This window comes from Streptomyces sp. NPDC003011, assembly GCF_053591515.1.
Window position 1 is genome coordinate 1 of the sequence record NZ_JBSFTY010000028.1, and the last position, 94,213, is coordinate 94,213.

A 94,213-nucleotide genomic window follows, 5' to 3' on the forward strand; every position below is an offset into this window, starting at 1 on the left:
GGCTACGGCGGCATCTTCCAGCGCAACACCAAGGCGTCCGGGGTGATCCCGCAGATCTCGGTGATGCTCGGCCCGTGCGCGGGCGGCGCGGCCTACAGCCCCGCCCTGACCGACTTCGTCTTCATGGTCCGCGAGACCTCGCAGATGTTCATCACCGGCCCGGACGTCGTCAAGGCCGTCACCGGCGAGGAGATCACCCAGAACGGCCTCGGCGGCGCGGACGTGCACGCCGAGACCTCCGGCGTCTGCCACTTCGCCTACGACGACGAGGAGACGTGCCTCGCCGAGGTGCGCTACCTGCTGTCGATGCTCCCGCAGAACAACCGCGAGAACCCGCCCCGGGTCGAGTCCACGGACCCCGTGGACCGCCGCAGTACGGTGCTGCTGGAGCTGGTGCCCGTGGAGGGCAACCGTCCGTACGACATGACCAAGGTCATCGAGGAGATCGTCGACGACGGCGACCACATCGAGGTCCACGAGCGCTGGGCCCGCAACATCATCTGCGCGCTGGCCCGCCTGGACGGCCAGGTCGTCGGCATCGTCGCCAACCAGCCGCAGGTCCTCGCCGGGGTCCTGGACATCGAGGCGTCGGAGAAGGCCGCGCGCTTCGTGCAGATGTGTGACGCGTTCAGCATTCCGATCGTCACGTTGCTGGACGTCCCCGGGTTCCTCCCGGGTGTCGACCAGGAGCACGGCGGAATCATCCGCCACGGCGCCAAGCTGCTGTACGCCTACTGCAACGCGACCGTCCCGCGGATCTCCCTGATCCTGCGCAAGGCCTACGGAGGCGCGTACATCGTCATGGACAGCCAGTCCATCGGCGCCGACCTCACCTACGCCTGGCCGACGAACGAGATCGCCGTGATGGGCGCGGAGGGTGCCGCCAACGTCATCTTCCGCCGCCAGATCGCCGAGGCGGAAGACCCCGGCGCCATGCGGGCCCGCATGGTCAAGGAGTACAAGTCCGAGCTGATGCACCCCTACTACGCGGCCGAACGCGGTCTGGTGGACGACGTCATCGACCCCGCGGAGACCCGCGGGATCCTGATCCAGTCCCTGGCGATGCTGCACACCAAGCACGCCGACCTGCCGTCCCGCAAGCACGGCAACCCGCCCCAGTGACACGGCGAACCCGTGCGCGGTCCCGCCGCGATCGCAGTCACACAGACCCGTACCTCCGGGCCATCAGGCCCGGCATTCCTACGGCAGTCGCCAGTCCACCGGCTGCGCACCCTGCCGCAGCAGCAAGTCGTTGGCCCGGCTGAACGGACGCGAGCCGAAGAATCCACGGTCCGCCGACATCGGCGAGGGATGCGCCGACTCGATGGCCGGGAGATCTCCGAGCAACGGCCGCAGGTTACGCGCGTCGCGGCCCCACAGGATCGACACGAGCGGCTTGCCACGCGCGGCCAGCGCCCGGATGGCCTGCTCCGTGACCTCCTCCCACCCCTTGCCCCGGTGGGCCGCGGGACTGCGCGGGGCCGTCGTCAACGCCCTGTTCAGCAACAGCACCCCCTGCTCCGTCCACGGCGTCAGATCGCCGTTGGACGGCCTGGGCAGCCCCAGGTCGGAGTGCATCTCCCGGAAGATGTTCTCCAGGCTGCCCGGCAGCGAACGCACCTCGGGCGCCACCGCGAAACTGAGCCCGATGGCCATCCCCGGTGTGGGGTAGGGGTCCTGACCGACGATCAGGACGCGCACGTCATCGAAGGGCTGCTGGAAGGCGCGCAGGACATTCGCCCCGGACGGGAGATAGGTCCGGCCGGCCGCTATCTCGGCCCGGAGGAAGTCCCCCATCGCGGCGATACGTTCGGCCGCGGGTTCCAGGGCCTTCGCCCAGCCTGCTTCAACGAGTTCATGCAAGGGTCGTGGTGCCACAGCACGTCACCCTACTGGCACACACCGGGGTCCCGCACGGACAGGGAAGCCCTCGCACACCGGCGCCGCCCTCGGCGCTACTCTTCCTCCTCATCGAGCGTCATCGAACGTCATCGAGCCGGCCGAGCAGAGCACGCGGCCGGTCACCAAGAAGGAGGGGAGCCCGTTGCGTCCGGCGATCAGGCCCTCGGCGGCCCCCTCGCAGCCCTTCCCCCGGTGCGCCCCCGGACCGCCGTCGGCGGGCGGACGGCCGGCGGGCCGGCGCCTGCCGTGACCGGCGCGGGGGACGGCTTCCTCGCCGTCGACTCCGGCGGTTCCGGCCTGCGCGTCGTCGTCGGTGCCGTCCGGGGCACCGCGCGGGCCGGCCGGGAGTCCCGGGAACCGGTGCGCACGGGGGCCCGCGGCATCGACCCGGTGCACTTCATGGAGCAACTGGTGCCCCTGGTCCGCGCGGTGATCCCCGAGTCGGGGGTCGACGGGCTGGGCACGGCGGTGGTCGGCGCCGCCGGCCTCGCCACACTGGGCGAGGCGCTGCGGGCCGAGCTCCCGGGCGCCCTGGCGCGGGAGTTCGGTGTCCGTACGGTCGCACTCGCCGCCGACGCGGTCACCGCCTACGTCGGAGCCCTGGGCGCACGGCCCGGGGCGGTCGTCGCCGCCGGTACCGGCCTGATCGCGGTCGGCACGGACCTGACGCGCTGGCACCGGGCGGACGGCTGGGGCCACCTCCTCGGCGACTGCGGGGGCGGCGCCTGGATCGGGCGGGTCGGACTGGAGGCGGCGCTGCGTGCCTACGATGGGCGGGAGGGCGGCTCCGCACGGCTGCTGGCCCGCGCCGAGGAGGTGTTCGGCCCCGCGCGCGAGCTCCCCGGCACGCTGTATCCGCGTGCGGACCGCGCCGCAGTCCTCGCGTCCTTCGCGCCCCAGGTGGCCGGCTGCGCCGCCGACGATCCCGTGGCCGCGGGGATCCTGCGCTCCGCGGCCCGGCACATGGCCGACTCCGCGGCCGCCGTCTGCCCGCCCGGCGGCGAGCCCCGGGTCGCCCTCACCGGGGGCCTGTTCAAGCTGGGCGATCCTCTCGTCGTACCGCTGGAGCAGGAGGTGGCGCGGCGGCTGCCGCACGCGCGGCGGGTGGCGGCCGAGGGAGATCCGTTGCGGGGCTCGGTCCGTATCGCGACGGATCTGGCCGCCGGTTCGCTCACCCTGCCGGGTGACGAGGCGATGCTGTCCGTGGTGAGCACGCCGGGTGACGGGGCAGCACGGAAGAACCGCTGATCAGTTCTGATCCGTACGTAACTCATCAGACAAAACCGGACGGATACCGCTCACCTGCACCCTCCCCGAACAGGGGAGCCCAGGAAGCCAGTAACATGCGACGCCATGAGCTCCCCCACTGGGCCCGCGTCCGGCCTGCCCGTACGAATGCCGCGACCTCGCCAGCCCGGGCGGCACCGCCGACCCGAGCCGCTGGCGGCTCCCGAGGGCGCGCCCGCGCTCGTCCTCGCGGTTCCGGGCACGCCGGGCGCCGCCACGCGCGGTCTCGCCGACGAGGTCGTGAGCATCGCGCGCTCCGAGCTGCCCGGCCTCGACGCCCGGATCGGGTACCTGGACGGGGACGACGCGGAGTTCCCCACCCTGCAGGCCGTGCTGGCGCACGCCGCGGAGGAGCGCACCGCGCGGTACGAGCAGGCCAAGGCCGCCGGTCTGGACGTCAAGGAGCCGGACGGCCCGGTGGCGGTCGTCGTGCCGCTGCTGGCCGGCCCGGACAACGCGCTGCTGCGCCGGGTCCGCCAGGCCGTGATGGAGAGCCGGGTCGCGGCCGACCTGACCGATGTGCTGGGCCCGCACCCGCTGCTCGCCGAGGCGCTGCACGTGCGGCTGTCGGAGGCGGGTCTGGCCCGCGCCGACCGCGCCCGCCTGTTCACCGTGGCGACCGCCGCGGACGGCATCATCCTGGCCTCCGTGGGCGGTGAGGAGGCCGTGCAGGCGGCCGGGATCACCGGCATGCTGCTCGCCGCGCGCCTCGCCGTCCCGGTGATGGCGGCGGCGCTCGACCAGGACGGTTCGATCGCGTCCGTGGCCGAGCAGCTCCGCTCCTCCGGCTCGCAGCAGCTGGCGCTCGCGCCGTACCTGATAGGGCCGGAGATCGACTCCGGTCTGATCGAGGAGGCGGCCAGGGAGGCGGGCTGCTCCGCCGCCGAGTCGCTCGGCCCGTACCCGGCGATCGGCAAGCTCGCCCTGGCCAAGTACACGACCGCGCTGGGCATCGCCCCGCAGCAGCCGCAGGGCGCGCCGGTCCGCTGACGCGCACCGCACGTCCGCACGGCGAAAGGGCCCTCTCCGCACCGGAGCGGGCCCTTCGCCATGCGGGCCGGGGCCGGGATCAGCCGATGACCACGCAGGAGGCCGCGGTCACTTCCAGCGAGCCCCCGAACCGCGGCAGGCCGGTCGCCGGGTCGACGGTGAACCAGGTGACGTCGCCGGAGCGCTCGTTGGCGACGTAGAGGACCCCGGCCGCCTCGGTGAGCGCCCGTGGCCAGTGGCCGCCGCAGGGCACCGTGCCGAGCAGCCGCAGGCCCTCCCCCTCCACGGCGAACGCGGACAGGACGTCCTCGCCCCGGGTGGCGGTCCACACGAAGCGCCCGTCCGGCGAGGCGACGATGCCCGAGGGGTAGGCGTCACCCGCCGGGGCGCCGGTCAGAACCGGTGTCTCGGCCAGCGGCGTCAGCGTGGCGTCCGCGGCGCCCCAGCGGCAGACGGTCACCGTCGGGGCGAGTTCGTTGACGACGTAGGCGTACGAGCCGTCCGGGTGGAAGGCCAGGTGGCGTGGGCCGGAGCCGGGGCGCAGCGCGGTCTCCCGGTGGAGCGTGAGGCCGCCGCCGGTGAGCGCGCACACCCGCACCGAGTCCGTGCCCAGGTCGACGCTGACGGCCCAGCGGCCGCTCGGGTCGGGCTGCACCTGGTGGGCGTGCGGGCCTTGCTGGCGCGGCGTGTGCGGGCCCGAGCCGGTGTGCCGGAACACGGCGGACGGGGCGTCGGCGAGGGAGCCGTCCGGGCGCAGCGGCACGGCCGTGACGCTGCCGGAGCCGTAGTTGGCGGTCAGGACGTGGCCCGCGTGGACGGCGAGGTGGGTGGGACCGCTCGCGTCGACGGACACCGGCGGGCCGGCCGGTTCGGGGGTGCCGCCGGTCACCCGGTACGCGGCCACCGCGCCCTCGGCCGTCTCGCTGACCGCGTAGAGCGTGCCGCCGTCGGGGGCGAGGGCCAGGCAGGACGGGTCGGACAGGCCGTCCAGGCTGTTCAGGAGCGTCAGTGCGCCGCTGTCCTCGGCCACGGCCGCCGTCACGATGCCGGGGCCTCCGGCCGCCGTGAAGGACCCGATGAAGGCCCGCCGTCCTCGCCTGCCGCCGTGTGCCACCGCAGTCCCCTCTCGGTTCCCGGTCCTGTGCCGTGGGGTGACGGTAGCAGTCGGCCAGGCGAGGTCTAGACCAGAGCGCGAAGGTTCGTCGGTGGCCTTCGGGGAGATGGGGCGCGGCCTCCGGCCGGTGCGGTGCCCCAGTGGCGGGCGTGCCCGGTCATACGCGGCCCGTTTCCCGTCAGGCCGTCGCGCGTACGGGTCTTCGTGCGCGGGTCTTCGTGCCTGGTCTTCGTGCGCGGGCGTGGGCCGAACCTCCCTGTCGGCCGGCCGGGTTGCGCGGCGCGGGTTCCGTCGGATCTTCGGAATGCGGACCCGGGCCGATTTTTTCCGGGCGACCTGCCGGCCTGCCAGGACTGCGGACGCCCTGCCGGCCTCCCGGCCGGCCAGGACTGCCGGTCTGCCGGCGCTCCTCGGCGCCGGAGGTGTGCCGCCGTCCCGGCCCGGCAGAGGCTCACGCGCCGACGAGCGGCGAGCCCGAGGACGCCCGCAAAGGCGTGGCCAGCTCCGCGAGGGCACGCTCCAGGCCGTGCAGGTGCGCCAGCGCGGGTGCCTCGGCGGAACCCCGCGGCAGGACGGGCGAGAGGCTCTCCCGCACGCCGTTCACCGGACCGTCGCCCCGGCCGGTGAGCGGGCCGGCGCCGACGCCGCGAGCCGCGAGCGCGCCGCCGCCCCTCAGCTCCCCGCCCGCGAGGCGGTCCACCGCGCCACCCGCAGGACCACCCGCCGTCAGCGCGCCATCCGCAGGGCCGCCGCCGTCCCTGCCCACGGCGCCCGGGAGACCACGCCGCCCCTCACCACCCACCAGGCCACCCTCCGCCCCCACGCCACCCGCGAGGACGGCATCCGTGCCCGTACTCGCACGTCCGGTGAGACGGCCGTCCGCGCTCCTCTCACCCGCGCGGCCACCGCTCGTCGCCGCACCACCCGTCAGCGCCTCCACCGTCGCCTCCACGCGGCGGCACGCGGCGGTCAGGCGGGTGTCGTGCGAGGCCTCCGGGTCGGCGGCGACGGCGACCAGGCCGCGGATCTCGCGGGCGCAGTCGTCGAGCAGGGCCAGCACCCGGCGGGCGCGGCGCTTGCGGACCAGCATCGGGTTCAGCGGGTGCACCAGTGGGGCGACGGACAGCCGTACCCGGCCGAGGAGCAGCTCCAGTTCGGACACGCGGGACGCCGGGTCGGCGTGCGCGGAGCCGGCCAGTCGGGCCGCGGCCTCGGCGGTGGAGGCGCGGACGCAGTGCAGCGCTCGCTGGATCCAGGCGTCGGTGACGGCGTGCGTGGTGACGGGCAGGACGAACAGCACCGCGAGCACGGCCCCGAGCGCCCCGACGCCGGTCTCCGCGAACCGCAGGACCAGCAGGCCGGGCTCCAGGACGCCGAGCAGGCCGTAGAGCAGCTCGGCGAGCAGGGTCACGCAGAGCATCATCCAGGTGTAGGACACGGCGGCCGTGTAGAAGATGCCGAAGACGCAGGCGGCGAGGAGGAGGGCCGTCGGCACCGGGGCGCCGTCGAGCGGGACGGCGACGAGGAGGCCGAGGCCGATGCCGATGACCGTGCCGAGGACCCGGCGGAAGCCGCGGACCAGGGTCTCGCCGCGCGAGGTGGTGTTGACGAAGATCCACCAGGTGGCGCCGACGGCCCAGTACCAGCGCTGTCCGGACACCAGCTGGCCCACGACCAGGGCGAAGCCGGCGCCGGCGGTCGCCTGGACCGCCTGGCGGGTGGTGACGCGGGCGAGGCCGGTGCCGCCCGGCGGTGCGGGCACGGGGGCCGGGGGCAGACCGCGCTCGTAGCACCACAGGCCGAAGCGCACGGCCGCCGCGACAAGGACCGACAGCAGGACGGCGGCGTACAGCTCGGGCAGCTGATCCGTGGTGGCGTGCAGGAACTGCGCCACGAAGAAGGTCATGAAGGCGAACACGCCGAGGCTGTGCCCGCGCGGTCCCCAGCGCCGCGCGTACACGCCCGCGCCGACGACGGCGAGGAAGGTGAGGTCGCGCGCGACGGGGTGGTCGTGCAGCTCGGCCGCGGCGGCGAGCACGGGCAGGCCCACGGCGGGCAGCAGCGCGGTGGTGACGGCCTGGCCGCGGACGGTGGCGTCCGTGACGGTGAACAGGGCGAGCAGCGCGGCGAGCCCGCCGGTGACGGCGGCGGCGAGCGAGTGCCCGGCGACCCCGCACAGGACGACCGCCGACGCGACGGCGAGCACCGCCCGCACGGCGGACCGCAGCCGTACCCGTCCCGGGTCCGGCGCCACGAACACCCTCTTCAGCACTGCTTCGCCCCCTTGGACCTCGGCATGAGAAAGGCGCCGCGGGGTCCGCAGCGCCATCGACGTGCCCATCACAGCATCCACGTACCATCTGGCTCAAGCCGTGCCTGAAATGGTGGACCATTGGTACAGCTACAGCCGTTCCGGCCCGTCCAGTGGCGAGCCAACGGACCATCGACGAGGAGGAGGCCGGGACACCATGGCCGTGGACGAGCTCGACACCCGCATCCTGCGGCTTCTGCTGGAACAGCCCCGCACGAGCGTGCGCGAGTACGCCCGCCTCCTCGGCGTCGCCCGCGGCACGCTGCAGGCCCGCCTGGACCGTATGGAGCGGGACGGGGTGATCACCGGTACGGGTCCGTCCCTCTCCCCCGCCGCCCTGGGCCACCCGGTGCTGGCGTTCGTGCACATCGAGGTCACCCAGGGGCATCTGGACGACGTGGGCGACGCGCTGGCCGCCGTACCGGAGATCGTCGAGACGTTCTCGATCACGGGCGGCGGCGATCTGCTGACGCGGGTCGTGGCGCGTGACAACGCACACCTGGAGGACGTCATCCAGAAGCTGATCAGCCTTCCGGGAGTCGTCCGCACCCGGACGGAGGTGGCGCTGCGCGAGCGCGTCCCGTACCGGCTGCTGCCGCTGGTGGAGTCGATCGGGCGGGCGGCACGGACCTGACCTTTGACATCCTGGGGTCATGAGCAGCCTCGGTGACACCACGGTCCTCTTCGATCTGGACGGCACGCTCGTGGACAGCGAGCCGAACTACTACGAAGCGGGCCGGCGGGTCCTCGCCGCCCACGGCGTCGCGGACTACACGTGGCCCGATCACGAGCGGTTCGTCGGCATCAGCACGCTGGAGACGGTCGCCGTCTGGAAGGACCAGTACGGTCTGCGGGCCTCCGTCGACGAGCTCTTCGCCGAGAAGAACCGGCTCTACCTGGAGCTGGCCCGCGCCTCCACACCCGCCTACCCCGAGATGCGCAAGTTCGTGGAGCTGCTGGCGACGGAGTCGGTCCCGATGGCCGTGGCCTCGGGTTCGTCGCCCGAGGCCATCGAGGCGGTGCTGGCCGGCACGGGCCTGGACGCGTATCTGCGCACCGCCGTGTCCGCCGACGAGGTCGCCCGGGGCAAGCCCGCCCCCGACGTGTTCCTGGAGGCCGCCCGCCGGCTCGGGGCCGCGCCGGCCGACTGCGTGGTCCTGGAGGACGCCGCCCCGGGCGCCGCCGCCGCGCACGCGGCCGGGATGCGCTGCGTCGCGATTCCCTACGTCGCCGCGCAGGCCGGCGCCCCGGAGTTCGCCACCGCGGACCTGCTCCTGCCCGGCGGACAGGCCGACTTCACGGCACGGTCCGCGTACGACTGGCTGCTGCGCACCTCGCGGTGATCGGCCGACGGGTCCGGGGCGAGCCTCGCGGGAGGACATCGGCGCCGGCTGGACGGTCCGGCTGAGCGCGTCGCCCTGTCACGGTCCGCCGTGCTGCGGGCCCGGCGGTCGTGGCCGCCGCAGGGTGTCCGGTCTTCGCCCTCCGGTGTCCGGACCAGCGGCGATGCCGCCTTGGGGACCCCTCACGGGGCGCCGCCGGAGCCGGCCTGCGCGCAGGCGACCGGGGTGCGGCCGGAATTGGCCGCTCCCACCCCGTTGACGCTCACCCGTCCCCTCCCTATCGTCTGGTCGATTGTCCGCACGCTGATCGACATATCGAACGGCATGTCGAGCACCCGTGACCCGTGGATCCGTGGAGGCGTACACATGGCACCGCCCCTCTCCAGACGGCACCTTTTCCAGGCCGCGGCGCTCGCCGCGGTGACGCCGGCGATCTCGTACGCGGCGAGCGGCCGGGCCGTCGCCGAGGCTTCCAAGGCACCGTCGGTGTGGCGGGTGCAGCCGTTCGATCTCGACCAGGTGACGCTCGGCCAGGGGCTGTTCGCCGACAAGCGGCAGCTGATGCTCGACCACGCGCGCGGCTACGACGTGAACCGGCTGCTCCAGGTCTTCCGGGCCAACGCCGGCCTCTCCACGGGCGGAGCGGTCGCGCCCGGCGGCTGGGAGGGGCTGGACGGGGAGGCCAACGGCAACCTCCGGGGGCACTACACCGGCCACTTCCTCACCATGCTGGCGCAGGCGTACGCCGGCACCGGCGAGCAGGTGTTCGTCGACAAGACCCGCACCATGATCGAGGCGCTGACCGAGGTGCGCGAGGCGCTCCGGCACGAACCGCAGATCCTCGCCGTCCCCGGGAGGTTCGGGACCGCGGCGGAGAACGTCCGCGGCTCCTACCAGTACGTCGATCTCCCCGCCGGTGTTCTCGGCGGTGCCGCGTCCATCACCCTGTCCGCCTGGGTGAAGCCCACGCACGACGCCGGCTGGACGCGGATCCTCGACTTCGGCAACGACACCACGCGCTATCTGTACCTGGCCGCGCGCAACGCGAACGGCGTACCCCGCTTCGCCATCACGACCGGCGGTGCCGGCGGCGAGCAGAGCCTCGACGGCACCGCCGCGCTGCCGCTGAACGAGTGGAGCCACCTCGCGGTGACGCTCGCCGAGGGCACCGGGACCCTGTACGTCAACGGCACCGCCGTCGCCCGGAACACCTCCATGTCCCTCACCCCGGCGGTCCTCGGCGCCCTCACCGACCACTGGCTGGGCCGCTCCCACTACTCCGGCGACCCCGTCTTCGCGGGCGCCTTCGACGAGTTCAACGTCTGGTCGCGCGCCCTGACCGCCGCGGAGATCGGCGGCCTTCAGGGCGCCCGGGCCGCCGACGCCGCCGCCGGCCGGGGCGACCTCGCGTCGTACGCCTTCGACGAGACCACCGGAGCGGCCTTCGCGGACGCCTCCGGCCGGGACCTGACCGCCACCCTGCGCCGCACCTGGGGAGCGCCCAGCCACCCCGGGTTCCTGGCGGCGTACCCGGAGACGCAGTTCATCGAGCTGGAGTCGCGGACCAGCCCCGACTACACCAAGGTGTGGGCCCCCTACTACACCGCGCACAAGATCCTCAGGGGTCTGCTGGACGCGTACAGCGCCACCGACGACGCGCGGGCGCTCGACCTCGCGTCCGGCATGTGCGACTGGATGTACGCCCGGCTGTCCAGACTGCCGGACGCCACCCTCCAGCGGATGTGGGGCATCTTCTCCAGCGGTGAGTTCGGCGGCATCGTCGAGGCGATCGTCGACCTGCACACGCTCACCGGCAAGGCCGAGCACCTCGCCCTGGCCACACTGTTCGACCTGGACAAGCTCATCGACGCCTGCGCCGCGAACACCGACCTCCTCGACGGTCTGCACGCCAACCAGCACATCCCGATCTTCACCGGGCTGGTGCGGCTGTACGACGCGACGGGCGAGGAGCGCTACCTCACCGCCGCGCGCAACTTCTGGGACATGGTCGTACCGGGACGCATGTACGGCATCGGCGGCACCAGCACCGCGGAGTTCTGGAAGGCGTCCGGGGTGATCGCGGGCACGTTCAGCGCGACGACCGCCGAGACCTGCTGCGCGTACAACATGCTCAAGCTCAGCCGGATGCTGTTCTTCCACGAGCAGTCGCCGAAGTACATGGACTACTACGAGCGGGCGCTGTACAACCAGGTGCTCGGGTCCAAGCAGGACAAGCCGGACGCGGAGAAGCCGCTCGTCACGTACTTCATCGGGCTGACACCCGGCCATGTCCGGGACTACACACCCAAGCAGGGCACCACCTGCTGCGAGGGCACCGGCATGGAGAGCGCCACCAAGTACCAGGACTCGGTGTACTTCAAGAAGGCCGACGGCAGCGCCCTGTACGTCAACCTCTACAGCCCCTCGAAGCTGACCTGGGCGGAGAAGGGCGTCACCGTCACCCAGAGCACCGACTACCCGAGGGAGCAGGGCAGCAGGCTCACCTTCGGGGGCCGCAGCGCCGCGTTCGCGCTGCGGCTGCGGGTGCCGTCCTGGGCCACCGCCGGTTTCCGGGTGACGGTCAACGGGCGTGCGGTGTCCGGCACTCCGCAGCCCGGGAGCTACTTCACCGTCTCCCGCAGATGGCGCGCCGGCGACACCGTACGCCTCTCCATGCCCTTCCGCCTGCGGGTGGAGAAGGCCCTCGACGACCCGTCGCTGCAGACCCTCTTCTACGGCCCGGTCAACCTCGTGGCCCGCGACCCGGCCACCGACTACCTGACGTTCGGCCTGTACCGCAACGCCGGCCTCTCCGGTGACCTGCTGCCCTCACTCACCCCGGTGACCGGCAAGCCGCTCCATTACACCCTCGACGGCACGGAGTTCGCCCCGTTCTTCGAGGGGACCGAGGACCCGACGCACGCCTACGTCCGGCGGTCCGAGCCGCGGGTGGTCTTCGGGACGACCGACTCCGGCGTGGCCAACCCCGCGAAGGCCGACGGGACGACCCTGCTGGACGAGATCTGGGCCGGAGCCCCGTTCAGCGGCAAGGACGCGCTGGTCACGCGGGTGCGGGCCACGGTGGACGCGTGGGTGTCCGCCGGGCTGCTCACCCGGGCGGACGGCGACACGGTGGTGCGTACGGCACGGAAGGCGACCTTCGCGCCCTGATCCGCCGTGTCGGTGTGCGGCGATCCGGTCGCACGGTCCCGTGCACCGGTCGCACGGTCCCGTGCACCGGTCGTACGGTCCCGTGCCCCGTGTCCGGTGCCCCGGTCCGGGCGGGCCGGGCACCGCGCCGGAGGGCCGCCGTCCGGGCCTGCGGCTACTGACCGCGGCGGGGCTTGCCGCGGCGGGTGCCCTTCGTGCCGCCCGTGCCCCCGGAGCGTTTGCCGCCGGCCCGTCCGGTACCACCCCTGCTGCCGCCGGAGGCTCCCGTGCCGCCTCGGGAGGTCGCGTGGGGCTTACGGGGGGCGCTCCTCTCCGGGCGCTTGCCGCCGGTCTCGGCCGGGGGCTTGGCGCGGCCCCGGGTGCTGTTCGGGGTGCGGCCCCGGACGATGCCGATGAAGTCCTCGACCTGGTCGGTGGTCGCGTCCTCGGGCCAGGACAGGGCGACCTCGGACGCGGGGGCGTCGACGACCGGACGGTAGGTGAGGTCACGGCGGTGGTGCAGGCGGGCCAGGGACTGCGGGACGACGAGGACGCCGATGCCCGCGGCCACCAGCTCGACGGCGTCGGCCGTGGTGGCCGGCCGTTCGAAGGCGGGCTCCCCCGGCGGCCGCTCCCAGTCGAGGACGTCGTCCAGGGGGTGCAGCACCGTCTCGTCGGCGAGATCCGCGCACGACACCTCGTCCGCCGCCGTCACCACGTGGTCCTTCGGGACCACGACGACCGTCGTCTCGGTGTAGAGGGGGATCGCGCTGAGGACCGTACGGTCGACGGGGAGCCGTACGAGTGCCGCGTCCGCCCGCCCGTCGCGCAAGGCCTCCGGTGCCTCGGCGGCGGACACGGCGACGAGTTCCAGGGGCGCGTCGGGCAGGCGCTCGTTCCACGTCCGCACCCACTTGCCGGGGGTCACCCCGGGGACGTACGCGAGCCGGAAGGAAGGGGAAGCCGCAGAGCCTGTCACCTCGCCAGGCTACCCGTGGTGGTCGGAGGGCTCGTGCGCGGTCGATAGTCTGGACACCATGAAGTCGCACCAGAGCACCCAGACGATGAAGCCCGCGACCGCGGCGAAGAAGCTGGGTGTGTACCTCCCGGCCACCCCAGCGGAGTTCCAGGACGGCGTCGTCACCCGCGCCGAGCTGGACGAGCTGCAGGCGAACCCGCCCGAGTGGCTGCGGGAGCTGCGACGCACCGGCCCGCACCCGCGCCCGGTGGTCGCGGCGAAGCTCGGTGTCTCCATCGCCGGCCTGGCCCGCGGCGGGGTCACCGAGGCCCTCACCACCGAGCAGATCGAGGCGCTCAAGGAGGAGCGGCCGGAGTGGCTGGAGAAGGAGCGCGCCACGCAGGCCGAGGTCCGCAAGGAAGCCGCGCGTCTCAAGCAGAAGAACGCCGAAGCCGCCGAGACCTCCTGACCCCTGCCGGACGCCTCCCGTGCTGACGGGAGGCCCTTGCCCGCGCGAAAACCCCTGTGCGCCGGCCCGTGCCGCCCTGCGATCATGCCGGGATGGTCCACCCTCTGGAACCGCTGGTCGTCCGGCACACGCACCGTCTCCCCTCCCCCACGGGACCCGCCGGGGAGGGCTCCGTCGCGGCCCGGCAGTTCGACGCCGCGCTGATCACCGTGGGGTTCAAGCTCTCGGCCGGGCTGCTGGAGCACCTGTCGGGGCTGTCTGAGGGCACGGTCGTCGACACCGCCGTACGGACGCTGCGCACCGTCCGTGAGATGGCCGGCGACCACGTCGCGCACAACGTCTACTTCGTCGACTTCCCGGCCAACGTGCCGGACACGTCCGGCTTCTGGATGCGCTGCGTCCGCGAGGCGCTCGACGACCGGCCCACCCGCGCCGGCACGCTCCGGCAGCTGCGCAGGGGCGTGCTGGACCTGCTCACGCTGCCCTCCTACGGCCGCTACCGGCACACGTACGCCGAGATGCTCGCCGCCCACGACGAGCTGATCGCCACCGCGGGCGACCGGCTGACGGTCCTGCACCTGGGCGGTACGGCGGACGACGAGGTGACCGCCCTGTACCTGGCCCTGGCCGGCAGCGCGACCCCGCTGGGCGAGCAGGACCTCGCCGACCTGAAGGCGCTCGCGGCGCACTGCGCGGACGGGCCGCAGCCGGAGGCGGTCCCGGTCCGGGAGAACCGCGCGGTCGTCAATCAGGCCCGTCTGCGGGTGGGTGCGGATCTGCTGCTCGACACCGTCACCGATGTGCTGCGGCTGGCGTGCGCGCTGTCCGGCGGTGACGTGACGCTTCAGGAGCCGACGCGGTTCCGGGCGCTGTCCCGCCCGGTGCGGCGCGCCCTGATGGCGGCCCTGGACGGGGTGGTCGCCGCGGCGCCCGCCAAGCTCGCCGACGTGTCCGCGCACCGCGAGGCGTTCAAGCGGCTCGGTGAGCGGCTGCACCCGCACGAGTACCCGGACCGGCCGCACGCGGCCGAGGTGTTCGCCGTCGCGCGCGGCGAGAAGAAGGCCCCTTCGTTCGACAGCCGGGTGGAGGAGCTCCTCGGCCGGGACGACGTCACCGCGGCGGCCGAACTGCTGACGGCCGCGCCGGGCAGGCTGTTCCGCGCGCTGGACCGGCTGCTGCGCACGGCCGCCACAGAGGGGGAGCGCGACGCCGTCGTGGCCGCCGCCGAGCGGGTCGCGCCGTCGGTCTCCGGCCGGGTCGTGCTGTCGGTGCGTGAGCACCTGCACAACCGGGAGCGGGAGAGCGGCGAACGACGCGTGTTCGTCAACCGCCTGGGCCGGGCGTGGGTCGCCGCCGACCGTCGTCCGCCCGTGCCGTCGGCCGTCCGCGGGCGCCTGATCGCCGCGCTCGACGCGGAGATACGCCGCCGACTCCCCTGCCCCGGCCGCCTGTTGGTCGACCCGGACATCCTGGACGTGGCGCTGCCGCTGAGCGGGCGGGCCACGGCGGCCGGCCTCGGTGTGCTGCCGCGCGGGTCGGTCTCCCCCGTCGACGGTGAGCTGCTGCGCTTCTTCGTGTACTGGAAGGAGACCGGGCGGACCACCGACTACGACCTGTCGGCGCTGATGCTGGACGCCGGCTACGAGACCGTCTCCTGGCTGTCGTACACCAGCCTCTCCGAGGTCGACGGCGAACACTCCGGTGACCTCGTCGAAGCACCCGACGGGGCCTCGGAGTTCATCAACCTGCGCCTCGGCGCCGTGCGCGGCACGTTCGTCGTCCCGCAGGTCAACATCTACTCCGGCGAGGGCTTCGAGGAGGTGGAGGAGTCGTTCTTCGGGTTCATGCTGCGCGAGGCCGAGCAGGCGGGCCGCCCGTTCGAGCCGCGCACGGTGCGCATGAAGTCGGAGCTGCGCGGTCCCGGCCGGGTGGCGCTGCCGCTGGTGTTCCGGCGCGGCGAGGACGGCCGGTGGCATGCCAAGTGGCTGCACCTGTACCTGAAGGGCACGCCGACGTCCAACAGGGTCGAGGACAACCAGGTGTCGGTCGCGACGCTGGTGCGCGGCATCGTCGAGCGCGAGCAGCTGACGGTGCGCTACCTGACCGGGCTGATGGCCGACGGCGGCACGGCGGGGGTGACGCTGTGGGACGGCACGTCGGTCCCGGACGGGCCGGTCACCTACGTCGGTCTGGAGCGCCCGGAGGGGCTGCACCCGGATTCCCGGATCATCACCCTCGAAAATCTGCGCGACCTGATCCCGGACTGACTGCTACCGTCGATCACGGCGAGGCCATGAAGGGGCTTCCTTCTCATCTCAACTCAATGAAAACAGTCCCTTCGCTTTCCTCGCCTTCCACGTCACGCCGCACGGTGTTCCGTACGGCGTGTTTCTAACGGCGGCCCGGGCGCGGCAGGTCAGCGCGCCAGGGCCGCTCGTGCTTGTCCGGGGGCCTGCGCGGCGCAGCCGCGCGCGGCCGAAGGGCACGGTGTGCACCGGGAGCGGGAGAGCTGGTGCAGGCCGACGCGGTCCGGCCAGCCGTCGGCGAGCGGCGCCGCCTCCTGGCAGCCTTCCTGGATCCGGTCGAGGCGGGACAGCCGAACAGCGCCTCGACGGTGCGGCTGCCGGGCCCGGCGTTCGGGCTGGCCCAGGACTGCACCGCAGGCACCTCGGCATCCGCCTTCGCGTGGCGGAGAGACACGAGATGACGCATCCATGCCTCCTTGCGTGACGAAGGGACGAAGGTCACAGATACGTATCGGACATTTAACACGTCAATCTTCACGGCAGGCACACAAGTTGGCTAAGTTGAGCCGCGGGTCACGCGACTCCCTCCGGCGAACCCGCCGCGGAGCGCGGCCCCGGTACGGAAGGAGTACGGCTCCCATGGCGCCGGAACGAACCTCGCGCCCCGGAGGCAGCGGCCTCCCGGGCATGCGCAACTCCGCGCTTGCGACGGCGGCTCTCACCTCTGTGGCCCTGCTCTCGCAGACCGCGGGCGCCGCGCCGGCGGCGGGGGACGACGGGCCGAGCCGCGACGAGGTCCGGCAGCGGGTCGACAACCTCTACAACCGGGCCGAGACCGACACGGGAACCTACAACGCGACCCGCGCGGCGGCGATCCCCCGCCAGCGTTCCGCCGCGTCGGCCGACGCGGAGCGCCGAGGAGCCGGTTCGGTCTCCGGCGACACCCGTGAGGCGGCCGCACCCGCGCTCACCGACGTGGCCCGGCAGTGGTTCGACGTGGCCCGCGCCAAGCTGGGCCCGACCGTCCCGGCGGCCCGGATGCCGGTCCGGCCGACCCGTCCGCCCCGCCCGGCGGAGCGGCCGACGAACGCCCTCGCCCTGGAAGGGCCGAAGGCGGCCGTCCGGGCCGCCCCCGAGCCGACCGTCAGATCCGCCCTGAATTCGACCGCCCGATCGGCCCCGGCCCTGCCGGGCGCGCCGGAGCCCTCGCGGGACACCTCCACGTCACTGCCCGCGGCGTCCACCGCCTCCGCCGCCGGCTCGGGGCCGTCGTCGTTGCGCGCCACGAAGCTGCGCAACCAGCGCAAGCTCGCCCAGGCCCGCGAGATGCTGGCGGCTCCCACGGCACCGCTCAGCACGCCGCCCGCGGCGATCGAGCCCCGGCCGGCCGAGGACGTCTGGCGCACCCCGGCGGAACCGGCACACACCGCCACCGGCGCGTGGGACACCGCGGCATGGGACACCGCGACGTGGGACACCGGAGCGTGGGAGCCGCTGCCGCAGACCGGCCTCGCCCCCGATCTGCCGGTCACCCCGAGCCCCCTGCCCAGCCCGGCTCCGCCCGCCGACCCGGCGCCCGCCTTCGCCTCGGGCCTGCCCGTCGACCCGGCACTCGCGCCCGTCCCCGGTCCGCCGGTCGAGCCGGCCCCCGCGTTCACCCCCGGGCCGCCCGTCGCCCCGGCCTCCGCCGCCCCCGCCACGCACCTGCCCGCCGCCCCGGTCACCGCGCCCGTCGTGGCCGGCCATGCCGTGGACGCCGGATACGACTTGAAGGCCGCCAAGGTGCTCGCCTTCGCCCGTGCCCAGATCGGCCGCCCGTGCGTCTGGGGCGCTGCCGGGCCGGGATCGTACGACCCCTCCGGTCTGACCCAGGCCGCCTGGAAGACCGCCGGCGTCGAACTCCCGCGCTCCGCCCAGGCCCAGGCAGGCGCCGGCACGGCCGTCTCCCTCGCCGAGGTCCGGGTCGGGGACCTGGTCCTCTTCTACGACGACCTCAGTCACGTGGGCCTCTACATCGGCAACGGCATGATGATCCACGCGCCGGGCCCGGGAACGTACATCCGCGAGGAGTCGGTCTACTACGCCGGCGAGTCGACGATCCGCGGCGCGGTGCGACCGGCCTGAGCCGGTGTAGGGCCGCTTCTGGTCTGCCGGCCCCTGCTGTCACGTTGCTCGGAGTGCTCAGTCTCTCCTCCCCGTGACTGCCCTCTCCCCCCACCGGCCCCACGCTTCGGCCGCGCCCTCCCCCTCCCACCACTCCCGCAAGCCTCTGGACGCCCCCTGCGCCCCTGACCTAGGGTGCACAGCAAGCGCTTTCTAGCCTGCCCGTGCCCACAGCACACGTGCCCACAGCACACGTGCCCTCAGCACCACGTACCCGCAGCACCACGTGCCCTCTTCGCAGCTCTCCGGCCCTCTCGACCGTCCATGCGCTCGGTTCCGCCGCCGGCCCGCACCCTCAGCCGTCGCGGGCCGGCGCGGAAAGGCAGCGTCTCGTGCCGCACCACGAACCGCACGTCCCCGCGCAGTCGACCATCCCGTCGACCGTCCCGTCGCCGATGCCGTCGTCCGTCCCGTCGCCCACCCGCAAGGCGTTCCTGCGGGGCATGGCCGCCGCAGGCATCGCACCGCTGCTGCCGGCGGTCCTGCCCGCCTCCGCCGAGGCCGCGCCGTCGGGCCGCCCGGCGTTCCCGCTGGTCCGGGACGGCGCCGCCGTCGACGTGTTCGTGGACGCGGCGGACGACCCCGCCGTGATCCGCGCCGCCGGGGACCTCCAGGCGGACGTGGAACGGGTCACCGGCGTACGCCCCGCGCTGCGGCACGCCCTGCCCGGACGGGCGGCGCTGCTGGTCGTGGTGGGCACCCTCGGCGCGAGCCCGGTCGTCGACCGGCTGGTCGCGGACCGGCGCCTGGACGTCTCCGGGGTGCGGGGGCGCTGGGAGGCCTCGGTGACCCAGGTGGTGGACCGCCCGCTGCCGGGCGTGGACCGCGCCCTGGTGATCGCCGGAAGTGACCGGCGCGGCACGGTCTACGGCGTCTACGACACCTCGGAACGCATCGGGGTCTCGCCCTGGTACTGGTGGGCCGACGTGCCCGTCGAACACCGCGACACCGTGACCGTGCCGGCGGGTCCCCTCAAGCGGTACGAGCCGTCCGTGCGTTACCGCGGCGTCTTCATCAACGACGAGCAGAACCTGACCACATGGTCGCGCCGCACCCAGGAGCCCGACAAGAACATCGGACCCGAGACGTACCAGCGGGTCTTCGAGCTGCTGCTCCGCCTGAAGGCCAACTACCTGTGGCCCGCCATGCACCCGTACTCCGACTTCTTCAACAAGCACCGCGAGAACCCTGAACTGGCCGACCGCTACGGCATCGTCGTCGGCTCCAGCCACCCGGAGGCCCTGCTGCGCAACGGTGTCCACGAGTGGGAACCGTGGGCGACGGAGCATCCCGGCGCGGACGGCAGCCCGCCGGTGTACGACTACACCGTGAACCCCGGTGTCATCTCCGACTACTGGAGAGCCCGGGCGCGACAGAACGCGGCGTACGAGAGCAGCTGGACGCTCGGCATGCGCGGGCTGCACGACAGCGCGCTGGAGACGAGGTACGCGACGACCGTCCCGGAGAAGGTCGTGGTGATGAACGACATCATCGCCGACCAGCGCCGGATCCTCGCGGAGGAGGTCGGTGCGGCGGCCGGGCCGCAGATCTTCATCCCGTACAAGGAAGTGCTGGACCTGTACAACGCGGGCGTCCGGGTTCCCGAGGACGTCACGCTGATCTGGCCGGACGACAACCACGGCAACATGCGTCAGCTGCCGGACGACGCGGAGCGCGCCCGCCCGGGCGGCAACGGCATCTACTACCACCTCTCCTACTGGGGCCGCCCGCGCAGCTACCTGTGGCTGGACACCACGCAACTGGCCAAGGTGTGGCAGGAGTTGCGCCGGGTGTACGAGCACGGCGTGGACCGGATGTGGATCTTCAACGTGGGGGACGTCAAGTCGATCGAGACCGGGCTGTCCTTCGCGATGGACATGGCCTGGGACGTGGACCGGTGGGGCGCCGACGACGTCGAGGACTTCCTCGCCGAGTGGTACGGGCGGCAGTTCGGGCACCGCCACGGGCGGGAGATCGCCGCGATCCGCACCGAGTACTACCGCCTCGCGGCCGAGCGGCGGCCGGAGTTCATCGACCGGCAGATGTTCTCCGTGGTCCACCACGGCGACGAGGCCGGGCGCCGGCTGGCCGCCTACGACCGGCTGCTGGAGCGGGTCCGGGCCCTGGGCGCCCAGCTGCCCGCGGCCTGTCGGGACGCGTACTACGAACTCGTCGAATACCCGGTGCACGGGGCCTGCTTGATGAACCTGAAGTACTACTGGGCGGACCGCAACGCCCTCGCCGTCCGGCAGGGACGCGGGGCCGGGACGAACCGGTTCGCGGACCTGGCCGAGGCCGCGCACGCCGAGGAGGCGGCGATCACCAGGCGGTACAACGCCGAGGTGGCGGGCGGGAAGTGGGACGGGATCGTCAACCCGTACCCCTCGCAGATCCCGAAGGCGCCGGGCCGGCCGGCGGTCACCCGGATCACCCGGCAGGAGACCTCCGGGCTGGGCGTGGCCGCCGAGGGCAACGAGACCGGGACGGACCGGCCGCTGTCCTTCTCCTCCTTCACCCGGGACCGGCGTTTCGTGGACGTCTTCAGCACCGGTTTCCTGCCGGTGGACTGGACGGCCGAGGTCAGTCACCCGTGGGTGCGGCTGAGCGCGGCGGGCGGCTCGGTCACCGAGCAGGTCCGGGTGTGGGTGGAGGTCGACTGGGCGCGGGTGCCCGAGGGCACGCACGAGGCCGCGGTCACCGTCGGCGGCGCCGGGCGGCGGGTCGAGGTGCCGCTGCGGGTCGTCAACGGCGGAGAGCGGGAGCGCGCCCGGGCACGGGGGTTCGTCGAGGCCCACGGGTACGTGTCGATCGACGCCGTGCACACCGAGCGGCGGGTGGCGCGCGGCGGGGCCCGCTGGCGGACCGTGCGCGGGCTGGGCCGCCGTACGGGGGCCGTGGAGGCGGTGCCGTCGACGGCGGCGCCGGTCACCGGGGACTTCGCGAGCCGGGCGCCGGAGCTGCGGTACCGGGTGCGGTTCGTGAGCGCCGGGAGCTTCCCCGTGACCGTCTTCCGGCTGCCCTCGCTGGACGAGCGGGGGCTGCGCCGGGTGGCGGTCGCCGTCGACGACCAGCCGGCCACCGTGTTGTCCGGTCAGGCGATCGCCACCGGCAACCGGGGGGACGCCTGGGCCCGCAACGTGGAGGAGGGCGTCGAGAAGCTGACCGCCACCGTGACCGTCGCCGAGCCCGGCGAGCACGTGCTGCGGCTGTTCATGGTCGACGCCGCCATCGCCGTGGACCAGATCGTCGTCGACACCGGCGGTCTGCCCGCCACGTACCTCGCACCGCCGGAGAGCTACCACCCGGTGTACAACCCGGACCCCGCTCCCGCGCCGGGCCTGGACGCGCCCGCCCGGTAGGACACCGGGTGGGCCGCCGGTCCCCCGCGCCGGCGGCCCACCCGGATTCTCAGGGGCCGCGCCGGGTGACGGCCGCGGCCTGTTGCCCCCGCTTCGTGCGCCGGAGCGCCCGTGTGCTGGAGTACATCCGAGAACGTCGTTGTCGCTCGACTGGATTGTGGGCCGACGAGAGACTGCGCCGGTATGGGTACAAGTACGTACGCGGACGGGCCGGACACACGGAGAGGGACATGGCACAGGGGCTGGGCGGGGCCTATGAGCGCATGACGTCGGTGGCGGTGGCGGCGCTGCACGAGCGTGAACCCCAGCGGCTGTGGCCCCTGCTCGCGACCGCTCTGCCGGATTTGCTGGGCGCCGAGGCGGTGATCTACAAGCTGGACGACTGGAACGAGAGCGCGGGCACGGTCGGCGTGTCGCCCGGCGCCGCCGAGGAGTTCGGCCGGCTCGGCGAGGAGGCCATGGGGCTGCTGCGCGCCGGATACCCGTTCGCGCGGCACTACGCGGCGGGGCCGGACAGGACGCCCGTCACCGCGCGTCAGGCGGCCGGACCGTCGTGGCCCGGCAGTGCGACCGCGCGGATGATCGGCGACCTCCTGGACGCGGATCACGTCCTGGGGATCCCGCTGCCGCGGTCGGCCGCGCCGATCACGGGATGCCTCGTCTACCGCTCCGGCCGGGACTTCACCGACGACCACGTCCGGATCGCCGAGCGGGTGCAGCCGCTGCTGGCCGCCGTCGAGCAGCAGCGGCGGCTCCTGGAACAGTGGCAGCGCCTGACCACCGGGCCGGACACACCGGCTGCCGCCGGCGCACCGGACGCGGCCCACGGTCTGACGCCCCGGGAGACGACCGTGCTGTTCCTGCTGGCCGAGGCCCTGACGGCGACGGCCATGGGCCGTCGCCTGGGCATCTCGGAGCGTACGGTGCACAAGCACGTCGCCAGCATCTACCGCAAGCTCGGGACGCACGACCGCGTCAGCACGGTGCTGCGTGCCCAGCGGCTCGGGCTGGTCCCCGCACCGTCCGGGTCCGCCTCGTCGGTATGAGCGGGGATCGCCGAGCCGGCCGGCCCGTCCGCGGGGGACGGTGTCCGGGCCGCGGCCGGACCGTCGCGGTGGATCGGCGTCCCCGAACCGGTCAGCGGCGCGCCCGTTCCGCCGCGCCGGAGCGCGACGATCTCCGCCGCGATGGACACAGCGGTCTCCTCGGGCGTACGGGCACCCAGGTCGAGTCCGATCGGCGACCGCAGCCGGGCCAGTTCCCGGTCGGTCAGCCCGACCTCGCGCAGCCGGCGCTCGCGGTCGGCGTGCGTCCGGCGTGAGCCCATCGCGCCGACGAACGCGACCGGCCTGCGCAGCGCCTCCGCCAGCAGGGGCACGTCGAACTTGGCGTCGTGGGTGAGCACGCACAGGACGGTGCGCCCGTCGGTCGCGGTGCCGCGCAGATAGCGGTGCGGCCAGTCGACCACGAGGTCGTCGGCCTCGGGGAAACGGGCCCGGGTGGCGAAGACGGGGCGGGCGTCGCACACGGTGACGTGGTAGCCGAGGAACGTGCCGGCCCGCACGAGCGCCGCGGCGAAGTCGATCGCACCGAAGACGATCATGCGGGGCGGCGGCACGCTCGTCTCGACGAGCAGGGTCAGTCCGCCGGGACAGTGGGAGCCGTCCGCCGGCAGCTCGGCCGTTCCGGTCCGGCCGGCGTCCAGCAGGGCCCGGGTCTCGGCCGCCGCCGCACGGTCCAGCTCCGCCGTACCGCCGAGCCCGCCTTCGTACGACCCGTCGGGCCGCACGACCAGGGCCATGCCGAGGAGTTCGGCGGGGCCGCGCACCACGCGGGCGACGGCCCTCGCCTCGCCCCGGGCGGCGGCCGACAGCGCCGCGCGGAACACCGGCCTGGCGGGGGCCTGCGCGCCGACCGGTGTGACCATGATGTCGATGATCCCGCCGCAGGTCAGGCCCACCGCGAACGCGTCCTCGTCGCTGTAGCCGAACCGTTCGACGACCGTCCGGCCGTCCTTTAGCGCCCGGGTGCACAGCTCGTACACCGCCCCCTCCACACAGCCGCCGGACACCGAGCCGATCACCGTGCCCGCGCTGTCGACCGCGAGGGCGGCGCCGACTCCGCGCGGAGCGCTGCCGCCGACGGCCACCACGGTGGCGACGGCGAACTCGCGTCCCTGCTCGGCCCACCCGGTCAGCTCCGCGGCGATGTCAAGCATGTCCGCCCGCCCGCAGGACGCGGTCGGGCCGGATCGGCAGATCGCGGTGGCGTACGCCGGTCGCGTGCCACACCGCGTTGGCGATCGCCGCGGCCGCGCCCACGATGCCGATCTCGCCGATGCCCTTGATGCCGACCGGGTCGTCCGGGTCCGGGTCGTCGATCCAGTCGGCCTCCAGGGACGGGACGTCGGCGTGGGAGGCGACGTGATAGCCCGCGAGGTCGGCGCCGTAGTGGCCGCCGAAGGCGTGGTCCCGGACCGCCTCCTCGTGCAGGGCCATGGAGATGCCCCAGGTCATGCCGCCGACGAACTGGCCCCGGGCGGTGAGCGGGTTGACGATCCGGCCGGCCGCGAAGATGCCGAGCATGCGGCGCACCCGCACCTCGCCGGTCGCCGGGTCCACGGCGACCTCGGCGAACTGGGCGCCGTAGGAGTGGCGTTCCGTCTGGGCGAGGGCGCCGACGGCCTCGGTGGTGTCGGACCGTACGGTGATCCCCTCCGGCGGGATGCCGGTGCCGGGGGCGAGCCGTTCCCGCAGTTCGGCGGCGGCGGCCGTGACCGCCCACGCCCAGGAGCGGGTGCCCATCGAGCCGCCGGCGATGAACGCGGGCCCGAGGTCGCTGTCCCCGATGCGCACCCGGACGTGTTCCGGCGCCGTCTCCAGCGCGTCGGCGGCGACCAGGGTGAGCGCGGTCCGTGCCCCGGTGCCGATGTCCGCGGCGTTGATCCGCACGGTGAAGGTACCGTCCGCCTGAGCCGTCACAGCCGCCGTGGACGGTGCGGCGCCCGCGGGGAAGGAGGCCGCGGCGGTGCCGGTGCCGAGCAGCAGGCGTCCGTCACGGCGCAGCCCGGGGCGCGGGTCCCGGTCGGCCCAGCCGAACCTGCGGGCGCCCTCGCGGAAGCAGGCGAGCAGGTTGCGTCCGCTGAACGGCAGCCCGGACACCGGGCCCCGCTCGGGCTCGTTGCGGGCGCGCAGGTCGATCGGGTCGATGCCGCACCGCTCGGCGAGTTCGTCGAGCGCCGACTCCAGCGCGAACGACCCCGGTGCCTCGCCCGGCGCGCGCATCCAGGTCGGGGTCGGCACATCGAGCCGTACCACCCGGTTCACGGTGTGGTGGGCGTCGGCGTCGTACATCGTGCGGGCCACCGCGGCGGCCGGCTCGATGAACTCGTGGACGGTGGAGGTGACGCTCAGGGAGCGGTGTTCCAGGGCGCGCAGCCGCCCGTCGGCGTCGGCGCCGAGCCTGAGCCGCTGCCGGGTGGGGCTGCGGTAGCCGGCCAGCGAGAACATCTGCCGGCGGGTCATCACCACCCGCACCGGGCGCCGCAGCACGGTCGCGGCCATCACGGCGGCCACCTGGTGGGCGCGCAGGCCCTTGCTGCCGAAGCCGCCGCCGACGTGCTCGGACCGCACCCGGACCGCGGCCGGGTCGAGCGAGAACATCTGGGCGAGTTCGCCCGCGACCCAGGTGGTGCCCTGGTTGGAGTCGACGACCTCCAGTCGGCCGCCGTCCCAGCGGGCCGTCGCCGCGTGCGGTTCCATGGGGTTGTGGTGCTCTTCGGGGGTGGTGTACTCGGCGTCCACCACGACGGCGGACGCGGCGAGCCCGGCCTCCAGATCGCCCTTCTCCGCCACCGCCGGCATGTGGGCGTCGAGCGGGTACGCGTCGGGATGCTCGCCGGAGAAGTCGACGTCGTGCGGCTCCGTCTCGTAGTGCACGACGAGCGCTTCGGCGGCCTCCCTGGCCTGTTCGGAGGTGTCGGCGACGACCAGGGCCACCGGCCAGCCCACGTGCGGCACCCGGTCCTGCTGGAAGACGGCCGCGGTGCGGTCCGGGAGGCCGAGCAGACCGACGTAGTCGCTGTGGACGCGCGGGGCGTTCCCGTGGTGCAGGACGGCGACCACGCCCGGCATGGCGAGGACGGGAGCGTCCTCCAGCGCGCGGACGCGGCCCCGGGCGACGGTGGACAGCACCAGCCAGCCGTGGGCGAGTGAGGCGAACGGGATCTCGCCCGCGTAGCGAGCGGCTCCGGTGACCTTGTCCCGGCCCTCCACGCGGGTGTGCGCGGTGCCGACGGAGTTCCTGCGGGCCGTGGGAGCCGTGGTCATCGGGCGGCCTCCTCGGTGAGTTCGGTCAGCACGGCCACCACGAGGTTGCGCATGAGGGTCACCTTGTATCCGTTGTGGGGCAGCGGCTCGGCGGCGGCCAGTTCGGCGTCCGCCGCGGCGGCGAAGGTCTCGGCGTCGGCCGGCGCGCCGGACAGGACGCGTTCGGCGGTCCGCGCCCGCCACGGCCGGGACGCGACCGCGCCGAACGCCAGGCGCACCTCGCGTACGACGCCGTCCTGGACGTCGAGCGCGGCGGCGACCGAGCCGATCGCGAAGGCGTACGAGGCCCGTTCGCGTACCTTCCGGTAGCGGGAGCGGGCGGCGACCGGGGCGGGGGGCAGGGTGACGCCGGTGATCAGTGCCCCGGGCGGCAGGGCGGTCTCCTTGTGCGGGGTGTCACCCACCGGCAGATAGAAGTCGCTCAGCGGCACCCCGCCCGGCCCGTCGGCCGTTTCGTACGTGACGACCGCGTCGAAGGCGGCCAGCGCGACGCCCATGTCCGAGGGGTGCGTGGCCACGCAGTGCTGGGAGGCGCCCAGCACGGCGTGGTTGTGGTGCTCGCCCTGGACGGCGGGGCAGCCGCTGCCGGGGACGCGCTTGTTGCAGGGCTTGGTCACGTCGCTGAAGTAGCCGCAGCGGGTGCGCTGGAGCAGGTTCCCGCCGACCGTGGCCATGTTGCGCAGCTGCCCGGAGGCCCCGGCCAGCACGGCCTGCGCCAGCGCCGGGTAGCGGCGGCGGACCAGGGGGTGGGCGGCGAGGTCGCTGTTGGTGACGGTCGCGCCGATGCGCAGCCCGCCGCCGTCCGTGGACTCGACACCGTCCAGTGGGAGTTCGCGGACGTCGACCAGCCGGGCGGGACGCTCGACGCCGGTCTTCATCAGGTCGACGAGGTTGGTGCCGCCGCCGAGGAAGCGGGCGTCGGGGTCGGCGTCGAGCAGCGCGAGGGCGCCGGGGACGTCGAGGGCGCGCCGGTAGTCGAACTCCCTCATGCCACCGCCTCCGTCCGGTCCGCGGCGGCGCGGGCGACCGCCTCGACGATCGAGACGTACGCGCCGCAGCGGCACAGGTTGCCGCTCATCCGCTCCCGGATCTCGTCGGCGGTCAGGGGCGGCGGTCCGGCCTCGGGCCGGACGTCGTCGGTGACGGCGCTCGGCCAGCCCGCCGCGTGCTCCTCGATCACCGCGACGGCCGAACAGATCTGGCCGGGCGTGCAGTAGCCGCACTGGTAGCCGTCCAGGTCGAGGAACGCCTGCTGCACCGGGTGCAGTCGCCCGCCCTCGGCCATGCCCTCGATGGTGGTGATCTCCCGTCCTTCGGCGGCCACGGCGAGTTGCAGGCAGGACACCGCCCGGCGGCCGTCGAGCAGTACCGTGCAGGCACCGCACTGGCCTTGGTCACAGCCCTTCTTGGTGCCGGTCAGATCGAGGCGCTCGCGCAGGGCGTCGAGCAGGGTGGTGCGGTGGTCGACGGACAGCGTGTGCTTCTCGCCGTTGATGCGCAGGGTGACGGAGCTGTCCGTCGTTGAAGGGGCTGGGCCCATGATCGGTCTTCTTTCGCATATCCGGAGTACGCCGGCGGAACGAACCGGCAGTCAGACGTACGCGGGAGGCGTATCGGTGGGTGCGGGGGTGAACGTCAGCCGCGCCGACGCTAGAGTGGACTCAAGCGGACAGCTGTCCGCTACAGCACGACCGTAGTGGACAGTTGTCCGGTCAGCAAGGGGCGGGTTTCGGACACGGGCCCGCGAGGAGGACGAGTGCGGCAGCAGAAGAAGGACGCGCCCCTGCGCTCGGACGCGCAGCGCAACCGCGAGCGCATCCTGGAGGTCGCGCTGGCCGAGCTCACCAGCTGCGCCGACGCCCCGCTGAGCGCGATCGCCAAGAAGGCGGGCGTCGGACAGGGCACGTTCTACCGCAACTTCCCCAACCGCGAGGCACTGGTCCTGGAGATCTACCGCCACGAGATGCAGCAGGTCGCCGACAGCGCGGCGGTCCTGCTCGACACGAGGGAGCCCGGCCGGGCCCTGCGCGAGTGGATGGACCGCCTCGCCCAGTTCGCGATGGCCAAGGCCGGCCTGGCGGACGCGATCCGCCAGGTCATGAGCGCTTCGGGGCAGGCGGCGAAACCGGGGCACGCACCGGTGACGGACGCGGCCGAACTGCTGCTCCGCGCCAACGAGGAAGCCGGCACGATCCGTCCGGGAGTCACCGCGGACGACTTCCTTCTCGCCATCGCCGGTCTGTGGCAGATCGACCCGCGAGGTGACTGGCAACCGCGCGCGACCCGCCTGCTGGACCTCGTGATGGACGGCCTGCGCGCGGGAGCCCCCGGGCGATAGGGCCGGCCCGCCGCGGGCGCCGCGGATCCGGTCGCGGTGAGCGCCTCGGGCGCCGCGGATCCGGTCGCGGCGACGGGGAGCCGGCCGCCTTCGCCCGTGCGTGCGGGCGCGCCCGGCCCGCCGGAGCGGGGCTCGCGTCCGACGCGGGTCCGGGGCGGCGGTGCGCCGGCCGGCGGGGCGTGCGGTCCCCCGCCGGCCGGTGACGTACCGTCAGGAAACGGTGCAGGCAGTGCCGTTGAGGGTGAACGCGGTCGGGGCCGGGTTTCCGGCGCCCTTGGTGCCGATGAAGCCGAGGGTGACCGAGCCGCTCGCGGCGATGGTGGAGGTGTAGGAGGCGGGGGTGACGCTGACCGAGCCGCCGCTCTGGGCGGCGGTTCCGCCCCACATGTTGGTGACGGTCTGGCCGCCCGCGAAGGTGAACGCCAGTGTCCAGCCGCTGACGGCGGTGGTGCCGGTGTTGCGGATGACGATCTCGCCCTGGAAGCCGCCGGACCACTCGTTGGTGGCGCGGTAGCCGACGGAGCAGGTGCCTCCGGGGGCGCTCGCGGTGGTGACGTTCACGGTCGCCGAGCGGGCCGAGCGGTTCCCGGCCGCGTCCCGTGCGTAGACGGCGAAGCTGTACGCCGTGGCGGCGGTGAGGCCGGTCACCGTGACCGAGGTGCCGGTGGCGGCGGCGGCCTTGGTCTCCGCGCTGCCGCTGACGCGGACGACGTCGTAGCCGGCGACGCCGACGTTGTCGGTGGCGGCGGTCCAGGTCAGGGTGGCGGACGTGGCCGTCACCGCGGAGGCGGCCGGGGTACCGGGGGTCGTCGGGGCCTGGGTGTCCCCCGGGTTGCCGCCGCCGAAGACCGTCGCTTCCCGGGAGGTCTGGGCGATGCCGTTCGCCCCGTGGAAGATGCGCTCGCCCCAGGAGCTCAGCTGGTTCGGGTCGAAGCCGATCGCCAGGTCCAGGATCGGGTCGGTGTTGCCGCTCCAGGACCAGGCGAGGTAGCCGAGGTCGAGCTGCTCGGCGGCGGCCATCATGGTGTTCTCGTCGGGGTCGCCCCACTGGTCGGCGGGCCCGCCGAACTCACCGATGACCAGGGGCAGTCCGGCGTTGACGAAGGCGTTCAGGTAGTCGGTGATCTCCTGGGCGGTGTCGTAGACGCTGTACATGTGGATCGAGAAGATGAGGTTGCCGGTGGGGTCGGCGTCGTACACGGCCTGGGCGTTGGCCCGCATGACGCCCTGCCAGTCCTGGCCCCAGTTGGGCGCGTCCACCATGATCGTGTGCTCGAATCCGGCGCCGCGCAGTTTCTTGACGGCGGCGATGGTGGGGTCGGTCCAGCCGGCCGGGTTGGTGTTGCCCCACGGCTCGTTGCCGATGTTGATGATGACGTAGTTCTCTTCGCCGGCCAGCACGCTCTTCAGGCCGATCCAGTAGTCGGCCGCGTGGTCGAGGGTCCCGGCCGCGGCCTCCTCGCCGTAGCCGGTGGTGTCGTGCACCTCCAGGACGCAGATCAGCCGGTTGGCCTTGCACTGGGCGACGACGTTCGCCACGTCGGCCGCGCTGTTCGCGGTCCAGCGGTGGCCGTCGGCGAGGACGACGCGGACGGTGTTGGCGCCCAGCGCCTTGATGTCGGCCAGCGACTGCGTCTCGTTCGGGTACCAGGTGTGGGCGTGGTTGACGCCCCGCATGACGAAGTCGTTGCCGTTGCCTTCCAGCAGCCTGCCGTCGCTGATGTGCAGGCCGGTGGCCTTGGCTCCGGTCGACTGGGCGTGGGCGACGGCCGGGCACAGCACGCCGAGGACGGCGAGTCCGACGAGGGTCGCGAGCCCGGCCAGCAGCCTGGTCAGGGGGTTGGTGCGCATCGTGCTTCTTGTTGATCTCACTGCGGCTCCAGAGGGGAGTGAGCGCCAAGAGACTCAGGCATCGATAGAGGTGTGGGAACATGATGGGAGCGCTCCCATGAAGCCATTGGGTCGGGTACACGTCAAGACTTCGCGCAGCCGAAGCCGCCCGCCGTTACACGGCTGGCCGGTCGGCGGCCGGGACGGACAGGACGTGGCACCGCCAGGCGTCCAGGGCCACGGACAGCCCCTGGCCGGCCGGTTCGCCGCCCTCGCGGTCGTACGTCCGCCCCGTGAGCAGGCCGGTCAGGCGGTGCCGTCGGCCTCGGAAGCCGTCCCAGCCGAGGGAGACACGCGTCCAGGCTGGGACGACTCGGGCGGGGCCGCAACGGCAGGGGACCCGCGGAAGCGGGCGCCGGTGTTCCGCTGGTGCGCCGCGGTACGGGTCAGGCGGCTCCGGCCCGGCTCACGCGATCTCGACGAGCAGGTCGCCGCCCTCCACCTGCTGGATCTTGTTGATGGCCAGCCGGGAGACCCGTCCGGCCCGGGGCGCGGTGATCGCCGCCTCCATCTTCATCGCCTCGATGGTGGCGACCGTGGCACCGGCGTCCACCTCGTCGCCCTCGGCGACGGTGAGCGTGACGACTCCGGCGAAGGGCGCGGCGACATGGCCGGGGTTGGTCCGGTCGGCCTTCTCGGTGGCGGGGATGTCGGAGGAGACCGCCCTGTCCCGGACCTGGATGGGCCGCAGCTGGCCGTTCAGCGAGGACATCACGGTGCGCATGCCCCGCTCGTCGGCCTCGCCGACGGCTTCCAGCGCGATCAGCAGCCGCACACCGGGATCGAGGTCGACGGCGTACTCCTTGCCGGGCCTGAGGCCGTAGAAGAAGTCCTTGCTGTCCAGCAGACTGGTGTCGCCGTAGGTGTCCCGGTGGGTCTCGAACTCGCGTGTCGGGCCGGGGAACAGCAGCCGGTTGAGGGTCGCGCGGCGGTCCTTCTCCAGTCCCGTACGGTCCTCGGCGGTCAGCTCCTGCACGGGCTTGGCCTCGGCGCGGCCCTGGAGCGCCTTGCTGCGGAACGGCTCCGGCCAGCCGCCGGGCGGGGTGCCCAGTTCACCGCGCAGGAAGCCGATGACGGAGTCGGGGATGTCGAACTTCTCGGGCGTCGCCTCGAACTCCTCGGGCGCCACCCCCGCGCCGACGAGGTGCAGGGCCAGGTCGCCGACGACCTTGGACGACGGGGTGACCTTCACCAGGTGGCCGAGGATGCGGTCGGCGGCGGCGTACATCGCCTCGATGTCCTCGAAGCGGTCGCCGAGGCCGAGCGCCACCGCCTGGGTGCGCAGGTTGGAGAGCTGGCCGCCGGGGATCTCGTGGTCGTAGACGCGTCCGGTCGGGGAGGCGAGGCCCGCCTCGAACGGGGCGTAGATCCGGCGGACGCTCTCCCAGTACGGCTCCAGGTCGCCGACGGCCTTCAGGTCCAGGCCGGTGGGCCGCTCGGAGTGGTCGGTCGCGGCCACGATCGCCGACAGCGACGGCTGCGAGGTGGTGCCCGCCATGGACGCCACCGCCCCGTCCACGGCGTCCGCGCCGGCCTGGACCGCCGCCAGGTAGGTGGCGAGCTGGCCCCCCGCGGTGTCGTGGGTGTGCAGGTGCACCGGCAGGTCGAACTCGCGGCGCAGCGCGGAGACCAGCTTCGCGGCGGCCGGGGCACGGAGCAGGCCCGCCATGTCCTTGACGGCCAGCACGTGGGCGCCCGCGTCCACGATCTGCTCGGCCAGTCGGAGGTAGTAGTCGAGCGTGTACAGGCGCTCGTTCGGGTCGGACAGGTCGGAGGTGTAGCACAGGGCCACCTCGGCGACGGCCGTCCCGGTGGCGCGTACGGCGTCGATGGCGGGCCGCATCTGGCCCACGTCGTTCAGCGCGTCGAAGATCCGGAAGATGTCGACGCCGGTGCGCGCGGCCTCCTGCACGAAGGCGTCGGTCACCTCGGTCGGGTACGGCGTGTAGCCCACGGTGTTGCGGCCGCGCAGCAGCATCTGCAGGCACAGGTTCGGCACCGCCTCGCGCAGGGCGGCCAGGCGCTCCCAGGGGTCCTCGGCGAGGAAGCGCAGGGCGACGTCGTAGGTGGCGCCGCCCCAGCACTCCAGGGACAGCAGCTGCGGCAGGGTCCGGGCGACCACCGGGGCGACGGCGAGCATGTCCTTGGTGCGCACCCGGGTGGCGAGCAGTGACTGGTGGGCGTCGCGGAAGGTGGTGTCGGTGACGCCGATGGTCGGCGACTCGCGCAGCCACCGGGCGAAGCCCTCCGGGCCGAGTTCGGTGAGCGTCTGCTTCGATCCGGCGGCGGGCACGGTGTCCGCGACGCGCGGGAGTTTGCTGACGGGGTCGATCAGGTCGGGCCGCTCGCCGTGCGGCTTGTTCACCGTCACGTCGGCCAGATAGGTGAGCAGCTTGGTGCCGCGGTCGGCGGAGTGGCGGGAGGTCAGCAGGTGCGGGCGCTGCTCGATGAACGACGTGGTGACGCGGCCCGCCTGGAAGTCCGGGTCGTCGAGGACGGCCTGGAGGAACGGGATGTTGGTGGACACACCCCGGATGCGGAACTCGGCCAGGGCACGCCGGGCGCGGTTGACCGCGGTGGTGAAGTCCCGTCCCCGGCAGGTGAGTTTGACCAGCATCGAGTCGAAGTGCGCGCTGATCTCCGTACCGGCGTGGGTGGTGCCGCCGTCGAGACGGATGCCCGAGCCGCCGGGTGAGCGGTAGGCGCTGATCCGGCCGGTGTCCGGGCGGAAGCCGTTGGCGGGGTCCTCGGTGGTGATCCGGCACTGGAGGGCGGCGCCGCGCAGGGTGACGGTCTCCTGGGACAGGCCGAGGTCGGCCAGCGACTCGCCGGCGGCGATCCGCAGCTGCGCCTGCACGAGGTCGACGTCGGTGACCTCCTCGGTGACCGTGTGCTCGACCTGGATGCGGGGGTTCATCTCGATGAAGACGTGGTTGCCGTCGCGGTCGAGCAGGAACTCCACGGTGCCCGCGTTGCGGTAGCCGATCTCCCGGGCGAACCGGACGGCGTCGGCGCACATCCGCTCGCGCAGGGCCGGGTCGAGGTTCGGCGCGGGCGCCAGCTCGATCACCTTCTGGTGGCGGCGCTGCACCGAGCAGTCGCGCTCGAACAGGTGGATGACGTCGCCGTGGCCGTCGGCGAGGATCTGCACCTCGATGTGGCGGGGTTCGACGACGGCCTTCTCCAGGAAGACGGTGGCGTCGCCGAACGCGGACGCCGCCTCACGGGCCGCCGCCTCGATGGACTCCCGCAGCTGCGCGGGTTCCTCGACCCGGCGCATGCCGCGCCCGCCGCCGCCGGCGACCGCCTTGACGAACACCGGGAAGCCGACGTCCTCGGCGGCGCGGACCAGTTCGTCCACGTCGGTGGAGGGCGCCGACGAGCCCAGGACCGGTACGCCGGCCGCGCGGGCGGCGGCCACCGCGCTCGCCTTGTTGCCCGTCAGCTCCAGGATCTGCGCGCTCGGCCCGACGAAGGTGATGCCCGCCTCCTCGCAGGCGCGCGCGAGGTCGGGGTTCTCGGACAGGAACCCGTAGCCCGGGTAGACGGCGTCGGCGCCGGCCAGCCGGGCCGCGCGGATGATCTCCTCGACGGACAGGTAGGCCCGCACCGGGTGCCCCGGTTCACCGATCTCGTAGGCCTCGTCGGCCTTGAGCCGGTGCAGCGAGTTGCGGTCCTCGTGCGGGAAGACGGCGACGGTCCGCGCGCCCACCTCGTAGCCGGCGCGGAACGCGCGAATCGCGATCTCACCACGGTTGGCGACCAGTACCTTGCGGAGCATTCCCGATCCCTTCGGCCTGCCGGTGAAGAACACCATGGTCCCGGCTATACCCCGGCGGTGCCATGAGACCCGGGTCACGTGCCCGGCGTGTCGCAGAACTCAGAGGGGCCCGGGCCCCGGCCCGCCCTTGAGACGCTCCAGATCGGCGGGGCGGACCTGGATGACCAGGACCGCGAGGAGCGCGGCCACCGCCGTGAAGACCGCGGCCACCACGAAGGAGGCCGAGATCCCCGCGGTGAGGACCTCGTCGGCCCAGGGCCGCGGCAGCTGCCCGGTGCGTTCGAAGCGCAGCCGCTCGGCCGGGGTCGCCTGGGCCAGGAAGCGCGGTATCTGCTTCTCCGCCTCGTTGGTGTTGGCCGTGCCGAACATCGTGACCAGGATCGACAGGCCGAGCGAGCCGCCGACCTGCTGGGTGGCGTTGAGGAGCCCGGAGGCCGCGCCGGTCTCCCGGACGGAGACGTTGGAGAGCGCCATCAGGGTGAGCGAGACGAACTCCATGCCCATGCCCAGGCTGAACACCAGGATCGGGCCGAGGACGCTGCCCGCGTAGGTGGAGTGGACGTCGGTCAGGGTCAGCCAGGCCAGGCCGACGGCGGCGAGGATCGCGCCCACCACCATGAAGGGCTTGGGCCCGTAGGCGGGCAGGAAGCGTGAGGCCAGGCCGGCGCCGACCGCGATGACCGCGCTGACCGGCAGGAAGGCGATCCCGGTGGCCAGCGGGCTGAAGTCCAGCACGTTCTGCACGAAGAGCGTGAGGAAGAAGAACATGCCGAAGATCGCGGCGGCCAGGCACAGCATGATCCCGTACGTGCCCGCCCGGTTGCGGTCGGCGAACATGTGCAGCGGCGTGATCGGCTGGGGGGAACGCCGCTCGATCAGGACGAACCCCACCAGGATGACGACGGCCGCGGCGAACGAGGCCAGCGTGAGCGCGTCCCGCCAGCCTTCCTGCGCGGCCCTGATGAACCCGTACACCAGCAGGACCATGCCCACGGTGGAGGTGAGCGCGCCGGTGATGTCGAAGTGGCCCGGGTGGCGTTCGGACTCCCTGATCCAGCGGGGCGTGGCGAGCGCGATCAGCAGCCCGATGGGGACGTTGACGAACAGCACCCACCGCCAGTTGAGCCACTCCACGAGCATCCCGCCCGCGAGCAGCCCGATCGCTCCGCCGCCCGCCGAGACCGCCGCGAAGACGCCGAACGCCCGGTTGCGCTCGGGGCCTTCGCGGAAGGTCGTACTGACCAGGGACAGCGCGGTCGGGGACGCGATGGCGCCGCCGACGCCCTGGAGGGCGCGGGCGGCGAGGAGTTGGGGCTCGTTCTGCGCGAACCCGCCGAGCAGGGAGGCGAGGACGAACAGCAGCACGCCGAAGACGAACACGCGCCGCCTGCCGAGGATGTCGCCGGTCCGGCCGCCGAGCAGCAGCAGACCGCCGAAGGTGAGGGTGTACGCGTTGACCACCCAGGCCAGGCTGGTGGTGGAGAAGCCCAGGGAGCGCTGGATGTCCGGCAGCGCGATGTTCACGATGGTGATGTCCAGGACCACCATCAGCTGACAGGACGCGATGACCAGCAGGGCCATGGTGTTCCCGCCACCGCCGGGTTCCGGGGTGGCGGCCTGGGGCGCGGAAGTCGGTCTCGGGTCACTGCTCATGGCGGGTCGCACTCTCGGGGGCCGGACCCCCGCGAGGGGTCGGTGAACGGTTTCGTCCACCGCGGTGTCCACCGTTCGACCGTACGCCCGCTCCCTGGGCGCCACCACTCGGGCCGCGGGGGCCGCGCCTGCCGCGCCCGCGCGGCACGCGCACCGCCGGCAGCGCCGCTGTTCGCGGCCGTGACGCTCCCAGGGCCATGATGGAGGAGCAGGAAACGCAAACAGGGACATACAGAGGCAGACAGGGGCAGACAGGGACTCGGCACCGTCGGGCGAGCCGGAGGAGACCACCATGACCACTCATCCCGCCGCGCAGGGCATCCGTTCCACTGCGGAGGGCCTTCTGTGGGAGCCCGGCGAGCGCTGGGTGCGCGGACGCAAGGGCGAGGTCACCGTCGTCGACAGCAGGCACCCCGTCCTCGTGTGGGAACCGGGCGTGCCCGTGCCGCTGTACGCCTTCCCGCTCGCGGAGGTCCGGGAGGACCTGCTGCGCCCGGCCCGGCACCCCCCGACGGACAGCCGCACGGGGGTGCGGGACTTCTACGACCTCGACGTCGACGGAGTGGTGGTCGAGAACGCGGCCTGGTCATTCACCGCCACCGACCTGGCCGGCCATCTCGCCTTCGCGTGGTTCCGGCGCTGGGGCAGCGGCTTGGACCACTGGTACGAGGAGGAGGAAGAGATCTTCGTCCACCCCCGTGACCCGCACAAACGCGTCGACGCCCTGCCCAGCAGCCGCCATGTCCAGGTGGAGGTCGCCGGTCTGCTCGTCGCGGACACCCACCGGCCGGTGCTGCTCTTCGAGACCGGACTGCCGACGCGGTACTACATCCCCCGCGAGGACGTCCGCCTCGACCTGTTCGAGCCCACCACCGGGCGGCGCGGTGCGCGAGGCCCGGGCCCGCTATGTCGTGGACGCCTCCGGCAACGGCAGCCGGATCCACGGCGAGGTCGGCGGCCGGCGGACGTACTCCGACTTCTTCCGGAACATCGCGGTGTTCGGCTACTTCGCCGGCGGCGCCCGGCTCCCCGCGCCGAACGACGGCAACATCTTCTGCGCCGCCTTCGACGAGGGCTGGCTCTGGTACATCCCGCTGAGGGACGACCTCACCAGCGTGGGCGCGGTGGTGAGCCGGGAGCACGCCGCCGCGATCCAGCGGGACCCGGAGGCCGCCTGGCGCGGGATGATCGACGCGTGCCCCGAGGTCCGTGACCTCCTGCGCGGAACCCCACGGGCCACCGAGCCGCCGTACGACCGGGTCCGGGTGCGCAAGGACTGGTCGTACGGGAAGTCGCGGCTGTGGCGGCCCGGCATGGTGCTGGCCGGGGACGCGGCGTGCTTCGTCGACCCGGTCCTGTCCTCCGGTGTGCACCTCGCCACCTACGGTGCCCTGCTCGCGGCCCGGTCCATCAACAGCGGCCTCGCGCGGGCCCTGGACGAGGACCGTCTGTTCGACGAGTTCGAGGCCCGCTACCGGCACGAGTACGGCCTGTTCCACGAGTTCCTGGTCTCCTTCTACGACATGCACCAGGACGAGCGGTCGTACTTCTGGCAGGCCCGCAAGGTCACCCACGTCGGGGCGACGGAACTGGAGGCGTTCGTGGACCTGGTGGGCGGGCTGGCCTCCGGCGACGCGTCCCTCGGCGGGTCCGGACCGGCGGGCGCCCGGCTGACGGCGGCCGCCTCGGCCCTCGACGAGGCGGTGACCCGGCTCCCGGACTCCGACGGGCTGCGCAACCCGCTGTTCGAGGCCGCCACCGTCCGCCAGGTGTTCCAGGAGGGCGCGGTCCTCCAGGAACGGGGCTTGTTCGGCGGCCCGTTGGAGGACGAGGCACCGCTTCGCCCCGGCGGCCTGGTGGCGTCGCAGGACGGACTGACCTGGGTGGAGCCGGGCCACTGAGCCCGGACCGACCGGGTAACAGGCCTTAATTCCCTGGCAGTTGGAGAGGGGGAGGGTTATGCTCCTCCCGATGATGACTCACTCTGTTGACAGATCGGGGGTCCCGTCCGCGCAAGGTGAGTGCTGATGCTCACGAGAAGCGTGTACGGGGATTCCCGCCTTTCCTTGTGGTCGCACGTGCGTGAGTTCGCCGTGCCGCCCTCCATGATCGAGACCGCGACCGCCCGCCGCCTCACCGGCGACTGGGCGGGGGCGTGTGCCGCCGCGGGCTTCGACGTCGATGTCAGCCCGCGCGCCCTGGCGCGTACCCACGGCCGGGAACTCGCGGCCCGCGTACGCGCCGATCTGCGCCACCTGGCTCCCGACCTGCTGCGCTGGCACATGCCGAGGATCGCGCCCGACGGGCTGCTGCGCCCCGGTCTGACGCTGTCCCTGGCGCGGTACACCACCGCGGGGCACGACCGGGAGCCCCCCGTGCACCTCGTGGCCCGGACTCCGCCTGCCTGGGCGGACGCCGGGCAGCGGATCAGCCTGGCCCTGTGGGACGGGTCCCGCATCGACGACCGGCGTCACCCGCACCCCCGTCCCAGCCGGCGGTTCCGCCTCGACCTGCACCGCCACCTGTGGGACGCGCGCCGGGCCGGCGAACTGCGGATCCGGTCCGGGGCCGGCCGGACGGACGTCGACGGCCTTCCTGACCCGGCTCCGGATCTGCCGGACATGGTGCCGCCAGGACGCCGCTGTGCCGTCGGCCGGTGGGCTGCCGAGGCGGGGATTCTCCTGCGCGCCGAGGGGCGGCCGACCGGTCCCGTCGCCGTGCGGATCACCGGCCGGCGCCGGCTGCTCCTGGACCTGACCGAGGAGCCGGACGGGGCCGGGCCGCCCGTCCTGCGGATCGCGGCGGTGTCCACGGGCGGCGACGCCACCGCGCTGCCGCTCCTGCCCGACGCGGCGACCTGGGTGCTGCCCGACCTGGAGCTGCTCCGCGCCGGCTCGATCGAGGCCGGCCGACTGCATCCGCTGGTCGCCTCGGCGCTGGTGCCGGATCACACGCCGGCCGGTCCCTCCCGGATTCCGGACGGGCCCGGACAGCCCCATCTGGTGGAGTGCCGGGGAGTTCGGCACCGCATCGCCCTGGTCGACGGGGTGCTGGCCCCGCTGGACCACGACCCGGCCGAGATCCGGCGGGAGGAACTGCTGGCCGCGCTGACCGGCACTCCGCTGCCCTGTCTGCGGGTGATCGACGAGGCACACCGTCGTCCGGAGTGCCTCACCGACGTCCGCGCCCGCCTGGACCATGGCGACATCGCCGGTGCGCTGGCCGTCGTCGAGGGCCTGCTGGGCCCCGAGGCGCTGCTGCGGGGCGGCGCCCTGCGGGACGAACTGGAGGCGGCCGCGCGGCGGCGGATCACCTACGGGCTGTTCAGGGCGGGCATGGCGGGCCCCGCGTCCGGCCTCGTCCGTCTCGACCAGGACCGTCCCCGTGACCGCCGCTCACGCCCGCGCCACGCGGCCTTCCACTGACCCCGGGGCCCGCTGACCCCCGCCTCCCTTCCCGCCATCGCGGCTCACCGTTCCTTCTCCACGACCCCCAAGGTGATCACTCATGCCCGCACACGCCCCGTCCGACCCGGCCTGCGCCCCCTCCGCCGCCGTCGGCCCTCACGAACTCGACGTCGCCGGCGCGCTGCTGGCCCTGCTGCGCGACACGACCACCGAACCGCGTCCCGACACCCAGCTGGAGGCCCTGACGCTGGCCGTCGCCGCCGACCTGCCCGTGCTGCTGTGGGGTGAGCCGGGGATCGGCAAGACCGCGGCGCTGACCCAGCTCGCCGCGACCCTGGACCTTCCGCTGACCACGGTGATCGCCAGCGTGCACGAGCCGTCCGACTTCTCGGGGCTGCCCGTCATCGGGGACGATCCCGCGGAGCAGGGGGTCCCGATGGCCCCGCCGGACTGGGCGGTCCGACTGGTGCGGGCGGGCCGCGGGCTGCTGTTCCTGGACGAGCTGTCGACCGCCCCGCCGGCCGTGCAGGCCGCCCTGCTCCGTCTCGTGCTCGAACGACGGATCGGCACCCTGCGACTGCCGCCCGAGGTCCGGATCGTGGCCGCCGCCAACCCGCGCTCCTCGGCGGCCGACGGCTGGGAACTGAGCCCGCCGCTGGCCAACCGGTTCGTCCACCTCCAGTGGGCCCACGACCACGAGGTCGTCGTACGCGGCCTCGGCGGGACCTGGCCCCGGGCGAGCCTGCCGAAGCTCCACCCGGAGAAGCTGTCGCGGGCGGTCGACTTCGCCCGCCGCGCGGTGTGCGGGCTGCTCACCGCCCGCCCCGGGCTCGTGCACCAGCTGCCCAGCAGCGAGACCCGCCGGGGCGGTCCCTGGCCCTCGCCGCGCAGCTGGGAGACGGCCCTGTGCCTGACCGCCTTCGCGACGGCGGCCGGCTCCTCCCGCGACGTCCTCTCCCTGCTGGTCAGGGGCACCGTGGGGGACGGTCCGGGACTGGAGCTGCTGGCGAGCCTGGACCGGATGGACCTGCCGGACCCCGAGGCGGTGCTGGCGGACCCGGCGGGTGCCGTCCTGCCCGAGCGGGGTGACCTGCGCCAGGCCGTGCTCGACGGTGTGGTGGCGGCGGTCCGCAGGCGCCCGGAGAAGTCCCGCTGGGACGCGGCGTGGGCGCTCCTGGTCCGGGCGGTGGAGACCGGAGCACCGGACCTGGTGGTCGTCCCCGCCACCACCCTCGCCACGCTGCGCCGCGAGGACTGGGACGTTCCGGTTTCGATCGAGGGCCTCGCCGGAGTGGTGTCCCTGTCCCGGCGGGCGGATCACGCGGCGGCCCGGACGGCAGCCGCGGTGAAGGCCGGCCGGTGAACCGGGACGCGCCGGCGGCGCTGGACCGCGACAAGCTCTTCGCCGCCCGGCTGCACGCCGCACGGGCCCGGCCGTATCTGGCGACGGCCCTGTTCGCCCTGCACACCGTCGAGTCGCGGCAGGTGCCCACGATGGCCGTCGACCGGCACTGGCGGTGCTACGTGTCGCCCCCGTTCGTGGACCGGACGCCGGTGGAGGAACTGGCCGCCGTCTGGGTGCACGAGGTGTCGCACCTGCTGCGCGACCATCACGGCCGCAGCGACCGCGTCGCGCGCGAGCGCGAGCTGACCGGTCCGGGAGAACGGCTGCGGATGAACATCGCGGCGGACTGCGAGATCAACGACGACGCGTTCGGTGACGGGCTGGTCCGGCCCCAGGACGCTGTCCGGCCGGAGTCCCTGCGGCTGCCCGAGGGACAGCTGATGGAGGACTACCTGCGCCAGTTCCGGCTCGGACCGCGCACGGAGTCCCTGGCCTGGCTGGACTGCGGCAGCGGCGCCGACGGACGGGACCGGGAGTGGGACCTCGGCGCGGACGGCGCGCACGGCCTGAGCGAGCAGGAGCGGGACGCGGTCCGGTTCCGGGTGGCGCAGGGCATCACCGGCCGCCCGGGGACGGCCCCGCAGGGCTGGCGGCGCTGGGCGGAGGAGGCGTTCCATCCGCCGCAGCCCTGGCGCGAGCTGCTGGGCGCGGCGGTCCGCTCGGCGGCCTCCGGCTGCGGCGCGGGCGAGGACTACACCTACGGCCGTCCGTCCCGCCGCTCGGCCGGGGTGCCCGGCGTCGTGCTGCCGAGCCTGCGGCGCAGACCGCCCCGGGTGTGCGTGGTCGTCGACACGTCCGGGTCGGTCAGCGACGTGGAGCTGGGCAGCGCGCTCCTGGAGGTCGCCGCGATCTCCCGGGCCGTGGGCGGCCGCCGTGACCTGGTCAGCGTGGTGCCGTGCGACGCGGCGGCCCGGATCGTGCACCCGCTGTGCCGCGGCGAGGGCATACCGCTGACGGGCGGTGGCGGTACGGACCTGCGCACGGGCTTCGCCAAGGCGCTCCGCTCGCGGCCCGGCCCTGACGTGGTGGTGGTCCTGACCGACGGCCAGACCCCCTGGCCGGACAGCCGGCCGCCGTGCCGGACGGTGGTGGGCCTGTTCCCCCGGCGGCCGCGACCCGGGGCGTACGCGCCGCCAGCCTGGGCCCGGGTCGTGGACATCGGATGAGCGCCCGTTGTCTTCCGCGATGTGGAAGTGATCTAGGAAGCGACAACAATTTGCTGATCGATCATGCCAAGTGGCAGCATCGCGCGGATCGCATCCATCCAGTTGGCGCATACTGGTGACAATGCCAAAGTCACCCATGCCCAAGCGTCATCTGCCGACCAGCCCCTTCAAGGCCCCGGTCGTGCCGGTCCCCAAGCAGTTCGTCGTAGGAAGCCGAGTCACTCACGATGTGTACGGCCTCGGCCGGGTGACCGGTGTCGAGGAGGGCATCGCTGTCCTCGTCGACTTCGGTTCACAGCAGACCCGGATCATGAGTCCGTACTCCAAGTTGACCAATCTCTGAGCCCTGCTGCGCCCGAGTTGTCGTGGCGCAGCAGGCGGTCGCCCGCTTCCAGGCCCCGCGAGGGGCCCGTACCACACCGCTCTGCTTGGCATGCCCGCAATGAAGGCGAGATTCCCATTCACACGACCCCGCTGTTCTCCGACCCGGAGCCGACTCCCCTGCACGCCACGACGGATTCGCCGCCTCCGACCAGGCATCCCTTCCAGGCCCCGGACGTGATGCCGGACGTGATGGAGGAGGCCTTCGATGCCCCCGCCACCACGCCCGCGGCCCCCGGCACCCGGGAGCGACCGCGCGTCGCCCGCACGCCGTCGGCTCCTTGACGGGTCCGGATCACTAGCCGGCGAGGAAGCTCAGCCGAACGCGACGGTCGGTGTTGTCCCTGTTGGTGTCGACCAGGCACACCGACTGCCACGTTCCCAGCTCCAGCCGCCCGCCGACCACCGGAAGCGTGGCGTGGGGCGGGACGAGGGCGGGCAGGACGTGGTCGCGGCCGTGGCCGGGGCTGCCGTGGCGGTGCTGCCAGCGGTCGTCGGCGGGCAGCAGGGTGTGCAGGGCGGCGAGCAGGTCGTCGTCGCTGCCGGCGCCCGTCTCGATGATCGCGATGCCGGCCGTGGCATGCGGGACGAAGAGATTCAGCAGGCCGTCGCGACCGGCGGCCACCTCGCGCAGGAAGGCCTCGCAGTCGCCGGTGAGGTCGGCGATCCGCTCCGTGGAGCCGGTGGCCACATGAAGGACTCGGGTGGTGAAGGCGTCTGACATGCCTCCCATCCTCACCCGGACACCGCGTTTCACACGCGAGCGTCCGCCGGTCCGCTGATACGGGCGGTCCACTCCGCGAGACAGCCATTGACCGTGGCCATGCCATCTGGCTACTTTCGGCCGCATGTTGCGTTCAGCCCTGCTCACCACGCGCGGTCACATCGACCTGCTGCGGGTGGCCTCCGCCGCGTGTCGCCGCGGCTGCTGACGCCCTCCCCCCTCTTCACCGCCTGATCCGCGCGTGATCCACGCCTGATCCGCGCCGTCGTACCCGCACGTCCGGGATCTTCCCGGGACGTGGCGGGCACCCAGGCTTTCCCCCTCACCGGACGCTCTCCTCCCTGTGGAGCACGCATGAGCATCAGCCACGCCCCGCCCGGCTCTCCGGGACCCGATATCTCACCTATGTCGGCATCGGGCCGCGTCGAAACCGGCACCGGCACAGACACAGACACAGACACAGACACCCGCGAACGGTCGCCGCTCGGCCTCCAGCTCCTGGTCCCCAGCTCCACCCGCCGCACCCGCGTCCCCCGCTGGCTGCGCCGCGCCACCGGTCCGCTCGTGCTGCTGGCGTTGTGGCAACTCCTCAGCAGCACCGGGGTGCTGGCGCCCGACGTGCTCGCCGCGCCGGGGCGGATCGCTCAGGTGGGCAAGGATCTGATCGCCGACGGTGCGCTGCCCTCCGCCATGGGCACCTCCCTCCGGCGCGTGGCGGCCGGGCTGTTGCTCGGCACTGTCATCGGCACCGGACTCGCCCTGCTCTCGGGCCTGTTCAGGGTCGGCGAGGACCTCGTGGACGCTCCCGTCCAGATGCTGCGGACCGTGCCCTTCGTGGGTCTCATCCCGCTGTTCATCATCTGGTTCGGCATCGGCGAGGCACCGAAGGTCGCCGTCATCACGCTCGGTGTGACGTTCCCGCTCTACCTCAACGTGTACGCCGGTATCCGCGGCGTGGACGCCCAGTTGATCGAGGCCGGGGAGTCCCTCGGGCTGTCGCGGTGGGGACTCGTGCGGCACGTCGTCCTGCCGGGCGCGCTGCCCGGGGCGATGACCGGCCTGCGCTACTCCCTCGGCATCGCCTGGCTCGCGCTCGTCTTCGCCGAGCAGATCAACGCGGACGCCGGCATCGGCTTCCTCATGGTCCAGGCGCGGGACTTCCTGCGGACCGACGTCATCGTGGTCTGCCTGATCGTCTACGCCTTCCTCGGCCTGCTGGCCGACTTCGTCGTCCGTACCCTCGAAAGGCTGCTGCTGCAATGGCGACCGACGTTCACCGGCCGGTGACCACCCCTCAGGCGGCCTCCGCGCAGGCCGTGCGGGTCGAGGGGCTGACCCGCTCCTTCGACGGCCGCGCCGTCATCGACGACCTGCGACTCGACGTCCGCCAGGGCGAGTTCGTCGCCCTGCTCGGCCGCAGCGGCTGCGGCAAGTCCACCCTGCTGCGCATCCTCGCCGGTCTCGACCGCGACATCGAGGGCACCGTCCTCGTCCCGCGCCGCAAGGCCGTCGCTTTCCAGGCACCGCGGCTGATGCCGTGGAAGAAGGTGTGGCGCAACGTGCTGCTCGGGCTGCCGGGCAAGCCCGAGCGGGCCCGCGCCGACCGGGCGCTCGAAGAGGTCGGCCTGGACCACCGCTCCGACGCCTGGCCCAAGACCCTCTCCGGCGGCGAGGCCCAACGCGCCTCGCTGGCACGGGCGTTGGTCCGTGAGCCCGATCTGCTGCTGCTCGACGAGCCGTTCGGCGCACTCGACGCGCTCACCCGGATCAAGGCCCAGCGCCTGGTGGACGAGTTGTGGCGACGCCGCGGGTGCGCCGTGCTGCTGGTCACACACGATGTCGAGGAGGCCGTCCTGCTCGCCGACCGGGTCCTGGTGATGGACGACGGTGTCATCGCGCACGAGCAGCGGATCGACCTGGACCGGCCACGTGACATCACCGACCCGCGGTTCGCCGGACTGCGCGCCGGCCTCCTGGAACGCCTGGGCGTCGAGACCGCCCCCGAAGCCGCCTGAACGCACGGCCCCTCCTCTCCCTCTCCCCCATCGCCCGTCACCCGTCACCCGTCACCCCAGAACGGATCCGTCATGCGACGACGCCTCGTCCCCGCCGCGCTGCTCCTCCCCCTCGCCCTGCTCCTGTCCGCCTGCGGCGGGAACTCGGCGGCCTCCACGGGCGGCGACAGCGACGGCTCGGGCTCGCTCACCCTCAACGTCGGTGATCAGAAGGGCGGTTCGGAGGCCATCCTGCGCGCCGCCGGCCAGCTCAAGAATCTCGACTACCGAATCAAGTGGTCCACCTTCACCTCCGGCCCGCCGCTCCTGGAGGCCGTCAACGCGGGCGCCGTCGACATCGGCGGCGTCGGCAACACTCCCCCGGTCTTCGCGGCCGGCGCCCGCTCGAAGATCACGGTGGTGTCCGCCTGGCACGGCACCTCCGAGGGCGACGCCATCCTCGTACCGAACGGCTCGAAGCTGGCGGAGCCGGCGGATCTCAAGGGCAGGTCGGTGGCCGTGGCGCAGGGTTCGTCCGCGCACTACCAGCTGGTCGCCTCCCTCGACGCGGCCGGGCTGAGCCTGAGCGACGTCAAGGTCAGCTACCTCCAGCCCGCCGACGCGCTGGCCGCGTTCACCTCCGGCAAGGTCGACGCGTGGGCGGTGTGGGACCCGTACACCTCGCAGGTGCTCCAGGCCAGGACGGGCCGCGTCCTGACGACCGGCAAGGGCATCACCAACGGCCTCACCTTCCAGGTGGCCGCGCCCGCCGCGCTGCGCACAGGGAAGAAGGCCGCCGCCCTCAAGGACTACCTGGACCGGCTGCGACGCGCCTACGACTGGGTGTACGACCACCCCGAGGAGTGGGCCGAGGTGTGGGCCAAGGACACCGGTCTGCCGTACGAGGTGGCGCTGGCCGCTGTGAAGCGCACCTACGCCTCCCGCGTTCCGGTCGCGGTCGACAAGCCGCTGATCGCCTCCGAGCAGAAGATCGCGGACGCCTTCACCGACCTGAAGCTGATCCCGAACAAGGTCGACTTCGCCGCGTTCGTCGACACCCGGTTCAACGGCGGTCTGCCGGCGTCCACCACCGCGCCCCGCGTCTTCAAGGAATCCTGACGCCGGCCGCGCGGTTGGCAGAAGGGTGAACAACACCCGGGTAGTCGTCATCGGCGCGGGCCAGGCGGGACTGGCCGGCGCCTATCACCTGCGCCGCGCCGGCTTCGAGCCGGACCGCGGCGTCGTCGTGCTGGACCACTCCCCCGGTCCCGGCGGTGCCTGGCAGTTCCGGTGGCCGTCGCTGACCTACGGCAAGGTGCACGGGATGCACGCCCTGCCCGGCATGGAACTCACGGACGCCGATCCGGCCCGGCCGTCCGCCGAGGTCGTCGCCGCGTACTTCGACGCCTACGAGCGCGCCTTCGACCTGCGGGTCCGGCGCCCCGTCGACGTCCGTGCCGTGCGCGACGGCGAGGACGGGCGGCTGCTCGTGGAGACCTCGGCCGGGACCTGGGCGGCCCAGGCGCTGATCAACGCGACCGGCACCTGGGACCGGCCGTTCTGGCCGCGCTATCCGGGCCAGGAGACCTTCCGGGGACGGCAGTTGCACACCGCGCAGTACCCCGGGCCCGAGGAGTTCGCCGGGCAGCGGGTCGTCGTGGTGGGCGGGGGCGCGTCCGGCACCCAGCACCTGCTGGAGATCGCCCCCTACGCGGCCTCCACCACCTGGGTCACCCGGCGGCCGCCCGTCTTCCGCGAGGGACCCTTCGACGAGAACGTGGGACGGGCCGCGGTCGCGCTGGTCGAGGAGCGGGTGCGGCAGGGGCTGCCGCCGAAGAGTGTCGTGTCGGTGACCGGGCTGCCGCTCAACGACGCGATCCGGCAGGGCATCGCGGACGGCGTCCTGGACCGGCTGCCGATGTTCGACCGGATCACGCCGGAGGGCGTGGAGTGGGACGACGGGCGGCGCGCGGACGCCGACGTCATCCTGTGGGCGACCGGTTTCCGGCCCGCGATCGACCATCTGGCTCCGCTGAGGCTGCGCGAGCCCGGCGGCGGGATCCGCGTCGAGGGCACCCGGGCGGTCGCCGATCCGCGGGTCCACCTCGTCGGGTACGGCCCGTCGGCGAGCACCATCGGCGCCAACCGGGCGGGCCGCGCGGCCGTACGGGACATCAGGCGGCTGCTGAGCGAGGACCCGGTCGCCGCCTGACGTCCGCTCGGGTCAGCCCGCCTCGGGCGAGCTGCGCTGGTTCAGGTTGAACTCGGCGACGTTGCGCTGGTGCTCCGCGTAGTCGGCCGTGAAGCGCGTGTCGCCCGGCTTGACCGTGACGAAGTACAGCCAGTCGCCCGGAGTGGGGTTGATCGCGGCACTCATCGCGTCCTCGCCCGGGTTGTCGATCGGGGTGGGCGGCAGGCCCATGCGCTGGTACGAGTTGTAGGGGCTGTCGATCCGCGTGTCGGCGGCGGTGGTCTTCAGCGTGGAGCGGTTCAGCGCGTAGTTGAGCGTCGAGTCCATCTGGAGCGGCATGCCGCGCTCCAGGCGGTTGAAGACGACCCGGGCCACCTTCCCCATGTCGGCCCTGGTGGCGGCCTCGGCCTGGACGAGGCTCGCGATGGTGACGGCCTGGTAGACGTTCATCGCGTTGCGCTGCGCACCGGCCGCGATGGGAGCGCCGTTGAACTTCTCGTTGGCCGTGTCGACCATGTACGACAGCATCTGCTCCGGAGTCGCCTTGTCCCGGAGGGGATAGGTCGCCGGGAAGAGGTAGCCCTCCGGATTGCCCTCCGCGTCGCCCGGCAGCTTCAGGTGGGCCTTGGCCAGGGATTTCTTGGTGGTGCCCGCGGGCAGGGAGAGGGCCTTGTCGACGGCCTCGTAGATCTGGCCGGCCCGCCAGCCCTCGGGGATGACCAGGGTGGCGGGCTTCTTCTCCTCATCGCTGTCCAGGGTCAGCAGCGGCACCGCCACGGCGGTGCCGGCCACGACGGCCCCGGTCGCGATGAGGGCGAGCCGGCCCCGGCGCGTCAGTCGGATCGTGCTCCGTGGCGGAGTGTTCGTCTGCATGCGGGCACGGTAACCCGTTAAAGCCTATAAACCCGACATATCCTCATCTTGTCGGCTCCAGTCGGGCGTCCCGGTGGACCAGGGCCGCGTACCGCCCGCCCCGCACCAGGAGTTCCTCGTGCGAGCCGTGCTCGGCCACCTGTCCGGCGTCCAGGACGATGATCTGGTCGGCGTCCCGGACGGTGGACAGCCGGTGGGCGATGGTGAGCGTGGTGCGGTTCGCCGAGAGCGCGTCGATGGCCTCCTGGACGGCGTGCTCGGTACGCGTGTCCAGGGCGCTGGTCGCCTCGTCGAGGATCAGGACCGGCGGATCGCGCAGGATCGTACGGGCGATGGCCAGGCGCTGCTTCTCGCCGCCGGAGAACCGGTGGCCGCGCTCACCGACGACCGTGTCGTAGCCGTCCGGCAGGGCCGCGATGTGGTCGTGGATCTGCGCCGCCTTCGCCGCCTGCCGCAGCTCCTCGTCGGTGGCGTCCGGCTTGGCGAAGCGGAGGTTGTCGGCGACCGTGGCATGGAAGAGGTACGTCTCCTGGGAGACGACGCCGATGGCGCGGGCGAGGGTGTCGAAGTCGAGGTCGCGCACGTCGATCCCGTCGAGGGTGACCCGGCCGCCCGTCACGTCGTACAGCCGCGGCACCAGGTAGCCGAGCGTGGACTTGCCCGCGCCGGTCGGGCCGACGACCGCGAGACTGCCGCCCGCGGGGACGGTGATGTCGATGCCGTCGAGGACCGGGCTCCCCTTGGTGTCGTCGCTGTCGTAGCGGAACTCGACGTCCTCGAAGCGGACCTCGCCCTCGATCTTGTCGAGGTGGACGGGGTTCTCACGCTCGGTGATGTCGATCGGCAGGTCGAGGTACTCGAAGATGCGCTGGAAGAGCGCGAGCGAGGCCTGGATCTGGACGCCGGTCGACAGCAGGCTCACGGCCGGGCGGAACAGACCCTGCTGGAGCGAGACGAAGGCGACGATGGTGCCGATGGAGATCTGGGGGCCGCCCGTCTGGAGGGCGAGGCCCGCGGTCCAGTAGATGACGGCGGGCATGGCGGCCATGACGATGGAGATGACGGCCATCCGCCAGCGGCCCGCCATGCTCGACCGCACCTCCAGGTCGACCAGTTCCTCCGACTCCGCGGCGAAGGACCGGGTCAGCGAGTCGGAGCGGCCCATCGTGCGGCCGAGCAGGATGCCGCTGACCGAGAGCGACTCGGTGACGGTCGCGGCCATCGCGGCCATCTGCTTCTGGCGCAGGGTGGTGATCTTCTTGCGTTCGTTGCCGACGCGGCGGCTGATCCAGACGAAGACCGGCAGCAGGAGCAGGGAGACGACGGTCAGACGCCAGTCGAGGACGAGCATCGCGATGACCGTGGCGATCACGCTGGTCAGGTTGGAGACCAGGGAGGTGGCGGTCGAGGTGACGGTGGCCTGCATGCCGCCGATGTCGTTGGCGATGCGGGACTGCACCTCACCGGTCCGCGTGCGCGTGAAGAAGGCGAGGGACATCCGCTGCAGGCGGCCGTAGACGGCGGTGCGCAGGTCGTGCATGACGCGCTGGCCGACCGTCGTGGAGATCAGGGTCTGGAGCACGCCGAAGATGCTGGTGAGGACGGCGCTGAGGATCATGCCGAGCGCGAGCAGGCTCAGCAGTCCGGTGCGGCCCTCGGGGATGGCGACGTCCAGGGTCTCCTTCAGCAGGAACGGGGTCGCCACGGTGACCAGGGACGCCGCGCCGACCAGCAGGCCGACGATCGCCAGCCGGCCGCGGTAGGGCTTGAACAGCCCGAGGATGCGGCGCACCTGGCGGGGTTCGCCGGTCGAGGTACCAGGAGAAGAGGTGCCGGAGGGGGTGCCGGAAGGGATGCCGGGAGAGGGGGTCCAGTTGATGTCGTCGCGGGGCATGGCTCCTACGGAGGGTGAGACGGCGGACGGTCGGGTGGCCGGTGGCCGCATGGCCAGGATTGACGGAGCTTAGCTCATTGTTACCTATACTCACAATGAACCGCATCCTGATATTGTTCCCGTATGACCACCCCCGATCCCGACGGCATGCTCGCCGAGCAGCTGCTGCGGCTCACCCGCCGTATGCACCGGATCCAGAAGCGCCACCTGGAGCAGCGCCTCCTCGGCGTGACCCCGGCCCAGTCCCGGTTGCTGCGCACCCTCGCACACTGCGACGCGCCGCCGCGCATGGCCGACCTCGCGGAGCGCCTGGAGGTGGTGCCGCGGGCGGTGACGACCCTGGTCGACGGGCTGGAGGCGAGCGGCAAGGTGCGGCGGGTTCCGGACCCGACCAACCGCCGGGTCATCCGCATCGAGCTGACCGACGACGGCCACAAGGCGGTGCGGGAGCTGCGGGGGGCGCGCCGGTCCGCGGCGGAGGAGATCCTGGCCCCGCTGACGGACGAACAGCGCGAGCTGCTGGGCGGGTTGCTGGACACGCTGGTGGACGGGGTGCCGGCGCGGGAGGGGAGCTGCTGAGCCGGAGCACGACAGCGCGCGCGAAGGCGCTGACGGCGGTCCGGGTTCGGCCGCCCACCGGGTGACGCGGCACAGGCCGCGGCCCTCGCCCGCGGTGCTGGAGCGACGGCCGCGGCCTGGGCCGCGCGGGGATCGTCAACCGACCTCGGAGGCCGACTCCCTGGACGACCGGGCGGGGACGGCGGGGAGTGGCTGCGCGAGGTCCGCCTCGGGTGCCGCGGGTCCTTCGGGTGCCTCGGGGGCGGCCGTGGGGCCGGGCTCGTCGTCGTCCGCCGTCGGTACGATCTCGCCGTTCAACACCTTCTTCGCCTTGTCGGTGTCCAGCGCGCCCTCCCAGCGGGAGACCGCGAAGACGGCGACGCAGTTGCCGAGCAGGTTCGTCACGACACGCATCGCGTCCATGATGCGGTCCACTCCGAGGAGCAGCGCCACGGCGCCGGCCGGGATGGCGCCCAGCGAGGAGGCGGTCGCGGACAGGGCGAGGAAGGCCGAACCGGGGATGCCCGCCATGCCCTTGCTGGTCAGCATCAGCACCAGCACCACGGTGATCTGCTGACTCAGGCTCAGGTCCACGCCGACGGCCTGGGAGATGAACAGCGTGCCGATGGACAGGTAGAGGGAGGCGCCGTCGAGGTTGAAGGAGTAGCCGGTGGGCAGGACGAGACCCACCGCGTCGTCCCGGGCGCCGGCCCGGCGCAGCTTCTGCATCACGCGCGGCATGACGGACTCGGTGGAGGCGGTGCCGAGCGCGAGGAGCATCTCCTCGCGGATGTAGCGCACGAACTTCCACAGGCTGAGCCCGGTGACCGCCTTGAGCGCGACGGCGAGCAGCACGACGAAGAGCGCGGCGGCGGCGTAGCACAGGACGATCAGTTTGGCGTAGGTCTCGATCACACCGAGTCCGTACTGGCCGATGAGGACGGCCATGGCGCCGAACACCGCGATCGGGGCCAGCCGCATGACGAAGCCGACGATCGCGAAGATGATCTCCTGGGCCTGCTCGACGGCGGGCAGCACCTGCGGCACCCTGGTGTGGCCGAGGTGCAGCAGGGCGGCGCCCACCAGGCAGGCCAGGATGAGCACTTGAAGCAGTGAGTTCTCGGCGAAGGCGCCGATGAAGCTGGTGGGGAGGGCGTTCACGACGAACTCGGTCGTCGAGGGCAGCGAGCCGCCGCCGGTCTTCGCGTCGACCGCCGAGGTGTCGAGCGTGGACGGATCGACGTTCATCCCCGAGCCGGGCTGGACCACGTTGGCGGCGACGAGCCCGATGAGCAGGGCGAGTGTGCTCGCGACCTCGAACCAGATCAGGGCCTTGAGCCCGATCCGCCCGAACGCCTTCAGGTCACCGGCCTTGGCGATGCCGACGACGACCACGCAGAACACCAGCGGCGAGATGATCGTCTTGATGAGCCGGGTGAAACCGTCGCCGAGCGGCTGGAGATCCGTGGCCACGTCGGGCCACAGCTTCCCGACGACGATTCCGAGGACGAGCGCGCAGCCGACCTGCGCGAAGAGAGAGGTACGCAGTATGCGTGCGACGCGTCGCGGCAGGGACGGGACGGACGGCGGCACGGGCACTCCTTGAGAGGGACGGTCACATTGAGCGGGATGGTCACAGAAGCCGGACGGAGACTTCTGCCATACGGAAAGCTGATTCCGTGCCGATCACTGTGGAGGTGCCGTTGATCCCGCGGGGGACATCCGCGTTTCGGCCCGGTAAACGACCCCGGCGAAGCGAGTGACGCGTCGCACACAACGGGCGTCAGCAGCCCCGGCGGTCCCCGGTGAGCACCCCCTGGACGGTCACCAGGGAGCGGTCGTAGCACCCGGCCGACCCGCGGATCCGGTAGCGCTCGCTCGTCGCGGCGACCGCGTGCCGCTGGTCGCGGGGCACGTTCACCGTGTACGTCGCGTCGCCCGTGTACGTGTCGTCCAGTCGCGACCACGCGGTGCGCCGGCCGCCGCGCGACTCGGTGACCGAGGCGCGGTCACCGAGGGTCAGCACGGTCCGCAGCCGGTCGGCCGCGCCCAGCGTGGTCGTACCGTCCATCGTGTACGTCCGCTGGGTGCGCGTCACCCGTGCCGGTCCGCGTCCGTCGGCGGTCACCGACTCGTCGTCCGTCCACGTGGCGTCCAGGGCGTCGACGTTCTCGCCGTCGGTCCAGCGGTGCGTGGAGGTGTGCGCGAGGGACCGGCTGACGGTGGTCGTCACCCGGCCGTGCGAGGTGTCGACGTATCCGGCCACCGTCAGCCCGTGACCACCCTCGGTGTCCACGCGGTGCTCCGCGCCGGGCCGGTACGCCGAGGAGCCGGTGAGACCGGTCTGCCGGTGCGCGGTGAGCCTCCCGCCGACGTGCGCGCTCTTCGTGTCCTGCCAGACGAGGATGTTGACCGGAGCGCTCCAGCCGCTCTGCCCCTCGGGAACGCCGACGACGGAGACCTCGACGCGGTGCGGGCGGCCGTCGTTGAGGATCCCGGCGAACGGCGTCAGGTCGTATTCGATCGGCTTGACGTCGAAGGCGCGGGGTCCCGGGACGACGTACCACAGGAAGGGGTTGGACCAGCCGCCGGTCCACACGGTCGGGAACGGGGCGGCGATCCCCGCGAGCCGGCCGTCGACCTCGACCTGGACCTCGCGGTAGGGCCCGTCGGCGGTCCGGCAGGAGTACGGCGCCGGGTCGGGCACCGTGAGGTACCAGTACTCCTCGCAGCCGCCGCCGGAACCGGTGGCGTACACCTCGGCGACGATGCGTTCGCTGTTGCGCGGGGTGGTGAGGGCGGACCGGTCGTCGAGGGTCAGGACCCGGTCCGGCGTGGCGGCCGCCTCGCCCGCGTGGAACGTCAGGGTGACCTTGACGTCGATGATGCCGGTGTACGTGTCGTCGACGACGTTGCCGATGAGCATCTCGACGTCCTGGCTGTCGCGGAAGGTGTCGCTGTAGCGCGTGACGTCCTTCTCGACGGACCACTCGATGCCGTCGGGCGAGGGCTGGGGCGTCGACGTACGGAAGATCTCGACGCCGCCGACGTGGAGGTGACCGAGCCGGTCGAACTGCCGCCCCCTGACCTCGCCGTCCAGCCGCAGCACGACCTTGCTCCAGCGGTCGCCGCAGCCGTCGGGCGGTGTGTAGGTGCCCCGGTACGGGGTGAAGTCCCGGAACCGCGCCTCTGCGAGCGTGACCCGGCAGGACCTTCCGGCGGGCTTGGCGACGGGCGGGGCCGCGGTGACGGGGTCGTGCCAGTCGGTGCCGAACTCGGCGGGGACGTCGACGGGCCGGGGGGCCGAGGCGGGGCCCTGAGCGGACTGGGCCGGGCCCGCCCCGAGGAGGGTGCTCGCGAGGAGGGTCGCTCCGGCGAGCATGGACATGACGATCTGTCTCTTCATGGCCGGTGTTCTACGGCCAACCGGGCATCCGCCGCAATGACGCCTTCCGCGCGCGGCGACGTCGGTGCGGCCCGGTCGCCGGGTCAGCCGGTTCTGTGCGCTCCGCCGGAAAACCGTTTGCTTCCGACCACGCTGTGACGCGAACCTTTCACGGTTTGTTGCCGTCGTACGCGTTCCCCCTTCACCCCCTGACACGAGCCACTGGACGTCATGCAGATTCAAGACCTTCCGTATCCCGACCCGGGTGCGCCGGACGCGCGCTCCGGGCCCCGATTCCTGTGGTGGCTCTTCCGGAACCAGCTGGGCGGACAGCTCAGGTCACTGGCCTGGGGGCTGCTGCACTTCGGGTCCGTCTGCGTCCTGCCGTTCTGCGTCGGGCTCGCCGTGCAGGCCGTCGTCGACCGCTCCGGTACCCGGCTCGCCCTCGCGGGCGCGCTGCTGGCCGTGTGCTGTGTCGGCAACGCGGTCGGCGAGACCTTCCTGCACCGCTCCGCGATCACCAACTGGATCACGGCCGCCGCGCGCGTCCAGCAGCTGCTGGCCCGCAAGGCCGCTCTGCTGGGCTCGGCGCTCACCCGGCGGGTGGCGGCCGGCGAGGTCGTCGCCGTGTCCACCGGTGACGTCGAGAAGATCGGCTGGTTCGTGGAGGCCGTCTCCCGGTTCACCGCGGCGGCGGTCACCCTCGTGCTGGTCTGCGTCGGCCTGGTCCTGTACCAGCCGGCGCTCGGCGTGGTCGTCGCCGCGGGCCTGCCGGTCCTCGCGCTGGCGGTGCTGCCGCTGCTGCCCCCCGCGACCCGGCGCGCCGACGTCCAGCGGGAGAAGGCGGGACGCGCCACCGAACTGGCCTCGGACACCGTGGCCGGTCTGCGCGTCCTGCGCGGCATCGGCGGCGAGGAACTCTTCCTCGACCGCTACCGCAGCGCCTCCCAGGAGGTCCGCCACGCGGCCGTCCGCAGCGCCCGGATGTGGTCGCTGATCTCCGCGATCCAGGTACTGCTGCCCGGACTGCTGCTGATCGCGGTCGTCTGGCACGGCGTCCACCTGGCCCGCGACGGCCGGATCAGTGTCGGTGAACTGGTCACCGTCTACAGCTCGGTGATGCTGCTGACGTATCCGTTGCGGCACTTCGAGGAGATCGCGATGGCCTACTCCTTCTCGCGCCCGTCGGCCCGGCGGGCCGCGCGCGTGCTGTCGCTGGAGCGGGCCACGGACACGGCGGGCTCCCTCGCCGCCGGCACTCCGTCCGGCGACCTGTACGACCCGGCCACCGGTCTGCTGGCACCCGCCGGCCGGCTCACCGCCGTGGTGTGCGGTGACCCGGACGCGGCGGGACGGCTGGCGGAGCGGCTGGGCGGGCACCCCTCGGAGAAGGGCCCCTCGGTCCTGCTGGGCGGTACGCCGCTCGACGAGCTGCCGCTGGACTCCGCACGCACGGCCGTTCTCGTCCAGGACAAGGACCCGGTGCTGCTGTCCGGCTCGCTGCGCGAGCTGCTCGACGTGCCCGCTTCGGGCGCCGTCGGCGCCCAGGAGGCCCTGGCGGCCGCGCAGTGCGGGGACGTCCTGACCGCCCTGGCCCAGGGCTCGCTCGGCGCCGAGGACCCGATGGACGCCCGGATCACCGAACGCGGACGGTCCCTGTCCGGCGGCCAGCGCCAGCGGCTCGCCCTGGCCCGCTCGCTGGTGACGGACCCGGAGGTGCTCGTCCTGGACGAGCCGACCTCCGCCGTCGACTCGCACACCGAGGCGCGGATCGCTGAGGGCCTGCGAGAGGTGCGCGCCGGGCGCACGACCGTGGTGTTCACCACCTCGCCGCTGCTCCTGGACCGCGCCGACCGGGTCGCCCTCGTGCACGAGGGCGAGGTCGTGGCGGTCGGCGTGCACCGCGAGCTGGTGCACAAGGAACCCCGGTACCGGGCCGTGGTGACCCGCGAGACCGACGAGGAGGCCGCCCGGCGCGGGCCGGAGGCCACCGAGCCGGAGGTGGACGGCGTGGTCGACCGCGAGGTGGACGACGTCCTGGACGTACGGGAAGAGATCGAGGAGACCGCATGATCGGCGTGGCGCCACCGGCGTACGACCCGGCGGCCCCGACGACGGCGAACACGCTGCCCGTCGGCGCCTCCGCGACCGTCCGCGCCTACGTGGCCGAACTGTTCCGCCGGCACCGCCGTGCCTTCCTGCTCCTCATCACCGTCAACACGGTGGCCGTCATCGCCTCGATGGCGGGCCCGTGGCTGCTGGGCGGCCTCGTGGAGCGGGTGTCGGACGACGCCCGGGCACTCCACCTGGAGCTGACGGCCGGGCTGTTCCTGCTCGCGCTGGCCGTCCAGGCGCTGTTCGTGCGGGAGGTACGGCTGCGCGGGGCGATACTCGGCGAGCGGATGCTGGCCGATCTGCGCGAGGACTTCCTGGTGCGGTCGGTCGGCCTGCCGCCGGGGGTGCTGGAGCGGGCCGGGACGGGCGACCTGCTGTCCCGGATCACCACGGACGTCGACCGGCTGTCCAACGCGATGCGGGAAGCCGTACCGCAGCTGGCGATCGGCGTGGTGTGGGCGGCCCTGCTGCTGGGCGGGCTCGTGATCACCGCGCCGCCGCTGGCGGCCGCCGTGCTGCTCGCCGTGCCGCTGCTGGTGACCGGCTGCCGCTGGTACTTCAAGCGGGCGGGAGCGGCCTACCGCTCGGAGACCGCCGGGTACGCCGCCGTCGCCGCCGCGCTCGCGGAGACCGTGGACGCCGGACGCACCGTCGAGGCGCACCGCCTCAGCGCCCGCCGGATCGCGCTGTCGGAGCGCCGGATCAAGGAGTGGACCGCCTGGGAGCGCTACACGCTCTGGCTGCGGTCGGTGCTCTTTCCCATCGTCAACGTGACCCATGTGACGGTCCTCGCCTCGGTGCTGATGATCGGTGGCGTGTTCGTGCTCCAGGGCTGGATCGGGGTCGGGCAGCTGACCACCGGGGCCCTGATCGCGCAGATGCTCGTCGACCCGGTCGGACTGATCCTGCGCTGGTACGACGAGCTGCAGGTGGCCCAGGTGTCGCTGGCCCGGCTGGTCGGTGTCCGGGACATCGAGCCGGACGCCGGTGACGACACGCTGGATCCCGACGGCCGCGACGTGCACGCGGACCGGGTGCACTTCGGCTACCTCGAAGGCGTGGACGTGCTGCGCCAGGTGTCCCTGGAGGTCGCCCCCGGCACCAGGCTGGCGCTGGTCGGGCCGTCCGGCGCGGGCAAGTCCACGCTGGGCCGGCTGCTCGCCGGGATCTACGCGCCCCGGGACGGGCGGATCACCCTCGGCGGCGCCGAGCTCTCCCGGATGACGGCGGAACGGGTCCGCTCGCACGTGGCCCTGGTCAACCAGGAACACCACGTCTTCGTGGGCTCCCTGCGCGACAACCTGCTCCTCGCCCGCACCGGCGCGGCCGACGCCGAGCTGTGGGCGGCCCTGGGCGCGGTGGACGCGGACGGCTGGGCACGGGCCCTCGACGACGGCCTGGACACCGAGGTCGGCTCGGGCGGGCTGGCGCTCACTCCGGCCCAGGCGCAGCAGATCGCCCTGGCCCGGCTGGTGCTGGCCGACCCGCACACACTGGTCCTGGACGAGGCCACCTCCCTGCTCGACCCGCGGGCGGCCCGCCACCTGGAACGGTCCCTGGCCCGGGTCCTGGACGGCCGCACGGTGGTCGCGATCGCCCACCGGTTGCACACCGCGCACGACGCCGACGTCATCGCCGTCGTCGAGAACGGCCGGATCAGCGAGCTGGGCAGCCACGACGAGCTGGTCGCGGCCGACGGGGCGTACGCGGCCCTGTGGCGGTCCTGGCACGGGTGACCGGGTGACCGGGGAGCACTGAGAGGTGTGCGGGCCCGGGCCGGGGACGAGCGGTTCCCGACCCGGGCCCGTGCCGTTGCGCGGTGCGGAAGTCGGGTGGAAGGCTGGAGAGCGGCACCGGCTCGGGGAGCGCCCGCGCACCACGCGGTGGACCGACGGGCAGAGCTTGTGCACCGTACGTCCGCGGTCCGCCGCCGACCTCGGGGACAACGAGTCCGGCCCCATCACCTGGAGGTACCCGTGAACAGCGCCGACGGATGGGGGGACGACGTCTACCAGCCCGACGGATCCGAGATCCAGGACGATTCGGGGCTGCTCGACGTGGAGGACACCCTGGAGAACGACGGAGTCGACAGTCCCCTCGACCGGGGCTGGTCGCCTCCGGAACGGCCCTGGGCGGTGGAGCACGCCGGTGTCACGGCGGCGGAGCGCCGGGCGGGCGAGACGCTGGAGCAGCGGCTCGCCGAGGAGCTGCCGGACCTGGCCGCGCCGGACGGCGACGGCATCGGTGACTGCGACGGCACGGACGGGGAACTCCTCGACAACGAGGTCGGCGCGGTCCGCTCCGGCCGTCTCGTGGCACCCGACGAGGGAGCGCACGAGGATGAGGAGAGCGCGCTGATCGCCACGGACGTGGGCATCGACGGAGCGGCCGCCTCCGCCGAGGAGGCCGCCGTGCACATCGTCGACGAGGACGCCCTGTACGGCTGACCCCACCACCCCCGCGGCGCCGCCCGCCCGGCCGGCGTCGCAGAAGGAGGATCCATGCAGCAGGACAAGCACCCCGACTACCACTCGGTCGTCTTCCGGGACCGCTCCGCCGGCTACGCCTTCCTCACCCGGTCCACCGCCACCAGCGACCGGACCATCGAGTGGGACGACGGCGAGACCTACCCGGTCGTGGACGTGGAGATCTCCTCGGAGAGCCACCCCTTCTTCACCGGCAAGGCCCGCACAGTGGACTCGGAGGGCCGGGTCGCCCAGTTCGAACGACGCTACGGCAGCGGTCCGGGACGGGGCTCCGGCGGGGCGTGAGCGCTCCCGGACGGCCCCGGCAGCCGGCCGGAGCGGTTCGCTCAGATGACGTTGAGGGCCGCCGCGCAGCCCACTCCCCCGAGCAGCATGAAGGCCGGCATCAGGACCTTCAGCTCGACCCAGCTGCCCGCCCGGAACCGCATGAACTTCGGCGGACCGATCGGGTACCAGCGCTTGCGGCCCACCGGGATCGGCCACAGGACCGGACAGCCGGAGACCGTCAGCGCGTCCCCGATGTCGTGCACCAGCGCGCCCAGCACGATCGGCAGCCCCAGCCACAGATACTCCTGGCCCGGCGCCGTGAACAGCCAGTCCGCTCCGTTGCCCGGCTTGTCCAGCACCCCGGCGAGGATCCAGGCGCTGGTCGCGGCCAGCAGCCAGACCAGGATGTCGGCGCTCTGGCCGCGGGTCGCCCGCCACAGCAGGCCTTCGATGGCCAGCACCATGTGCACGAACAGGAGCGCCAGCACGGCCCAGCGGCCACCGGTGATCGCCGCCACCGAGCCGCCCGCGCCGAGCAGGACGGCCCACAGCCAGGTATGGGTGAGCGTGCGGTGCCCGCCGGAGCGGCGCGGGTCGCCCTGCTTCTTCGTGGCCTTGTAGACGGCGTAGGAGAGCTTGTCGACTATCTCGCACACGGCTCGGGAGACCGGACCGAAAGCGCGCGAGATGGTGGCGGCCTTGTGGTCGAGGTCCGGGGTGAGTGCGGCGCCGGCGCAGATCAGGGCCCCGGCGAGGAGGACCGGCCAGGGCATCGTGTGCCCGGTCGCGGCTGCCGCGGCGCCGGCACCGAGCCAGGCTGCGGCGCCCGACAGTGAGTGTGCTGGTCCCATCATCGGAGTTGCCCGCCCCATTCTTGGTGTGCCGCTGTCCAGTTGACCGGGCGCACTGACGCTCCGTCGGCGACACAGCGTAGCGTTCGCGATCTTCGTGCTCGCAGCCGATTCCCCCATCCCGCGAAAGGGCAGGCAAGATGGGTGCGTGACCCTCATCGATCAGCTGCCGCCGACCGCCGACCCCGACGCCCTCTACGAAGCTTTCGAGTCGTGGTCCCAGGAACGCGGTCTCACCCTCTATCCCCACCAGGAGGAGGCGCTGATCGAGGTGGTCTCCGGGGCGAACGTGATCGTGTCGACGCCCACCGGCTCCGGCAAGAGCATGATCGCGGCAGGCGCGCACTTCGCCGCGCTGGCCCGTGACGAGGTCACGTTCTACACGGCTCCGATCAAGGCCCTGGTGTCGGAGAAGTTCTTCGAGCTGTGCAAGATCTTCGGCACGGAGAACGTCGGCATGCTGACCGGCGACGCGTCCGTCAACGCCGACGCCCCGGTGATCTGCTGCACCGCCGAGGTGCTCGCGTCGATCGCGCTGCGGGACGGCAAGCACGCGGACGTGGGCCAGGTCGTGATGGACGAGTTCCACTTCTACGCGGAGGCGGACCGGGGCTGGGCCTGGCAGATCCCGATCCTGGAGCTTCCCCAGGCGCAGTTCATCCTGATGTCGGCCACCCTCGGCGACGTCTCGATGTTCGAGAAGGACCTGACCCGCCGCACCGGCCGCCCGACGTCCGTGGTCCGCTCGGCGACCCGCCCCGTGCCGCTGTCCTACGAGTACCGGCTCACGCCGCTCACCGAGACGCTGACCGAGCTGCTGGAGACGAAACAGGCACCGGTCTACATCGTGCACTTCACGCAGGCGCAGGCCGTGGAGCGGGCGCAGGCGCTGATGAGCATCAACATGTGCACGCGCGAGGAGAAGGACCAGATCGCCGAGCTGATCGGCAACTTCCGCTTCACCACCAAGTTCGGCCGCAACCTGTCCCGGTACGTGCGGCACGGCATCGGCGTCCATCACGCCGGCATGCTGCCCAAGTACCGCCGCCTGGTGGAGAAGCTCGCCCAGGCCGGTCTGCTGAAGGTCATCTGCGGCACGGACACGCTGGGTGTGGGCGTCAACGTCCCTATCCGCACGGTGCTGTTCACGGCGCTGAGCAAGTACGACGGCACGCGCGTGCGCACGCTGCGCGCCCGTGAGTTCCACCAGATCGCGGGCCGCGCCGGGCGGGCGGGCTTCGACACCGCGGGTCTCGTGGTCGCCCAGGCTCCCGAGCACGTCGTCGAGAACGAGAAGTCGCTGGCCAAGGCGGGCGACGACCCGAAGAAGCGCCGCAAGGTCGTCCGCAAGAAGGCTCCCGAGGGCTTCGTCGGGTGGACGGAGAACACCTTCGACAAGCTGATCACCTCCGAGCCGGAGCCGCTGACCTCCCGTTTCCGGGTGACGCACACGATGCTGCTGTCGGTGATCGCCCGGCCCGGCAACGCCTTCGAGGCGATGCGGCACCTCCTGGAGGACAACCACGAGCCGCGCAAGCAGCAGCTGCGGCACATCCGGCGCGCGATCGCGATCTACCGCTCGCTGCTGGACGGCGGCATCGTCGAGAAGCTGGACACGCCGGACGCCGAGGGCCGTATCGTCCGGCTGACGGTCGATCTTCAGCACGACTTCGCCCTCAACCAGCCGCTGTCCACCTTCGCGCTGGCCGCGTTCGAGCTCCTCGACCCGGAGTCGCCGTCCTACGCCCTGGACATGGTGTCCGTCGTCGAGTCGACGCTGGACGACCCGCGGCAGATCCTCGCCGCCCAGCAGAACAAGGCGCGCGGCGAGGCGGTGGCCGCGATGAAGGCGGACGGCGTCGAGTACGAGGACCGCATGGAGCGGCTCCAGGACGTCACCTACCCGAAGCCCCTGGAGGAGCTCCTCTTCCACGCGTACGACACCTACCGCAAGAGTCATCCCTGGGTGGGCGACCACCCGCTGTCGCCGAAGTCCGTCGTGCGGGACATGTACGAACGGGCGATGTCCTTCACCGAGCTGGTGTCCTACTACGAGTTGGCGCGCACCGAGGGGATCGTGCTGCGCTACCTCGCCGGCGCCTACAAGGCCCTCGACCACACCGTCCCGGACGACATCAAGTCCGAGGACCTCCAGGATCTGATCGAGTGGCTGGGCGAGATGGTGCGCCAGGTCGACTCCAGCCTGCTGGACGAGTGGGAGCAGCTCGCCAATCCGGAGGTGATGACCGCGGAGGAGGCCCAGGAGAAGGCCGACGAGGTCAAGCCGGTCACCACCAACGCCCGCGCGTTCCGCGTCCTCGTCCGCAACGCCATGTTCCGCCGGGTCGAGCTCGCCGCCCTGGATCAGGTGGAGGAGCTCGGCGAGATGGACGCGGACTCCGGCTGGGACGCCGATGCCTGGGGCGAGGCGATGGACAAGTACTGGGACGAGTACGACGACCTCGGCACCGGACCCGACGCCCGCGGCCCCAAGCTGCTGCTGATCGAGGAGGAGCCGCAGCACGGTCTGTGGCGCGTCCGCCAGATCTTCGACGACCCGAACGACGATCACGACTGGGGCATCAGCGCGGAGATCGACCTCGCGGCCTCCGACGCCGAGGGCCGTGCGATCGTTCGTGTCACCGACGTCGGCCAGCTGTGAGCACAGGAGAGTCCCACCCATGACGACGAACCCGGCCGAGAAGCTCGTCGACCTGCTCGACCTGGAGCAGATCGAGGTCAACATCTTCCGTGGCCGCAGCCCGCAGGAGTCCCTGCAGCGCGTCTTCGGCGGCCAGGTGGCCGGACAGGCGCTGGTGGCCGCGGGCCGCACCACGGAGGGCGACCGCCCGGTGCACTCGCTGCACGCGTACTTCCTGCGTCCGGGCCGTCCCGGTGTGCCGATCGTGTACCAGGTCGAGCGGGTGCGGGACGGGCGGTCCTTCACCACCCGCCGGGTCACCGCCGTGCAACAGGGCCGCACGATCTTCAATCTCACCGCCTCCTTCCACAAGCCTGAACAGGGGAGCTTCGAGCACCAGCTGCCGCCGGCCCGCAAGGTCCCGGACCCGGAGTCGCTGCCGACGGTCACGGACGAGATCCGGGAGCATCTGGGCGCTCTGCCGGAACAGTTGGAGCGGATGGCCCGGCGTCAGCCCTTCGACATCCGCTATGTGGACCGGCTGCGCTGGACGATCGAGGAGGTCAAGGACGCCGAGCCGCGCAGCGCGGTGTGGATGCGCGCGGTCGGGCCGCTCGGTGACGACCCGCTGGTGCACACCTGCGCGCTGACCTACGCCAGCGACATGACCCTCCTGGACGCCGTCCGCATCCCGGTCGAACCGCTGTGGGGTCCGCGCGGATTCGACATGGCCTCGCTGGACCACGCCATGTGGTTCCACCGGCCGTTCCGCGCGGACGAGTGGTTCCTGTACGACCAGGAGTCACCGATCGCGACGGGCGGACGGGGGCTGGCCCGCGGCCGGATCTACGACCTGGAGGGCCGGCTGCTGGTGTCGGTCGTCCAGGAGGGGTTGTTCAGGGCCTTGTAGGGCGGGATGTGCCCCGTCCACGGCGCAGCCAGCCCAGCAGCTTCCGGGGCGGATGCGGGTGCCCGGATCGGGAGGGGTCGCCGTGCCCCACGGACGGGGCGGGCCGTGGGGCGGGGCGCGGGGCGGGGCGATGCTCCCGCGCCTCCTCCACAGAGCGCGCCAGGTCGCTCCGCAGCCAGCCGATCTCGTCCGGGTCGTCCGCAGTCATGATCCTCTCCGCCAGGCGCGCGGCCGGGGAACCCGGGACACCGTGGGTGGGCGGTCCGGGCCGGAAGCGGTTCACGTGAGAGCGCTCGTAGGGGTCCGTGATGATCTCCGCGACCTGGACGGGGTCGAGGAACGCCGCCACGGCTCCGGCCTGCTCCCACGGATCGGCGGCCTGCCGCAGCAGGAAGCCCAGGTGTCGTCCGCGCCAGTTGCGGGGGCGCAGGTCCAGGCCGGTCTCCAGCTGGTCACGCAGTCCCTCGGGCATGCGCGCCTTCAGCAGCCGGGAGTTCTTCTCGTCGACCGCGAACTGCCCTAGTTCCTCGGCCAGATACTGCCAGACCACGGTGCGATAGCGGTTGAGGTAGAACGTCACCGGCACCACCAGACCCAGGCGGGCCAGCCGGGTGAACCTGCCCGGAGACACCTCCATGACCGCCGCGCCCTCCGTGGCGCCCACGGCCTTCACCCGCTCGCGCAGGGAGCCGGGGAAGCCTTCGCCCGCGCGCAGCCGGTCGATCTCGGAGCGGGGGACGCGTCGGCCGCCGCCTCCTTCGTCGGGCAGGGTGCGGATGTGCCCGAGGTGCACAGCGAGGTCGAACTCACCGCGCTTCAGGCCCAGCTCACGGGCCGCGCGACTCGGCGCGCAAGAGAGGTGGTGCGGTGTGGTGATGGTGTCGGTCGGCATGGCCGGTCTCCCCCGTGGAGTCGGTGCTCACGCTGTGTGCGTTCGCGGTGACAGAAACGGTATCCGGTCCGGCGCATCGCGGCGCGGACCTGTGGAAAACTCCACGGGAGTCGAGGAATCAGCAGGTCAGAGGCGCTCTTCCGGACTTCGCCCGGGGTGCCGGGCGTCGACCGTGAGGTGCTCGCCGACCCGGTTGACGAGCAGGGTCATCTCGTAGGCGATCTGGCCGATGTCGGCCTCAGCACCGCTGAACACGCACAGGCAGCTGCCGGCGCCCGCGGCGGTGACGAACAGCACGGCGTCGTCGAACTCGACCATGGTCTGGCGCACTTGGCCCGCGCCGAAGTGCCGTCCCGAGCCCTTGGCCAGGCTGTGCAGTCCGGACGAGACGGCGGCGAGGTGCTCGGCGTCCTCGCGGCGCAGTCCCGTGCTCGCCCCCGTCACCAGCCCGTCGTTGGACAGGACCAGAGCGTGCCGTACGTGTTCCACGCGCTCGGTCAGGTCGTCCAGCAGCCAGCCAAGTCCCCGCTTCTGCGCCATGGTTACTGTCTCCCCCTGTGACATCTCCTCCCTGGCCGGAGGATCTCTCCCCGCCAGACTTCCCCACGACCGGCGTCCCGGCAAGGAGGATGGGGACATGGCACAGAAGATGACCGACACCGAATGGCGGGAGTTCGTCTCCGACGGCACCCGCACCGGAAAGCTGTCGACCGTACGCGCCGACGGGAGCCCGCACGTGGCGCCGGTCTGGTTCCTGCTCGACGGGGACGACGTGGTGTTCAACACCGGCAAGGCCACGGTGAAGGGGCGCAATCTGGCCCGGGACGGCCGGGTCGCGCTGTGCGTCGACGACGACCGGCCGCCCTTCGACTTCGTGGTGCTCCAGGGCCGCGCCCGGCTCATCGAGGATCTCGATCAGGTCCGGCACTGGGCGCATCGCGGCGCGGTACATGGGCGAGGACCGGGCCGAGGAGTTCGGCGCCCGCAACGGCGTGCCGGGCGAACTCCTCGTCCGGGTCGCGGTCGCCAAGGTCCTGGCGCAGAAGGCCGTCGCCGACTGAGGACGGCACCGGGCCCGACGGCCCGGGTCAGCCCACCGAGTCGAGCAGCCGGGCGGTGTGCATCCGCCCGGCGTACTCGACCAGCCGGATCAGCACCTCCTTGCCCGAGTCGCGGTCGCGGGCGTCGCACAGGACCACGGGCGTGCCCGGGTCGAGGTCCAGGGCGCGTGAGACGTCGTGGGCGCCGTACGTCCGGGCGCCCGCGAAGCAGTTGACGGCCACCACGAACGGGATGTGCCGGTGCTCGAAGTAGTCCACCGCCGGGAAGCAGTCCTCCAGGCGGCGGGTGTTGGCGAGGACCACCGCGCCGAGGGCGCCCTGGGAGAGCTCGTCCCACAGGAACCAGAAGCGGTCCTGGCCCGGTGTACCGAACAGGTAGAGGGACAGGCCGGAGCGGATGGTGATCCGCCCGAAGTCCATGGCGACCGTCGTGGTGACCTTCTGGTCCACGCCGCCGGTGTCGTCCACCGACTGCCCGGCTTCGCTGAGCAGTTCCTCGGTACGCAGCGGCCGGATCTCGCTGACGGCACCGACCAGGGTCGTCTTGCCCACGCCGAACCCGCCGGCGACCAGTATCTTCAACGCCAGGGCGGTCGTCTCGCCGTCCTGGGCGTCGGAGTGCTCGGAGACCATCGATCACTTCTCTCGGGAGGGCCGGCGACGGTCGACGTCGGGGAGTGGGTGCCGCGTCCCGGCGGAAGTCCCGCCCGCGGCCTCGGTGCGGGGGCGCGACGTCAGCATGATGACAACCGCGGCCTGGCCGCGAGGGGGTCGGACCGCTATGGGCCCGATCTGACCGCATGGTGGCCATGCGGGGTGCGAAAGAGCGCACAAGTAACCGCTCGGGACCGCCGGACGGGTGCGCGCGTTCATCTACAGGGCCCGCAGCCCTTCGATCACTTCGCGCAGGATCCGTTCGTCAGGAAGTTGCGCGGGGGGCACGGGACGGCTGACGGTGACCCAGCCGAGTTCCAGGAGGTCACCGAGGAGGACCCTGACCACGCCCACCGGCAGGTCGGCGCCCGCCCCGAGTTCCGCGACCGACTGCGTCTCCGCGCGGCACAGGTCGACCAGGGCGCGGTGTTCCGGCCCCAGCGGGGTGTCGTCGTCGAAGCCGGGCGCGCCCGTGTCCAGCGTGACCAGGGCGATCAGGTCGAAGCGCACCCCGGTGGGGCCGGGTCTGGTGCGTCCGCCGGTCATGGCGTACGGACGCACCAGGGGGCCGGCCTCGCCGTCGTACCACTGGCTGCCCTGCTCGCGCTGGGTGCCCGTCATGTCCTCGGTCATGTGCGTGGACCGCCTTCCCGCCTCATCCTGCGGCGGGCGGCCGCGCGCCGACCCGTGGTGCCGTGTACAGGTGCTCGCCGACGCGCTTGACCAGCCGTGCCATCTCGTACGCGACCAGTCCGATGTCCGCCGTCACGGCGGTGAGGACGGCGAGGCAGGAGCCGTCGCCGGCGGCGGCCACGAAGAGGAAGCCGTCGTCCATCTCCACCATGGTCTGGCGCACGCCACCGGCCCCGAAGTGCCGGCCGGCGCCCTTGGCGAGGCTGTGGAAACCGGAGGCGACGGCGGCGAGGTGCTCGGCGTCCTCACGGCGGAGATCGGTCGAGGCGCCCACCGCGAGCCCGTCGTTGGACAGCACCACCGCGTGCCGCACCTCGCTCACACGCACCACCAAGTCGTCCAGCAGCCAGTCGAGTTCGCCGGTCCGCTGGGCGGCTCCCATACTCGGGTCCTGGATCATGCGGGGTCTCCTTCGCTGCTGTCGCTGCCCGCTGAAGAATCTCGGGTCGCTCCGCGGCCGGGCCGCCGGCCGCCGCCGCGCGCCCAGCCCTCGCGGTACGCCGCCATGCGGTCCCGTACGAGTTCGGGGGTGCGCCGGTCGTCGCCCTGGGGGACGGATGCCCGCGCCGCTTCCTCGGCGGGCCGTTCGCGCAGTTGGGGGGCGAGATGCGCCTGCCGGACCCGGCGGGGCAGGTCGTCGGAGTCGTCCGGGGCGTTGTCGCAGGAGTCGTCGTCCGGGGGCCGGTGCAGACGCAAGGTGGTGACTCCGGGGGGTGGGGTGTCGGTCGTGGTCCGGGCCGCGACCGGTGCGGGGGCCACCAGCGCGGGGCGGCCGGCCTGCGCCGGGACGGACTCCTGGTGCTGGGCGGCGGCGGGCACGCGCGCGTACGCGTGTTCCGGCTGCCGTTCCGGCTCCGCCGGCGTCCGGGGGGAACGTTCCGTCGCGCCGGAGTGCAGCAGGGCCGTGGGCAGCAGGACGACCGCGGTGGTGCCCCCGTAGGGCGAGGTCCGCAGGTGCACCTTGATGGTGTGCCGGGCGGCGAGCCTGCTCACCACGAAGAGGCCGAGCCGATCGCTGTCGAACAGGTCGAGCGTCTCGGACTGTTCGATGCGCCGGTTGGCCTCGGCGAGTGTCTCCTTGCCCATGCCCAGGCCGCGGTCCTCGATCTCGACGGCGTAGCCGTTGCCGACGGGTTCGCCGGTGATCCGCACGCGGGTGTGGGGCGGCGAGAACTGGGCGGCGTTCTCGATGATCTCCGCGAGGAGGTGGGTGAGGTCGGCGACGGCCGCGCCGACGACGGCCGCGTCGGGCAGCTGACGTACCTCCACGCGCGCGTAGTCCTCGACTTCCGACACGGCCGCGCGGACCACGTTCGTCAGGGACACCGGCATGCGCCAGGCACGGCCGGGCGCGGCCCCGGAGAGGATGATCAGGCTCTCGGCGTGGCGCCGCATGCGGGTGGTGAGGTGGTCGAGTCGGAACAGGTCGCTCAGTTCGTTCGGATCGTCGGAGCGGCGTTCCATGCTGTCGAGGAGGCTGAGCTGGCGGTGGACGAGGACCTGGCTGCGGCGGGCGAGGTTGACGAAGACCCCGGAGATGCCGCTGGCGAGCTCGGCGCGTTCGACGGCGGCCCTGAGCGCGGCGCGGTGCACGATGGCGAGGGCTTCGGCGACCTGGCCGCTCTCGTCCTCCGCGGGCGGCCCGGGCGGAACCTCGGCCCGGACGTCGATCTCCTCCCCCGCGCGCAGTTTCCGCATCGCCTCGGGGAGTTTGCGGCGCGCGATCTCCAGGGCGCTGTTGCGCAGACTCACCAGCTCGACGACCAGACCGCGGCCGATGCGCACGGAGATCACGAGAGAGGCGGCAACAGCGACGAGGCCGAGGAGGACGGCGGCACCGGCCGGGGTCAGCAGACCGCGGGTGAACGGGTCGGCCCGGTCGGCGACCTCGCGCCCCGCGTCCTCCTCGATCGTGCGCATGCCGTCCTGCACGCGCGCGTGCGCCCGCTCCCAGGCGCCCTGCGGTGCCGCGTCGATCGCCCGGGAGCCCGGGCCGGCGGCGAGGACCCTGTCCTCGGCGGCTGCGACGGTGGCGTAGGCGCTGCCGTCGGCGAGGCCTCGCCAGGCGGCGCGTTCGGAGCCCCGCAGGTCGGCCACGGCGGACTCGGTCAGGGCACGGCGGGTGTCGACGGCCCCGGTGAACAGGCGCAGCCGCTCGCCCGACAGCCCGCCGGCCAGCCGCGCACTGTCCAGGACCACGTCCTCCTGGGCCAGTGCCTCGCCCGCGCGGGAGAACTCGAGCAGGACGCGGGCGTCGGAGCCGAGTTCCGCGTCCTGGATGCCGGTGAGGGCGCCGCCCACGCCGAAGGCACTGGCGATGGTCGCCGTGTACCGCCCGTACGTCTCGTTCCAGCCCACCCGGCGGTCGAGCACGGCGGTGCGCAGCGGGCGCAGTCGCTCGGCGCCGGTGACGAACGCCTCCAGCCGCTGGGCCACGCCGGCGGGCAGTTCCTCACTGTCGGCGATCGTGCTGTCGTCGCCGAGCCGGAGCTCGGCCACGGCGCGGTCCGTGCGCTGCGCGAGTTCCTGAAGGCCGTCGCTCTGCCCGGCCGACGGGTGGGTGGCGTAGCGGACGGCGGTCGCCCGTTCGGTCTGGAGCGCGGCCACGGCCTCCGCGACGGGGGTCCTGATGGTGGCGTCGACACGCTGCAACTGCCGCAGCCGGGCGACGTCCTGGGCGGTGGTGACGGTCGCGTACGCCCACAGGGCGAGCAGGGAGACCACCGGGACCATCAGCAGGCAGACGATCTTGGCCCGCACCGTCCGCGGCCGGAGGCGCCAGTGTCCCGCGCCCGCGGATGCGTCCGGCTGTCCCGCGCGCGCGGGTGCGTCGTCCGGTATCGCACCCACGGACAGCGCGCCCACGGATTCGTCGGGGCTTACGCCGGGGCTCTCGTCAGCCGGTGGTCCGGCGTGTGCGCGGCGGCCGCGCACGGGAGGCGGGGACGGCGTCTCAGCGCCGCCTGTGGGGGTCCTACGCGGTGTACGCATGGCCTCCTCGCTCGGGAGTGGGGTAGGGGGCGTGTCGTCCGGGCAGTCGTGGTCCGGTGTGCCGCTAGTGGGCCGCGGTCTCGACGGGCTGCTGGGCCGACGCGGATGCCCGGCGTTCTCCCGTGGTGGGCGACAGCGCGACGAAGGCCGAGGTCAGGAAGAGGTAGGACCCGAGGCCGACGGCGAGGGGGAAGATGAACTGCATCGCCGTGGCCCCGGGCAGCGCCGCCCCGGAGGGCACCACGCGCACACTCACCGCGAACATTCCGGTGTAGTGCATGCTCGACACCGCCGCGCCCATGATCAGGGAGGCGAGGGTGACGGCGACGGGTGACTTGATGTTGAGGGCCGCCCACAGGGCCGCCGTCGCCGCGACGACCGCGATCAGGACGGAGAGTCCGACCAGCGCGGGGTCGTAGTCGATGTCGCCGTGCAGGCGTACCGCCGCCATACCCAGGTAGTGCATGCTTGCCACACCGAGGCCGGTGGTGAGTCCGCCCAGGAAGAGGGCGCGGGTGCGGTCGCGGCTGTAGCCGACGGCGAAGACACCGGCACAGACGACGCCCATGGCGACGAGCAGGCTCACGATCGTGAGCGGCACGTCGTAGCGGATGTCGGTGCCGCTGACGCCGAAGCCGAGCATGGCCACGAAGTGCATGGTCCAGATGCCGGTGCCGAGTGCGGAGGCCGCGGTGACGAGCCAGTTCCGGCGCGATCGTCCGGTGGCGCCGAGCGCGCGGACGGTGCAGCGCAGTCCGAGTGCGGCGCCTATGCAGGCCATCACGTACGACAGTGCGGGGGTAAGCCACCCCAGGGCGGCGTGGTCCAGGTGTCCCATGGAACCGGGACGCTAGTCGGGGCAGGGGCGCACAAAGAGGGCGCATTTCGAAAGGTGCTGCAATATGACGCGCGATGCGCCTGAGCGATCGCGTCACGCTCGAACGTGTGCACCGAGACGTCGTCCCTGTCGGTGAGGGATCATGCGGAACATGAGCGACGACCACACACGCGTGCAGGAGTTCTTCACCGCCCGCGCCGCCGACTGGGACCGCCGGTTCCCCGACGACGGTCCCGCCTATGCCGCCGCTGTCTCGGATCTCGGGCTGCGCGAGGGGGACCGGGTGCTCGACGCCGGCTGCGGCACCGGGCGCGCCCTGACGCCGCTCCGGGCGGCCGTGGGGCCGTCGGGGGTGGTTGTCGGGGCTGATCTGACTCCGGCGATGCTGGAGGCCGCCGTACGGGCCGGACGGGGCCGGGACGGGCGGTTGCTGCTCGCCGACGTGGCCGCGCTGCCGCTGCGCTCGGAGTCGCTCGACGCCGTGTTCGGCGCGTGGCTGATCTCGCACCTGCCCGATCCGGACGGGAACCTGCGGGAGTTGGCGCGCGTGGTGCGTCCCGGCGGTCTGTTGGCGCTGTTCCATCCGATCGGCAGGGCGGCGCTCGCGGCACGCCAGGGCCGGCGGATCACCGAGGACGATCTGCGCGCGGAACCCACCCTGCGTCCGCTGCTCGCCGGTTCCGGATGGCGCATGACGTCGTACGTCGACCGGGACGACCGGTTCCTGGCGCTCGCCGTCCGGGAGGGCTGACGCGCCCGAGCGGCCCTCCCCCGGCTGTGCGGCGTCCTCGGCTCACTCGGGGGAGGCGACCGTCGGCGGGCCCGGGTGGCGTACCGGACAGCCCCGCACGCCCGGGACCGGGCGGGTGCCCAGGTCGTCCAGCCGGTAGCCGTTCGGGTAGCCCTTGATCTCCCGGTTCTGCCGCGCGTGGTGCGGCGCCCGCCGGGGCGGCAGCAGCCGGACGGCGCGTCCGCGCAGCCGGACCGCGCCGCGGACGAGTTCGCGGGTGAGCGCGCTCGGAGGCGGGTAGCGGAAGGCTTCCAGGAGCGGTTCGTCGAGCAGGGCGAGCGTCGAGGTGCGCAGGAGCGGGGCGAGGGGGCGCGGATACCAGGACGCCACCAGGGTGAGCGTGGCGTCCGCGACCCGGCGCGCCCCCTCGTCCCAGCCGAAGTGCGCCTCTTCGTAGGCGTCGAGGCAGGCTTCGAACTCCTCGTAGGACCCGGGTACGTCCTTGATGCCCATGTGGCGCCCGAGAGTGCGGTAGTGGACGGCGGAGGCCACGATCTCGTGGCGCGAGAGCCTGCGCCAGGCGTAGGCGTCGATCCAGCGCCTGGGCACCACGACGAACGTGCAGAGCACGTACCTCATGTCGTCGTTGCCGATGTCGTAACCGTGGTGCATCTGGTTGATGCGGCGGATCGCGGTGCGGCCCTGCTCACTGTCGAAGCCGTGTTCGACGACGGCGTCGAGGAGCAGTGACGTGTCGTCGTAGCGTTTCTGCGTCCGGTCCGTGAGCTCGGCCGTCTCGGCGAGCAGCCGGCCGATGCCGGGCACGGCGTAGGTGCGGTACAGGGCCAGCTCAAGGGCGCGGGTGAAGTCCCAGGGGAACTCGTACGCCGTGCTGAGCCGGTAGATCTCCAGGGCGTCCTTCTCCGGGTCCATCGTCCGGATCTGCTCCAGCCGCGCGAAACGCTTCACCGCGCCGTCCCCCTTCTGTCGCCGAGGCTCCAACTCTACGGTGAGTGACAGGAGATGGACGTTCAGCGAGACAACCGCACATGGGGGAAGGTGGTCGGCATGTTCGGCAGGGTCCGCAAGTCCGGTGCCAGATTGATCGACGCCCTGCGCACCGACGCGAGGAGCGGCGGGGAGGCTCGCCCGCACAATCTGTTCGAGGCCGCGGCCGCCTACGTCTCGGCCTGCGCGGAGGACGACCAGGAGCGGATCGACGAGGCCGCGGACTGGGTGTCCCCGGAGGCGCTGTCGTTCGGGGTGAACGAGCTGGCGTGCCGGGCCGTGATCGCGCTCGCGCGGGAGCGCGACGAGTCGCCCCGCACGGTGGCGCGGGCGCTGCTCGGGCTTCCGGCGGCCTGACGCAGCGGCGGCGGATGGTCGATTCGCCCCGTCCGGTCGGGAAGTCGCAGCTCCGGGTGGACCGGGGAGTCGTGACAAGCGCCTTCCCGGCGCACTAGGGTGCGCGCCGTTGGACATACCGATGGGGAGGCTGGGATGGCAGGGACGGACGAGGACGCCGTCGCCGCCGCGGACGACGCGCTCTATGTGCTGACGGCGGTGCTGCTGACGCCGGCGAAGTTCCCGAGCGTGCTGGGCGACGACTATCCGGAGGCCTGCGCGGCGCTGGGGCTCGCGCCGCTGGCCGACGGGTACGGCCTGGTACTCGGCCAGGACGGCGACGGTGCCCGGTGGACGGTCGTCGTCGACGACGTGTCGCTGGTCGCCGTGGCCATCGCGTCCTGGGACTGCGGCATGGAGCACGATCTGTCGCCCGACGAGCGCACGGTGGTCGCCGCACTGCCCGGCTGGCCCCTGGAGGTCGCCGTGTCGGCCCCCGGCGTGCCGGCGCCGCACGATCCCGACCCCGAGATCGCGGACGGTGACCCGCTGACGCCGCCGGACACCTCCACCTGGGGGCCGGCGCAGCGGCGGCTGGGTGCCGACGAGATCGCGCTCCAGTGGGCGACCTGGCGGGAGCAGCTCGACGACACGGAGTTCCCGGGCCCGGCCGACGGGGTCTTCGACGCCGAGGTCTCCGAGGGCCCCGGGAGGGACGCCCCCTCGGGGGACACCGGAAACGGGCAGGGTGCGGCACGGGACGGGGCCGAGGCGGGGCACAGCGGCATCCGGCGCGTCCTCGCGGAGGCCCGCGCGTATGTGGACGCACCGCCGCCGCTGGGTCGCGTGCGGTCCTCGTTCGCCCCGGGGGACGCGCGGACCCTGCGCGCCGACGGCCCCGGCTGGTCGCTCGTGGCGAGGACCGACGACATCGCGTTCGTCCTGCTCGACGACGAGCCCGGCGAGGTCCTGCCGGTGGGCCGGGGACCGGAGCTGCCGGGCCTTCTGGAGGCGCTCGACAAGATGGCCGTACGCCCGCTGTGAGGGCGCGGGGCGGCGCCCCCGTCAGGGCCGGCCGGACGACAGCCATCCGACCCCGGTGCGGCCGATGGCCGACCGCTCGCGGACTGTGCCCCTGGCAGGCGAACCGCAGCCAGTCCGTCAGCGTGACCGCGCTCGGACCCGCGCAGACCGGAGGGGAGGCTCTCCGGGACCGGCGCCCCGAGCCCCGGCGCTTGGCCCCGCCCGCCGCAGGGCGAGTACAGCCGCGCGGCGCGGAGGCGTAGCCGGGTGATCAGGGCGCCGGTCACCCGGGCGGCCGTGCGGGACAGCAGCTCCCCGACGGGCCGGCGCACCCCGTGCCCGCGGGGCCCGCGGGCGGCGACGTGGCCGGCTCCTGCGCGCCGGACGGTCCGGACGGACCGGCGCGGCGGGCCCCGTCAGCGGCCGAGTTGCTTGCGGTTCGCACGGCGCAGCCTGCGCCGCTGCGAGGGGTCCAGCGTGAGGTACGCGGCCGCGGGAACTCCCAGGACTATCAGCAGCGCGGCCCACCAGGGCAGCCAGATCAGCAGGATGAGGCCGACCGCCACACCTCCTGCGGCGATCTTCGCGTTCTTCGACATCTACGTCGCCTCCTTCGCGGCCACTGCCGCTCTCTGAACAGAAGAACGGGTCCGTGCCTCCCACGGTTCCGGATGAGGACCCTGAGACGCCCCTGAGACATCCCCGACATGAGCCCCTACTCGCCGCGCAGGGGCTCGCCCACCTCGTGCATGTGACGCAGAGCCTGCCGGTACGAGTCGACCAGCCCGGTCTCCGTGTAGGGAATACCCAATTCCCCGCAATGGGCGCGCACAAGGGGCTGGACGAGTCGCAGATGGGGGCGGGGCATGCTGGGGAAGAGGTGGTGCTCGATCTGGTGGTTGAGGCCGCCGAGGAACCAGTCGGTCACGGGGCCGCCGTGGATGTTGCGCGAGGTGAGCACCTGGCGTCGCAGATGACCCCACGGTTCGCCGCTCGGGTCCGGCATCTCCATGCCCTTGTGGTTGGGCGCGAACGACAGCCCCAGATGCAGCCCGAAGAGTGCCTGGTGGAGGGCGGCGAACAGCAGGGCCTTGCCGGGTGACATGGAGGTGAGCAGCAGCGTCGCGTAGCCGGCGACATGGCCGACCAGCAGCACGGCCTCCACGGACCGCTCTCCCGGCGACTGGCGGCGCAGGTCCCTGAAGCCCTGGATCTTCAGGGCGACGCCTTCGAGGAGGGTGAGCGGGAAGAACAGCCAGGCCTGATGCCGGGTGAGCCAGCCCCGGAAGCCCGTGCGCTCGCTGGCCTGCTCGCCGGTGAAGACGAGGACGTCGGCGGCGACATCGGGGTCCTTGTCGATGTGGTTGGGGTTGGCGTGATGCCGGTTGTGTTTCTGGTTCCACCAGGAGTGGCTCATCCCGAGGAGCAGGTTGCCGTGGACCAGGCCGATGAGGCGGCCGACCGCCTTGCCGCCGGTGATCTGGGCGTGCCCGGCGTCATGGCTTATGAAGGCGGTACGCGCGCAGAACACCGCGAGCACCGGCGCGAGGAGCAGGGTCCACCAGGAGTCGCCGAGCAGGACGACACCCGTGACGACGCCGGTCAGGGCGAGGGCGTTGACCGTGATGACCCGCGCGTACCAGCCGTAGCGGCGCTCCAGCAGGTTCTGGCCCTTGGCCGCGCGCAGGAGCGGCGTGAACTCGCTCCCGCCGGGCGGCGAGCCGGACGTGTCCCGTGGACGGAGGGCGAGGGTGGGTGTGGTCTGGGACATCTCGGGACTCCGGCTCTCTCAGGGAAACGCGCTGACCTGAGGAAACGTACGGATCGATGACCTGTGGTGACCATGAGGACACCCCCCGTCCGGGGGCGGGGGTCAGCACCACGCGGCAGGGGGGCTGCCGACACCTCGACTTGAGTGGCCTGGATCACATTCCAGCAGTACTGGGTACAGCATCCGGTTGCTGTACCCTCGGCGATTCTGTCCCCCGGTAGTCAAATTTGAGGAATACGGCATCACTGTGCAGAGGACTCCCCCGGCAACTGCCTCCGAGTTCGCCGAAATCGCCGAACTCGCGGGCTGTTGTGCCGTGTTCGTGCCCGGCGACCCGGCCCGCACCGGCGCCGTCGCGTTCTGGCGGCCGGACGGCGACGTTCCGCCCGTCGTCGCGTCGGCCTCGACCGAGGACCTGACCGTCGTGCTGCCCGGCGGCGACGGTGTCGAGCGGGTGAGCGTGCCCGCCGTCCTGCTGCCGGTGCGCGCCGCCCTGCCGGTTCTCGTACGCGCGCGTGCCCTCGCGCACGCCGACCGCGCGACCGTCTTCTGGGGCACGGCGACCGTGCTCGCCCTGCACTTCCTCGCCCGCGGACTGCTCCTGCCCGGTCTGTCCGCCGGCGACCACGACGCCTGGCGCGCGGGCCCGTTGGGGACGGAGGACGTCGAACGCGTCCGCCGGCTCGCCGCCGCCATGCCGCCCGAGGCGCACGCGGTGCCCGTGGACGGCGCCGGACCACTGCGGCTGCCCGCCCCCGAACGGCTGCTGCGGGCCTTCCTGGACGCGGTCGCCGACACGCTCCCCCGCTCCCCCGCGGCCTCGCTGGTCACCGGCGGACCCGCCTACGCGGCGCGGGAACCGCAGCACCTTCCCGAGCAGCGCGCCTGGGCCGCCGACGTCGCCGCGGGCCACGACGCGGGCGTACGGCTCTCGCTGCGGGTCGAGGCGCCGGGTCTGGCCGCCGAGCCGGACGACGACACCAGGGTGACGTTCAGGGCCGTGCTGCAGGTGCACAGCGTCAGCGACCCCGCGCTCGTCGCGGACGCCGCCGAGGCGTGGAAGGGCACCAGGGGCGCCGGCTCGGGCTCCGGAGCCCTCGGGGCGGACTTCGGGCCGCGCGCGCGGATGGACGCCCTGCTCGCCCTGCGCCGCGCGGCACGGGCCTGGCCGCCGCTGACGCCGCTGCTCTCGGCGACCGTGCCGGACGCCGTCGAGCTCGCCGACGAGGAGGTCACCGAACTCCTCGGTGACGGCACGCGAGCGCTCGCCGGCGCCGGAGTCGAGGTGCACTGGCCGAAGGAACTGGCCCGCGAACTGACCGTCCGCGCGGTGGTGGGTCCACCGGACGACGCCGGGAAGGCGGACAGAACCTCCTCGGACACTCCGTCGTTCCTGTCGGCCGACGCGCTGCTCGCCTTCGACTGGTGGTTCGCCCTGGGCGACCAGCGGCTCACGCGCGAGGAGCTCGACCGGCTCGCCGAAGCCAACCGCCCCGTGGTGCGGCTGCGTGACCAGTGGGTCCTCGTCGACCCTCAGGAAGTGCGCCTTGCCCGCGCCCGGCAGGACCGCAAGGTGACACCCGTCGAGGCTCTCAACGCGGCGCTGACGGGCTCGACGGAGGTGGACGGCCACCGGGTCGACGTACACGCCACGGGATGGCTGGCGGCCCTGCGGGAGCGGCTCGCGTACCCCGAGGCGCAGGAGCCGGTCGGGCCGCCCGCCGCCCTCGCCGCCACACTGCGGGACTACCAGCTGCGCGGCCTGAGCTGGCTGGCCCGGATGACGTCCCTCGGGCTCGGCTGCTGTCTGGCCGACGACATGGGCCTCGGCAAGACGGTCACCCTGATCGCGCTGCATCTGCACCGGCAGACCGACGCGGCGACCGCCGGACCCACGCTCGTGGTGTGCCCGACGTCCCTGATGGGCAACTGGCAGCGGGAGATCGAGCGGTTCGCGCCCGGCACGCCCGTGCGCCGCTTCCACGGGCCGCGCCGCAGCCTGGAGGCGCCGGCCGACGGGGAGTTCGTGCTCACCACGTACGGCACGATGCGCCTGGACGCGGAACGTCTCGACGAGGTCCCGTGGGGTCTGCTGGTCGCGGACGAGGCCCAGCACGTGAAGAACCCGTACGCGGACACCGCCCGCCGACTGCGTTCGATCGGCGCACGCGCGCGCGTGGCGCTCACCGGAACCCCGGTGGAGAACAACCTGTCGGAGCTGTGGGCGATCCTCGACTGGACGACCCCGGGCCTGCTCGGCCGGCTCGGCACGTTCCGCACGCGGTACGCGCAGGCCGTCGAGAGCGGTCAGGACCCGGCCGCCGCTGAGCGGCTCGCCCGCCTCGTGCGCCCGTTCCTGCTACGACGCCGCAAGTCCGATCCGGGGATCGCTCCGGAACTGCCGCCGAAGACCGAGACCGACCGTGCCGTGTCACTCACCAGGGAGCAGGCGGGCCTCTACGAGGCCGTGGTGCGCGAGACACTCGCGGAGATCTCCGGGGCGGACAGCATGGCGCGCCGCGGACTGATCGTGAAGCTGCTGACCGGCCTGAAGCAGATCTGCAACCACCCGGCGCAGTTCCTCAAGGAGGAGCGGCCGAAGATCGCCGGACGTTCGGGGAAGCTGGAGCTTCTGGACGAACTGCTGGACACCATTCTCTCCGAGGGGGCGGGGGTCCTGGTCTTCACGCAGTACGTGCGCATGGCGCGCCTCATCGAGCGGCACCTGTCGGCCCGTGGGGTGGCCTCGCAGTTCCTGCACGGGGGCACACCGGTTCCCCGGCGCGAGGCGATGGTGCGGCGCTTCCAGGACGGTGAGGTGCCCGTCTTCCTGCTGTCGTTGAAGGCGGCTGGCACGGGGCTGAACCTCACCCGGGCCGAGCACGTCGTGCACTACGACCGCTGGTGGAACCCCGCCGTGGAGGCGCAGGCCACCGACCGGGCGTACCGCATCGGACAGACCCGCCCCGTGCAGGTGCACCGGCTGATCACGGAGGGGACCATCGAGGACCGCATCGCCGCCATGCTGATCCGCAAGAAGGAGCTGGCCGACGCCGTGCTGGGCGCGGGAGAGGCGGCGCTCACGGAACTCACGGACGCGGAACTGGCCGACCTGGTCGAACTGCGAGGGGGCGGACGATGACCGAGTACGACGACATGGAGCGCACGTTCGCCGCGTTGTCGCCCGCGCGCGGGCGGGGCTTCGCACAGACGTGGTGGGGGCAGGCCTGGCTGAAGGCCCTGGCGGACACGGCGCTGGACTCCGAGCAAGTGAAGACGGGCCGCAGGCTCACGCGCGCGGGAGCGGTGGGCGCGGTGTCGGTGCGCCCGGGGCGCATCACGGCCGTCGTCAAGGACCGGGACGGTACGGCGCACCGGGCCGACGTGCTGCTGGCCCAGCTGTCCGACGAGCAGTGGAACCGCTTTGCCGACATGGCCGTCGAGCGGGCGGGACACGTCGCGGCGCTGCTGGACCGCGAGATGCCGCCGCACCTGGTCGAGGACGCCTCGGCGGCGGGGATCGAGCTGCTGCCCGGCATGGGCGACCTGGAGCCCGAGTGCGGCTGCGGGGCCTGGGACCACTGCGGACACACCGCGGCCCTCTGCCACCAGGTGGCCCGCTTGCTGGACCAGGACCCCTTCGTGCTGCTGCTGATGCGAGGACGCGCCGAACGTCCCCTGCTGGACGCCCTCCAGGAGCGCGGCGCGGCACCCGCGGAGGGAACCGTCGAGCCGACCGGAGTGGACGCGGCGGAGGCGTACGCGGCCGGGGACATCCTGCCGCCGCTGCCCGCCCTGCCCGAGCTGCCCGCGGAGCCCGGTGTCCCGCCGTCCCTGGACACCGAGGCCCGGCCCGCGGCCGGAATCGATGCGGCAGCCTTGGAGTTCCTGGCCGCCCGGACCGCCGTGGAAGCACACCGTCTGCTCGCCGACGCGCTCCGGGCAGGACCGGGACCGGGCGGCTGCGACCCGGAGCCGACCGTGGCTCAGGACGCCGTCCGCCTCGCTGCGGGCGCCCCGGGGAAGGCGGTCGCGGAACGGCTCGCCGACGGATCCGGACGCGACAGCGAACACCTGGGCCTGGCCGTACGCGCGTGGCACCACGGAGGTGCGGCGGCCCTGTCCGTGTACGAGGAGCAGTGGACCGTGGAGAGGGAGACACTCGCACGCGCGCGTGCCGCTCTGGACGCGGCCTGGGACGAGGACGAACGGCCGGCCCTGCGGGCAACGGGCAACCGCTGGACGGTCGTCGGCGCGCCGAGTCAGCTGCGCCTCGGCCGGGACGGTCGCTGGTGGCCGTACCGCAAGGACCGCGGTCGCTGGGTACCGGCAGGAGGCGCGGCCCAGGACCCCGCGACGGCACTGGCCTCGATGGAGCCGGCGGAGGAGAGCGGGACCCTCTAGGGACCTCCTGGGACCCACCGGGCCCTGCGACCTCCTGGGACCCACCAGTCCCTGCGACCTCCTGGGACCTCTTGAGACGGTCCCCGGGGAGATCCGCTCGACGAGCGGTCGACGCCCTAGCGGTCGACAAACGGTCGACGCACGACCTTCACCCGTCGGTCGGGCGGCGCCGGTGATCGCCGTGGGCGGTGACCGACCGCTGGCCGAGGAGCGCACCGACCACCGACCAGGCCGCGCGGCTCCGGCTCGTGCGCCTGGACCGCGCCGCCGAACATCCTCGGGAGCCTCTGGGACGACGACACGACGTCCCCAGCACTGGAACAGCTCGACGACCCGGCGGCCTCGGGTGTCCCGGTGCTCGCCAAGCGGCCGGCCGTGGAGCCGGGCACGGTCGCCGGTGTGCCCGGCGAGATCGAAGGCGTCGCGTGCGTGGACCACGACACGCTCGCCCTCGTCGACGACAACGACGTCGGGACGACGGACGGCACAGACGCCTTCGGCGCACAGGGCCGGCCGGCTACGGGAGCAGCGATTCGAGATCGCTCGGGAAATCGCTCGGCAGCTCGGTCGGGAAATCGCTGGGCAGCTCGCTGGGGAACTGCGACGGCAGCTCGCTGGGCACCTCGGTCGGCACGCTGAAGGACGGCCTAGGAGAGCGGCTCGTGCTCGCGCTGCTCTCGGGGGGCGGCTGCTCGTCGGGCGAGTCGTCGCTCCCCGATGCCATGAGGATCACCGCCGCGACGGCCACGGCGGCCACGATCACGGCCAGCAGTGCGTAGAGCGGACTCCGGCGCCGGCGCGGGCCGCCCGGATCGCCGGTCGGTCCGAACGGCCGGGTCGACGGCTGGGCCGGCGGCGGACCGCCGTAGGGCGCCGGTCCGTTGTGGCTGTATCCGTCAGGCGGTGGTCCGAAGCCGCCGCCCGGGGGCGGGGTGTCGTCCGGTGGTCCGGGTGGCTGAGGAGGTACCGGCGGCAGGCCCATACCCTTCAGAGTCGCCCCGGACCGGTCGTGCCGCGACCCCCGCCCGGAAGTCGGTACCGGTTCATGCCATGGACCGCATGATTCCGGAACATTCCGCGCGGGGGGCCGGTCACGGCCTGCGGGGCACGCGCGCGTGCCGTCAGCCGCGCGCTCCCAGCAGGTGGTCCATCGCCAGCTGGTCGAGCCGCTCGAACGCCATCCCGCGGGCGGCGGCCTCCTCGGCGTCGAACTCCTCGAAGGCCGTACGGTCCGCGAGCAGCGCCTTGAGGCCGTCGGCCGCGGTGGGCTGCGCCAGTTCGTCGAGACGGGAGGCGCGCAGGGCCTCCTGGACCTCCGGGTCCGCGCGGAAGGCGGCCGCACGGTCCTTGAGGATGAGGTAGTTGCGCATGCAGCCGGCCGCCGACGCCCACACGCCGTCGAGGTCCTCGGTCCGCGGCGGCTTGAAGTCGAAGTGGCGAGGACCGTCGTAACCGGCGGTCTCCAGGAGATCGACCAGCCAGAAGGCGGCACGCAGGTCGCCGGCGCCGAAGCGCAGGTCCTGGTCGTACTTGATGCCGGACTGGCCGTTGAGGTCGATGTGGAAGAGCTTGCCCGCCCACAGGGCCTGCGCGATGCCGTGCGGGAAGTTCAGCCCGGCCATCTGCTCGTGGCCGACCTCGGGGTTGACGCCGTACAGCTCGGGGCGCTCCAGGCGCTCGATGAACGCCAGCGCGTGGCCGACCGTGGGCAGCAGGATGTCGCCGCGCGGCTCGTTCGGCTTGGGCTCGATCGCGAAGCGCAGGTCGTATCCCTGCTCGGTCACGTACTCGCCGAGGAGGTCGAAGGCCTCCTTCATGCGGTCCAGGGCCACGCGTACGTCCTTGGCGGCGCCGGACTCGGCACCCTCCCGGCCGCCCCAGGCGACGTAGATCTCAGCGCCGAGCTCGGCCGCGAGGTCGATGTTGCGGATCGTCTTGCGCAGGGCGTAACGGCGCACGTCGCGGTCGTTGGCGGTGAACGCGCCGTCCTTGAAGACGGGGTGGGTGAAGAGGTTGGTGGTGGCCATCGGCACCTTCATGCCGGTCGCGTCGAGCGCCTCGCGAAAGCGCTTGATGTGCGCCTCGCGCTCGGTGTCGGAGGACCCGAAGGGGATCAGGTCGTCGTCGTGGAAGGTCACGCCGTGAGCGCCGAGCTCGGCCAGGCGCTGCACCGATTCGACCGGGTCGAGGGCCCGGCGGGTGGCGTCGCCGAACGGGTCCCGTCCCTGCCAGCCGACGGTCCACAGGCCGAAGGTGAACCTGTCCTCGGGGGTGGGCTGGTAGTTCATGCCGCGGCTCCTTGTTGCTTGCGACTGCTTGCCGACTGCCTGCCGGCTATTTCGTCATGGCGATTTACAAATTAGTATGCCGACGCATCTCTGGGAAGAGACAAGATGTCTCCGGGCAGAGAACGCGAGCCGCAGTGAGAGACATGAGCCGCACTTAGGGAGAGCCCGATGTCAGCAGCCGAGGGTCCGCTCGTCGTCGGTGTGGACACGTCCACACAGTCCACCAAAGCCCTGGTCGTCGACGCGTCGACCGGACGGGTGGTGGCGAGCGGGCAGGCCCCGCACACCGTGTCCTCCGGGGTCGGCCGCGAGAGCGACCCGCGTCAGTGGTGGGACGCGCTGGGCGAGGCCCTGCGCCAGTGCGGGGACGCGGCGCGGGAGGCCGCCGCGGTGTCGGTCGGCGGCCAGCAGCACGGCCTGGTCACCCTGGACGCGCGGGGCGAGCCGGTGCGTCCGGCTCTGCTGTGGAACGACGTGCGCTCGGCGCCGCAGGGTCGTCGCCTGACCGAGGAGCTGGGCGGCGCGAAGTACTGGGCCGAACGCACCGGCTCCGTCCCGGCCGCCTCCTTCACGGTCACGAAGTGGGCCTGGCTGGCCGAGCACGAGCCGGAGGCCGTCCGCGCCACCAAGGCCGTACGTCTGCCCCACGACTACCTCACCGAGCGCCTCACCGGACAGGGCACGACCGACCGGGGCGACGCCTCCGGCACCGGCTGGTGGGCGTCCGCCACGGAGTCCTACGACGCCGAGATCCTCGCCCACGTGGGGCTCGACCCCGCCCTGCTGCCCCGCGTGGTCCGCCCCGGCGAGGTGGCCGGCACCGTGCGCGACGGCCACGGCCTGCCCTTCGCCAAAGGCACCCTGGTGGCTCCCGGCACCGGCGACAACGCCGCCGCCGCACTGGGCCTGGGCCTGCGCCCCGGCACGCCGGTGATGAGCCTCGGCACCTCCGGCACCGTGTACGCGGTGTCGCAGCGGCGCCCCACCGACCCCACCGGCACCGTCGCGGGCTTCGCCGACGCCCACGGCGACTGGCTGCCGCTGGCCTGCACCCTGAACTGCACGCTCGCCGTCGACCGCGTCGCCGCCCTGCTGGGCCTCGACCGCGAGGCGGTGGAGCCCGCAGGCGACGTCACCCTCCTGCCCTACCTGGACGGGGAACGCACCCCTGACCTGCCGAACGCCACCGGACTGCTGCACGGCCTGCGCCACGACACGACGGGCGGCCAGCTCCTGCAGGCCGCGTACGACGGCGCCGTCCACGCGCTGCTCGGTGCGCTCGACCTGGTCCTCGACGAGGACGCCGACCGCTCCGCCCCGCTGCTGCTGATCGGCGGCGGCGCCCGGGGCACGGCCTGGCAGCGGACCGTACGGCGGCTGTCGGGGCGTCCGGTCCAGGTGCCCGACGCCAGGGAACTGGTCGCTCTCGGCGCGGCGGCGCAGGCGGCCGGTCTGCTGACCGGCGAGGACCCGGGCGCGGTCGCCCGGCGCTGGAACACGGCCGCCGGGCCGGTGCTCGACGCCGTGGAGCGGGACGACGCGGCGCTGGCCAGGATCTCCGGGGTACTCTCCGACGCGGCCTCGCTGTTGGAGCGGGGGACGGACCCGAGCTGACGCACTTCCCGCGACGCGCGGCCGTCGACCGACCGCCGGACACCGACCGAGGACGGACGGAGGCATGACCGCACCGCTGCACAGGGCCCACCCGGCAGGCCCCGGGCGCACGCTGCCCGACACCCAGCAGGGCATGCGGCGCCGCAACCTCGCCCGGGTGATGCACGCCGTCAGCGCCGAGGGGCCCCTCTCCCGCGCCGCCGTCGCCTCACGCATCGGTCTCACCCGGGCCGCGGTGTCGACCCTCGTCGACGAGCTGATCCGCTCGGGGCTGCTGGAGGAACTGGGCCCGGAACGGCCCGGCCGGGTGGGCAGGCCGGGGTCGGCGCTCGCCGTGAGCGGGCGCGGTCCCGCCGGGATCGGTGCCGAGATCGGGGTGGACCACCTCGCGGTGTGCGCGGTCGACCTGCGCGGCCAGGTGCGGTCCAGGGCCGTGCGGTACGGCGCGAACCGGGGCCGCTCCGCCGAACAGGTGATCACGGAACTCACCGGCCTGGTGCGTCGAGTGGTCGCCGAGGCGGAGAGCGAGGGCCTGTGGCCGGCGGGGCTGGCGGTGGCCGTGCCCGGGCTGGTGGCACGCGACGCCCGGACCGTCGTACGCGCGCCCAACCTCGACTGGCACGACACGGACCTCGGTGCCCTGCTGCCCGCCGAGTTCGCGCCGGCCGTGGGCAACGAGGCCAACTTCGGCGCTCTCGCCGAGCTGTGGCTCGGTGACGGCACCCCACGCGACTTCCTGCACGTGTCGGCGGAGATCGGCATCGGCGCGGCGGTCGTCGTGGACGGACGGCTGCTGCGCGGAACGCGCGGTTTCGCGGGCGAGCTGGGACATGTGCCGGTCCACCCGGACGGACCGGACTGCCCGTGCGGCGGACGCGGTTGTCTGGAGCAGTACGCCGGCGAGGAGGCCGTGCTGCGGGCCGCCGGTCTGGCACCGGGCGAGGACCGCGTCGGGCTGCTCGCCCAACGGGCCACGGACGGCGACGAGAACGTACGGCACGCCCTGCGCGCCGCCGGAGAGGCGCTCGGGATCGCGCTGACGGGAGCGGTGAACCTGCTGGACCCCGAGGCCGTCGTGCTCGGCGGGGCGCTCGCGGGCCTCGCGCCCTGGCTGCTGCCGTCCCTGCGCGACGAGCTGGCCCGGCGCACAGCAGGACCGGCCTGTCCGGTGTCCGTGTCCCGACTGGGTCCCGAGGGGCCACTGCTGGGGGCGGCGCACTCGGTGGTGCGGGCGGTGCTGGACGATCCGGCGGGCGTGGCCGAACGGGTTTGACGGCGCGGTGATCCGCTCGTGGCCGGGGATGAGATCACGTGCGGTTGCGGGGCGAAATCCTTCGCCGTGCCTGACGACTCCCCTCACCGTCACTGGGCGTCCTGACCCGCCGTCCCCCAGCTGTTTTCACCCGTCCGAGTGAGCGAGTTCTCCACAATCCTCCTGCTGTCCACGGAAGCACTCGGCGTCGTTCTGCCCAACCGGCCGGCGCCGTACCGTGATTCACGCGAGGCGCCGCCGTCGTGCGGCGGGCGGGTCCGGCTCGGAGCGGGCTGGATCCAGGGCCGACCGACATCGGCCCAACCTTCCTCGACGAACCGCCGTCCACCGGCTTTCCCTCCGCCGAACGGAGCTGTGCACGATGAACGACCTCAGGATCCTGACCGTGCGTCCCGAACCGGATGAGTCCGCCTGGACGTTCGGCGGCGCGCCGCCCAATGGGGTCCGTTCGGCCCTGGTGCGCACCTGGTGCGCACATCGTCTCGACGGGTTCGGCGCGCCCACTGGAGGACGCGTTCCGGATATCCCAGCTCGACCTGGTGCACTGGCTCATGCGCGATTACGGGTCCAGCGAGCTGGACGCGTACCAGTTCGCAACCCAGACCGTGGAGTCCCCGTTGGCCAAGGTGCGCGACACGAACCACACGTGCGTGGCAAAGATGCGCAAGGAGTGGCTGCCCGAGCGCGAGACACGCTGAGGCGTGCATGCCCTGCTTCGGGAGACCGCATCGCCCCTACGAGGCTGAACACCGCCCACCTTGAAAGGCACTCCCCCATGGAACACGCGAGACCACTCCCCAGCAGGCGACGGCTGCTGTGGGGCGCCGCGTCGGCCGCCGTCCCCTCCGCGCTGTTGCCCGACACTCCCGCCCGGGCACAGACCCGGCCCGGCGACCGCCCCGCGGCGGACCGGACTGCCGACCGCACCGCGGCGGCCCGAGCCGTCGACTACCCCACAGCGGCCCGAGCGGTCGACTACCCCACAGCGGCCCGGGCCGTCGACTACCCCGCGGCCGAGTGGCAGCCGGCGGCCCCGTCCAACTACACGGCGTCCAGCCGTCCCAGCGCCCATCCCCTCACCCACGTCGTCATCCACGTCACCCAGGAGACGTACGCCGACACGCTGGCGATCTTCCGGAATCCGCAGAAGAAGGTGTCCGCGCACTACCTCGTCCGGTCGGCGGACGGGCATGTCGCGCAGTGCGTCCGTGAGGCCGACATCGCCTGGCACGCGGGGAACTGGGACTACAACACCCGCAGCGTCGGCATCGAACACGAGGGCTGGGTGGACCGGCCCGCCTACTTCACCGACGCCCTGTACGAGCAGTCGGCGAGGCTGACGGCCGCGATCTGCGCGAAGTACGGCATTCCCAGAGACCGGGCGCACATCATCGGGCACCACGAGGTGCCGGGCGCGGACCACACCGATCCCGGCCCGCACTGGGACTGGACGCGCTTCATGAGGCTGGTCGACCTCGCCTGACCGGACGACAGGCCCGCCGTTCGGGTGAGCGCGGTCGAAACGGTTGTCCGCGCGCGTACCCGGCGTGACGATGTCCCCGAGAGCATCGCCTTTCGGGGAGGCCGAGTTGACCGATCCGTGGGTGGCCCTGGAACCGGGGGCCGACCCCGCCGAGCGTGTGCGGATGCTGCGGCGCGCGCACGACACGTTCGCCGAGGCGGGTACCGTGCCGCGCCCGGTGCGCTCGGTGGTGGCCGACTCCTGGCGGCGTTCGGCGCGGGCCGGGGTCGGGCCCGACGGCACCGCGCGGGTCGAGCTCGCCGACGGTGACCTGGGTTCCTACCGTGCCGAGCATCCGCTGGCACGGGTGATGCCGCTGTTCCGTGAGCTGCTGGGCACGTTCGCGGCGGACGGCGAGCATCTGCTCGCCGTGTGCGACGCGCACGGCAGGCTGCTGTGGGTCGAAGGCCATCCGAGCACGCGCCGCGAAGCGGGCCGGATGAACTTCGTCCCGGGTGCGCGGTGGGCGGAGACCGCGGTCGGGACGAACGCGCCGGGCACCGCGGTCGCCCTCGACCGGCCGGTACAGGTGTTCGCGGCCGAGCACTTCATCCGGCGGGTGCAGCCGTGGACGTGTGCGGCCGCCCCCGTGCACGATCCGCGCTCCGGGCGGGTGCTCGGTGCCGTGGACATCACCGGCGGTGACGAGCTGGCGCATCCGCACAGTCTGGGTTTCGTCCAGGCCGTGGCACGGGCCGCCGAGTCCCAGCTGGCCCTGCTCCTGCCCGAACAGGCCGTCGCCGACGCCCCCGAGCTCACCGCGCTGGGACGGGACGAGGCGCGGCTGTGCACCGGCGGTCGCGGGATCAGGCTCAGCCGCCGGCACAGCGAGATCATGGTGCTGCTGGCCCGCCATCCGGAAGGGCTGACCGGCGACGAGTTGCTGTGCGCACTGTACGAGGACGAGTCGGTGCCGCCGGTGACGCTGCGCGCCGAACTGGCCCGGCTGCGCCGGGTGCTGGGTCCGGACCTGCTCGCGTCGCGTCCCTACCGTCTCACCGTGCCGGTCGAGTCCGACGTCGCCGTCGTCGAACGGCGGCTGGAGACCGGTGCGGTGACGGCGGCCGCGGCAGCGTACGCGGGCCCGCTGCTGCCCGGCTCGCAGGCCCCGGCCGTGGCCCGGGTACGGCGACGCCTCGCCGACGGCCTCCGCACCGCACTGATCGCCCGCCGTGACCCCGACCTGCTGGCCGACTGGGCACACGCGCTGTGGGGCGAGGACGATCTGGACGTATGGCGGGCGCTCGCCGCGGTGCGGCCGACGGCGGCGGTCCGGGCTCGTCTCGCGGCACTGGAATCCGAACTGGCGGCACCACGCGGGTGGCCACGCCTGACGGCCCGCCGACCGATCCCCTGAGCCGTTCGCCCTCGGTCCCCGGCCTCAACACCGCGAGCTCAGCCCCGCAACCTTGCGGCGCTCCCGGGGCGACCGGCACCGGCACTTGCACCGGCCACCCCCTCACTCAACGCAACGTACTTGCAACCCCCCGCCGCCTAGCCTCGCGCCGAGAGCTGCCCAACGGCGGGCAGCGCTGCTGAAGGAGGCAGACCGGCATGACCCGTTACGCTGCGCCCGGAACCGAGGGCGCGATCGTCTCCTACCAGGCGCGCTACGACCACTTCATCGGCGGCGAGTACGTACCGCCGGCCCGCGGACAGTACTTCGACAACCCGTCCCCGGTGAACGGGCAGCCGTTCACCGAGATCGCCCGCGGCACGGCGCAGGACGTGGAGCGAGCGCTGGACGCGGCGCACGCGGCCGCCCCGGCCTGGGGCCGCACCTCGGTGACCGAGCGCTCCGACGTCCTCCGGAAGATCGCCGACCGGATGGAGGCGCACCTCGAACCCCTGGCGGTGGCGGAGAGCTGGGAGAACGGCAAGCCGGTGCGAGAGACGCTGGCGGCGGACATTCCGCTCGCCATCGACCACTTCCGCTACTTCGCGGGCGCGATCCGCGCGCAGGAGGGCTCACTCGGCGAGCTCGACGACGACACGGTGGCGTACCACTTCCACGAGCCGCTGGGCGTGGTCGCGCAGATCATTCCCTGGAACTTCCCCATCCTCATGGCCACGTGGAAGCTCGCCCCCGCCCTCGCCGCGGGCAACGCGGTGATCATCAAACCCGCCGAGCAGACCCCGGCGTCCCTCCACTACTGGATGAGCCTCGTCGCGGACCTGCTGCCGCCGGGTGTGGTGAACATCGTCAACGGCTTCGGCGCGGAGGCGGGCAAGCCGCTGGCGTCCAGCCCGCGGGTGGCGAAGGTGGCGTTCACGGGTGAGACGACGACGGGGCGGCTGATCATGCAGTACGCCTCGGAGAACATCAAGCCGGTCACACTGGAGCTGGGCGGCAAGTCGCCCAACCTCTTCTTCGACGACGTATGGGCGAAGAACGACGACTTCCGCGACAAGGCGCTCGAGGGCTTCACCATGTTCGCGCTCAACCAGGGCGAGGTGTGCACCTGCCCGTCCCGGGCGCTCGTCCAGCGCGGCCACTACGCCGAGTTCCTGGAGGCGGCCGTCGCCCGTACCGAGCTGATCAAGCCGGGACACCCCCTCGACACCGACACCATGATCGGCGCCCAGGCCTCCAACGACCAGCTGGAGAAGATCCTCTCCTATCTGGACATCGGCCGGCAGGAGGGCGCGAGGATCCTCACGGGTGGGCAACGCGTTGAGTACGACGGCGAGTTGAAAGGCGGTTACTACGTCCAGCCGACCATCTTCGAGGGCGACAACCGCATGCGGATCTTCCAGGAGGAGATCTTCGGACCGGTGGTCTCGGTGACGTCCTTCGACGACTTCGACGACGCGATCAAGATCGCCAACGACACGCTGTACGGCCTCGGTGCGGGCGTCTGGACGCGGGACATGAACACGGCGTACCGCGCGGGCCGGGCGATCCAGGCGGGCCGCGTCTGGACGAACTGCTACCACGCCTACCCGGCGCACGCCGCGTTCGGCGGATACAAGCAGTCGGGGATCGGCCGCGAGACGCACAAGATGATGCTGGAGCACTACCAGCAGACGAAGAACCTTCTTTGTTCCTACAGCCCGAAGAAACTGGGCTTCTTCTAGAGCGGAAAGTCCGTCTCCGCCTCGGCGACGGCGCGTTCGGTGATGGACGTCGGCAGGATGGAGCCAGGATCATCCTGGCTCCACCCGTGGTGCGGGCAGGTCACTGGAACTGTGCGAAGAACCTCCAGATCTCTGCTTTGGTCCAGGTGGTGACGCCGCTTTCGGCGGAGGAGCCGTCGACCGGACCGGGTATGTGGCCTCCGTCGAACGCGGCCCATTGGACCGGGTATCCGGCACGGCAGCCCGAATAGGTGGTGGTGATGTGCGTTCGGCTGCCCGGCCCAGGCTCGCGCGGGCTCTGGGAGGCGCAGCCGTTGTTGCTGACGAGTCGGTCGCGCAGGGACCGTCCTTGCGCGATGGTGAGGACGGAGTCGCTGACACCGTGGATGCCGAAGTAGGCGACGGGCTGGGTGCCGCCGCTGCACCCGCTGATCTGAGCGCCGGAGATGACCGCGACGGCCCTGAAGACGTTCGCCCGGCTGCATGCGAGTGCGTAGCTCATACCGCCGCCCCAGCTGAATCCCGTGGCGAAGCGCTGTGCCGGGTTGACACAGAGGCCGCCCTCGATGCGCCGGATCATGTCGTCGACGAAGGTGATGTCCTCGCCCCCCGGATTGGCCCAGCCGTTGCCGAGGCCCTGGGGGGCGACGAGGATCGCGCTGTTGTTCGACTGCTCCTGTTGGCCGTAGTAGGACCAGGCGTTCCCGCTCGTGCCGCCCGAGGCGACGTCGCCGGCGGTTCCGCCCCGCCAGTGGAACGCGAAGATCAGCCGGTAGCGGTGGCTGTTGTCGTAGTCGGCGGGAACCCTGAGGATGAAGCTGCGGCTCTTGCCGCCGCTCTCAATCGTGTGTGTACCGCTCGCCAGAGTCGGGGCGCTGCCACATCCGCCGCCACCACCGGACGACAGCTTGATCATCTGCCATTGCTGGTTGGCGCCGCCCCAGTCGGTGTACTGGACGACGCTGCCGCCGTCGGCGGTCGAGGCACCCTGCACCTCCACCGCCTTGCCGCTGGTGCGGTTGACCAGCCGGACGTGGCCCGCGTCGGAGTCGGCCAGGCGGAACTGCTGGTTGGCCCCGTTGTGGTCGGCCCACTGCTGGATCGCGGCACCGTCCGCGGTCGAGGCGCCGGCCACGTCGAGGGTCTTGCCCGAATGCCGGGCCTTGAGACGGTAGAAGCCGCCGCCGGAGTCCACGAACTGCCATTGCTGGTTGGATCCGTCGGTGCGCGTCCACTGGCTGACCCGCGCGCCGTCGGCGGTGGACGTGCCGGAGACGTCCAGAGCCTTGCCGCTGTTGCGATTGACCAGGACGTACCAGGCGTTGGTGTCCACCGTCGCAGCCTCGGCGGGCGCCGGGTTCACCGCGGTGAGCATGCCGATCGCGAGGGTCGCCGCCACCACGGCGGCGACCCGGGACCACCAGCGAGGTCTGCGGGGCGGGGCGGGGGAAGCCGCACCGAAGGTCTTCATCGACTCACCCATTCGTTCGTGGCAGGTCCCATCAGGTGCGGGTCCAGCGCTGGTTGCCGCCGTTCGAGCAGGAGTAGAGCTGGATCAGGGTGCCGTTGGCGGTGCCGCCTGCGACGGCGTCGAGGCAGAGGCCGGATTGGACGCCGACGATCGATCCGTCGGAGTTGAGGCGCCATTTCTGGTTGTCGCCGCCCCAGCAGCTGTAGATCTGGACTTTGGTGCCGTTGCCGGTGCCGGCTGCGTCCAGGCACTTGTTGCCGTGGACCCTGAGTTCGCCGGCGGCCGTGTACGTCCACTGCTGGTTGGTGCCGTTGTTGCAGTCCCACAGCCGGAGCTGGGTGCCGTCGGCGGTACTGGTGCCGGGCACGTCCAGGCAGCGGCCCGAACCGACGCCCTTGACCGGCCCCGCATCCGCAGGGGGCGTGGTGGAGCCGCCGTTGAGTGCGTTGAGGACGGCGGTGTAGGCGGGCTTCTTGCTGCCGTCGCCGTTGAACAGCAGCGGCGTGTGCTCCGGTCGCCAGGAGTCGGTGTCGCGCACACCCCAGACGGTGATGCCGAGGCAGCGCGGGACGGCCAGGCAGTCGTTGGTCACGTTCGCGTAGGTCGTGGCCGGGGCGCCCTGGATGTCGAGTTCGGTGATGGCCACGTCGACGCCGAGAGCGGCGAAGTTCTGCAGGGTGGTGCGGAAGTTGCTGTGGTAGGGGCTGCCGCTGTTGAAGTGCGCCTGGAAGCCGACGCAGTCGATCGGCACGCCGCGCTGCTTGAAGTCCCGGACCATGGCGTACATGGCCTGGGTTTTGGCCCAGGTCCAGTTCTCGACGTTGTAGTCGTTGTAGCAGAGCTTGGCGGCCGGGTCGGCGGCTCGCGCGGTACGGAAGGCGACCTCGATCCAGTCGTCGCCGGTGCGTTGCAGGTTGGAGTCGCGCCGGGCACCCGAACTGCCGTCGGCGAAGGCCTCGTTCACGACGTCCCACTGGGCGATCTTGCCCTTGTAGTGGGCCACCACGCCGTTGATGTGGCCGATCATCGCTTGGCGCAGCTCGCTGCCGCTGAGGTTCTGCATCCAGCCGGGCTGCTGGGAGTGCCAGGCCAGGGTGTGGCCGCGCACCTGCTTGCCGTTCTGCACCGCCCAGTTGTAGACGCGGTCACCGGCGGTGAAATTGAACTGGCCCCGCTGCGGTTCGGTGGCGTCGATCTTCATCTCGTTCTCGGCCGTCACCGAGTTGAACTCACGGCCCGCGATCGCCGTGTACGCCGAGTCGCCCAGTCTGCCCGAGGCGATGGCGGTGCCGAAGTAGCGGCCGCTCTGCGCCGCCGCGGCGCCGAGCGTGTTCTCCGCGGCGTGTGCGGTCGGCGGCGCGACCAGTGCGGCGACCGCGACGAGGACGCCGACGACCAGCGCCAACAGCAGGCCGCGGATCTTGCGGCGGACAACGGGTCTGGGAAGGGCGTACGAGCCCATGACTGTGCCTCCAAGGTAGACATCACGGAAGGACTGGAGCGCAGGGGAATGCGTCGTCCGCTCCCACTCGGCAGGCGGACGGGGCGGGCCGTACCCGGGAACACGGGATGAGCCGACACCACGGCCATCGGACCGGGACGATCTCCACCGGCACGGACGGCGCCCGGCAGGCCGTCGGGTGACGTACGGCGGCCGGCGGCGGTGTTTCGGCACAAGCATGGGCACTCCATCGCGGCTCAGCCGGGGGGACCGCCACGCGGCGTCGCGTACCTCTCCAACTGCGCGAAGAGCCAGGACGCGTGGTGCGAACCTCACCGGAACGAAATGGGGTGGCGCGGGTGTGGTGGCGCGGGTGTGGTGGCGCGGGTGTGGTGGCGCGGGTGTGGTGGCGCAGGTGTTGTCCGGATGCGCGGATCTGTCGCGCAGCGGTGCGTGTTGCCGTTCACCCATGAGTGCTCATGGCTCACATGGTTCGACATCTCGAACCGCGGCCGGTTACTCGACAGGGATGATTGAGGTATTGACGATGCATCGTCAATACTCCTCGCAGAATTAGTTTCGTTCCTTGCCCGAAACTTTCCGGAATCCCGGCAAGCCGGGATGGCGAACTCCAGCGCCGCCGTCGGCGGATGCCGTGGGTGCGGGGCCGGCGCCGGGACGAGCGCGCGGACGCCACTCGCTCGACGCCTATTCTCCGCGCGGACCCCTTGAGCTGGTGAGCCGTATCGCGAACAGGAGTGCTTCCGGTCGGCGCGGCAGCTTGTCAGGCCCAGAGGCGAGGCGCTGTTTGTGGACAGATCGGCCACAGGTCTTGACCGAAGGGCCCCACATTCCTAGCTTGTGGCGTCACAGCTTCCGGGAATTGTTCGAAATGTTTCGAGATCGTCTCCGCCCCCGGGAGTTCCGCTCCGCGCGTTTTCGTCGGGGTCACCTCACCCCCGCCCCCAAAGGAGTGCCCTCTGATGTGGTCTCGCCACCCGTCCCCGGTCCGCCTGAGACGCTTACTCGCCGTCCTTGCGCCCTTGCTGCTCGTGGCCACCTTCCTCGGTGCCCAGCCCGCCGGCGCGGCGACCGTAGACCCCAACGCCTCGTATGTGCTGGTCAACCGCAACAGCGGCAAGGCCCTGGACGTCTACAACCTGGCGACCGACGACGGCGCCCGCATCACCCAGTGGACCAGGAACGATCAGATCCAGCAGCAGTGGCAGCTCGTCGATTCCGGGGGCGGCTACTACCGCGTCAAGTCCCGCCACTCGGGCAAGGTGCTGGACGTCCACAACTGGTCCACCGCGAACGGCGGCTCTGTCGTCCAGTGGGCCGACCTGAACGCCACCAACCAGCAGTGGCGGCTGGCCGACAGCTCGGACGGCTACGTGAGGTTCCTCTCGCGCCACAGCAGCAAGGCCCTCGAAGTGCAAGGCGCCTCCACCGCCGACAACGGGAACATCGTCCAGTACGACGACCGGGACGGCACCAACCAGCAGTGGCAGCTCGTCAAGGTCGGCAGCGACAACCCCGGCCCGTGCGATCTTCCGTCGACATACCGCTGGACATCAACGGGCGCTCTGGCGCAGCCCAAGCCGGGGTGGGTCTCGCTCAAGGACTTCACCGTCGTCCCCTACAACGGCAGGCAACTCGTCTATGCGACGACACACGACACAGGGACGCGTTGGGGTTCGATGAACTTCGGCCTGTTCACCAATTGGTCGGAGATGGCCTCGGCCGGCCAGAACACGATGTCGACTTCCACCGTCGCGCCCACGCTCTTCTACTTCGCACCGAAGAACATCTGGGTGCTCGCCTACCAGTGGGGCGGGACCGCCTTCTCCTACCGGACGTCGAGCGACCCCACCAACCCGAATGGCTGGTCGTCCCAGCAGGTGCTCTTCTCCGGAAGCATCACCGGCTCCGGAACAGGACCCATCGACCAGACGCTCATCGGTGACGGGACGAACATGTACCTGTTCTTCGCCGGTGACAACGGCAAGATCTACCGGGCCAGTATGCCGATCGGGAACTTCCCGGGCAGCTTCGGCACTACCTCGACCGTGGTCATGAGCGATACGACGAACAACCTGTTCGAAGCCCCGCAGGTCTACAAGCTGCAGGGCCAGAACCGCTACCTCATGATCGTCGAGGCGATCGGCTCACAGGGCCGCTACTTCCGCTCGTTCACGGCCACCAGTCTGAACGGCTCCTGGACACCCCAGGCCGCGACCGAGAGCAATCCCTTCGCGGGCAAGGCCAACAGTGGCGCCACCTGGACCAACGACATCAGCCACGGCGAACTGATCCGCACCAGCCCCGATCAGACCATGACGGTCGATCCCTGCAAGTTGCAGTTGCTCTACCAGGGGCGCAGCCCCAACTCCGGCGGCGACTACGGCCTCCTGCCCTACCGTCCGGGTCTGCTGACCCTGCAGCGCTGACGGCGTGACACGAGTCCGGCTCCCGAATGGAGCCGGCGTGGCGGGCTCGGCGGAAGGCCGAGCCCCTCCCACAACGGCATGTGGGACATGTCGATCCTCCAGGTCGTGCCCGGCCTCAGGCTCGCCGCCCCGCGCGACGCCGACC

General features: G+C 72.6%; 71 protein-coding genes and 4 pseudogenes. 44 read left to right on the forward strand and 31 right to left on the reverse strand.

The features are described from left to right. Window positions 1-1,122, forward strand: a 1,122-nt coding sequence (locus ACWD0J_RS16320) for an acyl-CoA carboxylase subunit beta (protein ID WP_451496467.1), incomplete at its 5' end; no start/stop codon positions are given. Between the two features lie 78 nt (window positions 1,123-1,200). Here the strand turns inward: ACWD0J_RS16320 and ACWD0J_RS16325 are convergent. Further along, the gene (locus ACWD0J_RS16325; protein ID WP_451496468.1) at window positions 1,201-1,878 is read right to left on the reverse strand and encodes a uracil-DNA glycosylase; all 678 of its coding nucleotides are present in this window, start codon (window positions 1,876-1,878) and stop codon (window positions 1,201-1,203) included. A 270-nt stretch (window positions 1,879-2,148) separates the two neighbouring features. Here ACWD0J_RS16325 and ACWD0J_RS16330 point away from each other — a divergent pair, with 270 nt between their 5' ends. Beyond that, window positions 2,149-3,150 (forward strand): N-acetylglucosamine kinase, encoded by a 1,002-nt coding sequence (locus tag ACWD0J_RS16330; protein WP_451496531.1) that lies wholly within the window; start codon window positions 2,149-2,151, stop codon window positions 3,148-3,150. A gap of 105 nt (window positions 3,151-3,255) precedes the next feature. Then, window positions 3,256-4,179: a sirohydrochlorin chelatase gene (locus ACWD0J_RS16335; protein WP_451496469.1), complete on the forward strand. Its 924-nt coding sequence runs from the start codon at window positions 3,256-3,258 to the stop codon at window positions 4,177-4,179. Between the two features lie 79 nt (window positions 4,180-4,258). Here ACWD0J_RS16335 and ACWD0J_RS16340 read toward each other — a convergent pair whose 3' ends face one another. Together ACWD0J_RS16340 and ACWD0J_RS16345 are read right to left on the reverse strand one after the other, a co-directional pair. Continuing rightward, window positions 4,259-5,293: a lactonase family protein gene (locus ACWD0J_RS16340; protein ID WP_451496470.1), complete on the reverse strand. Its 1,035-nt coding sequence runs from the start codon at window positions 5,291-5,293 to the stop codon at window positions 4,259-4,261. Window positions 5,294-5,744: 451 nt separating this feature from the next. Beyond that, window positions 5,745-7,565, reverse strand: a complete 1,821-nt coding sequence (locus ACWD0J_RS16345; protein WP_451496471.1) for an FUSC family protein — start codon at window positions 7,563-7,565, stop codon at window positions 5,745-5,747. A 196-nt stretch (window positions 7,566-7,761) separates the two neighbouring features. Here ACWD0J_RS16345 and ACWD0J_RS16350 point away from each other — a divergent pair, with 196 nt between their 5' ends. The 3 genes from ACWD0J_RS16350 to ACWD0J_RS16360 all read left to right on the forward strand — a co-directional run bounded on the left by ACWD0J_RS16350 (window position 7,762) and on the right by ACWD0J_RS16360 (window position 12,118). Beyond that, window positions 7,762-8,238, forward strand: a complete 477-nt coding sequence (locus ACWD0J_RS16350) for an Lrp/AsnC family transcriptional regulator (protein WP_451496472.1) — start codon at window positions 7,762-7,764, stop codon at window positions 8,236-8,238. Between the two features lie 19 nt (window positions 8,239-8,257). After that, a complete protein-coding gene (locus tag ACWD0J_RS16355) occupies window positions 8,258-8,947 on the forward strand; it encodes an HAD family hydrolase (RefSeq protein ID WP_451496473.1) in 690 nt (229 codons plus the stop codon). 366 nt (window positions 8,948-9,313) lie between these two features. Then, complete coding sequence (locus ACWD0J_RS16360; RefSeq protein ID WP_451496474.1) at window positions 9,314-12,118, forward strand: beta-L-arabinofuranosidase domain-containing protein; 2,805 nt, start codon at window positions 9,314-9,316, stop codon at window positions 12,116-12,118. A gap of 154 nt (window positions 12,119-12,272) precedes the next feature. On the opposite strand, the gene ACWD0J_RS16365 is transcribed toward ACWD0J_RS16360, so the two are convergent. Then, complete coding sequence (locus ACWD0J_RS16365; RefSeq protein WP_451496475.1) at window positions 12,273-13,076, reverse strand: LysR substrate-binding domain-containing protein; 804 nt, start codon at window positions 13,074-13,076, stop codon at window positions 12,273-12,275. A gap of 58 nt (window positions 13,077-13,134) precedes the next feature. Between ACWD0J_RS16365 and ACWD0J_RS16370 the strand changes: the two genes are divergently transcribed. The 5 genes from ACWD0J_RS16370 to ACWD0J_RS16390 all read left to right on the forward strand — a co-directional run bounded on the left by ACWD0J_RS16370 (window position 13,135) and on the right by ACWD0J_RS16390 (window position 22,338). Then, window positions 13,135-13,524 carry a DUF5997 family protein gene (locus ACWD0J_RS16370; RefSeq protein WP_451496476.1) on the forward strand — a complete coding sequence of 130 codons (390 nt, stop codon included), beginning with the start codon at window positions 13,135-13,137 and terminating at the stop codon, window positions 13,522-13,524. Between the two features lie 92 nt (window positions 13,525-13,616). Next, window positions 13,617-15,791 carry a hypothetical protein gene (locus tag ACWD0J_RS16375; protein ID WP_451496477.1) on the forward strand — a complete coding sequence of 725 codons (2,175 nt, stop codon included), beginning with the start codon at window positions 13,617-13,619 and terminating at the stop codon, window positions 15,789-15,791. Window positions 15,792-16,409: 618 nt separating this feature from the next. Further along, a complete protein-coding gene (locus tag ACWD0J_RS16380; protein ID WP_451496478.1) occupies window positions 16,410-17,894 on the forward strand; it encodes a C40 family peptidase in 1,485 nt (494 codons plus the stop codon). A gap of 482 nt (window positions 17,895-18,376) precedes the next feature. Further along, window positions 18,377-21,292, forward strand: coding sequence for a glycosyl hydrolase 115 family protein (locus ACWD0J_RS16385; RefSeq protein WP_451496532.1), 2,916 nt, complete (start codon window positions 18,377-18,379; stop codon window positions 21,290-21,292). 230 nt (window positions 21,293-21,522) lie between these two features. Continuing rightward, window positions 21,523-22,338: a response regulator transcription factor gene (locus tag ACWD0J_RS16390; protein WP_451496479.1), complete on the forward strand. Its 816-nt coding sequence runs from the start codon at window positions 21,523-21,525 to the stop codon at window positions 22,336-22,338. Here the strand turns inward: ACWD0J_RS16390 and ACWD0J_RS16395 are convergent. The 4 genes from ACWD0J_RS16395 to ACWD0J_RS16410 are packed head-to-tail and all read right to left on the reverse strand — an operon-like array spanning window position 22,239 to window position 27,160. Then, on the reverse strand, window positions 22,239-23,510 hold the full coding sequence (locus tag ACWD0J_RS16395) for an XdhC family protein (protein WP_451496480.1): 1,272 nt from the start codon (window positions 23,508-23,510) through the stop codon (window positions 22,239-22,241). The two genes, ACWD0J_RS16390 and ACWD0J_RS16395, sit on opposite strands and share 100 nt — an antisense overlap. Then, complete coding sequence (locus tag ACWD0J_RS16400) at window positions 23,503-25,620, reverse strand: xanthine dehydrogenase family protein molybdopterin-binding subunit (RefSeq protein WP_451496481.1); 2,118 nt, start codon at window positions 25,618-25,620, stop codon at window positions 23,503-23,505. The genes ACWD0J_RS16395 and ACWD0J_RS16400 overlap by 8 nt, the downstream gene beginning before the upstream one ends. After that, window positions 25,617-26,609, reverse strand: a complete 993-nt coding sequence (locus ACWD0J_RS16405; protein ID WP_451496482.1) for an FAD binding domain-containing protein — start codon at window positions 26,607-26,609, stop codon at window positions 25,617-25,619. The genes ACWD0J_RS16400 and ACWD0J_RS16405 overlap by 4 nt, the downstream gene beginning before the upstream one ends. Beyond that, a complete protein-coding gene (locus tag ACWD0J_RS16410; protein ID WP_451496483.1) occupies window positions 26,606-27,160 on the reverse strand; it encodes a (2Fe-2S)-binding protein in 555 nt (184 codons plus the stop codon). Before ACWD0J_RS16410 ends, ACWD0J_RS16405 begins: the two co-directional genes overlap by 4 nt. A 216-nt stretch (window positions 27,161-27,376) precedes the next feature. Between ACWD0J_RS16410 and ACWD0J_RS16415 the strand changes: the two genes are divergently transcribed. Continuing rightward, the gene (locus tag ACWD0J_RS16415) at window positions 27,377-27,958 is read left to right on the forward strand and encodes a TetR/AcrR family transcriptional regulator (RefSeq protein WP_451496484.1); all 582 of its coding nucleotides are present in this window, start codon (window positions 27,377-27,379) and stop codon (window positions 27,956-27,958) included. A 210-nt stretch (window positions 27,959-28,168) separates the two neighbouring features. Here ACWD0J_RS16415 and ACWD0J_RS16420 read toward each other — a convergent pair whose 3' ends face one another. From ACWD0J_RS16420 to ACWD0J_RS16430, 3 genes are all read right to left on the reverse strand, one after another. Further along, window positions 28,169-29,809, reverse strand: a complete 1,641-nt coding sequence (locus ACWD0J_RS16420) for a cellulase family glycosylhydrolase (RefSeq protein ID WP_451496485.1) — start codon at window positions 29,807-29,809, stop codon at window positions 28,169-28,171. A gap of 445 nt (window positions 29,810-30,254) precedes the next feature. Continuing rightward, window positions 30,255-33,629: a pyruvate carboxylase gene (locus ACWD0J_RS16425; RefSeq protein ID WP_451496486.1), complete on the reverse strand. Its 3,375-nt coding sequence runs from the start codon at window positions 33,627-33,629 to the stop codon at window positions 30,255-30,257. A 99-nt stretch (window positions 33,630-33,728) separates the two neighbouring features. Then, window positions 33,729-35,210, reverse strand: coding sequence for an MFS transporter (locus ACWD0J_RS16430; protein WP_451496533.1), 1,482 nt, complete (start codon window positions 35,208-35,210; stop codon window positions 33,729-33,731). 364 nt (window positions 35,211-35,574) lie between these two features. Here ACWD0J_RS16430 and ACWD0J_RS16435 point away from each other — a divergent pair. The 6 genes and pseudogenes from ACWD0J_RS16435 to ACWD0J_RS16460 all read left to right on the forward strand — a co-directional run. Continuing rightward, window positions 35,575-36,168, forward strand: a pseudogene (locus tag ACWD0J_RS16435) (DUF427 domain-containing protein); the annotation flags it as partial. Window positions 36,169-36,193: 25 nt separating this feature from the next. Beyond that, window positions 36,194-37,183: a tryptophan 7-halogenase gene (locus tag ACWD0J_RS16440; RefSeq protein WP_451496534.1), complete on the forward strand. Its 990-nt coding sequence runs from the start codon at window positions 36,194-36,196 to the stop codon at window positions 37,181-37,183. 126 nt (window positions 37,184-37,309) lie between these two features. Continuing rightward, window positions 37,310-38,707 (forward strand): hypothetical protein, encoded by a 1,398-nt coding sequence (locus tag ACWD0J_RS16445; RefSeq protein ID WP_451496487.1) that lies wholly within the window; start codon window positions 37,310-37,312, stop codon window positions 38,705-38,707. Window positions 38,708-38,789: 82 nt separating this feature from the next. Further along, the gene (locus ACWD0J_RS16450; protein ID WP_451496488.1) at window positions 38,790-40,052 is read left to right on the forward strand and encodes an AAA family ATPase; all 1,263 of its coding nucleotides are present in this window, start codon (window positions 38,790-38,792) and stop codon (window positions 40,050-40,052) included. Beyond that, window positions 40,049-41,260, forward strand: coding sequence for a vWA domain-containing protein (locus ACWD0J_RS16455; RefSeq protein ID WP_451496489.1), 1,212 nt, complete (start codon window positions 40,049-40,051; stop codon window positions 41,258-41,260). The genes ACWD0J_RS16450 and ACWD0J_RS16455 overlap by 4 nt, the downstream gene beginning before the upstream one ends. 121 nt (window positions 41,261-41,381) lie before the next feature. Continuing rightward, a complete protein-coding gene (locus ACWD0J_RS16460) occupies window positions 41,382-41,603 on the forward strand; it encodes a hypothetical protein (protein WP_286060908.1) in 222 nt (73 codons plus the stop codon). 336 nt (window positions 41,604-41,939) lie between these two features. Here ACWD0J_RS16460 and ACWD0J_RS16465 read toward each other — a convergent pair whose 3' ends face one another. Beyond that, the gene (locus ACWD0J_RS16465) at window positions 41,940-42,365 is read right to left on the reverse strand and encodes a YjbQ family protein (protein ID WP_451496490.1); all 426 of its coding nucleotides are present in this window, start codon (window positions 42,363-42,365) and stop codon (window positions 41,940-41,942) included. A gap of 124 nt (window positions 42,366-42,489) precedes the next feature. Between ACWD0J_RS16465 and ACWD0J_RS16470 the strand changes: the two genes are divergently transcribed. The 5 genes from ACWD0J_RS16470 (at window position 42,490) to ACWD0J_RS16490 (ending at window position 46,571) form a co-directional block, all read left to right on the forward strand. Next, on the forward strand, window positions 42,490-42,573 hold the full coding sequence (locus ACWD0J_RS16470) for a putative leader peptide (RefSeq protein WP_349817350.1): 84 nt from the start codon (window positions 42,490-42,492) through the stop codon (window positions 42,571-42,573). A gap of 146 nt (window positions 42,574-42,719) precedes the next feature. Then, window positions 42,720-43,652 (forward strand): ABC transporter permease, encoded by a 933-nt coding sequence (locus ACWD0J_RS16475; RefSeq protein WP_451496491.1) that lies wholly within the window; start codon window positions 42,720-42,722, stop codon window positions 43,650-43,652. Next, window positions 43,625-44,380 carry an ABC transporter ATP-binding protein gene (locus tag ACWD0J_RS16480; RefSeq protein WP_451496492.1) on the forward strand — a complete coding sequence of 252 codons (756 nt, stop codon included), beginning with the start codon at window positions 43,625-43,627 and terminating at the stop codon, window positions 44,378-44,380. The genes ACWD0J_RS16475 and ACWD0J_RS16480 overlap by 28 nt, the downstream gene beginning before the upstream one ends. A 72-nt stretch (window positions 44,381-44,452) precedes the next feature. After that, window positions 44,453-45,478: an ABC transporter substrate-binding protein gene (locus ACWD0J_RS16485; protein WP_451496493.1), complete on the forward strand. Its 1,026-nt coding sequence runs from the start codon at window positions 44,453-44,455 to the stop codon at window positions 45,476-45,478. Window positions 45,479-45,503: 25 nt separating this feature from the next. Next, window positions 45,504-46,571 (forward strand): NAD(P)-binding domain-containing protein, encoded by a 1,068-nt coding sequence (locus tag ACWD0J_RS16490; protein WP_451496494.1) that lies wholly within the window; start codon window positions 45,504-45,506, stop codon window positions 46,569-46,571. Between the two features lie 12 nt (window positions 46,572-46,583). On the opposite strand, the gene mltG is transcribed toward ACWD0J_RS16490, so the two are convergent. Further along, window positions 46,584-47,423 carry an endolytic transglycosylase MltG gene (mltG, locus tag ACWD0J_RS16495; RefSeq protein ID WP_451496495.1) on the reverse strand — a complete coding sequence of 280 codons (840 nt, stop codon included), beginning with the start codon at window positions 47,421-47,423 and terminating at the stop codon, window positions 46,584-46,586. 43 nt (window positions 47,424-47,466) lie between these two features. Next, window positions 47,467-49,317 (reverse strand): ABC transporter ATP-binding protein, encoded by a 1,851-nt coding sequence (locus tag ACWD0J_RS16500; protein WP_451496496.1) that lies wholly within the window; start codon window positions 49,315-49,317, stop codon window positions 47,467-47,469. A gap of 123 nt (window positions 49,318-49,440) precedes the next feature. Here ACWD0J_RS16500 and ACWD0J_RS16505 point away from each other — a divergent pair, with 123 nt between their 5' ends. Next, window positions 49,441-49,896 (forward strand): MarR family winged helix-turn-helix transcriptional regulator, encoded by a 456-nt coding sequence (locus ACWD0J_RS16505; protein ID WP_451496497.1) that lies wholly within the window; start codon window positions 49,441-49,443, stop codon window positions 49,894-49,896. 135 nt (window positions 49,897-50,031) lie between these two features. Here the strand turns inward: ACWD0J_RS16505 and ACWD0J_RS16510 are convergent, their stop codons facing one another. Further along, a complete protein-coding gene (locus tag ACWD0J_RS16510; protein WP_451496498.1) occupies window positions 50,032-51,468 on the reverse strand; it encodes a cation:dicarboxylate symporter family transporter in 1,437 nt (478 codons plus the stop codon). A gap of 190 nt (window positions 51,469-51,658) precedes the next feature. Continuing rightward, a complete protein-coding gene (locus ACWD0J_RS16515) occupies window positions 51,659-53,281 on the reverse strand; it encodes a peptide-N4-asparagine amidase (RefSeq protein WP_451496499.1) in 1,623 nt (540 codons plus the stop codon). A gap of 210 nt (window positions 53,282-53,491) precedes the next feature. Between ACWD0J_RS16515 and ACWD0J_RS16520 the strand changes: the two genes are divergently transcribed. The 4 genes from ACWD0J_RS16520 (at window position 53,492) to ACWD0J_RS16535 (ending at window position 58,146) form a co-directional block, all read left to right on the forward strand. Beyond that, entirely contained in the window at window positions 53,492-55,333 is a 1,842-nt protein-coding gene (locus ACWD0J_RS16520; RefSeq protein WP_451496500.1) for an ABC transporter transmembrane domain-containing protein, read from the forward strand. Continuing rightward, window positions 55,330-57,111 carry an ABC transporter ATP-binding protein gene (locus tag ACWD0J_RS16525; protein ID WP_451496501.1) on the forward strand — a complete coding sequence of 594 codons (1,782 nt, stop codon included), beginning with the start codon at window positions 55,330-55,332 and terminating at the stop codon, window positions 57,109-57,111. The genes ACWD0J_RS16520 and ACWD0J_RS16525 overlap by 4 nt, the downstream gene beginning before the upstream one ends. Before the next feature lie 240 nt (window positions 57,112-57,351). Continuing rightward, on the forward strand, window positions 57,352-57,822 hold the full coding sequence (locus ACWD0J_RS16530) for a DUF5709 domain-containing protein (protein WP_451496502.1): 471 nt from the start codon (window positions 57,352-57,354) through the stop codon (window positions 57,820-57,822). 54 nt (window positions 57,823-57,876) lie between these two features. Then, window positions 57,877-58,146: a type B 50S ribosomal protein L31 gene (locus ACWD0J_RS16535; RefSeq protein ID WP_451496503.1), complete on the forward strand. Its 270-nt coding sequence runs from the start codon at window positions 57,877-57,879 to the stop codon at window positions 58,144-58,146. A gap of 41 nt (window positions 58,147-58,187) precedes the next feature. Here ACWD0J_RS16535 and ACWD0J_RS16540 read toward each other — a convergent pair whose 3' ends face one another. Continuing rightward, window positions 58,188-58,982, reverse strand: coding sequence for a metal-dependent hydrolase (locus tag ACWD0J_RS16540; protein ID WP_451496504.1), 795 nt, complete (start codon window positions 58,980-58,982; stop codon window positions 58,188-58,190). 145 nt (window positions 58,983-59,127) lie between these two features. Here ACWD0J_RS16540 and ACWD0J_RS16545 point away from each other — a divergent pair, with 145 nt between their 5' ends. Continuing rightward, entirely contained in the window at window positions 59,128-61,641 is a 2,514-nt protein-coding gene (locus ACWD0J_RS16545) for a DUF3516 domain-containing protein (RefSeq protein WP_451496505.1), read from the forward strand. A 19-nt stretch (window positions 61,642-61,660) separates the two neighbouring features. Continuing rightward, window positions 61,661-62,530, forward strand: coding sequence for an acyl-CoA thioesterase (locus ACWD0J_RS16550; RefSeq protein ID WP_451496506.1), 870 nt, complete (start codon window positions 61,661-61,663; stop codon window positions 62,528-62,530). Here the strand turns inward: ACWD0J_RS16550 and ACWD0J_RS16555 are convergent. Both ACWD0J_RS16555 and ACWD0J_RS16560 read right to left on the reverse strand, forming a co-directional pair. After that, window positions 62,517-63,422 carry a DUF6397 family protein gene (locus tag ACWD0J_RS16555; RefSeq protein WP_451496507.1) on the reverse strand — a complete coding sequence of 302 codons (906 nt, stop codon included), beginning with the start codon at window positions 63,420-63,422 and terminating at the stop codon, window positions 62,517-62,519. The two genes, ACWD0J_RS16550 and ACWD0J_RS16555, sit on opposite strands and share 14 nt — an antisense overlap. A 126-nt stretch (window positions 63,423-63,548) precedes the next feature. Continuing rightward, window positions 63,549-63,962: a roadblock/LC7 domain-containing protein gene (locus ACWD0J_RS16560; RefSeq protein ID WP_451496508.1), complete on the reverse strand. Its 414-nt coding sequence runs from the start codon at window positions 63,960-63,962 to the stop codon at window positions 63,549-63,551. Window positions 63,963-64,059: 97 nt separating this feature from the next. Between ACWD0J_RS16560 and ACWD0J_RS16565 the strand changes: the two are divergent. After that, window positions 64,060-64,483: pseudogene (locus tag ACWD0J_RS16565) on the forward strand (PPOX class F420-dependent oxidoreductase). Window positions 64,484-64,510: 27 nt separating this feature from the next. Here the strand turns inward: ACWD0J_RS16565 and ACWD0J_RS16570 are convergent. The 5 genes from ACWD0J_RS16570 to ACWD0J_RS16590 all read right to left on the reverse strand — a co-directional run bounded on the left by ACWD0J_RS16570 (window position 64,511) and on the right by ACWD0J_RS16590 (window position 69,659). Further along, window positions 64,511-65,116, reverse strand: coding sequence for a GTP-binding protein (locus tag ACWD0J_RS16570; RefSeq protein ID WP_451496509.1), 606 nt, complete (start codon window positions 65,114-65,116; stop codon window positions 64,511-64,513). Between the two features lie 240 nt (window positions 65,117-65,356). Next, window positions 65,357-65,770 (reverse strand): DUF742 domain-containing protein, encoded by a 414-nt coding sequence (locus ACWD0J_RS16575; RefSeq protein WP_451496510.1) that lies wholly within the window; start codon window positions 65,768-65,770, stop codon window positions 65,357-65,359. A 22-nt stretch (window positions 65,771-65,792) separates the two neighbouring features. Beyond that, complete coding sequence (locus tag ACWD0J_RS16580) at window positions 65,793-66,230, reverse strand: roadblock/LC7 domain-containing protein (protein WP_451496511.1); 438 nt, start codon at window positions 66,228-66,230, stop codon at window positions 65,793-65,795. Further along, window positions 66,227-68,821: a sensor histidine kinase gene (locus ACWD0J_RS16585; protein ID WP_451496512.1), complete on the reverse strand. Its 2,595-nt coding sequence runs from the start codon at window positions 68,819-68,821 to the stop codon at window positions 66,227-66,229. The genes ACWD0J_RS16580 and ACWD0J_RS16585 overlap by 4 nt, the downstream gene beginning before the upstream one ends. Before the next feature lie 64 nt (window positions 68,822-68,885). Beyond that, complete coding sequence (locus ACWD0J_RS16590; RefSeq protein WP_451496513.1) at window positions 68,886-69,659, reverse strand: MHYT domain-containing protein; 774 nt, start codon at window positions 69,657-69,659, stop codon at window positions 68,886-68,888. A 151-nt stretch (window positions 69,660-69,810) separates the two neighbouring features. Here ACWD0J_RS16590 and ACWD0J_RS16595 point away from each other — a divergent pair, with 151 nt between their 5' ends. After that, window positions 69,811-70,410, forward strand: coding sequence for a class I SAM-dependent methyltransferase (locus tag ACWD0J_RS16595; RefSeq protein WP_451496514.1), 600 nt, complete (start codon window positions 69,811-69,813; stop codon window positions 70,408-70,410). 42 nt (window positions 70,411-70,452) lie between these two features. Here the strand turns inward: ACWD0J_RS16595 and ACWD0J_RS16600 are convergent, their stop codons facing one another. Then, window positions 70,453-71,358, reverse strand: a complete 906-nt coding sequence (locus tag ACWD0J_RS16600) for an oxygenase MpaB family protein (RefSeq protein WP_451496515.1) — start codon at window positions 71,356-71,358, stop codon at window positions 70,453-70,455. Window positions 71,359-71,457: 99 nt separating this feature from the next. Between ACWD0J_RS16600 and ACWD0J_RS16605 the strand changes: the two genes are divergently transcribed. Both ACWD0J_RS16605 and ACWD0J_RS16610 read left to right on the forward strand, forming a co-directional pair. Beyond that, the gene (locus tag ACWD0J_RS16605) at window positions 71,458-71,754 is read left to right on the forward strand and encodes a hypothetical protein (protein WP_451496535.1); all 297 of its coding nucleotides are present in this window, start codon (window positions 71,458-71,460) and stop codon (window positions 71,752-71,754) included. Between the two features lie 135 nt (window positions 71,755-71,889). Further along, the gene (locus ACWD0J_RS16610; RefSeq protein WP_451496516.1) at window positions 71,890-72,777 is read left to right on the forward strand and encodes a hypothetical protein; all 888 of its coding nucleotides are present in this window, start codon (window positions 71,890-71,892) and stop codon (window positions 72,775-72,777) included. A 395-nt stretch (window positions 72,778-73,172) separates the two neighbouring features. Here the strand turns inward: ACWD0J_RS16610 and ACWD0J_RS16615 are convergent, their stop codons facing one another. Both ACWD0J_RS16615 and ACWD0J_RS16620 read right to left on the reverse strand, forming a co-directional pair. Continuing rightward, entirely contained in the window at window positions 73,173-73,355 is a 183-nt protein-coding gene (locus tag ACWD0J_RS16615; RefSeq protein WP_451496517.1) for a hypothetical protein, read from the reverse strand. 116 nt (window positions 73,356-73,471) lie between these two features. Further along, entirely contained in the window at window positions 73,472-74,527 is a 1,056-nt protein-coding gene (locus tag ACWD0J_RS16620) for a fatty acid desaturase family protein (RefSeq protein WP_451496518.1), read from the reverse strand. A gap of 247 nt (window positions 74,528-74,774) precedes the next feature. On the opposite strand from ACWD0J_RS16620, the gene ACWD0J_RS16625 reads away from it, so the two are divergent. The 3 genes and pseudogenes from ACWD0J_RS16625 to ACWD0J_RS16635 all read left to right on the forward strand — a co-directional run. Continuing rightward, entirely contained in the window at window positions 74,775-77,669 is a 2,895-nt protein-coding gene (locus ACWD0J_RS16625; protein WP_451496519.1) for an SNF2-related protein, read from the forward strand. Further along, window positions 77,666-78,931 carry an SWIM zinc finger family protein gene (locus tag ACWD0J_RS16630; protein WP_451496520.1) on the forward strand — a complete coding sequence of 422 codons (1,266 nt, stop codon included), beginning with the start codon at window positions 77,666-77,668 and terminating at the stop codon, window positions 78,929-78,931. The genes ACWD0J_RS16625 and ACWD0J_RS16630 overlap by 4 nt, the downstream gene beginning before the upstream one ends. Window positions 78,932-79,103: 172 nt before the next feature. Then, a pseudogene (locus tag ACWD0J_RS16635) lies at window positions 79,104-79,444 on the forward strand (esterase-like activity of phytase family protein); the annotation flags it as partial. Between the two features lie 4 nt (window positions 79,445-79,448). On the opposite strand, the gene ACWD0J_RS16640 reads toward ACWD0J_RS16635, so the two are convergent. Together ACWD0J_RS16640 and xylA are read right to left on the reverse strand one after the other, a co-directional pair. Further along, window positions 79,449-79,913: a hypothetical protein gene (locus tag ACWD0J_RS16640; protein WP_451496521.1), complete on the reverse strand. Its 465-nt coding sequence runs from the start codon at window positions 79,911-79,913 to the stop codon at window positions 79,449-79,451. Window positions 79,914-80,052: 139 nt separating this feature from the next. Beyond that, on the reverse strand, window positions 80,053-81,219 hold the full coding sequence (xylA, locus tag ACWD0J_RS16645) for a xylose isomerase (protein WP_451496522.1): 1,167 nt from the start codon (window positions 81,217-81,219) through the stop codon (window positions 80,053-80,055). Between the two features lie 168 nt (window positions 81,220-81,387). On the opposite strand from xylA, the gene xylB reads away from it, so the two are divergent. The 6 genes and pseudogenes from xylB (at window position 81,388) to exaC (ending at window position 88,706) form a co-directional block, all read left to right on the forward strand. Then, on the forward strand, window positions 81,388-82,833 hold the full coding sequence (gene xylB, locus ACWD0J_RS16650) for a xylulokinase (RefSeq protein ID WP_451496523.1): 1,446 nt from the start codon (window positions 81,388-81,390) through the stop codon (window positions 82,831-82,833). Between the two features lie 64 nt (window positions 82,834-82,897). Continuing rightward, on the forward strand, window positions 82,898-84,106 hold the full coding sequence (locus ACWD0J_RS16655) for an ROK family protein (RefSeq protein WP_451496524.1): 1,209 nt from the start codon (window positions 82,898-82,900) through the stop codon (window positions 84,104-84,106). 473 nt (window positions 84,107-84,579) lie between these two features. Further along, window positions 84,580-84,804, forward strand: a pseudogene (locus tag ACWD0J_RS16660) (acetamidase/formamidase family protein); the annotation flags it as partial. Between the two features lie 77 nt (window positions 84,805-84,881). Further along, the gene (locus ACWD0J_RS16665) at window positions 84,882-85,589 is read left to right on the forward strand and encodes an N-acetylmuramoyl-L-alanine amidase (RefSeq protein ID WP_451496525.1); all 708 of its coding nucleotides are present in this window, start codon (window positions 84,882-84,884) and stop codon (window positions 85,587-85,589) included. Between the two features lie 106 nt (window positions 85,590-85,695). Further along, on the forward strand, window positions 85,696-86,985 hold the full coding sequence (locus ACWD0J_RS16670) for a GAF domain-containing protein (protein ID WP_451496526.1): 1,290 nt from the start codon (window positions 85,696-85,698) through the stop codon (window positions 86,983-86,985). Window positions 86,986-87,182: 197 nt separating this feature from the next. After that, window positions 87,183-88,706 carry an acetaldehyde dehydrogenase ExaC gene (gene exaC / locus ACWD0J_RS16675; protein WP_451496527.1) on the forward strand — a complete coding sequence of 508 codons (1,524 nt, stop codon included), beginning with the start codon at window positions 87,183-87,185 and terminating at the stop codon, window positions 88,704-88,706. Between the two features lie 100 nt (window positions 88,707-88,806). Here exaC and ACWD0J_RS16680 read toward each other — a convergent pair whose 3' ends face one another. Then, a complete protein-coding gene (locus ACWD0J_RS16680; protein WP_451496528.1) occupies window positions 88,807-90,177 on the reverse strand; it encodes an RICIN domain-containing protein in 1,371 nt (456 codons plus the stop codon). A 31-nt stretch (window positions 90,178-90,208) separates the two neighbouring features. Beyond that, the gene (locus ACWD0J_RS16685) at window positions 90,209-91,639 is read right to left on the reverse strand and encodes an endo-1,4-beta-xylanase (protein ID WP_451496529.1); all 1,431 of its coding nucleotides are present in this window, start codon (window positions 91,637-91,639) and stop codon (window positions 90,209-90,211) included. A 962-nt stretch (window positions 91,640-92,601) separates the two neighbouring features. Here ACWD0J_RS16685 and ACWD0J_RS16690 point away from each other — a divergent pair. After that, complete coding sequence (locus tag ACWD0J_RS16690; RefSeq protein ID WP_451496530.1) at window positions 92,602-94,068, forward strand: non-reducing end alpha-L-arabinofuranosidase family hydrolase; 1,467 nt, start codon at window positions 92,602-92,604, stop codon at window positions 94,066-94,068. Window positions 94,069-94,213 lie beyond the last annotated feature (145 nt).

What these genes read in the sequence shown, in the direction of transcription:
- ACWD0J_RS16610 (WP_451496516.1), top strand. Translation starts at nt 71,890, where the DNA reads ATGGCAGGGACGGACGAGGACGCCGTCGCCGCCGCGGACGACGCGCTC.
- ACWD0J_RS16470 (WP_349817350.1), top strand. Translation starts at nt 42,490, where the DNA reads ATGTTGCGTTCAGCCCTGCTCACCACGCGCGGTCACATCGACCTGCTG.
- ACWD0J_RS16515 (WP_451496499.1), bottom strand. Translation starts at nt 53,281, where the DNA reads ATGAAGAGACAGATCGTCATGTCCATGCTCGCCGGAGCGACCCTCCTC.
- ACWD0J_RS16580 (WP_451496511.1), bottom strand. Translation starts at nt 66,230, where the DNA reads ATGATCCAGGACCCGAGTATGGGAGCCGCCCAGCGGACCGGCGAACTC.
- ACWD0J_RS16655 (WP_451496524.1), top strand. Translation starts at nt 82,898, where the DNA reads ATGACCGCACCGCTGCACAGGGCCCACCCGGCAGGCCCCGGGCGCACG.
- ACWD0J_RS16590 (WP_451496513.1), bottom strand. Translation starts at nt 69,659, where the DNA reads ATGGGACACCTGGACCACGCCGCCCTGGGGTGGCTTACCCCCGCACTG.
- ACWD0J_RS16360 (WP_451496474.1), top strand. Translation starts at nt 9,314, where the DNA reads ATGGCACCGCCCCTCTCCAGACGGCACCTTTTCCAGGCCGCGGCGCTC.
- ACWD0J_RS16555 (WP_451496507.1), bottom strand. Translation starts at nt 63,422, where the DNA reads ATGCCGACCGACACCATCACCACACCGCACCACCTCTCTTGCGCGCCG.
- ACWD0J_RS16630 (WP_451496520.1), top strand. Translation starts at nt 77,666, where the DNA reads ATGACCGAGTACGACGACATGGAGCGCACGTTCGCCGCGTTGTCGCCC.
- ACWD0J_RS16690 (WP_451496530.1), top strand. Translation starts at nt 92,602, where the DNA reads ATGTGGTCTCGCCACCCGTCCCCGGTCCGCCTGAGACGCTTACTCGCC.
- ACWD0J_RS16520 (WP_451496500.1), top strand. Translation starts at nt 53,492, where the DNA reads ATGCAGATTCAAGACCTTCCGTATCCCGACCCGGGTGCGCCGGACGCG.
- ACWD0J_RS16570 (WP_451496509.1), bottom strand. Translation starts at nt 65,116, where the DNA reads ATGGTCTCCGAGCACTCCGACGCCCAGGACGGCGAGACGACCGCCCTG.
- ACWD0J_RS16380 (WP_451496478.1), top strand. Translation starts at nt 16,410, where the DNA reads ATGGCGCCGGAACGAACCTCGCGCCCCGGAGGCAGCGGCCTCCCGGGC.
- ACWD0J_RS16540 (WP_451496504.1), bottom strand. Translation starts at nt 58,982, where the DNA reads ATGATGGGACCAGCACACTCACTGTCGGGCGCCGCAGCCTGGCTCGGT.
- exaC (WP_451496527.1), top strand. Translation starts at nt 87,183, where the DNA reads ATGACCCGTTACGCTGCGCCCGGAACCGAGGGCGCGATCGTCTCCTAC.
- ACWD0J_RS16615 (WP_451496517.1), bottom strand. Translation starts at nt 73,355, where the DNA reads ATGTCGAAGAACGCGAAGATCGCCGCAGGAGGTGTGGCGGTCGGCCTC.
- ACWD0J_RS16665 (WP_451496525.1), top strand. Translation starts at nt 84,882, where the DNA reads ATGGAACACGCGAGACCACTCCCCAGCAGGCGACGGCTGCTGTGGGGC.
- ACWD0J_RS16535 (WP_451496503.1), top strand. Translation starts at nt 57,877, where the DNA reads ATGCAGCAGGACAAGCACCCCGACTACCACTCGGTCGTCTTCCGGGAC.
- ACWD0J_RS16585 (WP_451496512.1), bottom strand. Translation starts at nt 68,821, where the DNA reads ATGCGTACACCGCGTAGGACCCCCACAGGCGGCGCTGAGACGCCGTCC.
- ACWD0J_RS16420 (WP_451496485.1), bottom strand. Translation starts at nt 29,809, where the DNA reads ATGCGCACCAACCCCCTGACCAGGCTGCTGGCCGGGCTCGCGACCCTC.
- ACWD0J_RS16425 (WP_451496486.1), bottom strand. Translation starts at nt 33,629, where the DNA reads ATGCTCCGCAAGGTACTGGTCGCCAACCGTGGTGAGATCGCGATTCGC.
- ACWD0J_RS16500 (WP_451496496.1), bottom strand. Translation starts at nt 49,317, where the DNA reads ATGCCCCGCGACGACATCAACTGGACCCCCTCTCCCGGCATCCCTTCC.
- ACWD0J_RS16405 (WP_451496482.1), bottom strand. Translation starts at nt 26,609, where the DNA reads ATGAGGGAGTTCGACTACCGGCGCGCCCTCGACGTCCCCGGCGCCCTC.
- ACWD0J_RS16355 (WP_451496473.1), top strand. Translation starts at nt 8,258, where the DNA reads ATGAGCAGCCTCGGTGACACCACGGTCCTCTTCGATCTGGACGGCACG.
- ACWD0J_RS16460 (WP_286060908.1), top strand. Translation starts at nt 41,382, where the DNA reads ATGCCAAAGTCACCCATGCCCAAGCGTCATCTGCCGACCAGCCCCTTC.
- ACWD0J_RS16575 (WP_451496510.1), bottom strand. Translation starts at nt 65,770, where the DNA reads ATGACCGAGGACATGACGGGCACCCAGCGCGAGCAGGGCAGCCAGTGG.
- ACWD0J_RS16620 (WP_451496518.1), bottom strand. Translation starts at nt 74,527, where the DNA reads ATGTCCCAGACCACACCCACCCTCGCCCTCCGTCCACGGGACACGTCC.
- ACWD0J_RS16445 (WP_451496487.1), top strand. Translation starts at nt 37,310, where the DNA reads ATGCTCACGAGAAGCGTGTACGGGGATTCCCGCCTTTCCTTGTGGTCG.
- ACWD0J_RS16375 (WP_451496477.1), top strand. Translation starts at nt 13,617, where the DNA reads ATGGTCCACCCTCTGGAACCGCTGGTCGTCCGGCACACGCACCGTCTC.
- ACWD0J_RS16335 (WP_451496469.1), top strand. Translation starts at nt 3,256, where the DNA reads ATGAGCTCCCCCACTGGGCCCGCGTCCGGCCTGCCCGTACGAATGCCG.
- ACWD0J_RS16390 (WP_451496479.1), top strand. Translation starts at nt 21,523, where the DNA reads ATGGCACAGGGGCTGGGCGGGGCCTATGAGCGCATGACGTCGGTGGCG.
- ACWD0J_RS16480 (WP_451496492.1), top strand. Translation starts at nt 43,625, where the DNA reads ATGGCGACCGACGTTCACCGGCCGGTGACCACCCCTCAGGCGGCCTCC.
- ACWD0J_RS16410 (WP_451496483.1), bottom strand. Translation starts at nt 27,160, where the DNA reads ATGGGCCCAGCCCCTTCAACGACGGACAGCTCCGTCACCCTGCGCATC.
- ACWD0J_RS16430 (WP_451496533.1), bottom strand. Translation starts at nt 35,210, where the DNA reads ATGGCCCTGCTGGTCATCGCGTCCTGTCAGCTGATGGTGGTCCTGGAC.
- ACWD0J_RS16605 (WP_451496535.1), top strand. Translation starts at nt 71,458, where the DNA reads ATGTTCGGCAGGGTCCGCAAGTCCGGTGCCAGATTGATCGACGCCCTG.
- ACWD0J_RS16560 (WP_451496508.1), bottom strand. Translation starts at nt 63,962, where the DNA reads ATGGCGCAGAAGCGGGGACTTGGCTGGCTGCTGGACGACCTGACCGAG.
- ACWD0J_RS16400 (WP_451496481.1), bottom strand. Translation starts at nt 25,620, where the DNA reads ATGACCACGGCTCCCACGGCCCGCAGGAACTCCGTCGGCACCGCGCAC.
- ACWD0J_RS16505 (WP_451496497.1), top strand. Translation starts at nt 49,441, where the DNA reads ATGACCACCCCCGATCCCGACGGCATGCTCGCCGAGCAGCTGCTGCGG.
- ACWD0J_RS16370 (WP_451496476.1), top strand. Translation starts at nt 13,135, where the DNA reads ATGAAGTCGCACCAGAGCACCCAGACGATGAAGCCCGCGACCGCGGCG.
- ACWD0J_RS16385 (WP_451496532.1), top strand. Translation starts at nt 18,377, where the DNA reads ATGGCCGCCGCAGGCATCGCACCGCTGCTGCCGGCGGTCCTGCCCGCC.
- xylB (WP_451496523.1), top strand. Translation starts at nt 81,388, where the DNA reads ATGTCAGCAGCCGAGGGTCCGCTCGTCGTCGGTGTGGACACGTCCACA.
- ACWD0J_RS16685 (WP_451496529.1), bottom strand. Translation starts at nt 91,639, where the DNA reads ATGGGCTCGTACGCCCTTCCCAGACCCGTTGTCCGCCGCAAGATCCGC.
- mltG (WP_451496495.1), bottom strand. Translation starts at nt 47,423, where the DNA reads ATGCAGACGAACACTCCGCCACGGAGCACGATCCGACTGACGCGCCGG.
- xylA (WP_451496522.1), bottom strand. Translation starts at nt 81,219, where the DNA reads ATGAACTACCAGCCCACCCCCGAGGACAGGTTCACCTTCGGCCTGTGG.
- ACWD0J_RS16465 (WP_451496490.1), bottom strand. Translation starts at nt 42,365, where the DNA reads ATGTCAGACGCCTTCACCACCCGAGTCCTTCATGTGGCCACCGGCTCC.
- ACWD0J_RS16395 (WP_451496480.1), bottom strand. Translation starts at nt 23,510, where the DNA reads ATGCTTGACATCGCCGCGGAGCTGACCGGGTGGGCCGAGCAGGGACGC.
- ACWD0J_RS16485 (WP_451496493.1), top strand. Translation starts at nt 44,453, where the DNA reads ATGCGACGACGCCTCGTCCCCGCCGCGCTGCTCCTCCCCCTCGCCCTG.
- ACWD0J_RS16550 (WP_451496506.1), top strand. Translation starts at nt 61,661, where the DNA reads ATGACGACGAACCCGGCCGAGAAGCTCGTCGACCTGCTCGACCTGGAG.
- ACWD0J_RS16475 (WP_451496491.1), top strand. Translation starts at nt 42,720, where the DNA reads ATGAGCATCAGCCACGCCCCGCCCGGCTCTCCGGGACCCGATATCTCA.
- ACWD0J_RS16450 (WP_451496488.1), top strand. Translation starts at nt 38,790, where the DNA reads ATGCCCGCACACGCCCCGTCCGACCCGGCCTGCGCCCCCTCCGCCGCC.
- ACWD0J_RS16525 (WP_451496501.1), top strand. Translation starts at nt 55,330, where the DNA reads ATGATCGGCGTGGCGCCACCGGCGTACGACCCGGCGGCCCCGACGACG.
- ACWD0J_RS16350 (WP_451496472.1), top strand. Translation starts at nt 7,762, where the DNA reads ATGGCCGTGGACGAGCTCGACACCCGCATCCTGCGGCTTCTGCTGGAA.
- ACWD0J_RS16680 (WP_451496528.1), bottom strand. Translation starts at nt 90,177, where the DNA reads ATGAAGACCTTCGGTGCGGCTTCCCCCGCCCCGCCCCGCAGACCTCGC.
- ACWD0J_RS16595 (WP_451496514.1), top strand. Translation starts at nt 69,811, where the DNA reads ATGAGCGACGACCACACACGCGTGCAGGAGTTCTTCACCGCCCGCGCC.
- ACWD0J_RS16640 (WP_451496521.1), bottom strand. Translation starts at nt 79,913, where the DNA reads ATGGGCCTGCCGCCGGTACCTCCTCAGCCACCCGGACCACCGGACGAC.